76 protein-coding genes, 1 other RNA gene and 1 pseudogene (1 of these 78 cut by a window edge) are annotated in these 93,471 nt (G+C 33.4%); 45 read left to right on the top strand and 33 right to left on the bottom strand.

Annotated features, from left to right (window positions below; genetic code table 11):
• Positions 1-127 precede the first annotated feature (127 nt).
• From BKH42_RS03425 to BKH42_RS03405, 4 genes are all read left to right on the top strand, one after another.
• Positions 128-676 (top strand): hypothetical protein, encoded by a 549-nt coding sequence (locus BKH42_RS03425; protein WP_095294915.1) that lies wholly within the window; start codon positions 128-130, stop codon positions 674-676.
• 571 nt (positions 677-1,247) lie between these two features.
• The gene (locus BKH42_RS03415; RefSeq protein WP_095294911.1) at positions 1,248-1,769 is read left to right on the top strand and encodes a hypothetical protein; all 522 of its coding nucleotides are present in this window, start codon (positions 1,248-1,250) and stop codon (positions 1,767-1,769) included.
• 260 nt (positions 1,770-2,029) lie between these two features.
• Entirely contained in the window at positions 2,030-3,682 is a 1,653-nt protein-coding gene (locus BKH42_RS03410) for a ShlB/FhaC/HecB family hemolysin secretion/activation protein (protein WP_180673947.1), read from the top strand.
• Between the two features lie 92 nt (positions 3,683-3,774).
• Positions 3,775-5,064: a hypothetical protein gene (locus BKH42_RS03405; protein WP_095294906.1), complete on the top strand. Its 1,290-nt coding sequence runs from the start codon at positions 3,775-3,777 to the stop codon at positions 5,062-5,064.
• A gap of 81 nt (positions 5,065-5,145) precedes the next feature.
• Here the strand turns inward: BKH42_RS03405 and BKH42_RS09425 are convergent, their stop codons facing one another.
• The 11 genes from BKH42_RS09425 to metE form a co-directional block, all read right to left on the bottom strand.
• Positions 5,146-5,289, bottom strand: coding sequence for a hypothetical protein (locus BKH42_RS09425; protein WP_180673945.1), 144 nt, complete (start codon positions 5,287-5,289; stop codon positions 5,146-5,148).
• A 73-nt stretch (positions 5,290-5,362) separates the two neighbouring features.
• The gene (gene hemE / locus BKH42_RS03400) at positions 5,363-6,385 is read right to left on the bottom strand and encodes a uroporphyrinogen decarboxylase (protein ID WP_095294904.1); all 1,023 of its coding nucleotides are present in this window, start codon (positions 6,383-6,385) and stop codon (positions 5,363-5,365) included.
• 122 nt (positions 6,386-6,507) lie between these two features.
• Positions 6,508-7,836: a cation:dicarboxylase symporter family transporter gene (locus BKH42_RS03395; RefSeq protein ID WP_095294902.1), complete on the bottom strand. Its 1,329-nt coding sequence runs from the start codon at positions 7,834-7,836 to the stop codon at positions 6,508-6,510.
• A 97-nt stretch (positions 7,837-7,933) separates the two neighbouring features.
• The gene (locus BKH42_RS03390) at positions 7,934-8,293 is read right to left on the bottom strand and encodes a cytochrome c3 family protein (protein ID WP_095294900.1); all 360 of its coding nucleotides are present in this window, start codon (positions 8,291-8,293) and stop codon (positions 7,934-7,936) included.
• Positions 8,294-8,296: 3 nt separating this feature from the next.
• Complete coding sequence (locus BKH42_RS03385) at positions 8,297-8,929, bottom strand: hypothetical protein (protein WP_095294898.1); 633 nt, start codon at positions 8,927-8,929, stop codon at positions 8,297-8,299.
• Positions 8,930-8,951: 22 nt separating this feature from the next.
• Positions 8,952-10,250: a M20/M25/M40 family metallo-hydrolase gene (locus BKH42_RS03380; RefSeq protein WP_095294896.1), complete on the bottom strand. Its 1,299-nt coding sequence runs from the start codon at positions 10,248-10,250 to the stop codon at positions 8,952-8,954.
• On the bottom strand, positions 10,251-10,904 hold the full coding sequence (locus BKH42_RS03375; RefSeq protein WP_095294894.1) for a 3-methyladenine DNA glycosylase: 654 nt from the start codon (positions 10,902-10,904) through the stop codon (positions 10,251-10,253).
• Positions 10,904-12,517, bottom strand: a complete 1,614-nt coding sequence (locus BKH42_RS03370; RefSeq protein ID WP_095294892.1) for a tetratricopeptide repeat protein — start codon at positions 12,515-12,517, stop codon at positions 10,904-10,906. Before BKH42_RS03370 ends, BKH42_RS03375 begins: the two co-directional genes overlap by 1 nt.
• A gap of 38 nt (positions 12,518-12,555) precedes the next feature.
• Positions 12,556-14,112 carry a flagellin A gene (locus BKH42_RS03365; protein WP_095294890.1) on the bottom strand — a complete coding sequence of 519 codons (1,557 nt, stop codon included), beginning with the start codon at positions 14,110-14,112 and terminating at the stop codon, positions 12,556-12,558.
• Positions 14,113-14,271: 159 nt separating this feature from the next.
• A complete protein-coding gene (locus BKH42_RS03360) occupies positions 14,272-15,168 on the bottom strand; it encodes a methylenetetrahydrofolate reductase (RefSeq protein WP_257874250.1) in 897 nt (298 codons plus the stop codon).
• A gap of 9 nt (positions 15,169-15,177) precedes the next feature.
• Positions 15,178-17,424 (bottom strand): 5-methyltetrahydropteroyltriglutamate--homocysteine S-methyltransferase, encoded by a 2,247-nt coding sequence (gene metE / locus BKH42_RS03355; protein ID WP_095294886.1) that lies wholly within the window; start codon positions 17,422-17,424, stop codon positions 15,178-15,180.
• A 274-nt stretch (positions 17,425-17,698) separates the two neighbouring features.
• On the opposite strand from metE, the gene BKH42_RS03350 reads away from it, so the two are divergent.
• Positions 17,699-18,706, top strand: a complete 1,008-nt coding sequence (locus BKH42_RS03350) for an A/G-specific adenine glycosylase (RefSeq protein ID WP_095294884.1) — start codon at positions 17,699-17,701, stop codon at positions 18,704-18,706.
• 17 nt (positions 18,707-18,723) lie between these two features.
• Here BKH42_RS03350 and BKH42_RS03345 read toward each other — a convergent pair whose 3' ends face one another.
• Positions 18,724-19,689, bottom strand: a complete 966-nt coding sequence (locus BKH42_RS03345; RefSeq protein WP_095294882.1) for a hypothetical protein — start codon at positions 19,687-19,689, stop codon at positions 18,724-18,726.
• A gap of 510 nt (positions 19,690-20,199) precedes the next feature.
• Here BKH42_RS03345 and BKH42_RS03340 point away from each other — a divergent pair.
• Positions 20,200-21,036 carry a hypothetical protein gene (locus BKH42_RS03340; RefSeq protein ID WP_095294880.1) on the top strand — a complete coding sequence of 279 codons (837 nt, stop codon included), beginning with the start codon at positions 20,200-20,202 and terminating at the stop codon, positions 21,034-21,036.
• Positions 21,033-21,716: a C39 family peptidase gene (locus BKH42_RS03335; RefSeq protein ID WP_095294878.1), complete on the top strand. Its 684-nt coding sequence runs from the start codon at positions 21,033-21,035 to the stop codon at positions 21,714-21,716. The genes BKH42_RS03340 and BKH42_RS03335 overlap by 4 nt, the downstream gene beginning before the upstream one ends.
• A gap of 66 nt (positions 21,717-21,782) precedes the next feature.
• Here the strand turns inward: BKH42_RS03335 and BKH42_RS03330 are convergent, their stop codons facing one another.
• A complete protein-coding gene (locus tag BKH42_RS03330) occupies positions 21,783-22,379 on the bottom strand; it encodes an FAD-dependent oxidoreductase (protein ID WP_095294876.1) in 597 nt (198 codons plus the stop codon).
• Positions 22,380-22,406: 27 nt separating this feature from the next.
• Positions 22,407-23,210, bottom strand: coding sequence for a sulfite exporter TauE/SafE family protein (locus BKH42_RS03325; RefSeq protein WP_095294874.1), 804 nt, complete (start codon positions 23,208-23,210; stop codon positions 22,407-22,409).
• A 141-nt stretch (positions 23,211-23,351) separates the two neighbouring features.
• Here BKH42_RS03325 and BKH42_RS03320 point away from each other — a divergent pair, with 141 nt between their 5' ends.
• The 5 genes from BKH42_RS03320 (at position 23,352) to BKH42_RS03300 (ending at position 28,329) form a co-directional block, all read left to right on the top strand.
• Positions 23,352-24,134 (top strand): DnaJ domain-containing protein, encoded by a 783-nt coding sequence (locus BKH42_RS03320; RefSeq protein WP_095294872.1) that lies wholly within the window; start codon positions 23,352-23,354, stop codon positions 24,132-24,134.
• A gap of 151 nt (positions 24,135-24,285) precedes the next feature.
• Positions 24,286-25,137 carry an NAD(+)/NADH kinase gene (locus BKH42_RS03315; RefSeq protein ID WP_095294871.1) on the top strand — a complete coding sequence of 284 codons (852 nt, stop codon included), beginning with the start codon at positions 24,286-24,288 and terminating at the stop codon, positions 25,135-25,137.
• Positions 25,134-26,684 (top strand): AAA family ATPase, encoded by a 1,551-nt coding sequence (locus BKH42_RS03310; protein ID WP_095294869.1) that lies wholly within the window; start codon positions 25,134-25,136, stop codon positions 26,682-26,684. Before BKH42_RS03315 ends, BKH42_RS03310 begins: the two co-directional genes overlap by 4 nt.
• 1 nt (position 26,685) lies before the next feature.
• A complete protein-coding gene (locus tag BKH42_RS03305; RefSeq protein WP_095294867.1) occupies positions 26,686-28,011 on the top strand; it encodes an NFACT family protein in 1,326 nt (441 codons plus the stop codon).
• Positions 28,012-28,026: 15 nt separating this feature from the next.
• Positions 28,027-28,329, top strand: coding sequence for a hypothetical protein (locus BKH42_RS03300; protein WP_095294865.1), 303 nt, complete (start codon positions 28,027-28,029; stop codon positions 28,327-28,329).
• A 267-nt stretch (positions 28,330-28,596) separates the two neighbouring features.
• On the opposite strand, the gene carA is transcribed toward BKH42_RS03300, so the two are convergent.
• The 3 genes from carA to BKH42_RS03285 form a co-directional block, all read right to left on the bottom strand.
• Positions 28,597-29,715 carry a glutamine-hydrolyzing carbamoyl-phosphate synthase small subunit gene (carA, locus tag BKH42_RS03295; RefSeq protein WP_180673941.1) on the bottom strand — a complete coding sequence of 373 codons (1,119 nt, stop codon included), beginning with the start codon at positions 29,713-29,715 and terminating at the stop codon, positions 28,597-28,599.
• A complete protein-coding gene (locus tag BKH42_RS03290) occupies positions 29,715-30,266 on the bottom strand; it encodes a DUF507 family protein (protein ID WP_095294860.1) in 552 nt (183 codons plus the stop codon). Before BKH42_RS03290 ends, carA begins: the two co-directional genes overlap by 1 nt.
• Before the next feature lie 245 nt (positions 30,267-30,511).
• Positions 30,512-31,672: a tyrosine-type recombinase/integrase gene (locus tag BKH42_RS03285; RefSeq protein WP_095294858.1), complete on the bottom strand. Its 1,161-nt coding sequence runs from the start codon at positions 31,670-31,672 to the stop codon at positions 30,512-30,514.
• Between the two features lie 130 nt (positions 31,673-31,802).
• Here BKH42_RS03285 and BKH42_RS03280 point away from each other — a divergent pair, with 130 nt between their 5' ends.
• Complete coding sequence (locus BKH42_RS03280; RefSeq protein WP_095294856.1) at positions 31,803-32,486, top strand: hypothetical protein; 684 nt, start codon at positions 31,803-31,805, stop codon at positions 32,484-32,486.
• Between the two features lie 38 nt (positions 32,487-32,524).
• Complete coding sequence (locus tag BKH42_RS03275) at positions 32,525-33,151, top strand: hypothetical protein (protein ID WP_095294854.1); 627 nt, start codon at positions 32,525-32,527, stop codon at positions 33,149-33,151.
• Positions 33,152-33,608: 457 nt separating this feature from the next.
• Here the strand turns inward: BKH42_RS03275 and BKH42_RS03270 are convergent.
• The 3 genes and pseudogenes from BKH42_RS03270 to BKH42_RS03260 form a co-directional block, all read right to left on the bottom strand.
• Positions 33,609-35,504: pseudogene (locus tag BKH42_RS03270) on the bottom strand (PBP1A family penicillin-binding protein); the annotation flags it as partial.
• On the bottom strand, positions 35,498-36,601 hold the full coding sequence (locus BKH42_RS03265) for a pyridoxal phosphate-dependent aminotransferase family protein (protein ID WP_095294850.1): 1,104 nt from the start codon (positions 36,599-36,601) through the stop codon (positions 35,498-35,500). The gene BKH42_RS03265 and the pseudogene BKH42_RS03270, both read right to left, overlap by 7 nt.
• A 9-nt stretch (positions 36,602-36,610) precedes the next feature.
• On the bottom strand, positions 36,611-37,930 hold the full coding sequence (locus tag BKH42_RS03260; RefSeq protein WP_095294848.1) for a methyl-accepting chemotaxis protein: 1,320 nt from the start codon (positions 37,928-37,930) through the stop codon (positions 36,611-36,613).
• Positions 37,931-38,116: 186 nt separating this feature from the next.
• On the opposite strand from BKH42_RS03260, the gene BKH42_RS03255 reads away from it, so the two are divergent.
• Positions 38,117-38,563 (top strand): Fur family transcriptional regulator, encoded by a 447-nt coding sequence (locus BKH42_RS03255; RefSeq protein WP_095294846.1) that lies wholly within the window; start codon positions 38,117-38,119, stop codon positions 38,561-38,563.
• 3 nt (positions 38,564-38,566) lie between these two features.
• On the opposite strand, the gene pseI is transcribed toward BKH42_RS03255, so the two are convergent.
• From pseI to flgH, 5 genes are read right to left on the bottom strand one after another with little or no spacing between them, the layout of a single operon-like run.
• Positions 38,567-39,580 carry a pseudaminic acid synthase gene (pseI, locus tag BKH42_RS03250; RefSeq protein WP_095294844.1) on the bottom strand — a complete coding sequence of 338 codons (1,014 nt, stop codon included), beginning with the start codon at positions 39,578-39,580 and terminating at the stop codon, positions 38,567-38,569.
• On the bottom strand, positions 39,573-40,040 hold the full coding sequence (pseH, locus tag BKH42_RS03245; protein WP_095294928.1) for a UDP-4-amino-4,6-dideoxy-N-acetyl-beta-L-altrosamine N-acetyltransferase: 468 nt from the start codon (positions 40,038-40,040) through the stop codon (positions 39,573-39,575). Before pseH ends, pseI begins: the two co-directional genes overlap by 8 nt.
• Positions 40,041-40,081: 41 nt before the next feature.
• Positions 40,082-40,999 carry a hypothetical protein gene (locus BKH42_RS03240; protein WP_095294842.1) on the bottom strand — a complete coding sequence of 306 codons (918 nt, stop codon included), beginning with the start codon at positions 40,997-40,999 and terminating at the stop codon, positions 40,082-40,084.
• Positions 40,996-41,682: a pseudaminic acid cytidylyltransferase gene (gene pseF, locus BKH42_RS03235; protein WP_095294839.1), complete on the bottom strand. Its 687-nt coding sequence runs from the start codon at positions 41,680-41,682 to the stop codon at positions 40,996-40,998. The genes BKH42_RS03240 and pseF overlap by 4 nt, the downstream gene beginning before the upstream one ends.
• On the bottom strand, positions 41,683-42,378 hold the full coding sequence (gene flgH / locus BKH42_RS03230; RefSeq protein WP_095294926.1) for a flagellar basal body L-ring protein FlgH: 696 nt from the start codon (positions 42,376-42,378) through the stop codon (positions 41,683-41,685).
• Positions 42,379-42,470: 92 nt separating this feature from the next.
• On the opposite strand from flgH, the gene BKH42_RS03225 reads away from it, so the two are divergent.
• Positions 42,471-42,917 (top strand): GatB/YqeY domain-containing protein, encoded by a 447-nt coding sequence (locus BKH42_RS03225; protein WP_095294837.1) that lies wholly within the window; start codon positions 42,471-42,473, stop codon positions 42,915-42,917.
• Here BKH42_RS03225 and BKH42_RS03220 read toward each other — a convergent pair.
• Complete coding sequence (locus BKH42_RS03220; RefSeq protein WP_095294835.1) at positions 42,911-43,444, bottom strand: phospholipase D-like domain-containing protein; 534 nt, start codon at positions 43,442-43,444, stop codon at positions 42,911-42,913. The genes BKH42_RS03225 and BKH42_RS03220 overlap by 7 nt on opposite strands.
• 87 nt (positions 43,445-43,531) lie before the next feature.
• On the opposite strand from BKH42_RS03220, the gene BKH42_RS03215 reads away from it, so the two are divergent.
• The 4 genes from BKH42_RS03215 to argS all read left to right on the top strand — a co-directional run bounded on the left by BKH42_RS03215 (position 43,532) and on the right by argS (position 47,609).
• Positions 43,532-44,995 (top strand): hypothetical protein, encoded by a 1,464-nt coding sequence (locus BKH42_RS03215; RefSeq protein ID WP_095294832.1) that lies wholly within the window; start codon positions 43,532-43,534, stop codon positions 44,993-44,995.
• Complete coding sequence (gene gmk / locus BKH42_RS03210) at positions 44,995-45,612, top strand: guanylate kinase (RefSeq protein ID WP_095294831.1); 618 nt, start codon at positions 44,995-44,997, stop codon at positions 45,610-45,612. Before BKH42_RS03215 ends, gmk begins: the two co-directional genes overlap by 1 nt.
• Positions 45,613-45,683: 71 nt before the next feature.
• Positions 45,684-46,004 (top strand): twin-arginine translocase TatA/TatE family subunit, encoded by a 321-nt coding sequence (locus BKH42_RS03205; protein WP_095294829.1) that lies wholly within the window; start codon positions 45,684-45,686, stop codon positions 46,002-46,004.
• 12 nt (positions 46,005-46,016) lie between these two features.
• Positions 46,017-47,609, top strand: a complete 1,593-nt coding sequence (gene argS, locus BKH42_RS03200) for an arginine--tRNA ligase (RefSeq protein ID WP_095294828.1) — start codon at positions 46,017-46,019, stop codon at positions 47,607-47,609.
• Positions 47,610-47,846: 237 nt separating this feature from the next.
• Here the strand turns inward: argS and torA are convergent, their stop codons facing one another.
• From torA to rnpB, 6 genes are all read right to left on the bottom strand, one after another.
• The gene (gene torA, locus BKH42_RS03195; protein WP_095294826.1) at positions 47,847-50,357 is read right to left on the bottom strand and encodes a trimethylamine-N-oxide reductase TorA; all 2,511 of its coding nucleotides are present in this window, start codon (positions 50,355-50,357) and stop codon (positions 47,847-47,849) included.
• Between the two features lie 10 nt (positions 50,358-50,367).
• A complete protein-coding gene (locus BKH42_RS03190; RefSeq protein WP_095294824.1) occupies positions 50,368-50,952 on the bottom strand; it encodes a hypothetical protein in 585 nt (194 codons plus the stop codon).
• Positions 50,953-51,107: 155 nt separating this feature from the next.
• The gene (locus BKH42_RS03185; RefSeq protein ID WP_095294822.1) at positions 51,108-51,398 is read right to left on the bottom strand and encodes a hypothetical protein; all 291 of its coding nucleotides are present in this window, start codon (positions 51,396-51,398) and stop codon (positions 51,108-51,110) included.
• Positions 51,399-51,402: 4 nt separating this feature from the next.
• A complete protein-coding gene (gene rsmH, locus BKH42_RS03180; protein WP_095294820.1) occupies positions 51,403-52,329 on the bottom strand; it encodes a 16S rRNA (cytosine(1402)-N(4))-methyltransferase RsmH in 927 nt (308 codons plus the stop codon).
• Positions 52,326-53,546, bottom strand: a complete 1,221-nt coding sequence (locus BKH42_RS03175; protein ID WP_095294818.1) for a malic enzyme-like NAD(P)-binding protein — start codon at positions 53,544-53,546, stop codon at positions 52,326-52,328. Before BKH42_RS03175 ends, rsmH begins: the two co-directional genes overlap by 4 nt.
• 74 nt (positions 53,547-53,620) lie before the next feature.
• Positions 53,621-53,937, bottom strand: an RNA gene (gene rnpB, locus BKH42_RS03170) — RNase P RNA component class A.
• A 167-nt stretch (positions 53,938-54,104) separates the two neighbouring features.
• On the opposite strand from rnpB, the gene BKH42_RS03165 reads away from it, so the two are divergent.
• Genes BKH42_RS03165 through BKH42_RS03150 form a run of 4 tightly spaced genes read left to right on the top strand, consistent with a single transcriptional unit; the run spans position 54,105 to position 59,951 of the window.
• On the top strand, positions 54,105-54,536 hold the full coding sequence (locus BKH42_RS03165) for a MarR family winged helix-turn-helix transcriptional regulator (protein WP_095294816.1): 432 nt from the start codon (positions 54,105-54,107) through the stop codon (positions 54,534-54,536).
• Positions 54,537-54,538: 2 nt separating this feature from the next.
• The gene (locus tag BKH42_RS03160; protein ID WP_180673928.1) at positions 54,539-55,570 is read left to right on the top strand and encodes an efflux RND transporter periplasmic adaptor subunit; all 1,032 of its coding nucleotides are present in this window, start codon (positions 54,539-54,541) and stop codon (positions 55,568-55,570) included.
• Positions 55,567-58,692, top strand: coding sequence for an efflux RND transporter permease subunit (locus BKH42_RS03155; protein WP_095294812.1), 3,126 nt, complete (start codon positions 55,567-55,569; stop codon positions 58,690-58,692). The genes BKH42_RS03160 and BKH42_RS03155 overlap by 4 nt, the downstream gene beginning before the upstream one ends.
• Positions 58,689-59,951, top strand: a complete 1,263-nt coding sequence (locus BKH42_RS03150) for a TolC family protein (protein ID WP_095294810.1) — start codon at positions 58,689-58,691, stop codon at positions 59,949-59,951. The genes BKH42_RS03155 and BKH42_RS03150 overlap by 4 nt, the downstream gene beginning before the upstream one ends.
• 37 nt (positions 59,952-59,988) lie before the next feature.
• On the opposite strand, the gene BKH42_RS03145 is transcribed toward BKH42_RS03150, so the two are convergent.
• Positions 59,989-60,792 (bottom strand): hypothetical protein, encoded by an 804-nt coding sequence (locus tag BKH42_RS03145; RefSeq protein WP_095294808.1) that lies wholly within the window; start codon positions 60,790-60,792, stop codon positions 59,989-59,991.
• A 124-nt stretch (positions 60,793-60,916) separates the two neighbouring features.
• On the opposite strand from BKH42_RS03145, the gene BKH42_RS03140 reads away from it, so the two are divergent.
• The 21 genes from BKH42_RS03140 to BKH42_RS03040 all read left to right on the top strand — a co-directional run.
• On the top strand, positions 60,917-63,664 hold the full coding sequence (locus BKH42_RS03140) for a RecB-like helicase (protein ID WP_143428553.1): 2,748 nt from the start codon (positions 60,917-60,919) through the stop codon (positions 63,662-63,664).
• Between the two features lie 13 nt (positions 63,665-63,677).
• Positions 63,678-65,198 carry a Na+/H+ antiporter NhaA gene (gene nhaA, locus BKH42_RS03135; RefSeq protein WP_095294803.1) on the top strand — a complete coding sequence of 507 codons (1,521 nt, stop codon included), beginning with the start codon at positions 63,678-63,680 and terminating at the stop codon, positions 65,196-65,198.
• Positions 65,185-66,546 (top strand): sodium/proton antiporter NhaA, encoded by a 1,362-nt coding sequence (nhaA, locus tag BKH42_RS03130; RefSeq protein WP_095294800.1) that lies wholly within the window; start codon positions 65,185-65,187, stop codon positions 66,544-66,546. Before nhaA (BKH42_RS03135) ends, nhaA (BKH42_RS03130) begins: the two co-directional genes overlap by 14 nt.
• Positions 66,547-66,597: 51 nt before the next feature.
• Positions 66,598-66,879, top strand: a complete 282-nt coding sequence (gene yajC / locus BKH42_RS03125; protein WP_095294798.1) for a preprotein translocase subunit YajC — start codon at positions 66,598-66,600, stop codon at positions 66,877-66,879.
• Positions 66,880-66,887: 8 nt separating this feature from the next.
• Complete coding sequence (gene secD, locus BKH42_RS03120) at positions 66,888-68,462, top strand: protein translocase subunit SecD (protein WP_095294796.1); 1,575 nt, start codon at positions 66,888-66,890, stop codon at positions 68,460-68,462.
• Between the two features lie 2 nt (positions 68,463-68,464).
• Positions 68,465-69,436, top strand: coding sequence for a protein translocase subunit SecF (gene secF / locus BKH42_RS03115; protein WP_095294794.1), 972 nt, complete (start codon positions 68,465-68,467; stop codon positions 69,434-69,436).
• A gap of 11 nt (positions 69,437-69,447) precedes the next feature.
• Positions 69,448-69,789: a DUF6394 family protein gene (locus BKH42_RS03110; protein ID WP_095294792.1), complete on the top strand. Its 342-nt coding sequence runs from the start codon at positions 69,448-69,450 to the stop codon at positions 69,787-69,789.
• A gap of 9 nt (positions 69,790-69,798) precedes the next feature.
• The gene (gene leuS, locus BKH42_RS03105) at positions 69,799-72,258 is read left to right on the top strand and encodes a leucine--tRNA ligase (protein ID WP_095294790.1); all 2,460 of its coding nucleotides are present in this window, start codon (positions 69,799-69,801) and stop codon (positions 72,256-72,258) included.
• Entirely contained in the window at positions 72,255-72,755 is a 501-nt protein-coding gene (lptE, locus tag BKH42_RS03100; protein WP_095294788.1) for an LPS assembly lipoprotein LptE, read from the top strand. The genes leuS and lptE overlap by 4 nt, the downstream gene beginning before the upstream one ends.
• 41 nt (positions 72,756-72,796) lie before the next feature.
• A complete protein-coding gene (locus tag BKH42_RS03095; protein ID WP_095294786.1) occupies positions 72,797-74,221 on the top strand; it encodes a GGDEF domain-containing protein in 1,425 nt (474 codons plus the stop codon).
• Positions 74,212-75,384, top strand: a complete 1,173-nt coding sequence (locus BKH42_RS03090) for a Mur ligase family protein (RefSeq protein ID WP_095294784.1) — start codon at positions 74,212-74,214, stop codon at positions 75,382-75,384. Before BKH42_RS03095 ends, BKH42_RS03090 begins: the two co-directional genes overlap by 10 nt.
• Positions 75,374-76,315, top strand: a complete 942-nt coding sequence (locus tag BKH42_RS03085) for a M23 family metallopeptidase (RefSeq protein ID WP_095294782.1) — start codon at positions 75,374-75,376, stop codon at positions 76,313-76,315. Before BKH42_RS03090 ends, BKH42_RS03085 begins: the two co-directional genes overlap by 11 nt.
• On the top strand, positions 76,312-77,244 hold the full coding sequence (locus BKH42_RS03080; protein ID WP_095294780.1) for a M23 family metallopeptidase: 933 nt from the start codon (positions 76,312-76,314) through the stop codon (positions 77,242-77,244). The genes BKH42_RS03085 and BKH42_RS03080 overlap by 4 nt, the downstream gene beginning before the upstream one ends.
• Complete coding sequence (locus BKH42_RS03075) at positions 77,172-77,597, top strand: polymer-forming cytoskeletal protein (RefSeq protein ID WP_095294778.1); 426 nt, start codon at positions 77,172-77,174, stop codon at positions 77,595-77,597. The genes BKH42_RS03080 and BKH42_RS03075 overlap by 73 nt, the downstream gene beginning before the upstream one ends.
• Positions 77,584-80,589: a transcription-repair coupling factor gene (gene mfd, locus BKH42_RS03070; protein WP_095294776.1), complete on the top strand. Its 3,006-nt coding sequence runs from the start codon at positions 77,584-77,586 to the stop codon at positions 80,587-80,589. The genes BKH42_RS03075 and mfd overlap by 14 nt, the downstream gene beginning before the upstream one ends.
• Positions 80,590-80,655: 66 nt before the next feature.
• Positions 80,656-81,054, top strand: a complete 399-nt coding sequence (locus tag BKH42_RS03065) for a DUF1090 family protein (protein ID WP_095294774.1) — start codon at positions 80,656-80,658, stop codon at positions 81,052-81,054.
• 48 nt (positions 81,055-81,102) lie between these two features.
• Entirely contained in the window at positions 81,103-81,504 is a 402-nt protein-coding gene (locus BKH42_RS03060) for a DUF1090 domain-containing protein (RefSeq protein ID WP_095294772.1), read from the top strand.
• Positions 81,505-81,606: 102 nt separating this feature from the next.
• On the top strand, positions 81,607-83,094 hold the full coding sequence (locus BKH42_RS03055; RefSeq protein WP_095294924.1) for a Na+/H+ antiporter NhaC family protein: 1,488 nt from the start codon (positions 81,607-81,609) through the stop codon (positions 83,092-83,094).
• Positions 83,095-83,226: 132 nt separating this feature from the next.
• A complete protein-coding gene (gene glnA, locus BKH42_RS03050; RefSeq protein WP_095294770.1) occupies positions 83,227-84,672 on the top strand; it encodes a type I glutamate--ammonia ligase in 1,446 nt (481 codons plus the stop codon).
• A gap of 147 nt (positions 84,673-84,819) precedes the next feature.
• The gene (flgE, locus tag BKH42_RS03045; protein WP_095294769.1) at positions 84,820-86,970 is read left to right on the top strand and encodes a flagellar hook protein FlgE; all 2,151 of its coding nucleotides are present in this window, start codon (positions 84,820-84,822) and stop codon (positions 86,968-86,970) included.
• A gap of 411 nt (positions 86,971-87,381) precedes the next feature.
• Positions 87,382-93,471, top strand: the 5' portion of a protein-coding gene (locus tag BKH42_RS03040) for an autotransporter outer membrane beta-barrel domain-containing protein (protein WP_095294768.1). It continues 324 nt past the right edge of the window; the window shows 6,090 of its 6,414 coding nt (coding positions 1-6,090); it begins with the start codon at positions 87,382-87,384; its stop codon lies off the right edge, out of view.

Raw genomic sequence — 93,471 nt, 5'->3', positions numbered from 1 at the left:
TCATTCGATTCAGAGCCTTCATCAAAAAACGCAGAAACAAAATCAAAGAAGAAAACCCACATGATGAACCCAAAAATCCTGAAACAGTGAAGATTCTAGAAGATGTTATGAAACAAAGGAGAGGAGAGTGATATTTATTATATCAGTATTATTCTTATTTCCTATCATTAACTTAATTTTTTTCTGTATTGATAATAAAATTTCAAGATTAGATAAAATTATATCTATTATTCTTATTATTTTATTTATTATTTTTGGTATTTATAGTTTAGTATATGATTATATATGTTTCTTATTTGTATTTACATTATTATCATTATTTTTATTATTATTCATTTATATAAAAATAAAAAATAAATTTAAAAATATAAATATAAACGAAATAAACATGATTATTTATTTCATCACCCCGCTACCTTTTTTATTTGACGGAGTTTGTGGATCATATTGTATGACACTTGTTCATCATTTTACAATATATATTTGGGTGATTATTTTTTCTATCCTCATGGCTCTTTATGCTTTAGTGTTTCTTATCAACATTATTGTTCGGCTTGTATCTTTCATCAAAAAACGCAGAAACAAAATCAAAGAAGGAAACCCACATGATGAACCCAAAAACCCCGAAACAGTCAAAATTCTAGAAAATGTTATAAAACAAAGGAGGGGAGAGTGATGCTTGAATATATTGGATCATTATTATTGTTATTGTTGTTATTGCCTTCTGTAATCAGTTTAATTCTATTCTATATGGATAATCAATTCTCAAAAGTAGATATATTTATATTTGTATTTATATTCATATTTATATTCATATTTTGCTTATCTATTTTTATTTCTGATATAATAAAACATTATTATTATTACATTAATATTATATTATTCTATGTTATAATTTTTCACATTGTCATATTATATTATATTTATCTAAAAATAAAATATGGATTCAAAAATATAAATCTCAATGAGATAAGCTTGATGATTTATATGAGTGCTTTTTTATTTTTTTTATGTTTCATTTGGATTCCAGACCTAGATCATGATTCTCGGGACATATTTAAGAATTGCTCTGGAATAGCCCTCATAATTTATTATTTACTATTTCCCATCAATCTCATCATTCGAGCTAGAGCCTTCATCAACAAACGCAGAAACAAAATCAAAGAAGAAAACCCACATGATGAAGTAAAAAATCCTCAAACGGTCAAGATTTTAGAAGATGTTATGAAGAAAAGGAAAGGAGAGTGATGTTTGATTATATTATTGAATGTGCTATCAATTTAATCCCTATATTATTGCTATTATTTCCTATGATTAACTTGATTATGTTCTATATGGACAATCAATTCTCAAAAGTGGATAAAATTGTATTTATAATTATTTTTATAGCTCATTTATTTACTTTTAATTTTATTATTTTTATATTACAAGATAATTATCTTATTTTATTTATTTATCTATTTATTTATATGATTATCTATTTATTATTTTTTATTCATATAAAAATAAAAAATAATAAAATAAATATAAATGATATAAGTCTGATTATTTATATTAGTTTATTTATACCTGTTTTATTTGCTATTGTATTTTATCAGATAGGCTCATATTTCACTACATTCAAAGATGTTGATCTGCTGGGTGAACTTCTCATTGCTTGGTTTATTTTTTTCATTCTTGCAGATCTTTATATTCTAGTATTTTCCATCAACATAATCATTCGAATCAGAGCCTTCATCAAAAAACGCAGAAACAACACCATTAGATAAAAGAAAAGGTTGAAAATAAAGTTTGCTCCCTTCGGCTTACTTTGCTTCTCTAGATAGAATGGAAATTTATACGATAAGTATGTTTTTTTATATATTAATAAAATTTTAAAATACTATACAATAAAATTATAATCAATATAAGTAATTGTATTTGATAATATTATTATCATAAATATATTTATTTTAATAAATAAAAAATAGAGAGTGATTTAAAAGTTATGAATATCTTGCGAGGTTGCATCATAAAGTGTTTATTCGTAATGTTTTTAATCATATCGCCTCTTTATTGTGAATCTTTGGATTTTATGGATTTTTCACCTATTTATTCACTAGAATTTTTATTGCATCATAGGCCTGAAGTAATTCCACCTCCTAAGGGTGTGCCTTTTGATTTAGATTTTTCTTCTATAGATTTGGATTCTCCTAAAAAAGTCAGAAGGCCTATTTGTTTTATTATCAAAAATATCGAATTTGTTCCATTGGGCATCAAGGATACGGATCCTCGAAAAATACTCAAAAAATTCTCTTTCAGTTACAAGGTTGCCAAGCCCTATATTGAGACTTGTATGGGGGCAAGAGAAATCAATATATTTCTCAACAAACTCAATGCGAAATCCATACAAAAAGGCTATGTCACTACAAAATTTGGACTTTTGCCTCAAGATCTTGCAAGTCATACGTTAAAAATAGGTATTCAGATTGGTTTTGTTGGGGATATAGAATACCTTAATGAAGGACAGATGTTTTTCTTTGGCAAAGATTTTGGGGTAAAAAGAGGCGATGTGCTTAATTTGCAAACCATAGAGCTAGGTGTCAGTAATTTGAAACGGTTGCGTTATTTATCTACTACTAGCAAGATCATTCCTATGGAAAAAGATTCTAAAGTTTCTATCGTTTTAGATGTCAAGTCCTTGCCTATATTTATGCAAGCTTCTTTTGATAATGGTGGGAGTGTTGAAGAAGGATATGAGGGAACTTTTCTTTTGGGTATTGAGAATCCCTTTCATTTAGCAGATAGTTTGCAGATTTATTTATTGGGATCTATTCCCTTTTCAAAAATCAATCATAGTTATTACGCTTCTTTGAGTTATTCTATTCCTATTCGGAGATTTTTATTTCAAATAGACTCTTCTTATGCACACAATGCCAATCAACTTGTCTTTTATGGAATCTCACCTATTTATAGCGGTCAATCTGTGAATGTCGACTTGAAGACGACTTATCTAGCTTATGCAGATACGAAAAATCAGTTCTCCTTTGGACTTGGATTTTCTGGAAGATTTTCAGATAATTATCTAGAAAATATCAAATTAGATGTGCAGACAAAAAGACTTGCTGAAATTTCAGCATTTCTGAGTTATAAAAGATATATTAAAAATTCTCAATTGAATTTTATTTTAAGCCTGATACAAGGAGTCCCCGCATTCAATGCAAATGAAATTGTTGATAAGAGATCTTATTCATATACGATTCCTAGTTTAAATCTATATCTCTACGATCCCTTTAATCTATGGAAAAGTCTTTTTGTGTATAGCTCTACTATCAAAACTCAGATTTCAAGGGATCATTTGTATGCAAGTGAAAAAATGAGTATTGGAGGGCGTTATAGTGTCAGAGGCTTTAACCATTTCAGTCTAAGTGGTCAGATGGGAGTACTTTATCGTAATGATTTGACAATTTATTTGCCTTCTTTTTGGGGATTCACGTTAGCACCTAGTTTGGGTATGGATATAGGATATGTCAGGGATGTTATAGGAGATAATGAAGGAACAGGGCTTTTATCAGGAGGTGGGGCAGGGATCCAGCTCCTATATAAGTATTTTAATGCTCAAGTATGGGGATATTTACCATTTTATAATCCATACAATGCACCCACTCAGAATTTATTCTTTTCTGTTGGGGTTAATTGGTAGGAAATTCCAAAGTATATTCGCAACTCCAAGAAGAAGCTATTTATTTAAACTATTAAAGTAAAAATAAGTATGTATTTATTATAATCCTAGTTATGAAAAATCATCACACCATTCTTTTTGTGGTTTTTTTAGTTTTATTTATAGGGTGTTCAAAATCCCCAACATACGTAAGTGATTCTAAGAAGTACGTTTCCTTTGACATTGATTATCACGATATTGAGAATGTCGTGAATAAAAACACGACTTTTTTGCTTAAATCTAAATTTGTGAAAAATCAAAAAGATAAGAAAATCATCGCCATATCTGATATTGTCAATGATACAGATGATGACATTGATGTGGAATTGCTCTCTCGTAAATTGGCTTCTAAGATCCGCCAAAGTGATTATTTCATCATCACTAATGCTATTTCTGGAAGTGGTCTCACCACTGATTATTTAATCAAAAATTCTAGAAAACTCAGGAGCGATGATGAATTCAATCAAAAACAAATAATCCAAAAAGGCAATCTTCTAGCCCCTGATTATTCACTTTCAGGGAAGATTAGCAAAAAGATTAGGAATATAGGGAAAAAAGAGAGAGTTGATTATGTTTTTTTGCTTACTTTGACAGATATTAAGACAGGATTAATCCTTTGGGATAACGAAATGCTCATTTCAAAGATCATCGACAAAGATAGATTGAATGAATATACAAATACTCTTCAAAAAACTGATGCTATCAATCAGCCAAATCAAGAGAAAAAAGAAATATCAAATCACTTCATAGTAGGTATTGAGACTCGCTTACTGAGTTTTGGAAGTATGCAAACCCCTAGAGTTTCTCTAGCTCCATATGGTTATGGAAATAATATCAATTATGATCATACTCCAGTAGGAAGTTTTGATCTTAAAATAGGCTATATGTTAAGTTTGCATAAAACATTGTCTTTTCAGTTCAATGCCCTTTATAGCTACTCTAGTTCTGAAGAAAAAGATCCCTATATCTCGTATTATTATTCTGACTACAAAGATCCATTAAAGGATATTGGTTATTGCTCTAGTTTTAATAAGGAATGCATTTTTTCTGCCACAAGCCACAAGCTAGGTGGCGAGATTGTCGCTATATATACTCCCTTTGGGAAGAGAGTATCTGATGGAGGATTTTATTTTAGTGCGGGATTATTAAAAGACATCAGTTCTAAAGTGAAATATAAAATCAAAGATATTTATATTGAAAGAAAATTTGATGCTTATTACCCTGCTTTAGGTATTGGCATCATAGGTTTTTATGGTAATGTAGGTTGGAGCGTGGGAACAAAAATCGAATGGAGCACAGAAGAAGAGAACTATTTTTCTCAAGGCTGGTCAATCTTTGCGTTGGGGCTATTCTTAAAAATATAGACTAAATAACCCCTCTGCATCTTGCTTATAGCTTTCCATAAATATTCATCTGCTTTTATCTAGCTATTCTAGCCATAAAATTCATTGTCTAGGTAGCCAGATAGTTGAACCTGAAAGATGTTGAGGCTGTTCTTTTATGCTAAATGCCTGATCATTTCCTGTTACATTTGCACATCCGCTAAACAAAGCTATAAGTAGAGCTGAAATAATAATGAGACTTTTCATTTATAATCCTTTTGATATTTTTTATATCCAGGATTATAAATATCTATTATTAATAATTATTAAATAATAATTATTATCTTTTAGTTTTTTCTCTTACCATCTGAACAAAAGATATTGCGTTTTCTCTAGGCAAATCTGGCAACATTCCATGACCTAAGTTGAAAATGTGTCCTTCTTTTTTGCCCATTACTGCAATGATTTCATCTATCCCTTTTTCCATACTTTCTTTGTCATATAACCTTGAGGGTTCGAGATTGCCTTGCAATACATATTTCTCTCCCAAGTGATGCTTCGCCATTTGCATGGGCGTACTCCAATCCACGCCAAAGACATCAAAATCTCCATCAATGGAGTCCAAATACCCTGCTATTGATTTGGGAAATAAAATCACAGGTATTTGTGGGAACTTCTTTTTTAAATGTGAGGCGATGTCTTTCATATATTTCCAACTAAATTCCAAATAAGCATTTTTTTCTAAAGCTCCTGCCCAAGAATCAAACACCATTACCGCATCCGCTCCAGCTTTTATCTGCATTTCTAGATAGCCTTTTAGCTCATCAGTTATTTTTTGCAAAAGCATATGTAATAGCTTTGGATCCTTGTAGAGCATTTTTTTGCTATGTGTGTAGGTTTTACTTCCTTGCCCTTCTATCATATATGTTGCTAATGTCCAAGCAGAACCACAAAATCCTATCAATGCCTTTTCTTTAGGTAGGCTAGATTTCACACTACAGAGGGTATCATAAACATAGGTTAGATTTGAATAGATATTGGTTTTAAGATTTTTTATGTCTTCTTCACTTGAGATTTTGGAAGAAAACTTTGGTCCTTCTCCTGCTACAAATTCTAGTGGCATTCCCATTTCAAGAGGAACGACTAAAATATCACTAAAGATAATCGCCGCATCAACATCCAAAATATCCACAGGCTGGAGTGTCACTTTGGCCGCTAATGTAGAGTTGTGGCAAAGATCCAAGAAACTTCCTGCTTGTTTTCTGACTTCCTTGTATTCTTGTAGATATCGCCCAGCTTGTCTCATCATCCAAATAGGGGTATAGGGGGTTTGTTTTCTTTTACAAGCATCAATAAAAATCATTTGCATCCTTTTGTGTTTTGGCAATATTTAGAAAAAATGTAGAGTTGTGTCTGCAATTTTGCTCTGAATTATACAATCACAAACAAAATTTTAAATACAAAGCTCAAAAAATGACCTCAACATTAAATAACTTTAAATTCATCGGGATGATCTAATGCATAACGAAATTTTTCCATATCGACTTTTTTATCCCAAATAGATACAACCATACATGCCACAGAGTTCCCACATAGATTTCCTACAGCACGCATATCACTCATAAATTTATCCACACCAAGCAGGGCTGCTACAGTTACCGCAGGAATAGTCCCCACACCTGTTCCCATTGCTTGAAGGGTACCAGCTAGGACAATAAATCCAGATCCTGAAACCCCGACCGCACCTTTTGAAGTTACCATTAAGATAATGAGCATACTAATGGTTTGTTCTAGACTCAATGGTATTCCAAAGGCTTGAGAGAGAAAAATCACCGAGAGTGCTAGGTATATATTTGTACAGTCAAGATTAAAAGAATATCCCGCAGGAATGACAAGACCTACCGCACCTTTGTTGATTCCAGCTTTTTCTAGTTTTTTCATTAAGGGGGCAAGTGCGGTTTCTGAAGAACTTGTGGCAAATACAACCAAAACCTCTCGTGCGATGAAACGCATGTATTTAAAAATATTTATTTTTGCACTTGCACAGATGATGCCTAAAATAATAAATATAAATACCAAACAACAAAACAGCATCACAAATAGCAAATACGCCATATTATAGAGTGTTTCAGCCCCAAATTTACCTATTAAAAATGCCATTGCACCAAATGTTGCCACAGGACTATAATAAATCAATATCGTTAAAAGCTTGAAAAAGAAGCTTTGTACTTTTTCCAAAGGCTTTATGATTTTTTCTTTTGTTTTTTGACTGAGGAATAAAATCACGATAGAAATCACAATTGCCATGAATAATACTTGGAGCGTGTTGCCTGTTAAAAATGGGGTGATGGGATCAGAAGGAATTGCACCCATTAAAATCGACTTCAAAGAACCTATATGCTCAGTTTTACCACTAGAAGTATATTGTGCTACTGAAGATGGATCTAGTTCGCTCACATCAAGCCCCATTCCATGCCCAGGTCTAAAGAGTTCCCCAAATCCAATTCCAATTATCAAAGCCAAAGTACTCACTATTTCAAAATAAATGACTGCTTTAATTCCTAGACTTCCTAGCGATTTCAGACTTTCTAAACCTACAATTCCACAAATGAGCGTGAGAAAAATGATTGGACCTATAAGCCATTTGAGAGCTTTTAAAAATGGATCAATACTCCAGCTTTTTGTAGAAATACCCCACTGTGGGGCGATTATCCCCACGATTATCCCTGCAATAAGTCCAACCAAAACCCAAAATACAAGACTCGTGGCAAGTTTTATTACTAGTGGTTTTTTACTATTTTCTTCCTTTAGCATATCTTCTCCTGTTTGTGTGTTGGAAATATCCTATAGCATATTGTATGAATCTAGGCCATAAAAATAATATTTTTTGATGAAGTATTACAATCAGTAACTATTTTGTATGAAAGAAGTTATTCTCAAGTTCTTGTAAGAAAATACTTTTATCTAAGATTTTGGAATTTTTTTGAATATCTTGATGGCAAGAAATGCATTCTTTTATCATTTGGTGCGAGGAAGTTAATTTGGGATTATTGAGTTTTGTGGCATCATGACAGGCAAAGCAATCTTGGCCACAAGTATCCCCCATATTTAGCTGAGCCATCTTTTCATCAGTGTGGCAATTTTTACAAGTAAGCATAGGAGAATGTCTTTTGTCATTGTAATTGAGATTATAATGACAACTAGCACAATCCCCACTACATGCAAAACTAAGTTGTATAAAGAAGAATAAAAAAAATATGATTTTTTTCAAAAACTATATCTCAAAATCAAAAAATGAAAAACTCACCATTATTTGGTACATATTAAATTTTGGATTTGCATAAAGTGAAGCTTGATCTTTTCTTACTATGCCAAAAGGTATTCCACTTCTTGCTTCTATATTGATACCAAATCCTTGTATCACATTTACAAAAACACCGATGGTTCCTACTCCTGAATGAATATTATACTGATCTGAATCACCAGGTAAGCCCAAATGTTCAAGTTGATAGCCTAATGAAATCTTTGGTATCACCCAGCCATCAAGCAAACGTAAGGCAAAGCTCCCCCCTGCAGATAGATAGTAAGTATCTCCTGCTCCTGCATCTAGGTACCCACCTATCATCAGCATTTTTTTTGAACCACCTACCCAGCCTCTTTCTAGTCCAAAATAGACGTTATTTGAGGAAAGATTATAAGAGTTTTCTCCATTTTTAAGAGTTATATTTGAGGAACTGAGATTTTGATAAACGTATCCTATCTTGAAAACTCCATAACTGTGATTGGGTTCATTGGGTTTGAGTTGCAACTTCGGAGGCTCTTGTTTTGTATCTGTTTTCTTCGTTGCATCTTGGGTGAATGCCCATAGGTTCCCCAAAACAAAAATCATTAAAATCAATCTTTTCATTAGTATTTCCTTGAATCAAAAGCTATATTCTATAATTTTCTATGAAATTCTCCAAGACTTCAGAAAATTTTTCAAAACAAGCTATATCCAACCTTTCATTTATAGAATGTGGAGAAATGATGGTAGGACCTATAGAGAGCATTTTAACACCTTTTTTCCCCATTGCTTGAAATCTTTCTTGTAATATCCCGCATTCTAATCCAGCGTGAATTTGACATATTTTTGTAAGATTTTTTCCAAAAGCATTTTTGATTTTATGCAAAAATTCATCTTCTTCAAGCATATTTTTTTCCCAAGGAGGATAAAAATCATCTATTTTTATTTCTGCGTTCATATCAATGCTTTTAGCTAGATTTTTGGCTTCAAGCAAATTGCTATCTAGTAACGCTTTGGTGTTTGATCGTCCCATTAATGCGACTTTGATTTTTGAATTTTCTTGAGATAGGAGTGAAATATTAACAGAATCAACGACATCTTCCTCGTTTTTAGCCCTAAGTCCATTTTTTATCCCTAATATGAAATCCATAATATTTTTTTTATCATAACAAGTGGTATTTGATTTTATTTCTTGCACTAAAAATTCATTACAAGAATTTATGATTTGATTTGTTTTTATGATTGCTTTAGAATTCACAGGGATGGAATTGATTTTTTCTCCTCCAGAAATACTGCAAATCCCTCCATCAATCTTATCTATAAATTCACACAAACTAACTAAGGCATTTTTAATATTTTTGTGTATATCAATCCCGCTATGTCCTCCCTGAAATCCTCTAGCTGCTATTTGGTAGGTGTTTTTATAAGATGAAACATCAGGCTTGAGATTAAAAATCACACTCATATCATAGCCTCCAGCACAACCTAATACAATCTCCCCAAATTTTTCAGAATCCAAATTGATAAGCCTATTAGATGCTATATTTATTTCCAAACCTTTTGCCCCTAAAAGTCCCACTTCTTCGTTGTTGGTGAATAAAAATTCTAGATCTTTATATTTTTGCATTAAATATAATTCCAAAGCCACTCCGATTCCATTGTCCGCACCTAAAGAAGAATTTTTTGCTTTCAAAAAACCATCTTGTATATACAACTCTAATGGAAGCTGTTTATTTGCTTCTCCAACACCTACCATATCATAGTGAGATTGTAGGCATAATTTAGGATTTTTAGCAGATGCATAAATATTCCCTGCTTTGTCGGTTTGAACATCATAACCACAATTTTTGCTAAATTCTATGATCCATTCAAATAATTCTTGAGTATGAAAACTAATATGAGGAATAGAGGAAATTTCTTTAAAAATCTCTAGAGGATTTTTCATTTATAACTCCAATTTGATTTTCTTTTTTGAAAATTCTACTATTTTCCCATGAAACCTAGCATAAATTTGGGCTAGACTCTTTTTGTCTTCATAAAGCTTGAATACATTCTTTAGATTTCCATTGATTCCATTTTCAAACCAAGATTGTAATTCATCATAATCTTGTATTTCTATTCCTAAAGAACACAGAAATTTATAAGTATATTTATCAACTACCATCACTTCTTTTCCACAAGCATAATTCAAGATGCTATCAGCACTTTCCTTTCCAATCCCTCTTTGAGATAATAACCATTCTCTATCAACATCGTTTCTAAACCCTTTAAAACTTCCAAAATCTTTCAAGATATTTTGGCATAACAAAATAAGTCTGCTAGATTTTTGGTTGAAAAAGCCACTAGAAACAATATGTGAAGCTAAAACATCAGGATGCATCTGCGAAATATTTTTTAAGCTAGTTTCATCTTCGTCTAATATAGAACAATCCTTGAGGGATTTTAGAGATTTTTCTACATTTTCCCATTTTGTATTTTGGGTTAAAATAGATCCAATTACAACTTCAAAGCTCAGTGCATTTGGCCACCACCAAACATCTTTTCCTGTAAGTAGATCAAGTTTTTTTAGAGCTTTAAGAACATCATAACTATCAAACATTACATTACCCCACTTAGGTAGTTTCTTAAAGTTCTTAATACCTCATCCCAATCCTCATTTTTCTCCTGTGCTATACCAAGAACACAATCATACCAATGTGATTGAATACCTATGAATTGGCCATTTTTAAAACTATTTTGTCCCAACATTCCCCATCTCCAATCATATCTTTTGGGCAATAAAACAATTGTTGGGATTCCATAACTTCCTGCTAGATGTGCTATTGAGGAATCTATGGTGATAAGCAAATCTAGTTCTTCGAGATATTTTAGGGTTGATTTAAAATCGGTTATATGAGTAGATAAATCAATGACGCCAAATTTTTTACATATGTTTTTTGCAGTGCTTTCAGGCTGAAGGGAATACACTTCAAAGCCTTCTAGGCATTCAAACAGTCTTTCTGGAGCTATGGATCTATCTGAAGAGCTTTGAGAGTGTGAAAAAGAAGTGAAAAATACGCCTATCTTTTTAACTTTACTAATATGAAGTGGGGATTTTCCCTTTAGGAGGTTTATTTCTAGTCTTTCTGAACCAAGTATATAGGGCAATGAAGTCAAAGGGATTGCCACATCATAGGGGGTGATTTGAAGATGATTTTTTCTTACTCTATTACCCCATCTATCAGCAAAAAGACTCACAAGCTTTGGTTGAGGGAGAATCTGAATGTTTTTTGCTGGTAGGTTAAGTTTATCAATGAATCGAGAAAACATCAGTGTATCTCCAAAACCTTGCTCGTGATATAAGAGGATATTTTTTTCTTTAATATCTCTATCAAATGTAGGTATGACAAGTTTTTTATCCACGCCATAAGGGAGCTGATTTTCAAGAAATAAACGTGCTTGATAATTCATAAAGCCTTCATCGTATTCACCTATACTCAAAAGCAAATGAGCATAATTAATCATAAAGCATGGATTAGGAGCCATAGAAATGGCCTTCTTGTACATTTTTTTTGATTCTTTAAACAAAAGAGCGTATTTGAGGGCATTGGCATAGTTAAAATAATAATAAGCATCTTTGGATTTTGACATTTTTAGACTCTTATAAATTTCCAATGCTTTTTCTTCTTCAAACATCTCGCAATATATTGAAGCTAAATTTATTTTTGCGTTTTTGTACCCTAATTCTGAAGCTTTTTGGAATATTTTTATTGCATTTTCTGTGTCTTTAATTATTAAAAATTGATTTCCTAGATTATACATTGCCTCAACATCTTTAGGAGATATATTTAGCACTTCTTGATAGTATCTGATGGCTTCAGAAAAGTTATTTACATCTGTGTATGCTCTAGCTAAGTTAAAATATAAATCTGCATTGGTAGATGGGATAAGGTTTGATAAAATCTCTATGGACTTTTGAGGTTGATTAACCTTGCGGTACATTTCTGCTAAAGTGACCCAAGTTGAAATATCATCCTCAAAAATGCACAAAGAGTGTTCAAGATATTCAATTGCCTTAAGATTTTTCCCCATTTCCCATAAAGACAAAGCACACAACTTCCAAGCTCTAAAGTCTTTTTCATTTTGAGATAACGTCTGTAGAGAATGAGTGATACAGGCTTTATAATCTTGATTTTTGAAAGCTTTTTTCGCAGAACTAAGATGAGTGTTCATATGAGATATTCTTCCCTCTTTAAAAGAGGGAATTGAAACTAGCTAAGAAGTCTTAAGATGTTTTGTTGAACAGCATTTGCTTGACTCATAGCATAACTTCCTGATTGGGCAAGAATGTTATATTTATTGAAGTCAGCAGATTCTTGAGCAAAATCCACTTCACGGATTTGAGATTCAGCAGCTTTAACATTCACCTGTGTGATAGTGATATTATTAACAGTGCTTATCATTTGATTTTGAACAGAACCAAGATCCGCACGAACCTTATCAAGCATTTTTTGAGCAGATTCGGCGATATCCATTACTACCATTGCACCTTTTAGGGTTGTAACACCAGAACCTAAACTTGCATTTCCACTAGCCAAAACGGCATTGTAGTTTGCACCTGATGCTGATTTTACAGCGGAATTAAATGTACCTGTTACATCTCTTAGATTCACAGTTGTTTGAGCCACTTGAGTTGCACCAAATCCAACCGCAGAAAAACCACCAGTTGTTGAGTTTGCCGCAGATAAAACGATGATAGCTCTAGCATCTAGGCGACTCAAAGACAATCGACCATAGTTTTCAGAACCAGTAGCAGCAGTTGTATCTTGACCACCATTAACTGTACTGATTGCAGCAGGAGGGGTTTGTCCATTCGCACCAGCAACAGGAGCAGTGGTTTTTAGAGAGATACCTCTACCATCTACGCTTCTTAGATTCAATCTACCATTTTGGTCTGTGTAAGCCTCTACGCCAGTCTCTGATGTAACCGCGTTAAAAGCAGCAACCAATCTTCCATCGCTATCATTTGCTTTGATGCCTACGATATCACCTAAATTGATTCCATTGATAACAACACCACCTAATGTGCCTGAAACAATAGAAGTATCAGAAGTAGTGATAACATTTGCTTGAGCTCTGATACCTGATTTATCACTATTTTTGTTGATAACTTCAGCTAAAACTCCAATACCAGTACCCGCAGAAGTAGAAATTTTTACAGATTCCAACTTGATATCATTCACGCCATCAACTTGCTTGAAAACCAAACTAGTATTCCCAGAAGCAGTTATCAACGCCCCTGTTTGGATTCTAACTTGACCAATTTTATCAGATGTTGTAGAGCCTATAGAAGCCTTGATACTTTGGTTTGAGTAAGCACCCACTTGGAATTCTTTGTTGGTAAATTGACCAGAAAGGAGTGCTTGACCATTATAAGAAGTAGTATTCCCAATGTTATCAAGCCCTTGGATCAAACGAATAATATCTGATTGAATCGCTTTTCTTGATGCTGTAGTCTGACCATCTTGTGCAGCTTGAGTAGCTTTTACTTTGATAGTATCAAGGATTTTTAATTGCTCATCCATTGCTTTATCTGCAATTTGAATAATTCCCATACCATCATTTGTATTTTGGATCGCTTGACCCAAAGCACTTGCCTGAGATCTCAAACTATCTGCAATGATCATACCTGAAGCATCATCAGCTGCTTTGTTGATTCTAAGACCTGAACTCAATTTTTCAAGAGAATTCTTGAGGTTTGTTTGTGTGAGCACCGATTGAGCGTGTGCATTCATCGCATTGATATTTGTATTGACTTGAAAAGCCATGTGTAACTCCTTGTTAAATAATCCAAAGCTTCCTTGCTTGGTTAGAAGTTATATCGGCTATTTTAAAATCGCTTTAATATATTTTTTAGCCCACCATCTTGTTTATAAAAAATTTTCTTTTTTGGATTTAGAGTTTGGAAACTTCTCATCAAAAACATCCTAACACAGGATTTTTTTGGCCAGTTCTATTTTGTTGGAATTCATAAAATGGATTTTGTGATGAATATTGCAGAGTTTTTCAAAGAGATTTTTACTCAACTCAAATCCCACTTTGTGTTCCTCCTCTTCATCTCTTTGATGAGCTTTTTCTAGTTTTTCTAGCCATATTTTAGGGACAAATACACCTGGTAGTTTAGAGTATAAAAATTGGGCACTTTTATATTTGAGAATAGGGAAATATCCAAATACAAGTTTTGCGTTGGTCTGAAGTTCTTGATTGATTTCTTCACAAGAATCTAAGAGATACTTAGCATTTTCTATATCATATATAGGTTGGGTGAATAGTGCTAGGGCTCCTGATTTTATTTTTCGTCGCATTTTATTTTTTAAACTTAAAAGATTGTTAGAATGTGCATTGATAACCCCAAAAGGATAAATGGGTCTTATATGCCCTTTAATGAGTGAGTGATTGAGATCTTTGTTTTGGTTGAAATTATTGATAAGCTCTATTAATAAAGAACTATTACCTTCAAAGACAGCTTTTGCATCAGGCTGATCTCCAAGTTTGATGGGATCTCCTGTGAGTGTTAGGAACATTCTTATATCAAGCTCATTTGCTCCTAAAATCTCACCTTGTAGTGCTATTGAGTTCCTATCCCTCATATTTAAGGTAGCGATAATGGGTTTTTTTAAAAAATTTTGGAGTTTAAGTGCCGTGAGTATGGGAGAGGGTCTGAATTTTGCCAAAGGTGCATCTGTGCAAATAAGTGCATCAAAGCCATTCCAATTTTTTAGTTCTTCAAGGAGTTCCTCTCCTATACTCACTGCTTTTGGAGGATTGATTTCATAGCTTAGAAACTTGGTGTTTAGAAGTTTATGAATACATTCCTCTATCATCATTATTCCTTAAACGCTTTCCCTGATATGCTTAACAGCTTGGACTAGGTTTTTTAAAGCAGGTTTGACTTCTTCCCATTTCCTGGTTTTCAATCCACAATCAGGATTGATCCAAAGCTGTTCTTTAGGGAGCACAAGAAGCAAGAGTTTGATTTGTTTGATAATTTCTTCTTCACTAGGAATTCTTGGGCTATGAATATCATATACCCCTGGTCCTACTTCATGTGAATATCCAACTTGTGCGAATATCTTAAGAAGTTCATTTCCACTCCTGGCGGTTTCAATGCTGATGACATCTGCATCAAGTTCCTCAATAGTTTTGATAATATCGTTGAATTCGCTATAGCACATATGGGTATGGATTTGTGTTTGTGCTTTTGCGATACTTGTAGATATTTTAAAACACTCTAATGCCCATTTTTCATATGGTTTGATATTTTCTTTTCGTAATGGATATCCTTCTTTAAAAGCCGCTTCATCAACTTGAATGATTTTGATACCAGCATTTTGTAAGTCGTTAATTTCATCAGAGATTCCTAGTGCTATTTGTTTGCACACTTCACTTCTGTGAATATCATCACGCACAAATGACCAATTCAGAATTGTCACAGGTCCTGTGAGCATTCCTTTTACTATTTTTTTTGTCAAACTTTGGGCATAAGTAGCCCATTTTATTGTCATTGGAGTAGGCCTACTCACATCACCATATATAATAGGAGGCTTTACACATCGGCTACCATAGCTCTGCACCCATCCATTTTGACTGAATACAAACCCATTGAGTTGTTCGCCAAAATATTCAACCATATCATTTCTTTCAGGCTCTCCATGCACTAGAATATCTAAGCCAACTTCTTCTTGAAATGAGATGCATTCTTTAATGTAGTTTTTGATTTCTTTTTCATAATCCTCAGGACTGATTTTAGATTTTTTAAAATCCTGCCTTAATGTCCTTAATTCTTGAGTTTGTGGAAATGATCCTATTGTTGTGGTGGGTAATATAGGATAGCTTAGTTCTTTGTGTTGCAGCTTGATTCTATCTTCAAATGGGGCTTCTCTAGTTGTTTTGATGGATTTTTTAAGTCTTTCTTGAGCTGATATATCGCCTATTTTGGAGTATTTTTTTCTTTGTTCATTGATGGTTTTATTTTGTTGATATTTGATTTCATTTGATGGGTTGATACCCTCTTTGAAAACTGATTCCAAAAGCTCAAGTTCTTCAATCTTTTCTTTTGTAAAACTTAACCAAGAGAGCGTTTCTTTTTTCATTTTATCCTCGGAATCTTTGCTAAAGGGGGTATGCAAAAGTGAACAACTTGAACTCAAAACAATTCTATCTTTGGGAATTTTTTCTGATATTTGATTCAAAAGTTTTAGTTTGGTATCAATATCTGCTATCCATATATTTCTACCATCAATTACTCCTGCATAAAGGGTTTTATTAGATTTGGCAATACTTTGTATGGAGTTTAGATTTTTTTCTCCATATAGAAAATCTAGTCCAATTCCGTTAATCTCGCTTTGACATAATATTTCTGTTGCCTCTATGGAGTGTTCAAAGTAAGTTATCACAATAGTTTTGAATCCTTTTTTGGCGATTTGATTATAAACATCTTTGATTTTATGAAAAAATCTTTTATCCTCCCCTTTGACAAAAATAGGTTCTTCAAACTGTATCAATATAGAAGAATCAATATTTTTCAGATTATCAAGTAGTTTTAAATAAGCATTTTTCACATTTTCAAACACATCTTCAAAGCTAGAATCATCTACAATCTTAGAAAGTGCTACAAAAGTAAAAGGACCTATGAGATTAATTTTTGGTTTATAGTTTAATGATTTGGCTTCTTTATATTCATTTTCAATCTTGAGGGTGTTGATTTCATAGGTATCTTTTGCACTCAGTTCTGGCACAACATAGTGATAGTTCGTATTGAACCATTTAGTCATCTCACAAGCAACGCTCTCTTTGAAACCTCTAGCCATTCCAAAATAAAGCTCCAAGCCATCAAATTTCTTAAACCTCTGCGGGATTGCACCGAGCATATAGGCTAGATCTAGCATATTGTCATAAAGACTGAAGTCATTCACGCTCACATATTGAAGATTTTTTTGATACCCCCAGTGCTTGTATCTTAAGTCTTTGGCAGTTTGTTGTAGTTCTTTTTCGCTACTTTTACCCGCCCAAAAACTCTCCAAAGCTTTTTTTAACTCTCTGTGTTCACCAATTCTTGGAAACCCAACAACAATACCCATCATTTATCCTTGAAATTAAATTTTATGTATGGATATTATCATACACATATTGTGTTTTAATAAATTTGATATTTTTATAAGAAAAATTTGAGCTTATTGGTGATAAAAGATAAATATTTTTTATGATTAAAGTAGCCTAAAATAAGTTCATTAGAGATATATTTTTACTAAAAGTAACATGAGTAAAAAGTTAAATTTTAATTTCGATAAAAGCAATCTTAGAAATCAAAATAGATATAATTTTCATATTAATAAATATCCAAATGGAATGCATATGGAATCAAAAAAATTACAAAAAATACACAATGAAATACTTCAATGGTATGAACTAAATGGTCGAAAATATCTACCTTGGCGAAACTTGAGTGGAGAGAACGCTCCTTATGGGGTGTATGTGAGTGAGATCATGTTACAACAAACTCAAGTAAGCACGGTATTGGGTAAATATTATGAGCCTTTTTTGTCTGAATTTCCTACTTTAGAAGCTTTGAGCAACTCTGATGAAGAGAGAGTTTTACGTTTATGGCGAGGGCTAGGATATTATTCACGAGCTAGTAATATGCTCAAAACTGCAAAAATCTGTGGCAAATATCTACCTTCTGAGCCAAAGGAACTTCTAAAGTTACCTGGTATTGGAGAGTATAGTGCTGGGGCAATTGCTTGTTTTGGGTTTAGAAAGTCCGTGAGTTTTGTAGATGCCAATATTAGGCGGGTTTTGAGCCGATTTTTTGCACTTAAATCTCCTAGTATGAAGGAATTACAAAAGTTAGCCCAAAAAATACTCAATCATCAAAATAGTTTTGATCACAATCAAGCACTCTTGGATATTGGTGCGATGGTATGCTTACCTATAGATCCTAAATGCAAAATGTGTCCTTTACAAAATTGGTGCGAAGGGCAGGGAGATGCACTAGTTTATACCCAGAAAAAAAAGATTACTTATGAATCTTTGAGTTTAAATCTTGGAGTATGTGTATTTGAAGATAAGATAGGGTTGGTAAAAAGTCAGACTTCTTTATATAGGGGGTTATACAATTTTCCAAAGATAGTAAAAACAACAGAAGGGGGGATTTTGAATTTTCCTTTTTTAGGAGAGTTCAAGCACTCTTATACACGTTATAAACTGAATATAAAGGCTTATTTGATTATGGATGCGGATTTTTTAGAGAAAGAAATAGAATTTTTTGGTTTGAACGAGTTTGAAAGATTGCCTATGAGCAAGATGGCTTTGAAGGTATTAGATCTCATCAAAGAAAAAGAATTTTTCAGATCCATTGTGTAGATCTGAAAAATAATGAATTATTTAAAATAAAGCCCGAATGTTAATCCTGCGGTATTACTATTGTAATCAAGTGAATAGTTCATATAATTAAAAGCTATTTTATAACCCAAATGAGCATTGATATCTCTTTTTGTACCTACTGAGAATCCAACTCCCATACCGTTATAATCCTGACCACTAAAAAGCACCATAGGGAGCTTTTCACCATCACGTCTATCAGAGGCTCTAAAAGCTACATTTGCACCGATAAACATCAGGGAATTCTCTTTTGCCACTTGCCATAAAAACCTAACCCCTGCTTCATCTCCAGCTTTGAATTTATGATTCATTTCTCCATCATCTGAGGAAAATTTGTATTTTTGATTCAGATTTAGTCTATAGTAGAATTGACTGGTAAATGAAGCAAATTTCTCTCCATCTGCCTTGTATTGTTCGACAAAATTAATGAAAAATGTATGACCTCCAAAATATTTCATTTGAGATTTAAAATCTGCAAACATTGTGTTAGTGATGATGTCAGAATTATCCCCTATGACCACATGGAAACTCTCGCCTTTATATAGTGTCGCCATCAAGCCGATATTCGCACCACCAAAATTCACGATATTAGCTTTAGGATTGAAATCTTTATATATTGGGCTACCTGTATCTATATCTGAATATTGATAATACCCATTTGCATTTGCGAATATTTCAAAATAATCAAACAGACCATATCTTGCGTTTAGATTCAAAGTCGCATCAAATTGACTTGAATTGTTATTTTTATTTTTTGAAAATGTAGAATAGGTGATATATTGACCATCTATTTTTCCTTGCAAGTAGGGCGTTGAATACCCACCTTTTCTAGCTATAGTATCTGCTGAGACATCTATGCCAAAGACAAAATCATTCCCATCCAACACATCACCCTCTATAGGAGGTCTCGCAGAGACCACAGTGAGGGTGAAGGCTAGGAGTGAAAATAAAGCTACTTTTTTCATAATTCCTTTCCTTTGAAATAAAATATGGCCAAGAACAATGATATTGATTCTTGATTTGATAATGGTAACAAATTTTAACACCCATGTCAATAAAAAATAAATAAAAATAATATAAAGTGCATTTTTATTTAATAAAGATACCATAAATAGGGAGGTATGGTGTGGAAAATATATTTATAATATTTAATGATATGGATATAAATCAGTATTTATAGATATAAAATAGATAAAATAATAGAGATATGATATATAAGATGAATATAATTTAGAAATTATTTTTTATGAACATAAGTGAGTATATTTTTTATCCTGAAGTAAGCTTTGATAATAACGTAATTCACGCTATTTTGAGTTATTAATATATGATATAAATATCATTTAGGATATTTATATAGCTATAATCTATGAAGAATCTATGGTATTATATTGCTAAAATTATGAATTTATGGTATTAATGAAAAAATATTATTATTTTTATTGGTAGCTTCTAATATCTATGGCGATGCGGTGATGATAAATAAAATGCTCACTCAAAAACATAGCCTCAGATTAGATGTTTTGATATTTTATGCCAATATTCAAAAACAAACCAATGTGTTCGCTCCTGTTATCACCACATCTTCACCAACAGATACTTCAAGTATATACAGCATACCTTCAATACTTGGGGTTCAGCAGTCTAATCAGGATTTTTTAAACTTTGGTCTCAATCTCAGATATGGCATCACCAAAGATATTGAGATCTTTGCTTCTCCTAGTTTTTTCTATCAATATAGCAATCTAAGTGATAGTGCCTTTTCTGTAGAAGATACATATGATTTTAATAACTTCAATATGGGGTTTGTCTATCAGGTCAAATCCGAAGGTAAATACCCATCATTACTGGTTGGAGCGACTCCTATTATTATCTCAAAATCTATACCTGCATCGCTAAAAGATTCAAAAAATAAGTTTGATTATTTTAAAAACTATTCGTTTTTTGCCACGAGTTATTACACTGTTGATCCGATTGTTTTTGTTCTTCAGGGCGGCTTTAGCTTGAATCTTCAAAGATATCTCGATGATCATATGCTGCAGATAGGTAATACATTGAATCTAAGCCCTATGGTTTATCTAGCCTTGAATCCTTATACTTCGGTAAATTTTGGGATTAATTATCAGTATAAATTTAAAGATAGACTTGATGGATCTATCATAGCCCATCAAGGATCTTCTATTGCCTATCTTTTTGGAGCGAGTTATGAGGTAAATCCTAGCTTGATTGTGAGTGTGAATATCAATAATTTGAGTACAAATTTATACACTAGCAATAGCGTGAGTGTATTGTTTTCATATAAAATAAAATGAAAAAATTTATATTTTTTGTTCTATTAGGTTTATTAGATGCAAAAGTATATATCAATCAAAGTAGTGTTCTCATAGAGCGACCTGTAAAGTCCTGGATAGAGTTCAGGAATGCTGATTTGGTGAGACAAAAGTATGACTATAGCTGTGGGAGTGCTTCTTTGGCTAGTATTTTGAAATATTATTATGAAGATGAATCTATCAGTGAGTGTGGGATTATCGATGAGATATTAAAATCTAAAGGCTATGGAGTGAATGAAAATGAAGTACTCAAACAAGGGGATAACATTATATCGTTTTCAGATCTTTCAACATATGCCACACAAAAGGGATTTAAGGTGCTTGGACTTGCGGTGGATTTTCCTACTTTGTCAAAATTAAAGATACCTGTGATTGTTTTTGTGAGTATTAGAAACATTGATCATTTTACTGTATATAAAGGTATGGATAGAGAATATGTGTATCTAGCTGATCCAAGTTTTGGAAATATTAGAATCAAAATAGATCAATTCAAAGAGATATTTTTTCAGCGAAGTGATCCAAAGTATCCAGGTAAAATATTAGCTATCTTGCCTCAAAAAGGGGATACAAAAATAAATAAAAATTTTATGAATATCAAAAAAGATTCAAATCTCATCTATAAAATCATCAATCAAGACCTTATTCATCATCGATTCAGGTGATTTTACCTGTATTCAAAACTTTTTGATTCAAGCTTTCTAGGGGGTTTCCCCTAGAAATTAAAATTATTATTCTCTAGAGCCTTTGAAATCATGCATCACACTCACGCTTCCTTTAATATCGCTTAATATCGCACAGGCTGTTTCTGCTGAACTTCCCAATGCACAAGAAACCATTGAGGTTACTCCAGATGCGATTCCTGCAACATATATACCTTCTTTGATAAGGTTTCTACCTGTGGTTTTGAGTTTGATTTTTCCAGGTTTTGGCATCAAGGTGTGGGGTTCTATAAACTCTTCCAATCCTTTAACACCACATTCGCTTGCTCCTGTGGCAATGACTGCATACTCTGCACTAAAATCTCCTTGCGTACTTTTAACCAATAAAGCCCCCTTTTTTCCTGATATTTCAGCTACTTTTGCATCAATATAAGTTACTTTTGCAAGATCGGCTATTTGTTTTTTGATATGAGAAATGATTTCTTCACCCTGTATGCCTTTGGGAAAAAATGGTACATTATATACTTCAGCTTTTAAAATATCTGCATTTCCTTCATCAATGATGGTAATATCAAAATCCAAATCTTTATTGATAGCTGAAGCCAATATGAGTGCGGTGTTTAGCCCTGCGATACTCCCACCGATAATAACAATTTTCTTTTTCATTTCTAATCCTTGTAATATAAATTTTGGTTAGCCCATAACTAGCTTGTAAGCTGTGATGAGCATAGAAAGCATATAAATGCTAAGTAAGGCTATGCGGTGTATTTTTCCGCTAGAGATTTCAATAAGCTTGATACCTAACCATACCCCCACCATTGATGCTATACCTATATAAAATCCTGCGTGTAGAACTTCAGTATCAATCACATTTTGATTATGAAGGGACATGGTACCTGATATGGAAGCAAAAATCACAAAAAACAAACTCGCTGGAACGGCTTGTTTTGATTCATAACCTAGATAATACCCAAGAATTGGAACCATCAATAACCCTCCACCGATGCCTAAAGAAATTGCAAAGACTCCTGTCAAAGTCCCTGCTAAAATCAAAATGATATTTTTATTAAGTTCTGATAAAGCTGGTGGATTTTTATTTGCGGAACTTTTGAGCTTAAAGGCGTATTTAATAAAAGAATAAAATGTGATACACAAAAATAAAATCTTGAGCGTTTCAGAACTGATATTTTGTAGTACCATTCCGCTAAAACTAGCCCCAATAAGTCCGCCTATACCGACATAAATACCATCTCTTAGATTTAAAAAACCTTTTTTGTAGTTGATTAAAGATCCAAAAATAGAGGAAAAAATCATTTGCATTACAGAAATCCCGATAGCGTGTTGCATAGGGTATTTTAAAATCAACATAAAAGGCACAATGATAGTTCCTCCTCCAATGCCAAAAAAACCTGCCGCCATTCCCGAAATAAGCCCCACAGCGACGTAAATTAAAATATCTAAGTGCGATCCATTTTGAGCTAAAGTATCTAGTATCATTTGAAAATCCCTTCAACTTTTTGTTCTTATTATGCGATTTTAAATATATAAATTCATTTAAAAACTTAATTTTTTATTTTTATGGATTGATTTTTGCTTCATATATACCATAATATATGTGTAATTATATGGGGAATCTTAATGAGTGTGAGTTATTGCAATTCTTATGTTCAAATTGAGCTCTTTGAAGAGAGCGAATTATTTGAGAAAATAATAAGGTATTCTAATAAGCATTTTTTTGAGCAATACCATTTGTCTTCTTCTGTGCTTATTTTAGATGATGGAGAAAGATTCAAGAAAGATTATTTGATAAATTGGGCCTATCACGCTAGTCTGCAAGAGGAAAAGAGCGATCTTGATATGCTTTTATCGCACACTCATTTGCCTATTCGTATCAAAATACTCAAAAAAAATGACATTCTTCAGAGGGTGAAGATTTCATTGAGAGTGGTTGGATTAAATCAAGTCATTCTCACTCTTGAGAAAAAAAATGCTTTAGCTAAACGTTATTTGAAAAGTTTATTTGGTTTTTATTGTGATTTTGAATGTGAAAATGAAGTTCATCTTAGGGCAAAAGGGGAGGATTTTTGGAAACACATCATAAATCTCATTAGCTCCAAAGTAATCCACAATGTGCTGATTGAGTTTGATTATAAGGGCTTTAAAGGAGAAACGTTTGGCTCTTCTTTTCTCACTGAAGATGAACGCAATCTTAGAGAATGTTATATTCAATTGCAATCTAGATTTGATGATGATTTCAAGAGTGTAAAAAAGCGTTATTTAAACTTGGTTCGCATCTATCATCCAGATAATGTCTATGGAGAAAATGAAACGATTGTTCAAGACTATCATGATCGTTTCACAAAAATCAATGAGGCCTATGAAGTGATAAAAAAATCTCAAAAAGCATTTCTTCAGGCTTAGGTATGAACAGCATTTTATTTTATATTTTGATTTTTTTGGTAGTTATTGTGTGCTATCTTTTGGGTTTTGATATTGTGTATGGTGTTATGAAATTTTATTCTTATCTCTAGTTTGATACAATGATATGAAAAAATAAATTTAAAGATCTAATATGAATCAACCTGTGTCAAAAATAGGGGTCCTGCTAAGACCTTGTACTCCTAGATTAAAAGATACTTTTTTTGAAATACAAAAAGCATTCAATAAAAATAACATAGAAGTAATTTTAGAAAATTCTAGTGCCTCAATGATAGGTCTTGATGGCGTGGATTTTGAAAATATGTGTCAAAAAGTTGATGTGTTGGTTTCTTTGGGTGGAGATGGTACGCTACTTTCGGCGCTTCGTCGTAGCTATGGTTATAAAATTCCTGCTTTTGGTATCAATATAGGACACTTAGGCTTTTTAACCGCCATCAATCCTGCAGAAGCTGATGAGTTTGCATCTCTTCTTGCCAAGGGGGATTATAAAATTGATGAGCATATGATGCTTGATGGATCTTTGATTGGCTTTGAAAATAAAAAAAATCTTCACGCACTTAATGAAATCTTGATTTCAAAAAAAAATATTTCAGGATTGCTTAAAATTTATGCTAAGGTCAATGGAGAGCCTTTTAATGTGTATTATGCAGATGGTTTGATTATAGGGACACCTACTGGATCAACAGCCTACAATATAAGTGCGGGGGGTTCGGTAATCTATCCATTTTGTAGGAATATATTATTGACACCTATTTCTCCGCATTCTCTGACTCAAAGACCGATGGTTTTAAGTGATGAATTCATCTTAGAATTTCAGGTAGGAGATGATTGTATGCTAGTAGTTGATGGGCAAGAAGTTATGGAGATGAAAACAGAAGATACCTTGAAAATCAGCTCCGCACAACTTGGTGCCAAGCTAATCCAAAAAAAAGATAGGAGTTATTTTAAGATATTAAAACAAAAATTCAAATGGGGCGAAGAATGATAAATAGACTCATCATTAAAAACTCTATAGCATTTGAAGATGTGGATTTAGAGTTTAAAAATGGATTTAATGTTTTTAGTGGAGCAAGTGGAAGCGGAAAATCTGTTTTGATAGAATCTTTATTAGGGGTTTTTGGTCTTAAAGACGCCAATGCTGAGGTGATTGAAGCGAGTTTGGATATTTATTTGGATGAGTTTGGAGTGGATTTGGATGAATTTGGATTCACTCAAGAAGATGGTATGCTTGTGCTGAGTATTCTCAAAAAAGATAAGACAAGGTATTTTCTCAATCGTTACAATATCTCCAAAAAACGATTAGGCGAACTTGTTTCTAGATTTGCCAAACATATTTCTTCAAAAGGTGTTGATGAATTAAGAACAGAGAATATTTTGAGAATTTTAGATGATTTTATTGTTAAAAAAAATATTTCACATAAGGAACTTTTAGATGGTTTCATCGCTCATCATAAAGAGCTCTTAAAAACACAAGAGCAATTACAAATATTACAAGAAAAAGAAAAAAATATTCAAAATCTCAAAGAGTTTGCCGAATTTGAGATACAAAAAATCTCTAGTTTGAATTTGGTTGAGGGCGAATATGATAGATTGCTTGAACTCAAAAAAATTCTCTCGAAAAAAGAAAAAATTCAAGAAAGTATTTCTGAAGCATTACACGCACTAGAGGGTGTGTCTAAAATCTCCCATACGTTGAACTTGATGGGAAGAGAAAGTATGATTTTTGAAGAAGCTCTTTTGGAGGTTAATTCTATCATTGATGAAGAAAAAGAAAAACTTGAACAATTAGATACTCTTAATGCTGAAGAGATTCTTGATCGGATCGCTATTCTTTCAGATATCAATAGAAGATATGGTGGGATTAGCCAGGCACTAGCACATCTAGAAAATCAAAAACAAAATCTTCAGGATTATCAGAATTTGAGTTTTGATAAAGAGGTTTTATGCAAACAGATGGAGTCATTGAAAGGTATTTGCATCGAAATGGCAAAAAAGATTAGTGCGAATCGTAGTGGTTATGTCAGTGATTTTGAAAAAGAGATTTTACAACTTTGCAATCAATTGCTATTAAAAAAACCTAATTTGAGTTTAAAGCCCTGTGAATTGTGTTTTTCTGGTTTGGAGAGAGTTGAACTCACTTTGGAAGGCACAAGTATTGATGTGTTAAGTTCAGGAGAATACAATCGATTGAGATTAGTGATGATGTGTATGGATTCGCTCATCAATGGATCTAAAGGAATTTTACTCCTAGATGAAATTGATGCGAATTTAAGTGGAGAAGAAAGCGAAGGAGTAGCAAAAATGCTCAAAACTCTTTCAAAAACTTATCAAATTTTTGCGATTTCTCATCAGCCACATATGCCTGTTTTGGCCGATTCTCATTATTTGGTTTCTAAAAAAGATGGCAAAAGTAAGGTGCAGCTACTTCATAAAGAGGGCAGGATTGAGGAAATGGCCAGGATGATAAGTGGAGCGAATATAACTAAAGAAGCTCTTGAGTTTGCAAAAAAACGACTAGAAGAAAGTCAATAGAATGAAATTATGGTTACTCAAGAATATAGCAAGATTTCTCAGTAGCCAAGAGATGATACATAATATAAAACGCATTGATGACAATCTGCTTAAAGTTGAACTTAAAGAAAAAATATTTTATTTTGATATGACTAAGGGAAATAGTGGTATTTTTCTTGCATCAAATCCCCTCATAGGGGCAAAAAAATATAGTGCTCCTTTTGATGTGTTTTTGTCCAAATTTTGCACCAGAGCTAAAATAATTAGTGCGAATATAGATGGAAATAATCGAATTTTAAAGTTAGAATGCGATCAAAATGGCACTTACAAGAATACTAGATTCATCATAGAATTTGAATTTACAGGCAAACATACCAATGTTATTTTGCTAGATGAGAAGAATATTATTTTAGAGGCACTCAGACATATCAATAGTGATAGGAGTTCTAGAGAAGTTCGTGTAGGAGAATTTTTAAAGCCTTTAGATCAGAGAGATTTCATGCTTACTGAGGATATAAAAGATTTGAGTGATGAAGAGCTTTTTGCTGAGCTTAGAGATTTTTATTCTCAAAATCTAAATAAAAAATTAAAAATAAAAAAAGAAATCATCACCACCCAAATTTTAAAAAAAATAAAAAAATTAGAATTGTTGTTGCACGAGCTTCCTAAAGAGGATGAACTCTATCAAAAAGCACAAACATTATCACATAATGCGACTATCTTACTTGCAAATTTAAGGGAAATAAAAAATTTTGCTTCTAAAGTAAGGGTAAAAGATTTTTCTGGTTCTTATGTTGATATTGCTTTGCCTAAAGAAATCAGGACACCTCAAGAAGGCGTTAATATAATGTTTAAAGAGGCAAAAAAGCTTACCAAAAAAGCCAAAAATACACACATACAGGTTCAGAATTTGAGTGATAAAATTGATTTTTTAAGACAAGAAGATGTCTATATTCAAAATATCCAAAATCTTCAGGATCTGGTTATCTTAGAGCCTAAAAAACAAAATAGAAAATCTTCTCCTAAGTATGAAATCATATTTATTGAAGGAGTGAAAGTTTCCATAGGTAGAAACAAGGCAGAAAATCAATCTCTTTTAAAGGAAGCTAAGGCTGATGATATTTGGCTACATATCCGAGATGTCCCATCATCTCACATGATTATTCATTGCGGAAAAGGAAAAGTTTATGATGAAGTTATCCATAAAGCAGGGGAGATACTTGTAGGGATAAATTCAATTCAAACAGGAAATTTTAGTGTCGATTATACTAGGAGAAGGTTTGTGAAAATCATTGAAGGATCAAATGTGATTTATGCCAAGCACCAGACCTTCCATTATAAAAAATAATTTCAAGGATGAAAAATGGCAATCTCACCTATTGGTAATATCACCTATATTAATCAAAATTCCCAACTCAATTCTGCTCAACAGGCAAATGCAATTGCCAGAGGAGATATGGCAGATGTGATTGCAAAAGAATTTGAGGATAAGCTCAAAAATATTCAAGAAGTTCGTCCTACAGAAGATTCTCAATCTATCAATCCTGATTCAAAAGGAAATGGAAGCTTTGAGAAGGAGAATAAAAAAGCTAAAAAAGATGATCAAGTTCTTGAAGATAAGCAAGAGGTGGTTCATAGCACACACATTTTAGATATAAAAGTTTAGATTCAAATTAGTGAGTATTAAACGACTAGTATCAATTGCTTGAGAATGTTTCAAATGCATACCTTGCTATTATTATGATTAGCAAGTTTGGGTTCTTGGGGGTATTGAAATATGGCGATGAATCCATGAGTTTTATCCCATAGATTGGGAGGAAAGAAAGGCGAATCACTTTTTTAAGCGATTTGATTGTTAAAAATTTTCTAAAATTTGAGATAAACACATCATTGTTCGCACCCTCTTGAATGGCGATTTTAGATTATGATAAATTCAGATCATATCTGCAAATTGTCTAAAAAGGTTCCTTGATTCTTTTGGGCCTGGACTTGCCTCAGGGTGGTGCTGAACTGAAAATATGGGAGCATTTTTATATCTCAATCCTTCTATTGTCCCATCAAATAGATTTTGATGAGTGATTTGTGCTATTTCTTTAATTTCTTCTGGCACCGAGTAGTTGTGATTTTGAGATGTGATTTCCACACTTTGAGTGATGAGGTTTTTTACTGGGTGATTCCCGCCGTGATGACCAAATTTTAGTTTGTAAGTCTCATAGCCATTTGCAATTGAGAGGAGTTGATGGCCTAGACAGATTGCGAACATTGGAACTTTTGCTTCAACCAAAAGTTTGATTTCAGAAATTTCATTTTTTAACATCAGAGGATCACCTGGTCCATTAGACAAAAATACTCCAGAAATCTCGCCATTCTTGAATCTATCTATAATGAAACTAGCTTTGAAATTATGTGGTATTACTTCTACTTCAAGTCCTGTAGCTGTAAGTTCATTGAGGATGTTTCTTTTGATTCCAAAATCAATAGCAATGATTTTTTTGTTAGTTTTAGGGTCAGCATATTTAAGGGTATTAAAATCAAAAGTTGAGCTTTTGTGTATGTATGGGCTTGGCGTTGAAACTTCAGGAATGAGGTTGATTTCTTGGATTTTCTTGGATTTGTGGAGAATATTTTTAAGTTCGTGGGCTGAAGATATTTGAGTTGAGGCTACCATCATCATTGCACCATTATTACGAATGGTTTTGGCCAATGATCTTGTATCTACTTCTGTGATTCCAAGAATATCTTGAGATTTTAGAAAATTATCTAAACTTTCTTTTGCTCTAAAATTTGAATAAAACTCATTGTAGTTTCTGACTATAATTCCTTTGCAAAAAGCTCCTCTTGATTCCATATCTTCAGGATTTACCCCCACAATACCAATCTCAGGCATTGTAAAAACAATGAACTGACCTGCATAGCTTGGATCTGTTATGATCTCTTCATAACCAGTCATTGAAGTGTTGAAAACAACTTCCCCCACTGTAGTTTTATTTGCCCCGAAGGCTTTTGCCTGTAAAAAAAGCCCATTTTCAAAATAAAGATAAGCATCTTGCATTATAAAAATCCTTTTCTTTTTAGTTCTTCTTCATATAGTTTTTCAAAAACTAGTTCATATTCATCTGTACCTACAAGGATTTTTCTTTTGTAATTTTTGATTTTTTCTATCACTTCATCTTCAATTTCTTCATACATTTTGGAATAAGAATCAATGGATTTGAAAATAATATTTTTGATTAGATTTTCAGATATGCTGAATTTGATAAATCCTTCAAGGCTTAGTTCATCAAGTATTTTATGTGAGATATCGCTATATCTATCTTCCCAAGAAAGTAGAAAATTTTCTTGCTCGGCTATTTGACGCTTTATCATCCAAAAAAGTTGCCTTTCATCTGCACGCATAAATTCAATTTCATCAAGATTGTCCTCGAGCAGATTTTTAGCTTTTTGATCAATATCGGCTTCTTTTTTAATATCTTCTTCTAGAATCATTTTGGCGGTATCGGCGATCTTTTCTAGAGGTGCTTTAAGTTCTAAAAGATTGGAGTTTGCAATGTCCAATGCTATTTTATTTGCTACGTGCGATATATGGGTTAGTTTTAATTTCATTGGCTCACCTTTTAAATAATGAATTCCCTGATTTTAGCGAGTTTTAAGTAAATTTCTATTTAAAGATGTGCTATTTTTTGGGGAAACTCGATGAAATAATGAATAAAATTTTAATTTATATTAAATTTTAAATATATGTGAATAGTTATAATTTCAAATAGCATTGAATAAAACCCCTAACAATAGGTATTTAGAGATATAAACAATAGCCATTTTGTGTCATTTGTGTCAGACTTTAGAAATCTTTAAGCAATAAAATCACTTAAAAAAGTCGCTCGTTTTTCTTTGCTCTCAATGTATTTGGTATAAACCGATAAGGTCATCGCTATATTTTCGTGTCCCATCATCTTGCACCCTACCCATACAGGATCTTCTCCCTTGCTAATCATAATACTAGCAAAGGTATGCCTTGTCTGATAGAGTGTCCGTTTAGAAATATTTAATTTCCTAAGCAAACTATACCAATGCACACGTAATAAGCACTGAGAACTTTTAAAACCTTTATTTCTTTTAGAAACAAAAACATTGCCCATATTGTTGGTTAGTTGATATTGTTCCAACAATGCGTTTTTAACGATAGGAAGCATATCAATCACCCTGATAGAAGCTTTAGTTTTGGGTTTGCTAATAACTCCATCTCTAATGGCTTTATTAATTCTGATAGTATTATTTTCAAAATCTATATCCTCCCATTTCAGAGCCAACATCTCTCCAATCCTAGCACCACAAAAAAACGCTAAAGTGAGATAGTTTTTAAACCACCCATCAGCTCCTGCAATGATGTTTTTTACCTCTTCTAGACTAAAAGGATTTATCTTTGTTTTATCTGCCTTAGGTCTTTTGATAAGACTTAGCGGATTTTTGTCGATAATTTCCTCTGCTAAGGCATCATTAAAAATCATATTCAAAACCCCTCTTACGTTATTTAAACTTTGTGGTTTTATCTTTTTTAATAACTCATTTTGCCAAGATTTGACCTTAAAAGATGTGATTTCTGCAATATCCATATCTCCAAAATAAGGCAAAATGTCTCTTTGCAAAATCTGAATATATATTTTATGCGTTATTGCTCTCCTACCATTTTCTCCAGCTTTTAAACTCTCAAATGCAAAATCCCTAAAAAGATTTTTGGGACTATCTTTTAAATCTTCACCCTTTTTTATGTGAGACTCTTTTGGTATTATTGTATCGTTCATCTTCAAGAACTTATGCCAATTTGCCTCCACATACTCTAAATTTGGGGGCGTTGCATCTAATTTTTTTAAAAGCTCCTTAAAAAATATTTTCTCGCCAGAAAAATTATTTTGATATGGTAGGTCAAAAAACTTTCGATTTTTGGCACGAACAGGCGATGATATGGAGTGGTATTTTTGTAAAAAATACAGTTCAAACCACCTAAAATTCACTACATTTGATTTTTTTTATATTACCTTGAATGCAAAACCAATAAAATTTTGTATTCATATTGAAAATCAAGCAAAATTAATATATTATTACTTAGAATTTTGATAAAAAAATGACTTCTAGGGTTTAGTAATGAAAAAATTTTTATTTGTGATGATATTCTTTATGCTTGTAATAGTAACTCCCTTGATGGCTGTTCATATGAAGACATTTGGAGGGTTGGGTATTGGTTGGAATTCTGATAGTTTAACTCTAAGATTAACACATATGGGAGATGAAATTTTTAAAGCCAAAGGAGCAGATGATTATCCATATTATGAACTCTCTATCGGCGAGGAGTTTAGTTTTGATAAATACAATGGTCTTCAGATTTATACCTCTGGAGGGGTATTTCAAGAAATAAACAATAATTTGAATTTAAATAAAGGAATTTTTACTATTGGTACGAATTATGTGCTTGAAAGTGGTAAGTTCTTTAATGGGCTTGAATTGGCATTATTGACAGGTTTTGATATGGGAGCTAGATTTTCTAGTATATTTGGTAAAAGTGATGGGCTAGGTATTATTTTTCAAACAAAAGATTCTAATGATCCTGATCGTTCAATCACAAAAATATCTTTTATTATGGACTGCAACTTAGGACTTCGGCTAAAATATGAATGGTATGCGATTTCTTGGAATATCAAATTTCCTTTGTTTTCTTCAAATACTCCTATTGAAGTCAATGCTTATGCCCCTAATAAAGTTCCTCTGATGACAGGAGAAGTAATATCTTATCCTATAACTACTACACTTAGTTTTATATTTTTCTTATGAAGAACTATTTTATAGGTATTCGCTTACTTTGGTTGTTCTTGCTTTTACAATTTCAACTCTTTGGCTGTGGTTTTTTCACAAACTGTTTTGAATGGGAATACAAACCTCCAAAGATAGTGGATTTTTATTTTGATCGCACATTGCCTTTGTTTTCTGATATTAGTGGTTATCAAACTACGTCAGAATTTAATGCTGGAGGGATATTACATTTTGGTAGAAAAAACTTTGCAAAGAGCACTGCAAATAGCATTCTAATCTATTTGAGTGCTGGTTATGATGTGCTCCCGATTGTGTTTCGCCCAAACAATCCATTTGGATATAAGACTGGAGAGTTAGTAAAAACTGGAGCTTATGGCTATGGTATCGATGCGCAATATCCACTTATATCACTCAACCTAGAAAGTAGATTACTTTTATCTGATAGCCATAAAATAAAAATACTTGGATTCATAAAGGCATTGTTTGGTTATTCTTATGGCAATTATACTAGGACAGAACACATCATATTAGGAAGAGGGTATTATATGTGGTGGTATGATCGAACATATCACCCTGAAGTGCAAGTTGGATTCATTTTTGAAAACATAAGTGATAATGATGTCAGATTGGGCATTAAATTTAATTCGGTTGATATTTTATCTTTAGATTTTATCCATCGCTACTAATTAAAAGCTTGATTTATTGCACGAGTTCAAAAATTCAAAAAAATTCATATTTTAAGGGTTAGGGTGAAAATGACCCCCATTGGGGGAGGGTACCCCCTGAGACTCGCGATAAATAGAGATTTCGAGTATTCTTGTGTTTGATGTTTTTGACAGATTTATTTTGTAGAAGGTGAGGTTTAAAAAAAGGTTTTTATTTTAGGGGGGGGGGTGACACAAAATGCTTTTTTATTTTGGCACATTGAAAAAATAATCTACAAAACATCGTATTAAAAGTTTTTATACAAATTATCTCTTTGGATATTTCAACGATTGAAGAATGTGGCGGAGGATCAATCCGCTCCATGATTGCTGAACTTTTTGATTAGACTCTTTAAAATAAGAGTTTTTCATCAATCGTGTCTTGAGATTTATTTTCAGGTAGTTTTGAGGTTGTGGTGTAATAGTAATCACTTCCTTTTATTGTCTTTTTATTGACACCTTCAGGGGTATAAAATTTTCGTTTCAAGCCTGGATCAATTTTTAATATATTGCTAATAAAATGAGAGAAAACTGGAGCTGAGATAACGCCCCCTGAATCATTTTTTCCTATCGAAGTATTATCATCCCTGCCAAACCATATGATGGCTTGTACAGAGGGAGTAAAGCCACAAAACCAGCCATCAATATTGTTGTTAGATGTCCCAGTTTTTCCTGCTATCTCAATACCATTTACTTTTGCTCTTCTTCCAGTACCTCCTGCTACTGTCTCTCTTAGTATAGAGATGGTAAGGAAGGATTGCTCAGGGGTGGTTATCTGCGTAAATGGTCTGTCTTCAAAGGTTTGTATATTGCCATCTCTATCAGTGATAGTTTCAAATAATGAGGGTTCTACCATAGTTCCATAGTTAGAAAAAATAGAATATTCTTTTGCGGCTTCAAGGGGTGAAATACCCACACTTCCTAAGATAATAGACATATCTTTAGGAGGATTTTTAAATCCATAATTTATCAATCCTGAATAGATTTTGTCAAATCCAACTACTTCAACCAGATTGATTGTAGCTAGGTTGAGTGAATGGCTTAAAGCTTCTTTTAGGGTTACAAGTCCTTTGAAACTTTTAGAGAAATTATTGGGTCTCCAATATTCATCTTTATCTTCATTTTCCTCATCGGTATTGTAGGTTTTGTTAAAACTCCTAGCCACATCAGGAACTGTTGTGGCGGTAGAATAGCCTTTATCAAAGGCGATTTGATAAATAAAAGGCTTGATGGCACTACCAAATTGACGTTTGATTTGAGTAGCACGATTAAAAGCACTTTTACTATGATCAATTCCTCCTACTAGGGCTAGAATATTTCCTGTTTTTGTGTCTGTGACAATCATCGCACCATTAAGTGTATCATAATCGTCATTTTCTGCTTCTAAGGTGGGTTTTGGATCATATTTTGCGATGCGTTTTTTGATATTTTTATAGCCATAAAGCAAAGATTCTTGAGCTATTTTTTGGTAGTCTAAATCAATATTTAGCTTGATTTGATAACCTCCTGTTTTAATATCTTTGATGTAGCTGAGTTGTTTGATAACCTCATCTACTACATATGGAGCGGTATTTTGCGTGAGTGTTTGATTATAGATTTCAGGGATTTCACTAATGGATTTTTCATATTCTTCTGTGCTTATCCAACCAATCTCATACATACGTTTGATAATATTGTTTGCACGACTTAATGAAAAATCTAAATTTCTTGTAGGATCATAAAAACTAGGAGCTCTAGGCAAGGATACGATCATAGCAATTTCTTTGAGACTTAAAGCATTTAGAGGTTTTTTAAAATATCCCAATGAAGCAGTCTTTACCCCATAATAACCGTGTCCAAAAAAAGTTTGATTAAAATATCTCTCTAGAATATCTTCTTTTGATAATATATGCTCAACTTGTATTGAAAGCAACGCTTCTTTTATTTTCCTAGAAATTGTTTTATCCCGAGTGAGAACCATATTTTTGATAAGTTGTTGAGTGAGAGTGCTTCCACCTTCTAGATACTTTCCATTTTTGAGATTTTTGATAGTAGCACGAATAATGGCATCATAGTTAATTCCTCCATGTTCAAAAAAAAGTGTATCTTCTACTGCAAGAAGTGCTTCTATCATTTTTGGAGGTATTTCATCAAACCTTGAATAAAATCGAAATTCTGTGTCAAATACATTTGCAATTAAACGATTTTTTCTGTCAAATATTTGGGTTGTTAGTTGTGGTCTGTAATTTTTAATTTTTTGCACATCATCTCTTAAATCTATCCATAGAAATCCGACATAAATAATAATGCAGGCAACAAAAAAACTTAAAATAGAAATAGCAATCTTTTTTAACATATTTGACCTTCAGATTTTTTGATTATTTTACACAATTTTTTGGTTTGTTTGAGTGAGTTTTTTGTTCTTAAAGTAATCCGCAATATTGGTTCTTGAACGGTAGGTTTTCTGATAGCACCAACCAGGAAGCCATTTTTCTGAAGTTCTTTATGGGTTCTTTGCATGTCTTTGGTATTTTTGTATCTTACTACTAAGATTTGGGATTGTAATGGTGTTTGAAGTATTTTTTTGACCATAGCTTGAAGAGAGTGGATTTTATCTTTGAGGGTTTTTTTATTTCTTTGAATGTATTTTAGATTGATTAGTGCTAGGGTAGTGTCAAAGATAGATAGGGCAGTGGTATAAATAACAGATTTTCCACGATTGCACAAAAACTCTATAGTCTCAGTATCTCCAAGTATGTATGCCCCATAACTTCCATAGGCTTTTGAAAGTGTGCCCATTTTGATAAAGTTTTGGCAAATTGGTATGTTATGATAGTCAAAATAACCCAATAAATTTGTTCCAATACTCCCACTACTATGAGCTTCATCTACAATCAAAATCGCATTTTTATTTATTGCAATTTCTGAAAATCTTTTATCTGCAATATCTCCATCCATTGAATACACTCCTTCAATGGCAATGATTATTCTTCCTTTAGGGGGAGATGATTCTAAAAGATTGTTTAGATCTTCAGGATCATTATGTTTGAAAAATATAGCCCTATCCCCTAGCATTTTTGCGGCATACAGACCACTAGCGTGATATTTTTCGTCAATATAGATTTTATCATTTTTACGCACAAATGCATCAAAAAGTGCTATATTGGCTAAAAAACCACTCCCTAAAACAATACCATCTTTAAAGCCATTTAAAGAACAAAGATAATTTTCTAGTTCTTTATGCAATGAACAATACCCATTGACAATCATAGAGGCTTTTGGCGAGTGATGAGTTTGACATAAGAGGAGCTTATAAGCCTTTTTTAAAAGTTTTTTGTTCTGCGATAATCCTAAATAATCATTGGAGGCAAAATCCTTCAATTTATCTGAAAATATCTTACGCTCTCGATATAATCCTGCACGCTTTATGGCATCGAGTTCTTTTTCAAACATAGATTTATTTTAATGCTCAGACTTTTGATTCAATATACTTTCTATATTTTTGTTAATCTCTATTCTTTTTTCTTCTAACATTTCATCAATGCATTTCATTACCCCATTACTTCCACTTTCCATATTGGATATTCTCTGATCGATGAAGGCTTTTGAAGGTTCTTCTTCCTTTTCTTTGATGGCTTGAGCAAGGTTATTGGCTTCAGTATGAACGGTAGAATGGAAGGCATCTAGATTTTTATACCCCTGCGTAGATGAGAAATATTTTTTGCCTTCGCCTTCAAAATACCATTTACCCAATCGACAATTTTGGTGTTGAACTTGATTGAAAGAATCAGATAGCTTGAACACCAAAGCATAGAGGTTGTTTTTATATACAGCGTGATCGAGTTTTGCTAATGCACAAAAGATCTGATTATTGGAATTATAGATAGCGTATTTTGCAACTCTTGCACCCTCTTTGAGATGGGTGACCATTTGATAGATTCTATCCACGCTACTTTTAACTTCTTCAGTGATTTTATTGGTTTCATCAGTGCTATTTTGAATATCACTAGCTTCTTGTTGCATTGATTTTACAACAATCGCAATTTCTTTGGTAGCTTTTTGGGTTTTTTCAGCAAGTTTTCGCACTTCATCAGCAACTACAGCAAATCCTCTTCCATGTTCACCAGCTCTAGCCGCTTCAATAGCGGCATTGAGTGCTAGTAGATTGGTTTGTTCTGCTATATCATCAATCAATGAAATAACATTGGTGATTTCATTGCTTCTTTGCGTTAGAGAATCTACGAGCATAATCGCATTTTGCATTTTTTCATACAAATTATTTATATTTTCAGAAGCCGTGGTGCTGATCTCAAGACCGCTAAGACTATCTTTTTCTGATTCTGTGGCTTTTTCCAAAATTATTTTACTTTCATTCAAGATATTTTGAAAAGAATTTTGAGCTTCAAGCAAACCATTTTTTAAGCTTTGATGGTAGGTTTTGAAAAGATCTAGACCATTGTTTTTATCAAAAATTTCATCTGAAGGAATCAGACAAAAGTAGGGGATGCCATCAATCATTTTGCTTTTAACCCCATAGACTTGATTTTTGAGTTTCACATTTGTCGTGTTATCTTTCAAGATATGAGCGAGTTCTTCAATATTTGGAATTTTTAGAGCATTTTCATTTGCAAATACAATTTTTTCATTCTTAATACCAATAACAATCTCTGTGAATGAGAATTCTGCAAGTGTCTTGTAGATTTCAACTTGTTTTTGTAGTCGTTCTATTTCTGCTTTTTTTTGAGTTAGTTGCAATTGGGAATTTTTGCTATTACCAAACATGTCATCCTGCCTTTTTGTTTTGTCTGTTTTTGGTTTATTTTATGATACGAGAAGATTGTAAATGATTTTTGCCCAATAATTTATTAAGTTTGTATAAAATTAGATTTGTATAAAATTTTTATAATTTCCTTGACTTAATTTATTCTCACAAATAGATAAGCCAAGTTCCAATATGGGGGATCTGAAATGCAAAATAGACTAGAAACACTGGATTCAATACTTGATAGGCTTCGGATGTCAATTCGTAAAAATGGCTTAAAAAATTCCAAACAAAGGGAAGAAATCATCGCTGTACTTTATAGAAGTGGTACTCATCTGAGTCCTGAAGAGATTGCCTCTGAGATAAGAACCAAAGATAAAACAACAAGTATTTCTTCTGTATATAGGATACTTAGTTTTTTAGAAAAGGAAAACTTTATCACTGCCTTGGATGCGGATAAGAGTGGCCGTAGGTATGAGATAGCAGCAAAAGATCATCACGATCATATTATTTGTTTGCATTGTGGAAATATCATTGAATTTGTTGATCCAGAGATTGAAGAGCGTCAGATCAAGGTTGCTTCAGAACACAATGCAAAGCTTATTAGCCATAATATGAAACTCTTTGTTATCTGTGAAAAGTGTCAAAATTAAACCTCATGAGAAATCATCCATTTCTAAGGGTTTTCCAAATTTTAAGTCTTTTTTAGCTCTTTTTCCGAGTATCTCGTTGAAATACTTGGGTGCTAATCCATTATTTGGTCTAATTGATTGGATATTTCTTTCGGTTATGATCTGCCCTTTTTTGATGTCTTTAGATACAAATAAGCTTCGTGCGAATCTTCTTTGATTTGCCATTTTTTCTGGAGTGCTCTTGGGCTCTTTTTCTCCTAATGCCAAAATCGTGGAATTGATGGCTTGTACCATTTCTTCAAATTCATCTTTATCCAGACTAAAACTAGCATCAACACCACCTAGTTTTTTATCTAAAATAAAATGTTTTTCTATCATGCTTGCTCCTAATGAGGTGGCTATAATAGCCGATAAATGACCTTGTGTATGATCAGATAAACCATATTTCACCCCATATTTGTTTCCAAGTTCAGGCATTGATAGTAGGTTTGCTTCTTGTATGGGGGCAGGGTAAGAACTGGTACATTTTAAAAGTGTGATATTAGAATTTCCTGCTATTTTACACCTATCTAAAGCATCTTCAATTTCGTTTTGGGTTGCAATTCCTGTGGAGATAATGATGGGTTTTTGCGTTTTTGCTACTTCGTATATTAGATTTGTATCTGTGATTTCAAAGCTTGCGATTTTATACATTGGACAATCTAATTTCTCTAAAAATTCCAAAGCTTTCAAGCTAAATGGAGAACTGAAAATCATTATATCTAGGGTTTTTGCAAGTGTAAAAAGTTCATTGTGCCATTCCCAAGGCATATAAGCCTCTTTATAAAGCTCATAGAGAGTTTTTCCATCCCATAAAGTGCCAGAGTTGATTTGAAAACATTCATCTTGAGAATTTAGGGTTAAGCATTCAGGGGTATAGGTTTGAAGTTTGATAGCATCAGCACCCGTTTTTTTGATGGCAATCAAAGACTTTTTTGCTATTTCTAGGTTTTGATTGTGATTGGCACTGAGTTCGGCAACTATGAAAGGTTTATTCATTGTCATTCCTTTTTCCATAAATAAGAACATTTTCATATTGATTATTTTTTAAAACAAAATCTAACAATTTTCCCTCATAAATATAATGATGGTTTTCATAAAATATAATAGCTCTTTGGTTACTTTCTAAGACTTCTAAATGAAGAGTGTGTAAGCAAAACTCTTTGAAACCGATATGCTCAAGACATTTTAAAATTTCTTTCCCTGCATGTTTAAGCAAAGGATTTTTATAGATTCCCAAATATGCGTGTTTGTGTGTTGAGTTAATACGAGTAATTGAACCCACTCCTAAGAGCACCTCTGCTTTTTTCATTAGCCAATAATAACTCGTAGAATTGTTCTTTAACATAGAGATAAAATTTAGATGTGATTCTTTGGAGATATTTTTTGAATACATCCATTTTGAAGTTTCGGGGTGGTTTCTAAAATTTAGCACACTTTCAGAGTCCTGTTCATTCATTTGGGTAAAATCAATAGCATAAATATCTTGGGTATAAAAATTCACTCTATTGCCTCTGAAATTATCTGTATAAGCTCTTTTTCTAAAAGATTTCCAAAATTAATATTTTGTAATATTTCTATCATTTCTGTTCTTTTTTGCATAGGGATGATTGTATCGAAATCTTTATTCAAATTTTTAAGAGAAGTTAATTTCATTCCCCCACTTAGATCCCATTGCTTAGCTTGAAAGATTTGATTTTGTGCAATAGGAATGATCAATGTTGGTACTTTAGACATTGCCAATTCGTTCAAAGTACCGCCACCAGCTGATATAGCAACATCGCATTTTCTCATTATTGTTGCCATTTGTGATGAAGAAATATTTTGGTAATAATTCCCTGAAAAAATTATTTTTGAATCAAACTTTTGGGGTAGGATGATATGTTTTTCATAGTGCATCTGATCTAAGATTTTGAGAGTTTTTTGAGTCATATTTGAAGGATCAGAACCACCGAAGGTTATTAGAATATGCTGGATATTTTTTTTAACTATTTTTGATTTCAAAAATTTCTTATCTATGAGTGCGTATTGAATTCCTGTGAGATAGTTTTTTGTTTTTGGATAAAGTTGCTGTGCACCTAAAGCACCGTTGATAATAACACAATCAGGTGGGTATGAAGATTGATTTGTATCATCTAAAATGATGAGTTTTTTACAAGTCTTATGAGCTTTTTGATAAAACTCTTTACTTGCATGATAGCTATCTATGATGATGATATCTGTATTTGAAATCACCCAATCAAAAGTAGTATTATCTAGCCAATTTAAATATTGACTACCTTTAAGAGATTTGTTTCCATAGTGATAAATCAAAACATCTTTATAGTGCTTTTTTAAGATTTTTTTTAAACGAACGCAACGGATAAAATGCCCTAATCCATAAGGATATCCAGCTTCGGTGAGTATTTTGATTTTCATTTTATGAATCTGAGTTTATACTTTATCTCTGCAATCTCCCAGTCATCAATGGTATCAATATCTTGAACAAGCATACGAGGTAAGATAAAGGGTATGGAATGAGGATGAAAGATTGGTTTATTTTCAGAAAATGCCCTTGCCCTTCCCCAGTAAAAAGCCCCTGCATCGTGATAAACTTCTTTTAGATCCTGTGATCTACTCAAGCTATATTCTTCAAAAAGCATAGAAATTTCACTATTATTTATTAGAAAACCTCTCCAAGGTGAAAAATCAAATGCTACGCAGGAAAAAACATAATTTTTTTGAGGATTTTCCTGTAATTTTTCAAGGCTTGAAATAAGGTGATCAGGTTTTAATAGCGGTGCTGTTGGATAGATACAACAAACTAAATCATCGCTGCAAAGATCAAGTTTTTTGATAGCATCTGCAATCACAGGGACGGTGGGGGTATTATCAAGAGCGAGGTTCTTGGAGCGTAAAAAAGGGACCTCCGCATTGTAGCTTTTAGAAATTTCTGCAATTTCTTCATCATCTGTACTGACTATTATTTGATCAAAAATACCACTCTCAAAAGCATTTTTTATCGAATAACTAATGATGGGGTGATCGCAAAATAATTTGATATTTTTTTTTGGAATTCTTTTGCTTCCACCCCTAGCAGGAATGATGGCTATCTTTTTCATTTAGTAGGGCCATTCGCTTTCAAGTGCATCTGTGGCAATTTTTTTCTTATTGGAATTGCTCAAAGAACCAATATTTGCATATTGTATTTTTGCATCGGAAATATATTTTGACTGTATTGTATTGTTTCTGTTAATGTCATAAGGTCTTATGACGCCGCTGATTTTGATGATTTGCTTTTCTCCATCAACTAAAACCTCTTTATTCCCATAAATAAAATAATTTCCATTTTCTAAGACCTTTATGATCCTAGCTGTGATAGTGAGTGAGAGGCTTTCACTTTTGCTTTGATTGCCTCCGCCTTTAAAATTTGAATTATTTGCAGGTGCCAACATAGTGTAGTTGGTTTGATCATCTAAAAACTCCGTAGATTTCTTCTTGGATTCATCATTTCCATTGTATGTAAGTCTAGGAGGGTTTGAATTACCGCCTGAGGCAGTGTTGTATGTCTTTGAGGCCGTGTAATTTGCATTTGAAGTCTCGCTAATAACTACTGTGATGAGATCATCAGGTTTCATCGCTCTTCTATCGGCGAATAACGGCCTATCTCCTTGTCCAAACAAGCTTCCAGTTTTTCCAAATTCAGGAATAAAGTCTTTTGAGGGCATTTCCTCCACATAATCAGGTGGGTTCATATCAATTTCAGGTTCATAAGCACTAGCAGAACCAAGTGCAAACACGCACAGCAAAAGCAACATTTTATTCAAAGAAAAACTCTTCATTTTTCACAATCCTTTTGAAACTAAACTGCTATAATAAAAGCAAAATTTATTCCCAAAGGATTATCTAAATGAGTCAAATCAAAGAAAGAATGGCACAAGATTTGAAAACTGCCATGAAAAATGGTGATAACTTTACAAGAGATACTATCAGACTTTTAAATAGCTCTTTAAAACAAGTTGAAGTTGATAAGCGGATTTCTTTGAGTGATGAAGATGTTATTGGTATCTTAAAAAGTGCATATAAACAGCGAGTAGATGCTTCTATGGCTTATAAAGAAGCTGGGAGAGAGGATTTATTGCAGAAGGAAAACAAAGAAATGGAGGTTATTTTACAATATCTTCCTAAGCAATTAAATGACGAAGAACTTTATACAGAAATTTCTAAAACCATAGCGGGAATGGGGGAAGTGGGTCCAAAAGATATGGGCAAGGTAATGGGTGCTTTGAAGCATTTGAGTAAAGTTGCTGATGGACGCAGAATCTCTGCAATGGTTAAAAGTATATTGAATCAGTAAGGTTTGCATTGAGCGAACATTTTTCTAAAATAGCTTTTAGCTTTTATGATCATTTCCTTATCAGTGCTTTTTAATATCAATTCATAGTTATTTTCAAAAGCATTTTTACTCCAGTTTGCTGATCCTATGATGATTGTCTTTGTGTCTATGATGGCTAGTTTTTGGTGCATAATGCCATCATATTTTTTATTTTTATCTTGTTTCCCTTTTAAAAGACATGCATTGATATTATTATACTTACTCAAGTATCCAATAGTAGAATAAGGATTATTAATATTGCTTTCATAGTCATAAATAATCCTGATTTTCACCCCTCTTTTTGCTGCATCTTTGAGATTTTTAGCGATTTCTCTATTGGTAAAACTAAAAATGGAAATATCAATATTTTTTTCTGAGGATTGAATGGAGTTTATCAAAGCTATGAGGGCAGTTTTTTGTTCATATGGCATAAAATAAAGTTTATTGTCGGCATTTAAAATACCTAAAAAAAGGAGAGTGAAAGTGAGTTTAAAAAATAAATTTTTCATTTGTTTCCTTAATAAAAAATCAGGCAATTAACTGCTATAATCCTAACACCTTTTTAAAAATATAAAAAATAATTCGGAGTGGCTAATTTGAAAATACTTTTGATAAACAACGATTCAATGGTAAAAAAACTTTTTGAAGCCGTTGCTAAAAAATTGGGATTAGATTTGATCATTCAAGATAATCTCAAGCTACCTGATTTAGAAGATGATTTTTTCTTATTTATAGATGAGGGAGTCAGCGGGAACTATTCTGAACTTTTGAGTTCTCCTAAAGTGCTTAGTAGTGTTTATTTGCATAAACGCACTTCTAATCCTATAGAAGGGTTTGGATTTTATGTTAAAAAGCCTTTTTTGCCCACAGAAATTTTGGATATATTAAAGAGGAGATTGGCAGATTTTGGTATCACAGAAGACACTACTAGTAATCTTACAAAAGATGATCTTGCCGATATTCCTGAGCAGTCCTTAGCCATCGATGATTTTGATCTTGATGAGCTTGATGAATTGGACTTGAAAGATGATGATGACAAAAAAAATACAGAGCCACCAAAACCTATTCCGCATATTTCTGATAATTTTGATTTATCTGATCTTAAAGAGATACAGAATGTTCTAGATGATTTAGAGAAGGAAACGAAAAAACGAGATTCTTCTGAAGAAAAATTAAATGATAAAGATTCAGAGTTTGATTTTATTAAAGTGCAAGATGATGAAGATAAACCTGATGCTAGAGTAGAGCAAACTACTGAAGATATGCAAGAAGAACCCGATATTGAAGAAATCCTTAAGGATGTTAGGCTAGATATTCAAGAACAAAATACACAAGATGAAAAAAATGAAAAACAAACCGATGAAACAATCCAAAATGCAATGTCTGAATTTGCAGATGAACTTGATATTAGCACCATAGAATCTTCCTTACATTCGCCTAATGATGATTTTAATCTTGATGAAGATTTTCAAGGCGAAGAACAGAGCGTGATCAGCAAAGATGATGAAGCAAACGATATGCATTTTCAAAAAGATGATCAAATTCAAGAAGATGAGCAAAATGTTGTGAATATGAAAAAAACTCAAGATAATGAGGTTGTTTTACCATCTTCTGGCATACTTGATAAGAAACAAATTGATGAGGTTAAAAAAATCTTAGAAGAAACTCAAGATAACCAAGATGAAGATAAGGGGAATTTAATGGCACCAGCAAGTAAAGCAAAACAGATTGAAGAGATACAAGAAGAAGATATCGCTCATGTCTTTGATGATATTGATAACGGAGAGGATATGAAAGAAAAACATACAGAAAAAAACACAAAAGAAGATAAAGAAGATTTTGATGTGACATTTGATGATGCAGAAGATTTTTCCTCACAAGGCAATGGATCTAAAAAAGATACCATAACAAGTGATTCTAACAAACAAGAAACCACTGAAGCATCACAGGCAAATGGTATTTCTAATCTACTTAATAATACTTCCATAGATGGGCTCAAGTCTATTTTAGATGGAATGCAGCTCACTATTAATATTAGCTTTCCTGATAAGAAAAAATAATGCAAAATTCTCTTTTGGTGCTTTCAGGACCAAGTGGATCTGGCAAAAGCACTTTATGCAAGTTTTTGTTAGAAAAAATTCCTGAGATCTATTTCTCTATCAGTACTACCACTAGGGATCCAAGAGAAGGCGAAAAAGATACTGAACATTATTATTTTGTTTCTAAAGAGGAATTTCTTAGAGACATTCAAGAAAATAAATTCTTAGAGTGGGCAGAAGTTCACGGAAATTATTATGGCACTTCAATTTCTCCGATAAAATCAGCCCTAGAATCTGGAAGATTAGTGATTTTTGATGTCGATGTTCAAGGTCATCGGGGGATTAAGAAATACTATGGCGATCTTGTTCGTTCAATTTTTGTCACTACTAAAAACAAGCAAACCTTAAAGCAGAGACTCCAGAAGAGAGGAACAGATTCAGAAGAAACCATAAAATTACGTCTTATGCACGCTTATAGTGAAATGAAATATATGAACGAATTTGATTATTTGATTATTAATGATGATATAGAACGCTCAAAAGAAGCTATTTTATCTATTGCTAAATCTCTTCCTTATATCAGCAATCCGAAAGATTCTGAAGATTTATGTCTGCAATGGATGGAAAATTTATCCTAAAAAATTTAGAAAAAATATTTACTTTAGGGTATAATCATGGCAATTCAATATATTTAGAATAAAGGATTTAAATGGGTGGTTTTGGTAGTGTATGGCACTGGGTGATTGTTTTGTTAGTAGTTGTTTTGCTTTTTGGAGCTAAAAAAATTCCAGAACTTGCAAAAGGCTTGGGTAGTGGTATAAAGAATTTTAAAAAGGCTGTTAAGGAAGATGATGAGGATGAATTCTCTGATGCTTCTGAGAGTGAGCCCACAAAGATAGAAAAACCGACTAAAACACCAAGAGTGAAAGCTTCTACAACTAAAACAACAAAGGCTTCTTCAAAGGTTAGCGAGAGTTCCTCTGAACCCAAAAAACGAGGCAGAAAGCCAAAGTCTCAAACAGAACTTTGATGTGAGTGATTGATGTATCATCATGTTAAGAATCTTTTAGAAGATAGACTCCAAGAGTCTATCGTTCTTGAGCGACCAAAGAACAAAGAACATGGCCATTATGCAACTCCTATTGCCTTTTCTCTTGCAAAAAAACAGAAAAAATCTCCAATGCTGATAGCTGATCAGATTGCTAAAGATCTCTGTGATTTATGGGAGTTTGAAAGAGTTGATGCTTTAAATGGTTATCTTAATATCACTTTGTCAAATGCTTTTTTTGAATATATGATTCAAAAAGCTTTTAAAGAGGGAAATGATTTTGGTGCAAAAAAATTAAAAAGCCAAGAAAAAATTCTCTTAGAATATGTCAGTGCAAATCCAACAGGACCGCTTCATATAGGACACGCTAGGGGAGCTGTTTTTGGTGATAGTTTGTGTAAAATAGGTAGATTTTTGGGTTATGACATTGACACAGAATATTATGTAAATGATGCTGGTTCTCAAATTCAAATGTTAGGGTTTTCTATTTATTTTGCTGGAAAAGAATATTATCTTGGTGAAACAGTGCATTATCCTGATGAGTACTATAAGGGTGAGTATATCCTAGATGTGGCTACTTTGGCAAAACAAGAATATGGCATAGATATTTTCAAAGATGAAACCTCTATTTCCCTTTTGAGTGAATTTGGTAAAGCTGTGATGCTTGAAGAAATAAAAGATAATCTCTTAGATGTAGGGATTGTGCTTGATAAATTTGTGAGTGAAAAATCTCTCTACAATCGTTGGGAAGCCACAATAGGAAAATTGGAGAAAAATGGTGGCATATATGAAAAAGATCACAAAATTTGGATATCTTCTAGTAACTTAGGAGACGAAAAAGATCGTGTTATTGTGCGTGAAAATACTGAACCAACTTATCTAGCTGGAGATATTATCTATCACGATGATAAGTATATGCGTGAATATGATCGATACATTAATATTTGGGGAGCTGATCACCATGGATATATTGCTAGAGTAAAAGCAGCGATTCATTATCTAGGGTATGATGAAAATAAGCTTGAAATTTTGCTCTCTCAAATGGTGAGTCTTCTTAAGGGTGGGCAACCCTATAAAATGAGCAAACGTGCTGGAAATTTTATTTTAATGAAAGATGTTGTGAATGATATTGGTGCTGATGCATTAAGATTTATATTTTTATCTAAAAAATCTGATACACATTTGGAGTTTGATATAGATGAACTCAAGAAACAAGATGCTTCCAATCCAATTTTTTACATCAACTATGCTAACGCTCGTATTCATACACTGCTTGAAAAATCATCCTTAGAAGGAGAGGAAATATTAAAAGCCTCTTTGGAAGCTATCCCAAAAGATGCACAAAATTTATTGTTTAATGCTTTAAGTTTTCCTAGGGCTATAGAAGTAGCCTTTGAGGAGAGAGGGTTGCAGAAACTTTGTGAATATTTAAAGGTTTTATCGGCTGATTTTCATAGCTTTTATAATGCACAAAAGATTATCCAAACGCCAACAGAAGCTTCAATGCTTAAAGTTTGCAGAGTTGTGAGTTTATCAATAACTATTGGGCTAAAACTACTTGGAATTGAAGCGAAAACAAAGATGTAAAGAACACCCCTGCACGTGTTTGTTTTATTATATAACCTCTCTTGGGTTATATTTTCCTATGGTTAATATATTTCTCTTTGTGTAGTGTAGCCCCCCCCCCCTTTTTTTTTCTTGCCCTAGAAAATCTTCTAAGCTTAGAATCTTAGAAATACATTCCTTTTATCACGCTAAACCTAAATTGTTTAGATCTAATAAAATTTTGAAATTTTCTTAGGCTTACATAAAGCCTAAGATTTCTCAAGCACCCTTTGGATTATCAAATGCTGTGAGTTTTGGGATTTTGCCCTTAAATTTCTCAATATTAACTAATGCGGTGTGAGCAATATTTCCATCAGCTAGTTTAGAAGTAGGTATATCAATAGTGAGGACATTTGCACATCCATTTTTACACAAAGATCCTATTTTTGAAGGATCTATTGGATCATACCACGCTCCTTCAGAGAGTCTCACCACGCCTTTTGCTATATCATCTGTCACATACGCTCCAGCTAATACCTGTCCTCTTTGATTATACACTCTTACAATATCGCCCGTTTTAATTCCTTTTTTCTTAGCATCTTGAGTATTTATCCAAATCGGTTCTCTATCAGCTATAGCATAAGTTTTTCTAAGACTTGTGTTGGAGAGTTGAGAATGTAACCTATCTCCTGGATGTGGGCTTATCATCGCAAATTCTGCAGGTTTGTTTTTCATTCCTAACCACTCAATCGGTTCTAACCAGGTTGGATGAGGAGGGCAGTCTTGATATTTCATTTTTTCTATTTCTTTAGAATAGATTTCAATTTTTCCAGAGGGAGTCCCTAGTGGGTTCAATATCGGATCTTCTCTATAATCTGCATATCTAACCCATTCTTCGTTTTCTTGAGGGATTTCAAAAGTAATGGGGGTATTTTTTTGCCAAAATTTTTCAAAATTTGGCATTTGAATTTTTTGACCTTTTGCTTGTGCGAGGGCACTTTCGTAGAATCTTTGTATCCATTCCATTGGAGTTTTGTTTTCACTATATTTTTGATAGATGCCAAATTCTTTTGCTAAATCGCAGAAGATTTCATAGTCACTTTTTGCTTCAAATTGTGGTTTTACAGCAGCTTTCATTGGGATAATGCTGAGATTAGAATAATCCCCACTCATTGTAATATCATCTCTTTCATAACTCGTAGTAATAGGCATAACAATATCAGCATATTTTGCTGTAGGTGTCCAAAACATATCATGAACAACGATAGTTCTAGGTTTTCGCCAAGCTTTGAGTAGTTCATTGGTATTTTGATGATGTACGATAGGATTTCCTCCTACCCAATAGATAAAATCAATATCTGTATAAGTAATTTTTTTGCCATTAAAATCAATTGTTTTACCAGGATTTAATAGTGCATCAGCAATCCTTGCCACAGGGAAATTTAAGTTTGTCCCCTTAAGCAACCAACTCGCCCCACTTTCAGCTTTGGATCCTTTATCGCCTAGATTCATTCCGCCTATGATAGCAGATTTTGCACTAGGAGACCCACCGTTGCTATAATGATATGATAATCCCATTCCTCCTCCAGGCAACCCAATTTGCCCAATCATACAAGCCAAAGTCGCCAACATCCAGTGTGTTTGTTCGCCGTGATGAGCTCTTTGCATACCCCACCCTGAGATAAGCATAGTGCGATGTTTATAAAAAAGTTCGGCAAGTTCTTTAATGGTTTTTTCTGGCACACCTGTTATTGTGCTAGCCCATTTTGCATCTTTTGGCTGATGATCTTTTTTACCTAAGAGGTATTCTTCAAATTCAAGAAACCCCTCTGTGTAATCTTGGATAAACTCTTTTGAATACATTCCTTGAACGAACATGCTATGGGCGATACCTAGCATCAGTGCGACATCAGTGTTGGGAATGGGGGCTATCCATCTTGCATTTAAGAATTTTGCAGTTTCATTTCTGATTGGATCAATACAAATGATTTGTTTTTTAGAATCCTTAAGAGCTTTGAGATATTCAAGTCCCTTGCCATCGCTTGAAGTCCAAGCTATCCGAAGAGTAAGTAATGGATTAGCTCCCCATATGACAACCACTTCAGAGTTTTCTATGACCACAGGCCAAGAGGTCTGCTGCTCATATACCTCAATAGTTCCTAATACGTGAGGCATTATGACTTGTGAGGCTCCAGTAGAGTAATCCCCAGTTGTGCCTACAAAGCCTCCACTCATTCCCATAAATCTTTGAAGCAAGATACGACTGTTGTGCATATTTCCAGAACTTTTCCAACCATATGAACCAGCAAATACACCTTCAGAACCCTTCTTTTCTCTTGTTTTTTTGAGTTCTTTTGAGATAAGTTTGATAGCATCTTTATAGCTTACTCTAACCCATTCGTCAGATCCCCTTAGGTGGGTTTTAGGATTATCTGGATTTTCCAAATATGATTTTCTCACCATTGGGTATTTGATACGATCTTTTGCATATACAAGGTCAGCAATGACATTTTGAAGTGGATTGGCCATAGTTTGTTTGAAGACATTTTGAGATTTGATAATCTTGCCATCTTTAAGAGTTACCTTTATAGCCCCCCAGTGGGCTGCTGTGATAATATCACCGTTTAATACTAGTGATTGAGAGAACTTTTTCACATCTTGTGCAAAAAGAAGATTTCTACCTAAAATGCTATCTGCAAATGGTAAGCTTGCACATATGATTGAATATTTAAGTAATTTTCGCCTTGAGAGAGCGAACTGTTTTGAATTTTCTTCAGAGATTTTTTTCATTGGGTATCCTTTATTTGATGTCGTTAGCGTGTTTTTGCATATATTCAATGATGAGGTAGCCCTCATCTTTAGATAAACCTGTCCTACCTATCATTGATTTAATGACACTTGGCCATTGATTTGCTTTGTATTCCTTGGGATTATGAGCTGAATGGCAACTAGAGCAGTTTGTTGAATAGAGTTCATTTGCTCTCTTGTATATAGATTCTAAATCACTAATAAGATTTTCCTCATCACTCCAAAGCTCGGTTGTGATTTTTTGATAAACGGTATCTGTTGTCTTGTCTTTCATGCTTGAGATAATTTTGAATTTAGCTCCAGAGTTTTTTACAAGACCAGCTGTTAATATTCTCTTGCCAGCTAGAAAGTATATGGCATTATCTGTGTTTTTGATGATGTAACCAGAAATGCTTAACAGCACTCTATTTCCTGATTTTTTGATGATACTTACTTCTGATGTTGGTAATAATCTACCCACAACTTTGGTGCTTTCAGGTGATAGATACAGAGATTTCACGCTTTGTGCATAGACTCTCTGGTCAGCATCTAGATTTCCCAATATCAAGAACATTAAAAATAAGAGTATTCTTTTCATTGGCATCTCTCCTTTTTATGAATTTGTTCTCATTATATTCCAAATAATAGAAAGATATTTTTAAATCAATAAAATATTTAGTTATATAAAAAAATATACATAGAAATTAGTAACAACTAAAAAAATTTTAGAACGGGAAAGTTAAATAGAAAGTTTTAATTTAGATTCATCATCAGATATTTGAATCTCACGTCTTCTAAATCTCTTTCTAAGCGATTATTTTCTTCTTTTAGGAGATTTTCTTGAGTTTGAAGTTTGCTAATATCACGGCTAATATAATAGATATTACTTGATAGGTAGATTTTAGGAAGTACGATAAATAGTGAAAAAATCAATATCACATATGCACAAAATAGTGCATTGATATCAAGTCCCTTTTTTTCATCATCAAAAAGCAGTTCTTCTTTTTCATTTTCATTGATGCTTACAAATTCTTTTTGTTTCACTTTTTTACCCCTTAAACGCAAATGCCCGAAGCTTTGCACTCCTAGCACGAGGATTTTGCTTATTTTCATCATTTGAAGCTACTAGAGGTTTTTTTGTTATTATTGAGCCTTTTGAGTGGTTATTGCCACATTCGCATTTATAGGTGTTTGGGTCACAAATACAAGATTTTGACCATTCTTTGAAAGCATTTTTGACCATTCTGTCTTCCAAAGAGTGAAAAGAAATAATTGCAAAAATAGTACTTTTTAGCGTAGAAGCGTGTTCTAAAAGCTCACCTAACTCCCCTAGCTCATTATTGACTTCTATGCGGATGGCTTGAAAAGCAAGAGTTGCAGGGTGAATACGATGGTTTTTGAAATGTTTTTGCAAAAAGGTACTCAAATCTTCTCCAGATATAAAAGGTTCTTTTAGGCGTCTAGAAACAATCAAAGAAGCCATTTTTTTATATTCTTTTATTTCACCATATTCCTTAAATATTCGTTCAAGTTCATAGGTAGAGTAAGTATTGATAATGGTGCTTGCATCTAAAGAATTGTTTTTATCCATACGCATATCAAGGTTATTAGAATGAAACCCAAATCCCCTAGTTCTATCATCAAGCTGCACTGAACTCACGCCGATATCTGCGAGAACACCTTTTATTTTCTCACCTTTATCTTGCAGGATTTGACCAAATTTTTGCCCAAAACTCCCTGCAACGCAAGTGAATCGATCTTTAAAAACTTCAAGTCTTTCTTTAGAGAATTCTCTAGCTTGTTCATCTTTGTCTATGCCGATGATGTTTATATTAGGATTTTGTTTTAAAAGTTCATAACTATGCCCACCAAATCCAACTGTGCAATCTACTATAATCCCCTCTGCAATATCCTTAAAAAGATTTAAAACCTGTTGAGGTAAAACAGGTATGTGAGGAGAACTACTATGACTCAAATTCTAGCCACCCCACTTTTTATAGCTGCATCAGCAACGGCTTTAGATATTTTTTCTTTCAATCGAGTATCAAAAGGAGATGGAACCAAATATTCTCTACCAAAAACAAGCTTTCTGTTATGAATAGCTTCTAAAGTCGGTTCAATAGGATCTCTTGCGAGTTCTGCAAGTGCGTAAGCTGCAGCAATTTTCATCTCTTCATTGATTTTCTTAGCACGAACACTCATAGCACCTCTGAAGATATAAGGAAAGCCTAAAACATTATTGATTTGATTAGGATAATCACTTCTTCCTGTGGCCATAATAGCGTCTTTTCTAGCTTCATATACAACTTCAGGTAAGATTTCTGGAGTAGGGTTACTCATTGCAAAAATAAGAGGATTTTCATTCATCCCCATTATGTCTTCAGCTTGGAGTAAATCTGCCTTTGATAGACCTAAAAATACATCTGATCCATTTAACGCTTCTTTGTAAGATGTATAGTTTTTGGAAGTAGCAAATTCTGCTTTCATAATTCCGAGATCATTTCTTCCTGTATGGATAACTCCTCTACTATCAAACATAATGATTTCTTTCACCCCTAGTGTTTTATACATTTTTGCACACGCGATAGCTGCTGCACCCGCACCACTGATAACTACTCGCATTGATTCTATAGGTTTTTTAATAATCTTAGAGGCATTGATAATTGCCGCAGTTGAGATGATAGCTGTTCCGTGTTGATCATCGTGCATTATAGGAATGTCCAATTCTTCTATTAGTCTTTTTTCTATTTCAAAACATTCGGGTGCTTTTATGTCTTCTAGGTTTATTCCCCCAAATGTTGGGGCTATTGCCTTAACTATTTCAACAAATTTATCAATATTTTTTTCATTCACTTCAATATCAAAAGCATCTAATCCTCCAAACATTTTGAACAAAATAGCCTTGCCTTCCATCACGGGTTTGCTAGCCTGTGCTCCGATATCTCCTAGTCCAAGTACGGCTGTACCATTGCTGATAACTGCTACTAAATTGCACTTTGAAGTATAATCATAAGCTTTTAAAGCATCTTTTTGTATTTCTTTGCAAGGAATTGCTACGCCTGGGGAATATGCAAGAGATAAGTCCTCTTGATTTTTTAAAGAAGTTTTAGCTTCAATTCTAAGCTTTCCGCCTTTGTGATAATCAAGTGCTCTTTGGTATTGTGCTTGAAGTTTTTGATCTATTTTGTCCATTTTTTTACCTTTTTTAAACTGATAAAATAATATAAACAAAAAAAGCTAAAAATAACATTAGAGCAAATTTTTTTGATTCAGGTGCAACGATAAGCCGAGTTCTGTCTAGGGTGGTTATTTATCTGGGATATATTTCGCAATATACCTCTAGCAAAGAGTTAAATTGAGACCTTAACCATACTCTTTTTGCTACGGATTGGGTTTACATTGTCGAAATTGATTGCTCAATTTCCGGTGGGCTCTTACCCCGCCATTTCACCCTTACCCAAATGGGCGGTTTATTTTCTGTTGCACTTTCCCTTAACTTACGTTAGCCATTCGTTAAATGGAATCCTGTCTCTGTAGCTCGGACTTTCCTCCCCATTTCTGGAGCAACCACATGTTGCACCTGAGAGATGATTATACTGAAAATAGGCTTAAGATTAAGGCTTAGAATTTCAGAAAGTTTATGATATGATTGAGACAAAATAAGCAAGGATAATTGTAAGTAGATGCAAGGAAGAGATTATTCAGAAAGTGTTGCAATTATAACCCTCATCCCCCTAGAGGTGTAAGTATATGCAAGAAAAAGATTGTCCAAGAAGAGAAGCCATTCCTTCTATCATTTTGGCTTCTAGACAAATAAAAAACTTTTTTGGATCAAAACTTCGTCCTCACGGTATAGGTACTGAGGAGATTGGTATTCTTTTTATCCTTAAAGAATCTTCAGAATTAAATATAACCGATTTATCAAATATCACTCTTAAAGACAAAGGTACTGTTTCTAGAACCATAAAATCTTTGTGTAGAAAAAATCTTGTCAAAAAGTCTCAGGAAAAAGAAGATAATCGTATCAGCAAAGTTAGCATTACTCCTGAAGGACTTGCAAAAATAAAAATGATTAAAGATAATAAAAAGAATTTTTTGGATATTTTTGATAACGCTATCACAGAGTTAGAAAAAGAGCAACTCCTAAATATTCTAGATAAAATAGTTGCGGTTATGAAGTGATGTTGAGGAAGCTTTTTTTTTGTGTAGTTTTTTTCTCTATATTTCTTTATGGAAAACCTGTTTATGTTGATACTAAACCCATAAAAAGTGGGACACTTCAAAAACAAGAGACATTTGTTGGGAGTGTGAGTTTTAAAGAAATATCTAATATTGCTTCACAATCTCAAGGAGTGGTGGAAAAAATCTATTTTTATATTGGCCAGAAAGTCAAAAAAGGACAAAAGCTTCTTAGTATTGATGATGATCTGTTGCAAAAAGATATTCAGATCAAACAAGCTAAACTCAAACAAGCCCAATATTCTCTTCAAAGACAACAAAAAGATCTTGAGCGTTATAAAAATCTCCTAGATACGCAATCCATTCCATTGCAAGAATATGAAAATCTTGAATATCAACTTAAATCCCAAGAAGCAAATATACTAGCTCTTCAAGCTGAATTGGAAATATCTCAAGCTGAGCGGGAGAAAAAAACTATATATGCACCTTTTGATGGGATTATAGTGGAGCAAAAAGTTCATATTGCCGAATGGGTTAATACAGGTGAAGCTATTTGTCAGATCCTAAATAGTTCTGATGTTGAGGTTATTGTAGATGTCCCTAGCTCAATAGCTAGAAATATCAGGGTTGGACAAAGCGTGAATCTTTTGATCAATTCAAAACACTATCAAGGAAAAATCTCTGCATTGATTCCAAAAGCAGATATTAGATCAAGAACATTTCCTGTTTATATTCATGTCAAAAATGACGGAAGTTTTTTAGATGGAATGGCGGCTGAAGCAATGCTCAATATTGATGGAAAAAGTTCAGGTTTTATAGTCCCTAGAGATGCCTTAGTGAATTATATGGGTTCCCCTACTATATTTTTGTCCAAGGATAATCAGGCAATTGCTACAAAAGTAGAGGTTTTATCTGTCCAAAATTCTGAGGCTTTAATCAGGGGTAAAATCAAAGAAAATGATAGGGTTATCTATCGAGGTCAGGATAGACTTCAAAACGGCACTGATATTCAAGAAAAAAGACAAAGAAAAAAATGAGATTGATTGCATATTGTCTGAAGAATCCCGTTGTTGTATTTGTGGGCGTGATTTTTTTACTTCTTTTTGGTGGTATTGCACTTTTTAAAATGCCATATCAGCTTCTTCCTCAAGTAACTCGTCCTGTTATTAGTGTTTATACCTCTTATCCTGGCGCAACTCCTTATGAAGTTGAGAAAGAAATCACTGATAGACAAGAAAAATATCTCAAAAATATTTCTAATCTCACTTCAATGACTTCTACTTCTAGAGATGGGATGAGTATTATCAATCTCGAATTTGACATCAATGCAGATATGAAACTTGCATTTTTAAATGTGAGTGCCAAATTAGATGAGGTTAGGGGATATCCTCCTGATATGGACAAGCCTATTATCAAAACTACTGGCGATAATATTCCTATTGCTGTGTATTTGTTCGTTAAAACCAAGCAAGGGAATAACCAATCTATCAATCATTATAAAAATTTTATTTACGATGAGATTATTAAATACTATGAGCGTTTAAATGATGTGGGAGAAGTCTATGTAAGCGGTGGAACAAGCAAACAAATACAGATTATTTTAGATGCTAAAAAGCTTGCCTACAATAATATTACGATTGATGAAGTCATCTCAGCTATCAAGATTCAAAATACCAATATCTCTGCAGGAAGTATTGATTTTGATCAACGAAATTATAGGATATCTACTATAGGTCAATATCAAGATATAAAAACTATTTATGACACTATTATTAAATCTCAGGGGAATAAAGTTATTTTGCTTAAAAACGTAGCAAGTATCTTAAAAGGCTATGAAAATACCACAGGCTATAATATCCATAACAATGATAATGTCATCTCTCTTCAGATTCGTCCTACGGCAAATGCAAATATCTTATCACTCACTAAGGACGTTGAAAGACTTACACAACATCTCAATCAAACAATAATGAAGGATGAAAATCTTTATATTGATTGGGGAAGAGATCAAAGGCATTATATAGAATCTTCAATTTCTCAGGTCAAAGAAAATATTCTTGTTGGGATTGTTTTGGCAACGTTGATTTTATATCTTTTCTTGAGAAATTTTTCCTCTTTGGTTGTGGTTGGGCTTATCATTCCTACTAGTGTTGTTGGTTCTTTTATTTTGTTAGAGGCATTTGGCAGGACGCTTAATGTTGTTTCTCTAGCAGGGATTTCTTTTGCCATCAGCATGATCATTGATAGTGCGATTGTAGTGATGGCAAATATCATTTCACATAAAAATAAGGCAACAAATCTTTTTGAAGCGACTTTTATTGGGACAAAGGAAGTAGTTGGAGCATTATTTGCGAGTACAATCACCACTATCGCAATTTTTATTCCTATTGCATTGCTCAATGATGAAGCAGGACAGCTTTTTGTTGATATTGCACTTGCTTCAAGTAGTTCAATTTTCATTTCATTTTTTGTGTGTATTTTTGTTATACCCCCCTTTGCACTTTTTATGCTTACCAAACTTTCTTTGATGCCAAAAATCAGGATAAGTTTTTTTATAAAACTAAATACTCTGATTGAAAAAATAGGACATCATATTTCTTGTTTTTTGTTAAGAATCCTTTCTTGTTGTACTCAAGGCATTCTTTCAAGAAGTTTGACTATTGTCATATTTGTAGGAATTTGTTGCATTTTTAGTTTTTTGGCATTCCCAAAAACGGACTATCTGCCTAAGGGCTCTCAGAATTTCATTATCGCTTATCTAAACCCCCCTTCAGGTCTATCATTGAGTGAAAAAGATCGTATCATTAAGGAGATTTATGAAGATTTCAAACCTTTTTTAGAAGCAAATGATTGTCATCAAAAATCCTCATCAGATTTGCCTGTTATTAAAGATTTTTTTATTAGCTCTGGCACAAATATGTACTTTTATCTCAGAGCAAAAGATCCATCTAAGGCTCCAAAGCTCATTTCATATGCTCAGAGTGTTATAGATTCTATACCAAATATTACAGGCGTTGTATTGCAGCAGGGGATTTTTAGCAGTTCAAGTAGTTCAAGTATTGATATTAATGTCAGTGGAAATGATTTGTATTCCTTACTTAAAACAGCTCAAGAGGTTATAGTTGCAATCAAGAAAAATCTTTCTAATGTGAGTGTTCGGACTGTTCCTTCACTTGAAATCAATAATCGTGAGATAAATCTTTACCCTGATTCTCGTGCATTAGCTCTCAATGGTTTAGATGTAAAAAGCTTTGGAACAATTGTAGAAGTCATGCTTGAAGGCAAAAAAGTTTCCCAATATAAGGCTCAAAATAGCAAAAATGTTGATATTATTTTGAAAACATCTCAAAATAAATCAAAAATATCTCCTGAGGATGTTTTGTATTCACAAATTTATACTCCAAATGGAGGAATACTCTCATTGAATTCTCTAGCAACCATTAAAAATGAATTAGGTGTCTCACGGATAAGACATTTTGAACAAAACCGTAATATTTTAATCATTTTAAATTCTTATGGAGGAGAACCTTTAGAGGAAATTATGGATAAAATTTCTAACATTATTTTACCCGATATTAAGAAAAATACATCAGATAATATATCTTTAAGTGGAAGTGCAGGAAAGCTTAGCAAACTCAAAGGAGAACTTTTAGGCGGATTTTTATTGGCCATAGTTATTACTTATTTGATATTGTGTGCTTTATATGGGAACTTTATTTATCCTCTTATTATCATACTAAGTGTTCCATTTGCCACTACTGGAGGACTTATCGGACTTTATTTACTCAATCGTTTTTTAGCAGCACAAAATCTTGATGTGATCACGATGTTAGGTTTTATTATATTAGTGGGGAGTGTGGTTAATAATGCCATTCTTATTGTCTATCAAGCACTTATTAATTTCAAAGAATATAAGATACCTGCTTATGATGCAGTTATAAAGGCAACCCAAAGCAGACTTTCTCCAATTTATATGAGTATGCTCACAAGTGTTTTCGCACTTTTGCCTTTAGTATTATTTGCTGGATCTGGTAGTGAGATATATAGAGGACTTGGAGCAGTTATTGTTGGAGGATTGGTATTTTCTACTATCATCACAGTGTTTGTTATACCTTCACTGCTTTTATTTGTAATAAAAGACAAGAAGGTGAATGTATGAAAAAAATCCTTTTGATACTATGCCTATCTTCATTTCTCTTTGGTCTTGATATTAATGAAGCTATTGATATGGCTGTTAAAAATAGTGATAAAGTCAGGGAAGAAGGCTATTTGTTCAGACAGACTCAAAGCATTACTAAATCCAAGCTCTCAAATCTGATGCCCAAACTTGATTTGGGATATATTTTTAGTTATAACATACCAGGTAATGCTTCGACTTATTTTCTAAATAGTTTCAATATTACAGGTAAATACAATCTGTACAACGGATTTAAAGATTACTATGGTATTAAAGATTCCAAAGAATCTGAGATAACGCAAAATTATATTCTCCAAAGTAGCATTGCTGATGTTATCTTGCAAACAAAGATTGCTTATATCTCAGTTCTTCAGGCACTTGATTCCTTGAAAATAGCACAGGAATCTAAAAAACTTCTAGAAGCTCAAAAACAAAAAGCTCAGCAATTTTTTAATCAGGGGTTTCGTGCAAAAAATGAGGTTTTAAGTGTGGAAGTATTGCTTGCTAATGCCAATATTGCCTTGAAGTCTGCAGAATTAAACTTAGACTATTCCAAAGATATGCTTTCAACCCTTGTTTCTAGCAGTATAAATCCCACTAATCTTAAGAATATTAATGCTGTTACCGATATTGTGTTTGATAAAAATGAAATCCTAGAAAAAATTCTCCAAGCAAATCCAGATTATTTAAAACTTCAATCACTTCTAAAATCCGCAGAATTCCAAGTTGATATTGCTAGAGGATCGTTTATGCCCACTGTTGATGTTGTTGCTACAAAATTTTGGTACATCAATGGGGGAAATATCGCACGAACTACTTATGGATTGCAAAGTCAAGCTAGAATAGTTTTTGGATGGAATGTTTTTGATGGACTGCACACGCATTATACCTATCAAGCCAAAAAGCTGTATTATCTTTCAATATTGAGTAGAATAAACCAATATAAAAAAGACATTAAAAATGATATCAATAAAGTTTTTAATGAATTTGAACTTGCAAAGCAACAGTATTCTTTGGCTAGTGTGTCTTTAAAACAGGCTCAAGAAAATTATCGAATCACAAATAATCGTTATGTCCAAAACATAGCTACTTATACAGAACTTTTAAATGCTCAATTTTTGTTAAACACTGCCAAAACTAATATAATACAATCCAAATACGAGACTGCCATTGCTGTATCTAAAATTGATAGATTGCTCAATACCAATTCAATTCATTCAGAGGTTTTAGGAGAAGAATAAAATATATCATCCCCCCAGAAAGAGGGAAAAGAGATGATTAAAAGATGAAAGAAAGGAAGAGATAGATTCTTTGATAATCAACATTGTAGATATCTCTATCTCGAGTCAAAAATTTACTTTGCTTATCAATTCCTTCAGCTACTGCTCTATCGTCAAATTTAGTTTGATTCATGCGATTGGTCAGACCATTAGAGGTTATGTAACGCACACCGATATTTACAACATTACTGATCTTATAACCCATGCCTCCACCAAATATAAGTCCATCATAGAGAGTATTTACGGTTGGATTTGCTCCAGAAGTGGCATAATAAGTATCTTTCATAAATAGCCAAGTGTAACCTACTAATCCAACAATATAAAATCCTTTATACTCTAGTCCTGCCATAAAAGGTAGTTGAAGTCCATAACCTGCAATCCCTTCAACTTCTTTGGTTTCTAATGGGCGTTCATCATTCAAGATATTTGATTTTCCTCGTGTCATCAAATAAATGGGCACACTGATTTCAGTTCCTGCCATCAAGCTCATACCACCAAATAGAGATTCAATACTTCTAATGTAAGTGCTATAGCCAATATCCACAGATACATATTGAGAATTTCCTAGCATCGTATAAGAACTTCCTATAACACCCTCATTAAATTCATACCATCTCCTAGTAGATCCAGTGGCTTTAGTTCCATCTACAATCGAACCTTTTGTGAAATTTTTTAATATCATATCTCTCTTTTGATTGATGTTGCTAATAGGACTTCTTTTAGGAGTAGTTTTAGTGGCTGCATAAAGACTAGTGCCAACAAGCAATGACATTGTTATAAAGGCAAAAAACAATTTTTTCATCGGATTTTCCTTGTTTTTGATAAATTTGTGTGAAATATTACACTATTTCAAGCCTAACTACAAAATCGGCAAAAATTTTGATATATTTAGAATTATTTTTTTAAAGATATTATCGGAGAGCTTCATGGATTCTAAGCAATTTCTCGCTTTAAAGGCATCTGCAGGTAGTGGAAAAACCTTTGCACTTGCACTAAGATATATTAGTTTGCTTTTTAATGGTGCTAACCCCAATGAGATTTTGACCTTAACTTTTACCAAAAAAGCCGCTTTGGAGATGAATAAACGTATTTTAGATAATCTTTCATCGCTAAAATCAAACAAGAATGATCAAAGTCTCATTACAGAGCTTGAAAACTATGGAATCACGCTTGATGTGATTAATAAAAATATTGAGAATATCTACCAAAAATTCTTACAAGCCAATACAAAAATCACTACGATTGATTCTTTCTTGAATTCTATTTTGAAAAAATTCTGTTGGTATGCTGGAGTGAGTCATCATTATGAGATAGAGTTTGAAGATAAAGATAAGATTTATGAAGATTTTCTCAGATCTCTTCCAGAAAAAGATTTTAAAGAATTTTTGGATTTATGTATTTACCAAAGTGTGGATCCAAAAGGAATGATTGATTTGCTTTCTTTTTTGCAAACAAAAGGCTTTGATCTCAAAGACTATATTCCAGATTCTTGTGATAATGTAGATACGGATGATATTTTGACTCTTGCACAAGAGATTAAAAATTTTATTATCCAAAATGAAAAAGCTACCGATAGTGCAAAAAGAGCAATCAAAACAGATAATTTCAAAGAATTTATCAAGAATCCAAAATGGCTTGCAGATGGTTTGAACTACCATTATTTTAAAAAGCTTGATCTAAAACCCATAGAACACAAATTTGAAACTTTAAGGAATATGATTAAAATTTATTATGATTACCGTGAATACATGATGTTGCAAAAAATGGAAAAATTTCTTATTTATTATCAAAAAAATAAGAAAAAGCATTCTATTAATACACTAGATTTTAATTCCATTACTTTGAAAGTTTATGAATTGCTCAAGAAGAACTTTGATAGTGCATTTTTCTACTTCAGATTAGATGACAAAATAACTCACATACTCATTGATGAGTTTCAAGATACAAGTACCATTCAGTATAAGATTCTCAAACCTATTATTGATGAAATCAGATCAGGAGAGGGGCGTTTTGGAGATAGGAGTATATTTTTTGTGGGTGATATTAAGCAGAGCATTTATAGATTTCGAGGAAGCAATAGTGAGCTTTTTGATATTGCCTCTGATGGTATCACACAAGAAGATCTCCAATACAATTACCGTAGTTGCGAAAATGTTATTTCTTATGTGAATGAATGTTTTGAAGGTAAAATTCCTGGTTATACCTTACAAAAATATCCCCTTAATAAAAAAAGTGAAAAAAAAGGATATGTAAAAATATGTGAGGCTTGTGATGATATTCAAGAAGGTGTTTGGGAAAACCTAAGTCATTTACTTGAAAATAATGTTGCTTTAGAGGATATTGCGGTTTTATGTTTTACCAATGATGACGTACTAGATATAAAAGATTATATCAAAAGTAAAAATCCAGAACTTGAAATCACCACTGAAACAAATATAAAGCTTTTAAATCAGAAAGAATCAAAGATTATTTTTCACGCCATTGATTTTTTCAGAACAAATTTAGAGTTTCATAAAAAATGTGCTTACAAACTTTCAGGTCTTAGCTATGATTGTAATATTTTGATGCCTATAAAAAAACCAAATCAGTCGCTTCAGGCATTTATTTTAGAGATTATGGAAACCTTTAAAATATATGGCAGTGCAGCTCAAAAGATTCTTGAAATTTCTTGTGATTATGAGAGTATAGATGAGTTTTTAGATGGTATTGCTAGAAAAGATATTGATTTTAGTGTGCAAGCCAAAAGAGGATTGCAGATGATGACAATTCATAAATCCAAAGGTCTTGAATTTAAATACGTTATCTTATGCGAACGGTTGAAAAAACCAAATTCCGATAGATCAAAATTACTTTTTGATTATGAAGGGATAGATTTAAGAAGGATATTTTACAAACAGCGTCAAAGGGAAATGTTTGATCAGGCCTATAAGGATGCTTTACAGAATGAAAAAAATCTTCAAAAAAAAGAAGGACTAAACACAGTTTATGTAGCTTTTACAAGAGCAAAAGAAGGGCTTATTGTTCTTCCAAAACAAAGAAAAACAGATGATGATGAAAAGATTTATTTTGGGGAATTAGAGATAGCTCCTCAGACAATTGGGTTTGTTCAAACTTGCGAACTTCCAAAAATAAAAGAATCCAAAATTTCTCCTATTTTTATTGAGCAAAAAAGTTTTGGAAAGCAAACAGATTTTATCAAAGAATCAAGTAATTATGCAGATACAGATTATATAGCCTTGAAATTTGGGGAAGCTTTGCATAAAGCATTAGAGTATGAATTGGGTCATCACATCAAAGAAGAAAAAATCTCACATATTTTAAATAATCACTATGGTTTTTTCCTCTCATCAAAAAGTCTTGAAGATATATTCAGACGAATCCAAAATCTGAAAAAAAATGATATGTTTAATTCAATCATCAGCGAATCTTTGATAAAATCGGAGGTGCCCTATCTGAATCATAATATTTTAAATCGTATTGATGTTTTAATTCTGAAAAAAAATAATGATATTGTTGTACTGGACTACAAAACAGGCATACATAATCAAGAAGAGCACAAAAAACAAGTAAAAAGATATTTAGACTTTACGCAAACGCAGTTTGAAAATAAAACTAGAATTCAGGCATATATTTTATACATACGCAATAAGATAGATTTCATACCAATATTATAATTTTAGGAGTTTTATGGAAGAGATATTAAGAGTGGGTAAGCAGGATAAAAAATCTCAAAATTCAGCATACTATGTAAAAAATAAACTTCAAAAAGGTCTCCACACCTTCATAGGACACGAATCATTTGGGGGTTTGTTGTTATTTTTCTGTGTCTTACTTGCTTTGGTAATCGCAAACTCTGATTTTAGTGAGGAGTATTTTAGCCTTTGGCAACTACAATTTGGGGGATTTATTGATGGTTTTGGTCTAGGACATCAAAATAGTGGGATGTCACTTTTAGCATTTATCAATGATGTGTTGATGTCGTTTTTTTTCCTGATGGTTGGATTAGAAATGAAACGTGAGGTTCTTTATGGAGAACTTGCAGGGTTTAAAAAAGTAGGTTTTTCTGTTTTTGGAGCACTCGGAGGAATGGTTGTACCCATTGCTATTTACATACATTTTAACCATAGCACTCCTTTTGCAAATGGTTTTGGTGTGGCCATGAGTACTGATACTGCTTTTGCACTTGGGGTCATATTATTGCTAGGCAAAAGAGTGCCTCCAGTGATCAAGATATTTTTGGTAACACTTGCAGTAGCCGATGATTTGGGGGCTATCAGTGTCATTGCATTATTTTATACTCACACCTTAAATATGGGATGGCTGTATGTTTCTCTTGGGCTTATTTGCGTATTGATCTACCTTAATTATACTGATACCAAATATCTCTCTAGTTATCTTGCTGTTGGGGTTTTATTATGGATTGCAATCCATAATAGTGGGATTCACGCTACAGTTGCTGCTGTGATTTTAGCACTCACAATACCAGGAAGATCTAATATCACTAAAACCTATTTTATGAATATGATGGAAGAGTGGCATAAGATAAATTTTATGACTAACAATGGAAGAGATTTGCAGGTTCATAGCGAAGATAAGAATCTTGGTTTTTTTGCTTCTTCGTGGAAAAACATCAAGCATTTTATAACTTCAGGAGAAAATATCGAAAAAAAAATTGATATGGAAAAAACTAGCAAACAAGTCCATATGCTTGATACGATTGCAAAATATTCTAAATACGCTCAAAATCCTTTGATTAGAATTGAAATCGCACTCCAGCCCTTATGTGCTTATTTTATCGTTCCTTTGTTTGCTTTTGCCAACGCTGGGGTGGTCATTAACGCTGATATGTTAAAAAGTATTTTTGACACTGAGTTTGAAATGAAAGGTGTGTTATTGGGGACGATATTAGGGCTTGTAGTGGGCAAACCCATTGGAATTGTTGTGTTTGCCTATCTTAGTGAAAAACTTAATTTTTCTATAAGACCTAAGGGTTTGAGTTATGGACATATTTTTGCTGTGGGATGTTTAGCTGGAATTGGTTTTACAATGTCAATGTTTGTTGCCAATCTTGCTTATGAAAGTGTAGATGCTATCAATCTTTCAAAGATATCTATATTGTGCGGTTCTTTGATTGCAGCAATTTTTGGAATTATCAGTATGATTATCAGTACTAGAAAAAATAGAAAGGTTTATTATGGAGAACACTGAAAAAATAACTCAAGTTGGCCTTAAAAATGTATTTGTGAATTTCATTAGAAGCGAATCTTTTGGAGGTATTTTTCTTTTTATAAGTGCCGTATTGGCAATGATTGTAGCAAATTCTCCTTTGGGTGAGTACTATTTTAATTTTTGGCGTACTGATTTTGGTTTTTATTTTGGCGAATATTTCATTGGATTTTCAATACATCATTGGATTAATGATGTATTGATGGCATTGTTTTTCTTAATGGTGGGTCTTGAGATTAAACGTGAAGTGTTATTTGGAGAATTATCAGGGTTTAAAAAAGCTGCATTTCCTGCTATTGCTGCACTTGGTGGTATGGTCGTGCCAGGTTTGATTTATTATGCACTCAATGCTGGTACAAGCTCTTATCATGGATTTGGAATTCCTATGGCGACTGATATTGCATTTGCACTTGGAGTGATTATGTTGCTTGGCAAAAAAGTCCCTATGCCTCTTAAGGTATTTTTGGTTACTTTGGCGGTTGCTGATGATTTGGGTGCTATTGTTGTTATTGCAGTTTTTTATACGACTAGCTTGAATTTGCTTTGGCTTATTGGTGGGGGTGTTATTGTTGCCTTACTTATCTTCTTGAATAAAATAGGAGTAAAAAATCTTTTGCCATACTTGATATTAGGGGTTTTGCTTTGGTTCGCAATCCATAATAGTGGGATTCACGCTACGATAGCCGCAGTAATTTTAGCTTTTACCATCCCCATTAGGCCTAAAACTCCTCGCAAGAACTTCACACAGTTTCTCAAAAACCTTGCTGAACAATTTCAAGTGAAAGTCCCTAAAAATGCCCATATGGATTCTCCCTTAAACACTTATGAAATCGCTCCATTAAGCGAAGAACAAATAGAAGTCTTGGAGTCCATTCAAGATAGAGTGAAGTCTATTCGTAGTCCTTTGGGGCGTTTAGAGCATTTTCTTCAGCCTTACAGTGCTTATTTTATTATGCCTTTGTTTGCTTTTGCTAATGCTGGAGTGAATATTGGAAGTGAGATCCATTTCAATATTGACCATATTGTTTTGGGGGTTATTTTGGGATTAGTGTTGGGCAAACCTGTAGGGATATTTGCTATAACCTTTTTATGCGAAAAACTAGGGATCGCTTCAAGACCAGAGGGGGTGACTTGGGGACATATTATGGGAGCAGGCATGTTGGCAGGGATTGGTTTTACGATGTCAATGTTTGTTTCAAATCTTGCTTTTTCTCATCCTGAATCAATGGAGGTCTCAAAAATTTCTATTTTAATAGGATCCTTAATTTCTGGGGTTATTGGGGTGCTTTATCTGAATGTGATATACAAATTCAAACCTAAACAAAATTAAATGAAACAAATGATAAAATACACTCAAATCTAAACACGTAAAAGGATATCTATGCAGAATTTTCAAGAAATTGCTACTTCCATATTGCCACTTATAGTATTGTTTGCTATTTTTTATTTTTTCATTATTAGACCACAAAGACTTCAACAAAAAAAACACAAAGAAATGCTTGGAAATCTTCAAAAGGGTGATAAGATAGTCACGCAGGGTGGTTTTATATGTGAAGTTATCAAGTCAGAGGAAACATTTTTTAGTGTCAAGCTCAATGATGAAACGGTTGTGAAACTTGCAAAAGAATTCGTGAGCTATAAGCTTGATGATAATACAAAGTAATTTAAAAGATGAAACAAACACTCAATGCTAGGCTTTTGCTTTTTATTCTTGCCATAATTTTTGGGGTGGCATTTTCTATTCCTTCTTTGTTTCATACTAAAGGTCCCCAAATAAATTTAGGTTTAGATCTTCAAGGTGGTCTGAATTTGCTTTTGGGTGTGAAGACTGATGAGGCGATTAAAAGTAAATATTCTTCTTTGGCATCTTCTATTTCCCATGAAGCACGAAGGACAGATATTCTTCTTGATGATTTGCAGAGTGATTTAAGTGGTTTGAGTTTTGATCTTATAGATACAGATGATGCTGATAAGCTATCATCAATACTTAAGAGATTCAATGGAATCAATATTGATTCTTCTGATTCTCATTATACTATTGTCCTTACTCCCGTTGAAGAAGCTACTATTAAAACAAATGCAATATCTCAAGCTATTGAAACCATTAGAAATCGTCTTGATCAATTTGGTCTGACTGAACCAAGTGTTACCAAGCAAGGAAAAGAGTATATCTTGGTTGAACTTCCTGGAATTAAAACTGCTCAGGAAGAAGAGAGGGCAAGAGAATTGATTTCAAAATCCGCCCATCTTCAAATGATGGCAGTTGATGAGGATAGAAATTCACAGGTATATTCCATGAATGACTTACAAGCCCAGAAATATGGTGATGTGATTCTCCCATTTGCAAACTCACAAGATGGAAAAATTTTGCTTAAAGCAATTCCTATTCTAGATGGAAATATGCTTACAGATGCTAGAGTCAGCTATGATCAAAATCATCAACCAGTTGTCAGCTTCACTCTTGATTCTCAAGGAGCCAAAATCTTTGGAGATTTTTCAGGAGCGAATGTCAATAAAAGAATGGCTATTGTTTTAGATGGTAAAGTCTACTCTGCTCCTGTTATCCGCGAACGCATTGGTGGGGGAAGTGGTCAGATTAGTGGAGGCTTTAGTGTTGAGCAAGCTAGTGATTTGGCGATTGCTTTAAGAAGTGGAGCTTTACCTGCACCTATTGAGGTTTTGGAAAAAAGAAGCGTTGGACCTAGTTTGGGACAAGATAGTATCAAAGCTTCTATGGTGGCTCTTGTGAGTGGATTTATTTTGGTTGTTGGGTTTATGATTGTGTATTATTCTATGGCTGGTGTGATCGCTTCTGTTGCTCTTGTGATTAATTTATTTTTGATTATTGCTGTGATGGCTATCTTTGGGGCTACTCTGACATTGCCTGGAATGGCAGGTATTGTTTTGACTGTAGGGATAGCTGTAGATGCTAACATCATTATAAATGAACGCATCAGAGAGGCTCTGCGTGCTGGAGAAAACATATCAAGATCTATTCATATGGGTTATTTGAATGCTTCTAGGGCTATTTTTGATTCTAATATTACTTCTTTAATTGCTTCTGTTCTTTTGTATGCCTATGGAACAGGTGCTATAAAAGGTTTTGCAATCACTACAGGTATTGGTATTGTAGCTTCAATTATTACAGCTATTATCGGAACACAAGGATTTTATCTCGCTATTTTGCCAAAAATCTCTAAAACCAAGCATCTTTATTTTTGGTTTGGCATTGCAAAAAAGGATTAAAAATGGAAATTTTTAAAAAAGTCAGGATTTTTGATTTTGTTAAATATTCCAAATACGGGCTTATTTTATCAGTTTTTTTGACCATAGGAGCTTTTGCTTTATTGTTTTTTAAGGGCTTTACGCCTGGTATTGATTTTGCTGGTGGGAGTGTTGCACAATTAAAGTATGACAAAACTGCACCAATAGAAGAGATTCGTAAGCTTCTTGAAGTAGATCTACGTTTTAAAGGTGTGCAGGTTAGTGAGTTTGGTTCTACGGAGGAAGTATCGATAAAAATTCCCGCTGTTGAAGCTTTTGAAAATGAAGATCTAGGTCCTGTTATCAATAAAATTTTAGAACCTACTGGGAAGTTTGAGATCCGAAAATTAGATACTGTAGGGCCAAAAGTTGGAAATGAATTACGCCAAAAAGGCATATTATCTTTAGTTATGGCAACTTTAGCAATGATGCTTTATGTTAGTTTTCGCTATGAGTGGCGTTTTGCTTTAGCTGGAATTGTTGCTTTGGTGCACGATGTTATCATTACTGCTGCTTCGGTTATTGTGTTTGACATTGATCTAAATTTGGAGGTCATAGCTGCATTGCTCACTCTGCTTGGATATTCTATCAATGACACCATTATTGTTTTTGATAGGATTAGAGAAAAAATGCTTACAAACAAGACAAGCAATATTGAAGAAGTTATAAATGAAGCTATTTCTAGCACTCTTTCTAGAACATTATTGACTTCTTTGACCGTATTTTTTGTGGTTTTAACACTTTATCTTTTTGGTGGAGAAATTATCATTGGATTTTCTTTGCCAATGCTTATTGGAGTAGTTTTTGGAACTTATAGCTCTATGTTTGTAGCACCAAAGTTAGCCATCATTTTTGGCTTTAACATAGAAAAATATCACGCCAAAGAAGTTAAAAAAGCAAAAAAAGCTCAAGAAAAAAAACAATTACGACAAATGTATGAAAATGGTCGTGTTTAAGGAGAAAATATATGGACTGGGGTAAGGTAATTTTCATTTTTTTTAGTTTAGGTTCTCTAACTTCCACTGCTGGTTTTTTGTGGGATCCTAATGTTGTGATTCTTTTCATTGCATTAGCACTCAATCTCATTTCTACAACACTCAAAATTGGAGTTAAAAAGCAGCTTGCTTCAGAATTATTAGCTAGTTCTCTAGTCGCTGATTTTCACTTGATCCCTGCTTTTATTTTTTTGCAAGTCTTCAATAATTTGAGTGTATCCTATGTTCTTATTATTGGAGCTTTGCTTGCAAATATTTTTTCTTTGGCACTGATGCTAGTTGAGAGTGCTAAATCTGTTGATTCTGATTATTAGGATACTCATATGGATGCTTCCTACACTCCTTCTAAGATAGAAAAAAAATGGCAAGAGTATTGGAAAAATAACGATATTCACGAACCTTCTGAGGATTTTTCTAAACCTAAAAAATACATATTAAGTATGTTTCCCTACCCAAGTGGAGCTATTCATATGGGTCATGTGAGGAATTATTGTATCAGTGATGCCATTGCTAGGTTCTATCGAAAAAATAATTATAACGTGTTGCATCCTATGGGGTTTGATGCTTTTGGAATGCCCGCTGAAAATGCTGCTATTAAACATAAAACACATCCAAAAAAATGGACTTATAGTAACATTGAGAATATGAAAAAAGAATTACAGAGTTTAGGACTCTCTTTTTCTAATAAAAGAGAATTTGCCACTTGTGATAACAATTATACAAGATGGGAACAGAGATTTTTTATTGATATGTGGAAAAAGGGTTTGATTTATAGAAAAGTAGCTTATTTGAATTGGTGTCCAAACGATAAAACTGTTTTAGCTAACGAGCAAGTCGTTGATGGAAAATGCTGGAGATGTGATACAGAAGTGATTCAAAAAGAAATGGATCAGTATTATATCAAGATTACAGATTATGCACAGGAACTTTTAGATAGCTTGGATACTTTGGAAGGTAAATGGCCATCTCAAGTACTTGTAATGCAAAAAAACTGGATAGGGAAATCAAGAGGCTTGAGCTTTTCTTTTAAACTTGATGAACAAAGCAAAAGCTTGGTCAGGGGTATTTCAGAAATAGAAGTTTTTACCACAAGAGCGGATACAATTTATGGGGTTACTTATTGTGCAATAGCACCTGAACATCCTATTGTTAAAAGCTTGTTGCGAGATGATTTATTGCAAAAAGATATGGCTGATAAAATTATAAAAATGCAAAATACAGCAACCAAAGAACGATCTATGAGTGAAAAAGAGGGTGTGCCTTTAGGAATTTTTGTGATCCATCCTCTTACTCAAGAACTCTTACCCGTGTGGGTAGCAAATTTTGTATTGATGGATTATGGAAGTGGAGGTGTGATGAGTGTTCCTGCACACGATGAGAGAGATTTTCTTTTTGCTCAAAAATATAATCTGCCTATAAAAGAAGTAATTATTGGAGAAAAAACTCCTTCAGAACTTCCTTATATACAAGAGGGCAAACTTAAAGCAAGTGGTCAATTTGATGGACTTTTTTCACAAGAAGCACGTGATGAAATCATTGCATATTTTCAGAAATCTGATTTAGGTAAGGCGATCACAAACTATAAACTTAAAGATTGGGGGATCTCTCGTCAGCGATATTGGGGAGCACCCATACCTCTTATTCGTTGTGAAAAATGTGGTTTGGTTGCAGAAAAAGATGAAAATTTACCAGTTAGCCTTCCTGAAGATGTGATTATTGATGGAGAAGGCAATCCATTAGATAAACATCCTACTTGGAAGTATTGCAAATGCCCCGAGTGCGGGGGTGATGCAAACAGAGAGACAGATACGATGGACACTTTCGTGCAATCTAGTTGGTATTTTTTGCGTTACACTTCTCCTGCACAGACTTGGGATAAGGTTCCTTTTGATGAAGCTTCATCAAGATACTGGATGGATGTAGATGAATATGTTGGTGGTATTGAGCACGCAATATTACATTTATTGTACGCTAGATTTTTTACAAAAGCACTCAGAGATTTGGGTTATATAGATTCAAATGAACCCTTTTTAAATTTACTCACGCAGGGTATGGTTTTAAAAGATGGTGCTAAAATGAGCAAATCCAAAGGCAATGTGGTTGATCCAAATGCTATCATTGAAAAATATGGAGCTGATACAGCTAGGTTATTTGTTCTTTTTGCAGCACCTCCTGTTAAAGAATTGGAATGGAATGATAATGCACTAGAGGGTGCTTATCGTTTTATAAAACGTCTATGGGATAGATCAAAGAACATTTCTCCCACAACTGTTATTCCCAAAATTGATCATTCTAGTTTGAATGAGAATGAGAAGGCTGCACGAAAAAAAATTTATGAAGCTTTGAGTAAATCCAATGATATTTTTGATAAAAAGCAAACTGGGTATGCATTTAATACCTTGATCGCTTCGTGCATGGAGGCTTTGAATGCTTTAGGCGAACAAGATAATGGCATTATCTGGACTGAAGGATACTTTATATTGATGAATATCCTTGAGCCAATTATCCCTCATATTTGTTGGGAGATCAGTAAAGAGTATTTTGATCTAAATAATATGTCTGAAATTTTTATAGACAAAGCCGCTTTAGAGGCTCAAAGTATTGTAATTCCTATCAGCATTAATGGAAAAAAACGTGGTGAGATAAAAATTTCGCCCAATACGGATGAAAGGGAACTTTTAGAGGCTTGTAAAATCATTGTATCAAAATGGCTTGAAGGCTCTGAGATTCTCAAAGAGATTGTTGTTCCTAATAAAATTGTGAATTTTGTTGCAAAGTCATGAGATTTTTTCTTGCTTTAGGTATTTTTTTATTTTTTTATGGTTGTGGCTATCTTCCTTCAGCTTATTATGCTCAAAAAGTATTGGGTGATAGTGTTTATGTAAAACTCATTGTCAATCTGCCTAACCCTGAAAACTCCGTACAATTAAAAGATATACTCAATCGAGCAATCATTTCAAGATTCCAGAACACTCTCACATCCCAAAAAGATGCTGATTCAATCATTACTATTGAAATAACAGATGTGAGTGACACTTCAATTGCGACCAATGAACAGGGATTCACTACATTTTATCGTGCTACTGCATATGTAACTTTTACATACAAAAATAAAAGAGGACAATCAAAAACCTTTAAAAATAACGGATATTATGATTATTCTGTTTCTTTAGAAAATCCTCTTACTACTTACAATAACCGATTTTATGCAATTGAACAGGCTACAAGTCAGACAGTTGATAAATTTATAACACAAGTTTCCTATCAAGGTAAAATGTAATATAATAACAAGAAGAAATTATAAATAAATTAGGATTTTAAATGGCAGATGTCAAAAGCACAATTCAGAAAATTCTTAGAAAGTTAGACAAACTTGCTAATTCTTCAGAAGAAGAACGTGTTGATTTTTTAGCTAAAGAATTACAAAGACAGAAGTTTTCTTTTGAAGGTGGTCCGTGGTTTCAGGAATATTTTGATCAAATCAACCAAAAAATGAAAAATATGCTTGCTTACAACATTGAAACAAAAGAGGAGTTTATTCAGCGTCTCATTAAAATTTTAAATGTTTCAAACACTTCAGAGAATGAAAACCATATTCAATACAATGTGCTTTTGATTGATATTTTATTAGATATGCTTTTTAAACTTTCAAGTGAGCAGATAAAAAAAGACTATCCTGAGCTATTTATTAGAGAAAAATTAGAAGATATCGAAGCTATCAAAGCTCTGCTAAAAAATTGGGAAGATTTTGCTAAAAAGAAAGAATATCTAAAGATTCAAGAGCAAATTCTTTCTATTATTATCACATTAATGAATCCATGGAAGGATTATAAGATTAATTTTAAAGAAGCTATAGCTAGGCTTGAAGAATCTCCACAAAGTATCAATGATATGGATTTTTTAGTTCATTTAAAGGAAATTGCTGATTTTAAAGATGAAAATTGTGTTATTTTGAATCCAGAACTTTTAGATCAAAATGGCAATAAGATCAAAAGAAATACGTTTGATGTCTTATCTGAACTTGATGGTATTATCCATAGCAATACTCAACATATGGAAAAGATAAAGACCTTTAAAGAATCCCTAAATGAAAAAAATGATGTAAAAGAAGAAAAACAAAAGCTCATGGATTTTTCTGACATTATTTATCAGAAAATGATAGAAGTTAATGATACCTTGAGAAACAAAGAAGAAAACATCAAGCGACTTTATGATGAACTCAATGCACTGTCTTTGTATGTAAAAAATATTCAAGAGCAATCCAAGCTTGATAATCTCATTGATGTGTATAATCGAAAATATATTGACAAAGTTGCAGAGGTTTATGAACAGCAATTCAGAGAGCATTCAATCAATTACTCAATACTGTTTTTTGACATAGACAACTTTAAAAATGTGAATGATATTTACGGTCATACTGCAGGGGATAAATTGTTAGGGATTTTTGGAAATATTTTAAAACAAAATTGTAGAGGAACGGATATGGTAGGCAGATATGGAGGCGATGAATTCCTTGTTTTGATGCCAAATACAGATTTGGAAAGAGCCAAAGAATTTGCAAAGAGAATTTGTAAAACCATAGAACAGACTAATTTTACTTACAAAGAACAAAAAATTAAAGTCACCACAAGTATAGGCATAGCAGAAAGAGCTTCTTATAATAATAAATTTGAATTGATTGATTCAGTTGATAAATTTCTATATAAAGCAAAAAATAGTGGCAGGAATAGAGTTGAATGGGAATAATCCAAACAACTCAAGATGTTGCAACTAAAAATCCTCTGAAAGAATTATTGCAATCAAAGGGAGCTGAATATGTTCGTTTTGATCCAAATCGTGCAAAAAATATCTATAGCAAATTATCCCCTCATCTAAAAAATCCATCTAAGACTATCCATATCGTAGGAACAAACGGAAAGGGAAGCACGGGGAGATTTATTACTCTAGGGCTACTTCAAGCCAGATATCAGGTTTTACATTTCACTTCTCCTCACTTGTTTGATTTTAACGAACGTTATTATAAAAATGGGAAGATTATTGATGAAAAAAGTCTTGAAAAAGCTCATCAATTTTTGCAACAATTTGATTTTATTTTTGAATCTAGTTATTTTGAGTATGCAACTTTTTTAGCCTGTGTTTTAGCTCAAGATGTAGATTTTCTAGTGCTTGAAGCAGGTTTGGGAGGAGAGTATGACTCTACCACTTGTCTTTCTCGTGATATTTCTGTATTCACGACTATTGGGCTAGATCATCAAGAAATATTAGGAGAGAGTATTCAAGATATTGCTACTACAAAACTCAATTCTATGACTAGCGTTGCCTTTCTTGCTGAACAGTCATTTTCTATTGTAAGAGAACTTGCAATAAAGATTGCAGATGAGAAAAATTCTGAGCTCTATTTTGTTCATTCTACGCAGGAGGGAATTGCTTATTCTAAAAAATACTCTCTCCCTGAATTTTTAGCACATAATTTTCATACTGCCATAAATGTGTTAAATTATCTAGATATTTACCCTAATGTGGAACAATTTCCCGCTTTAAATTTGATAGGCAGATGTCAAAGCATTTCCCACAATATCGTCCTTGATGTTGGGCATAATGAACAAGCTGCTAGAGAAATTCTAAAAGTTTTTGAGAATAAGAAAGTAATCCTAGTGTATAATACTTATAAGCAAAAAGACGTGAAATCTATACTCAAAACGCTCAAACCTATTGTCAAGAAGATCCTAATCATAAGAGTCCAGAATGAAAGGATTATTGAGGAGAGCGAGTTAAAGCAGATTATTAAAAATTTGCACATTGAATTTGATTTTTTTGAGCCTTCAAAGATCAAAGAAGAGGAACAATATTTAGTGTTCGGTTCTTTCAGTGTGGTGAAACAATTTTTGGAGGAATCAGGTGCAAGATAAACTTGTGGTTACGATCGTGGATGAATCTGGTTCAAGACAGTTTCGGTTGCCAAAAAATGCGACCAAAATACTTCTTTTTATTTGCTTTTTATTTGCAGCACTTCTTTTGAGTTGCTTTTTTTTGATGAAGTTTTTGATGGAAAAAATTGATGATATTGCTTTCAAAAAAAATGTTGCCATTTCTGAATACAAATATATTTATCAAAAAAATAATTTTTTAAAAGATCAAATCAAGCAAAAAGGTGAAGAACTTGCAGTTGTAGGTCAAAAAATTGATGATCTAGAAAATATTGTTAGTGTTAAAAAAACCACTGGTGAGAGTTCAAAATACGAAAAAATAGATTTACAAGATCTTTCATTATCCCAAAAAACTCTTATTTTGAGTTTGATTCCAAATGGAGAACCCATCAGTTCATATATATCTAAGGATCTTGCTTATCAAAAATCCCGCTCTATGAAAAAAATCAATAACACAAGCACGACAGGCTATGATTTTGCAACACCTCAGGGGACTGCCGTATATGCAACAGCTGATGGTGTGATTGATATTGCCAAAAGCAATTCTAGCAATGGTTATGGTAATTTTATTAAAATCAGTCATTCGTTTGGATTTAGCTCTATGTATGCACATCTTGAGAAATCTCTTGTGAAAAAAGGGGATTTTGTTCAAAAAGGTCAGCTCATCGGCTATAGTGGCCACACGGGGAATTCAAATGGCGATAAACTTTATTATGAGGTGAGATTTTTAGGCAAGGTGCTTGATCCTGCGATATACACAGCTTGGAATGCGAATAATTTTGAAGAAGTTTTTGATCACGACGCTTCCATTGATTGGAAAAGTTTGGTTTGGACTATCCAAGATATGGCACAACTTCAGACTTATAAGCTCAGTTATCAGAGTGATGATTTTGATGTAGGCAAGAAAAAATGATCCTTGATAAAAGGCTTGTTTTAATGATTACAGATAAAAATGGTAGTCGCCATATTAATGTCAGTATGATTTTTCGCCAACTTAGTTTGTATTTCTTGCTTTTTATTTTGGGAATTGTACTTTTTTTGGTTGTTTCTATCAGTGTTTTTAGTTCTGAAATCAAAGATATCAATACAAAAAGTGTTCTTATAAATCAACAGTATCAAAAAATGCTCAAAAGAAATTCTTATTTAAATGAAGAAATTAATCAACGTTTAGAAGAGATTGCGCTTGCAGGAGATAGGGTAGATGATCTTGAGGGGATTATTGGAGTTTCAAAAGATGAATATGATGGTGAAAAAAATGAAAGTCTTCTTTCTCGAATTGATGTTGCCTCTATCACTGGAGCACAGAAAGCTTTTATTATGAAATTTATCCCCAATGGCAGACCTTTAGAATCATATAGGAGAATTTCAGCACCATTTGGCAATAGAATGCATCCTATTTTACACATACTCCACAAGCATACAGGTTTGGATTTTGGAACCCCTGTGAATACGCCTATATATTCTACTGCTGATGGAGTGGTGGATTTTGCAGGAGATGGATGGAATGGCGGATATGGAAAACTTGTAAAAATAACTCATTCTTTTGGGTTTAGAACTTATTATGCACATCTTAATAAAATCGCTGTTAAGAATGGACAGTTTGTTAAAAAAGGCCAACTTCTTGCTTATAGTGGGACCTCTGGGATTAGCACAGGTCCCCATTTGCATTATGAAGTGCGATTTTTAAACCAACCCATTGACCCGATGAATTTCGTGAAGTGGGATATGAAAAATTTTGACTCTATATTTGAAAAAGAAAGGACAATCAGATGGCAATCTTTACTAACGACAATAAACAATCTAATGGGGGGACAGGAAAAATGGGACCAGCAACCATTATAGCTCAAGGGACAAAACTAAAAGGAGAAATCAATACAGATTGTCATTTGCACATTGATGGTGAATTTGAAGGAAATATCAATTCCAAAAATACTGTAATGATTGGAAAAAGTGGTTTTGTCACTGGAGAGATCTACGCACAAAAACTGATTGTGAGTGGAAAATTTAACGGCACTACAGAATCTGAGGTGGTTGAGATCTTACCACTTGGATATATTGATGGTAAAATTATCACTTCAGAGTTAGTGATTGAGAGAAAAGGTATTTTTATGGGCGAAAGCAAGACAAAACAAAGTTCAACTGATAAAATTCACAAAACAACACCTATCAACAAACCTACAAATGATACAATCTAGCCTTTATTATGCTTTTAAAAATGGATTTAAAACATCCATTTTAATCACAAAAGATTTCAAGGAAGCACAACAAGCTTATCAGGTTGCAAAGTTTTGCAAGGAAAAAACTTTTCTTAGTCCAATTGTTTTACCAGATCTAAGAGCTAGAATGGGCGATGATATGCGTTCTTTTGTGAGTGAATTTAGCGAATTGCTCGCGAAGTTAAGGGAATTTTACAGCACCCCTAATCCTCTGCTAATTTCTCCTATCTCTACCTTGCTTTATCCTTTACCTATTTCTAGAATGCTTGAAAGTTTCACTCTTAAAAAAAATACCTCTATTGATATTACTGAACTCAAAAATAGACTTTTGTATTATGGTTATGAGAATGTTGATATTGTGGGAGTTGAAGGTGAAGTTAGTTTTCGTGGGGATATTATTGATATATTTCCCCCATTCTCTCTTCCTTATAGAATCAGTTTTTTTGATACTGAATGTGAAAGTATTCGTTCATTTGATCCTGATACTCAAATCAGCGATAAAATAGAATATGATTGTATTGATATTCCCCCTGCATTGTTTAGTTTAGATGAGAGCAAATACAACCTCTTAACAGAAAAAATCTCTCAATGCGATTTTGATGCCTTTAGTAAGGATATTTCTTCGCTTGGTTTTTGGTTTTTACAAGAAGATGGCACTTATTTTATTAAAACTTATGAATGCGTTTTGAGTATGGAAGCATTAAAAGAGGCTGAAGAGATTTTTTCCTTTGAAAATAGCTCATCTTTAACCTTAGGGGATTTTACTTCTTTAAAAGTACTTGATAAACCCAGAGATGGAAGTATTGATATTGATGTGGATATAAGAGTTTTAGATTCCATCATTGAACTCAATGCAAAAAAGTCCATCACGCTTCTTGGAAAAAATCAAGCACTTTTTAAAAACCTAACGTTAAATGAATCCCTTAAGTGCGAGATTTCTGATTGCATTATTAATATTTCTACTCCTTCAGAGCTTATTATTTCTTTAAATACACACACAAGGACGCAGAAACAAAAAAAATCTAAGATTGGTATTGATGAACTTAATAGCGGAGAATATGTGGTTCATGATGATTATGGAATTGGTATGTTTAAAGGCATCACTCAAAATACCATACTCGGGAGTGTAAGAGATTTTATTGAGATTATTTATCAAGGACAAGACAAGCTCCTTCTTCCTGTAGAAAATCTGCATATGATACAACGCTACATAGCACCTTTTGGGAATGTTCCGATTATGGATAAGCTTGGTAAAGGAAGCTTTGCAAAACTAAAAGAAAAGGTAAAAATCAAACTTTTTGAAATCGCAGATGCTATCATTCAGCTTGCTGCAGAACGTGATTTGATTGAAGGAAAACGAATTGATACTTCTTTGGTAGAGCTTGAGAGTTTTAAAAATTCTTGTCATTTTACTCTAACAAGTGATCAGGAACGTTCTATCAAAGAAATTTTTGCTGATATGAGTAGTGGAAAAGCTATGGATAGGCTTTTGAGTGGAGATGTTGGTTTTGGTAAAACAGAGGTAGCACTCAATGCGATTTTTGCTGTGTATAAAAGTGGTTATCAATCTGCATTGATTGTGCCTACAACCTTGCTGTGCAATCAGCATTTTAATACGCTTAAAAATAGATTAGAGCCATTTGGAATAAGGATTGCCAAGCTTGATAGGTTTGTGAAATCTCACAAAACTCAGATCATCAAAAAACTTCTTGATGGTGAGATTGATGTGGTTGTAGGAACACACTCCTTACTGAATGCAAGATTTAAAAATCTTGGTCTTATTGTTGTGGATGAAGAGCATAAATTTGGTGTTAAGCAAAAAGAAATTATTAAAGATCTCAGCAAAGATTCCCACCTTTTAAGTATGTCCGCTACCCCAATTCCTAGAACTTTAAATATGGCACTTTCGCAGATAAAAGGTATGAGTTCTCTGCTCATCCCTCCTATTCAAAGACAACCAAACAAAACATTTGTCAAAGAAAATACTTCTGTTTTGCTTAAAGAAATTATTCATAGGGAATTGCGTAGGAATGGTCAGATATTTTATATACACAATAATATTGCCACTATCAACAAAGTTAAAGAGCAAATTCAAGCACTCGTTCCTAATCTAAAAATTGCTATTTTGCACTCACAGATCCATTCTGAAGAAAGCGAAGATATTATGATTGATTTTGCAGAGGAAAAATATCATATGCTTTTGTGCACCTCTATCATAGAATCGGGCATACATTTGCCAAATGCTAATACGATCATCATTAATGAGGCCGATAAATTTGGACTTGCTGATTTGCATCAACTCAGAGGAAGAGTAGGGCGTGGAAATAAAGAAGGGTATTGCTATTTTCTTGTGAATGAGAAAAAAACTCTCTCGCAAGAAGCTCAAAAGCGTCTTCTTGCCTTAGAAAAAAATTCTTATTTGGGCAGTGGGGCATCTATCGCTTATCACGATCTTGAAATACGAGGAGGAGGAAACCTTATAGGACAAGCTCAAAGTGGGCATATCAAAAACATAGGCTATGGACTTTATCTGCGAATGCTTGAAGATGCTATCACGCATCTAAGTGGCTCAAATCTCCAAAATCCTACAAGTGTAGAGCTTAAGATTAGTGTAAGTGGGTATCTCAATCCCGAACTCATTGCAAGTGATAGGCTTAGATTAGAATTATACAGACGACTTTCATTATGCAAAGAAGTTTCTGAAGTTTATGAAATAGAAGGTGAGATTGAAGATAGATTTGGAAAGCTCGATGTGATGAGTTTGCAATTTCTTCAAATCATTATGATCAAGATTTTGGCAAATTCTCTCCAAGTAAAAGCTATTTCTAATTACACTCAAAATATAACCATCATCTATGATGAAGATATCAAAGAATCCATACTTGCCCCAAGCAAAGATGATGATGATATCTTAAATACCATCTTAGAGACTTTGCGTAAAAAAATATCCAAGCAATCATTGTCATATTAAAAAGATAATCGGATTGATTGGTTTGAGTTCTGTATAATCATTTAAAATCTGCCTTAGGAGAAGAAATTGAGTAAGGTTTTATTTATCGGTGTGTTTTTGGCACTGAACCTCTATGCAGGTCCTATTTGTGAATTTAAATTAAATGATATTAAGGCTCAAATTGATTACGCAAAAAAGAAAAATCTTGACAACAGAGCAAAGGATTTAGAGATAAAACTTCAGGATTTTGCAAAAACTTGCAAAGATTCTGATATTTTAGAAGAAATAGACCAAAATATTCAAAGCACTCAAAATAATCTACAAAATGCAAAATCTGCTCTTCATCAGGCACAATTACAAGGCGATGCACATAGGTTAAGACAAGCTCAAATTGATTATAAAGTTGCTAATATGCAATATATTGCAGCCAAACAAGAGATGCTTAGAATGAAAGATTTACTTAAAGATTCAAAAAATAAAAAATAAGATATAATTTCACTGCCTTTAATTCATTTTATATATGGAGATAGAACAATGAAAAAGATAATGGTTTTAAGTTTTGTTGCTTGCGGTGTATTGTTGGCAGGTCCTGTGTGTGATTTTAAAGAAAAAGATGTTCAAACTCAGATTGATTATGCCAGTAAGCACGGCCATAAAGATAAAATTTCAGGACTTCAAAAAGCACTGAAAGAATTACAAAAGCATTGTAAAGATGAGATCGTGATAGCTGAAATTCAAACAGATATCAGTAAGTTAGAAAAAAAGGTAGCAGAGGTCAAACAAAAGATTCTAGAAGTTCAGGCTAAGGGTAAAACCGATAGAGTCAAAAAACAAGAGATGAAGCTAAAACTAGTTCAAACTGAACTTGAATCCAAAAAACAAGAACTTAAAAAAATGCAGGATCTAATGAACCCTCCAGCTCCTAGTAAAAAATAGGGGCATTTTGGTATGATTTCATAAAATTTCGTATTCTTAAGGAATTTTATGAATTACGCTGATTCTGTTTTAAGTTTATTGGTTCCTGTTTGTGTTATCGTGATGGTTTTTGCTACCAAGAGGGTTGTCCTTTCTCTTTTTATGGGGATAGCACTAGGTGGGGTGATGATGAATCATGAGCATTTAATGGGAACTTTTACCTATATCTACGAAAAAATTTCTTCAGTCCTTTATACTTTTGAGTCTATGCAAGATGGTAGTTCTGCTTTGGTGTTAAAGTATTCTAGTATCTATGTGTTTGGTTTTTTGATTGTTTTAGGAATTCTTACTCAGACTATTTCACACTCAGGGGGCGTGAATGCTTTTGTAAAATGGGCAAGGCATCGCATCAAAACACCTCAAGGTTCTGAATTCATAGCTTTTACTGCAGGTATTGTGATTTTTATTGATGATTATTTCAATGCTTTAACTGTAGGGCAGATTTCTAAATCCCTTAATGATGCCAATCATTCTACAAGAGAGCGTTTAGCTTATGTGATTGATTCTACTTCCGCACCTGTTTGTATTTTGATGCCTATTTCAAGTTGGGGAGCTTATATATTAGGCATCATGCATTCAAGTGTTCCCGCATCTGTGGGAGATGGATTATTTGTATTGGTGCATAGTATTTGGAGCAATTACTATGCTTGGTTTGCTCTTTTGGCAGTATTTTTAACAATCTATTGGCAGATAAATCTTCCTGTAATGGTTAGAAATAAAAACGTTGGCGTGAAAGATTTTCTATCTGCTAAAGAATTGCACAAGTCTTCAAGCTCTGTTTGGCTACTGATTATTCCTGTGTTTGTTTTGATACTATCAATTGGATTTATGATTTTATGGACAGGATTTAAAACTGGACAACAAAACACTTTTTTGTCAATGCTTAAAAATACTGATACAGCGTTTTCGCTTTTTTATGGAGGTTTGTTTGCTTTAATCATCAGTATTTTGATTTCTATAAAATATTTAAGTCGGTCATCTTTTATCAAAATGGCGATTGATGGAATCAAGAGTATGCTTCCAGCTATTTTAATATTGATTTTGGCCTGGGCAATAGGTCCTGTAATTAGCGATGATATGCAGACAGGGGTGTATCTTGCTAATCTTAGCAAAGATTTTTTATCTGAAAATTCAGGGTTGGCAATGCCAATGATACTCTTTGGAATTTCAGGTTTCATAGCTTTTGCTACAGGTACAAGCTGGGGAACCTTTGCTATTATGTTGCCTATTGGAGTTAGTTTATCAATCGCATCAGGTGGAGATATTATTTTGTGTATTTCTTCAGTTTTAGCAGGTGCAGTGTATGGAGATCATGCTTCACCTATATCTGATACAACTATTTTATCTGCTACAGGAGCAGGGTGTTCTGTGCAGAGTCATTTTATTACTCAGTTTCCTTATGCAACTACTGCAGCTGTGATAGCGATGATTAGCTTTGGCATAGCTAGTTTTAGTTCTTCTATTCTGATAGGATATATAGCAGGTATTATTTTGCTTGTAGGAGTGTTTTATTTTTACAAGGTATTTTTCAGTAAGAATATTTTTTCATAGATATGGATAATAGCTTTGAGATGAAATGATAGAGGATTTTAAAAACCTGCTCAAGATGTTGATATTTTAGTTATGTTTTTGGAATACAATGATAGAATCATATGCGTATAAATTTGTTAGAAAGGATGGTTGATGAGTATTCCTAAATACAGCAATCCAGATCTTATTAAAGAATTTTTTTCTTTTTGTAAGGAGAATGATGTAGAGTTTGTGGATTTTAGATTCACTGATATTAAGGGTGTGTGGCATCATATGGCCTATTCTATGAGTGCAGTAAATGAAGAGGTTTTTCATAATGGCATTCCCTTTGATGCAAGTTCTATCAAGGGATGGCAACCCATCCAGCATTCTGATATGATACTTAGACCTGAGCCAGTTAGATATTTTATTGATCCATTTACTGCAGACACAACTATTATTGTTTTTTGCGATGTGTGGGATATATATAAAGATCAACCTTATGAGAGATGTCCTAGAAGTTTGGCAAAAAAGGCTGTTAGTCATTTGAAAGAAACAGGGATTGGGGATATTGCTTATATTGGACCAGAGAATGAATTTTTTATTTTTGATTCCATTAAAATCAGAGACGCGGTTAATTGTCAGTATTATGAGATAGATAGCGAAGAAGGCGAATGGAATCGAGATAGGAGTTTTGAAGGAGGTATAAACTCTGGACATAGACCTGGAACAAAGGGTGGATATTTTCCAGTTCCACCTGTTGATTCAATGATGGATATAAGAGCAGAGATTGTCAAAGTTCTCAATCAAGTTGGTTTGGAGACTTTTGTCGTTCATCACGAAGTCGCACAAGGACAAGGAGAAGTGGGCATTAAATTTGGCGATTTGGTAGAAGCGGCCGATAATGTTCAAAAGCTTAAATATGTTGTGAAAATGGTCGCTCACCTTAATGGTAAGACGGCTACTTTTATGCCAAAGCCACTTTTTGGAGACAATGGTAGTGGAATGCATACACACGTTAGCATTTGGAAAGCGGGAGAAAATCTTTTTGCAGGAAAGAAATATCAAAATTTAAGCGATGATGCTCTTTATTTTTTGGGCGGGGTGTTAAAACATGCTAGGAGTGTGGCAGCTTTTACAAATGCTTCTACTAATTCTTACAAAAGACTTATTCCTGGATTTGAAGCCCCATCTATTTTGACCTATTCAGCTCAAAATCGAAGTGCAAGTGTGAGGATTCCTTATGGGGTATCTGGCAAGAGTACTCGATTAGAATTTAGGTTTCCTGATAGTTCGGCAAATCCATACCTGGCATTTTCTTGTATCTTAATGGCGGGATTAGATGGTATTACCAATAAGATAGAGCCTGGCGAACCGATGGATATTGATCTGTTTGAACTTACTTTAGACGAAATTCGTGAGAAGGGTATCAAACAAATGCCTCATACTCTTAGAACCGCGATGGAAGAAATGCTTTTAGATAGAAAGTATCTCAAAGAAGGTGATGTATTCACTGAGAGTTTTATTCAAATTTATAAGAACTTTAAGTTTGAAACTGAAATCTGGCCTTGGGAGGGTCGTCCTCATCCATTTGAATTTATTTCTACTTATTCTTGCTAGTTTCCTTCTTTTATCCCTCTTGAAGGGGGATATATTTAAAAAATTATAAATTTTAATATTAATTTATAGTTTCTTTCTATCATATTCTCATTATTTTGGCACAGTAATTGCTTTTAGAATACAAATATAAAATTCCAAAGGATTTGTATGCTTAGGTCTATGTGGTCTGGTGTGAGCGGTATGCAGGCTCACCAAATAGCACTTGATGTAGAGAGTAATAATATTGCCAATGTCAATACAGTTGGTTTCAAATATTCTAGGGCTTCATTTGTGGATATGCTTTCGCAAATCAAATTGATTGCAACCTCTCCATATAAAAATGGACTAGGTGGTCAGAATGATTTCTCGGTTGGTCTTGGTGTGGGTGTTGATGCTACAACAAAGGTATTTTCACAGGGTAATACGCAAAATAGTGATGTCAAGACAGATTTAGCAATTGAAGGGGAGGGTTTCTTTGTTATCAGTCCCGATAGAGGCACGACGCGCAATTATACAAGAGATGGTCAATTTATTTTTGATGCAAATGGAAATCTTGTTACTACTGGAGGTTATGTTGTTCAGGGATGGGTTCGAGAGGATGCAAAGAACTCTTCAAAAATGAGTGAAACAGATTTTTTCAAAGTCGATAACACAGGACCTTTAAAAAATATTCAAATTGATCCAGGTATGGTGATGCCCGCACGAGCAACCACAGAAGTTTCACTCAGAGCGAATTTAAATGCTGGTAGGCACGTGGATCAAATGTCGAGTATTTTCGCTTTAGATTCTAGCGTGAAGACTCCTTCTGATGGTATCAATCCAATTTATGATTCAAAAACCAATCTCACTCAGATGGCAGAAGATGTGGGTGCGTTGTTTAATCAAGATGGAGATGCCTTTGCTTTGAATGAAAATCAAGGCATATGGGTCAGTTATAAAACCTCTCAAATGATCAATGAAGTCATTCCATCAGATGCCACAAACACCATTGGACTCAATGATACTCAAATCTCATTCACTAATGATTCGGCTGTGAGTGGGGTTTCTAGTCTCATAGCAGCTCAAAATGCCATTAATGCTGTAAAAGATAAAACAGGTATTGAGGCTTATGTGAATGGTGGGCTTTTGAGTTTAGAAAATAAAAATGAGCTTGATGGAGATGAAAAGGTTAAGAATATTCGTGTAACTGCCTCTGGAACAGGTGCTTTTTCGAACTTCATACAAGGAGATGCAGATATCACATCATTTAGATATAGATATACAAAATCAGTCAGTCCAGATTCTGCCACTGGTCAGTTTAGGACAACAGAAGATCTACGCTCACTGATGCAATATGATGCAAATATGATAAAAGATCCTACAAAGGCCTATAGTGAAAGTACTGCTTCAGTGTCAGTTACTGTCAATAAATATGGTATGTTTGAAATTGCAAATAAAGATAATGGAGACAATGAGAAACAAAATCTCAATCTTTTTGTGAGTGGGTATGCGTCTGAAAATGTTACGAATAATGTCTTGTTTAAAGACACGATGAAATCTTTAAATACAGCCTCTCTCATAGAAGGAGGTACCCCTAGTAGCACTTCAAAAATTGGTCATGCGGTTCATACAACTAGTATTGATGTGATTGATAGTTTGGGAACCAAGCATACTGTTAGGTTTGAATTTTATAAAACGGGTGGGGCAGAGTGGAATTTTAGAGCAATAGTCCCTGAACCTTCGGAGATTTACGGCTCTTCTTCTAGTAGGCCCAATATTTTTGAAGGAGGCAAGTTGCGATTTAATAGTGATGGAAGTTTGGGGGGTATGAATCCTCCTGTCTTGCAAATTGATCCTAAAAATGGATCAGATGCTCCTCAAAGGTTGAATTTAAAGTTTGGTCTTTCAGGTAGTTTTGGCGGACTCACAAGTGTGGATAAAATCTCAGAGACCTATGCTATCAATCAAGATGGTTATCAAGCTGGGGATTTGATGGACGTGAGGTTTGATTCAAATGGTTCTTTGCTTGGTGCATTTAGTAATGGAAAAAGCCTTGCACTCGCTCAAGTTGCTCTAGCTAATTTCTCAAATAACACGGGTTTACAATCAGAAGGAGGGAATGTTTTTTCTGCTTCAGCAAACTCTGGAGAAGCTATGATTGGAGCAGCAAACACTGGAAGAAGAGGCGGGGTTTCTGGCTCCAAACTTGAAATGAGCAATGTGGATTTAAGTCGAAGTCTCACTCAACTTATAGTGGTTCAAAGAGGTTTTCAAGCCAACTCTAAGGCCGTAACAACTTCTGATCAAATCCTAAATACTTTGCTCAACCTCAAACAATAGTTCTTATTTCCATAGGGATTCTTCATCCCTATTTTTGTCTTTAAATTCAATAAAATTTTCAAATTAAAAATTCCCTAAAAAGTATTTTAGTTCTTATTGTCATATTTTATTGATAGACAAATCTCCTCTTTTTCTCCAATTCTTCTTCAAATTCATCAAAACAATAATAAATTTGAATATTTATTGGTAATTTTTATAATCTAATAATAAATATCTATTGCTAAAAATATTAAAATTATCATTCCTATTTTTTATATTTAACTTTTAAAAAAGTATATATAAATTTTTACTAATTAAAAAAAATATATTCTTTAAAAATTTATTTAATATTTAGTTTAATATTATTTTAATATTTGTTTGGTTAATATCCCGCCCTTTAAAACATCAAAACTACAACGTTTAGGAGACACTATGAAAAATCGCATAAATTTAAAATTCAAAAATATCAAAAATACAAAAGGAATTTTAAAAGTAAGTTCGGCTGTATTGTTAGCATTGATGTTGCCTAGCAATAAGGGATTAAAAGCTGCAGACTGCAAGTTAGGATCTGATTCACCTTGTGTGAACGCAAGTGCTACAGGAGGGACGACTTCATCTCTTCAGTCTGTATCAGGCGAAAAACCCGATGAGAAGAAATTGGTAGTTGGAGGTTTGCCATTAGCACATCCAGCTAGGACTTTGAAAGTGGATGCGAACAAGAGTGTTCTGAATGTTGGGAATTTGAGTGTACAAAATGGTTCTACCCTTAATTTAAATTTTAAAGATTCTGTATGGAATGGAAAAGGTGGTACACTTTTGTTCAATGATGGAGGATTTAATAATACTTCTAATCTTAATTTCAATGGCTCTTATCAGGGAAATAGTGAACCTAGCCTCAAAGGTTATGCATTTGTGGGTGATTTAAGTGCGGCAATAGGGATAGTTAATGTTAATTTTTCAAATGATGCCAATATGAAGGGAACCTTGAATACAACGGGCAATTCTGTTCCTCTTCGTGAGAGTAAACTTAATGTTAATTTTAAAAATTCATCCCTAGATGGAAGGATTACAACAGTTTATAATTACTTTCCACAATCGTATATTCCTGTTAATGTAACATTTAGTGGAAATAGTTCAAAGGGTTATGCTTTTAATGGTGATGTGTATTTAAATACAAATACCATTAATCTTACTTTTAATAATGGAGCCATTTGGAAAAATGGTAAAGTGTTTACCCAATCTGGAGACTTGACTATCAATGCCAACAGTGGTTCAAAGCTGTATATTGAGAGTATTCAAGGACCATCGAATGCTAATAAACCTAAGAGGGTTTTTAATTTAAATAATAGCACCCTTCAAGGAAAGACTGATGGCTCAAAGTCAAATATTATAAATGGACAAGGTTATTTTGACTTTAATGCTACCAATAATTCAACAGTGTACGCAGATTTTACTGTTAAAGGTTCTGGAGCTACGACATTGAAATTCACTAATTCTTCTTTGACAGGAAATATCACTAATCAGGATGCTACTAATACGAGGGTTACTTTTAGCGGGAATCACAATACTGGTGGTTTTGCCTTCAGTGGAAATATCAATAATCAAAAAGGTCCGATGAATGTAACTTTTTCAAATGGAGCGATTTGGAAAAATGGAGACTTTAATAGTGCTAGTACGAGTTCTTTGAGTTTTAATGGATCAAAAATGAATGGAAACATCAATGCAAGTGGCGGTACAACAACTTTAAATGTCTCTAATTCTACTATTGGAAATGTAACAGGAAAGCAATCAGCAAAATTAATTGTGAATATTGGAAATTCTAATACCGGCAATATTAATGATGTTAATGGAGCTTCAACACTCGCTTTTAATTTTACTCCAATTTCTGATGCTTCTGCTCAAAAAAATGTGGGTACAGATGATTTCAAGCCTATGTATAGTTTAGGAAATATTAATTTTAATGGAAAAATCTCTGGAACAATTGATTCTGCAAACATAGCCTCAATGAGACTGGGCAATTCAAATGGTGCGAACAGGACAAGTAACTTTAATCTCAATAATTCTGCTTTGGGGTCTCTTGTAATGGGTTGGGGTGCCCAAGCCACCTTGAATGCAACTAATTCTGTGATTGGAACAGGCAAGGGATCGGCTATTAATAATAACTGGGGAAGATTAAATGGAACTTTATCAGGTTCTATAGTTAATGGAGATATTACTTGGAGTGATGCAACTTTTGGAGACAAAAATGGGAGTCTTGATAATGGTTTTACTTTTAGTGATAACTCCAAACTTTTAGGAAATATTCTCGCCCCTACAACAGGAAATTATTCAAGCTGGAATAATTTTAGTTTCAAAGCTTCTTCTATGGAAGGAAATATTGTTGTTAATGATAAGGCTAAAGCAGGAATTACTAACACGGTTGGAGTGAAATTCTCTGATAAGTCTTCTTTTAAAGGAATGATAAAAGCTCAAGCAGGTGGGGTTATAAATGCATCTTTTACAGATTCCTCTCTTGAAATTTTTAGTATTAGTGCTTCTAGTAATGGCTCTTCTTTGTTATTTTCCAATATTAAAAATGCAAAAATCGGTGATATTGATTTTACAGGAACCATTGATGGAGATTTGGGGAGTTCAACTATTGGGGATATTAATGCTAATGATGGAAAATTGAATTTAAATTTGGATAATTCTTCTGTTGGAAATATTTCTAATACCAATATAGAATCTCATATCGCCTTTTCATATACAGCTCCTGTTTCTGAAGGTTCAGATTCTACGCCTCCTGAACCCATAAGAACATCTATTAAAAATATTGACTTTGCAGGAATACTAAGTGGTGAGATCGCTTATGCTGATATTGGAAATATCACAAACAATAATACAAATTCTGACCTTACACTGAAAAATACCGTTTCAAGTTCTTTTGAGCCAAGCACCCAAAAAGCTTTTGATTATTTTATTGGCAATATTAATTATGGTGGAAAACTCACTACTGATTTACAAAGCACATATCTAGGAGATATATCTTTAAGCGGAAGTCAAAGCAATATAAAGCTTTCCAAAAATTCTCAAACAGGATTCATTTCTATTAGTGGAGAAGATAATAAAGTTGATATTTCTAATACTCACTTAGTAGGAGGAATAGCAGTTAATGCAAATGGCCAACTTAGTGGAACACTTGAACATTCTATGATCTCAAAGAATAACGATGCTAGCAAGGATGGATCTATTGTTGTTGATGGTGGGATTATCTCACTTGCTTTGAATCGCTCATTGATATCAGGAATTATCTCTAGTTCGAACAATGCACATACAGGGATCAATCTAAAAGATGGCTCTACTATTTTAGGTGGAAATATTGTTTCAAAACAGCAATCCGTATCTAGTGTTTCTTTTGCTTCAGATGCTTCAAAAGTTGATTTCACTGAGGCGAAGGCCAATTTAAAAAATACAATAGCAAATTTGATAAAAGATGGAACTATCAAGCTTCCTTATGCGATACCCACACCAGGGGATGAAGGCGAAAAAAATGATGCCTCAGAAGCAAATCCAAATCCAGAAGACTCAAAACCTGCAGAAAATATAGGGGATTCAGAACCTCAAGCTAGTGGAGAAGCAAATCCAAATCCAGAAGACTCAAAACCTGTAGAAAATATGGAGGATCCACAACCCCAAGCTAGTGGAGCGATTGTAGCCAGTGTTTCGGGAGTGCCAACAGGAGATCCTGCTTCATTGCCTCCTTTATCTAAGCCAACTTCAGAGCAAATCAAACAAGCAAATATGCAGGCTATAAATACTTATTTGCAATCCAATCCTTCTTTGATAGTGAAATATCTCTATGATTCTGGAATAACTTCATATTATGGGAATATTGAAACTAGTTCTAATGCAACTCAAAATGTAGATTTTAATGATGCTTTGTATTTAGGTGGTATGTTTTCTAATAATGGTGGAAATGCAAATATAACAATGATATTCAGCCAAGATTTTATCAACCAGCTTGAAAGCAATGATCTTACTAAAACTTTTTTGTATGATGGCGAGGGACCTAGTTTTAATATCAGGACACAAGCTACAGAGGAAAATCCTAATCCTATCACCAATGTTGCTTTAGCTGGAGATGTCAAGGGAAAAGCTGATGTTTATTATAAAGATGGGTATACCAATATTATTTTCTCTGATCAGGCCAAGGGCACTTATTCTCCTCAAGCAGGAACTAGTAATACCAATACCGATTTTAGTTCGTATGTTTCAGGGCTAGGAGCTAATTTGAATGGATACTCTTTTGAAGATGGAATTTTAATTCGTTTAGATTCTCTAAAAGCAAACTCACTTTTGAAACCTTATCGGGATTTGTTTCCTAGCAATTATGTCAGAATATTTGTGGATAAAATCTCTGATAATAGTGTTTATAAAGCGACTGTAAGTGGTGTTTTAGTAGGGGAAGTGGATTCTCTAGCTTCCTTGGATCCTTCAGATGTTCCTGCTAATATTCCTTCGGATGTTCCTGCTGATGATTCTGCTAGTACTAATGCTCCTTCAGGTGATTCTGGTCCTGCTGATGATTCTGCTAGTACTAATGCTCCTTCGGGTGATTCTGCTCCTGCTGATGATTCTGCTAGTACTAATGCTCCTTCGGGTGATTCTGCTCCTGCTGATGATTCTGCTAGTGTTAGCATTAGTGCTAGTGCTCCTGCTGATGATTCTGCTAGTACTAATGCTCCTTCAGGTGATTCTGCTCCTGCTTCTGCTGGTGATCCTTCTATCGCCATGCCATCAAATGCGACCCCTGCAAATCCAAAAAGTTATGAAGCTACATTTAATCCAGATGCTGTATTTATTGGAAAACTTGATATTAAAGACGTGAATACTAACATAAAGCTTTCTCAGGGATCTAAACTCATCTTAGAGGATGGATCACAGATTGAAAAACTGAGTTCTTCAGATGGAAAAGGTTTTTATTTGGATATGAAAAATATTATTGGAGATTCGCTCACTCAAACAAATACCATTATTGACTTGGCAACAAATGGAATTCCTTCTATAAAATTGAATCAAAAAGTTTCTTTCTCAAAACTCAATATTCGACAGATTGAAGATCTCAACAATGCTGTTTTTAGGATAGCCTATAATCCTGATGCATCTATTGATGATGCTGGAGATAAAAAATCTGATCATATTATCATCTCTAGTGCTAATGGTTCTAAAGATTTGCCTTTATTTAACTATATTCAAGCCTATCAAAATACTTCATCAATTATTCTTGCAAATTTATCTCAGAAGAATATCTTGGTGGCTTCTGTAAAAAATACAAAAGCAGAAGATGGTAGTATGTACGCAGGTCTTGAGTTTAATACACAATCCTCTGTTTTACAAGGTTATGATATTATCAGCACAAATTTTGAGAAAAGGATTGAAAGTTCATCTGATGGTAGCAATGCTAAACCATCTGATGATGCTCCTGAAGAAGGAAATTTAGATGCTTCACAGCCATCAGATCAGTCTTGGACTAACTATTATATAAAGTCAGCTTCAGCTTCCATTCAAGAAAAATCAAAAGCCCTAACACAAGCGGCTATGAGTACGCCTTATACTATTTTCTTGACCAATATTAACGATCTAAACAAAAGACTAGGAGAACTCAGAAGCAACGAAAAATCTCAAGGCGTGTGGGCAAGGATTTTCAATGCATTATCTACTAATAATGAAGAAGATGAGGAGGTTAAAACTTATTCTACAAATGTTCAAGCAGGATATGATTATGCTATGCCTACCGAATCTAGTCTTTTAGGTTCAGGTAGATCGGTTGTGGGATTTGCTCTATCTTATGGATACAATGCACTCAGATCTTCTAACTTCACAGGTAAGGCATCTTTAATAGAGGCAGGGGTTTATTACTCTTATGTTGGAGATAGTGGATTTTATAGTGATTCTATTGCTAAGTATGCTTTTATCAAAAACGAACTCGAAATAAAAAATAATGAAAAGAAAGATACCTCTTTGAATGTTTCTAGTTTGTCTTATGGACAAGAGTTTGGTTACAGATGGATTTTTGCACTCAAAGAAAAAGAGAGTTCTAAACATTCTATTTATCTAGAACCCCAAGTGGAAGGAATTGTTGGTTATTTGACCAATGGAGGTTTTGATCAGATCAATGGAAATTCGTATCTGAAATCCACTATTACTTCTATCTTGACACTTAGAGCTAGAGTTGGAGGGGTGGTAGGATATTCTTTTAAAAATAATCAATCCCAGACAGATTTTAGGGCTGGTCTCTCTTATGTAAATGATTTTTTACAAGGTGGAGTTATCAATCTTGTATCTAATATGGCAGATGCTCAAACCAATCTTAAATCTAATAATATGCTTGTAGCTTCTTTGGGTATCAATTCTAGTATTACTGATTCTTGGAAGCTTTATTTGGATTTGGAGAGTGGATTTTTAGGTAAAACTTTTAATCAAGACTATTTGGTTTCATTTGGAGGAAGATATAGTTTTGGACAAAGAACATTAACCAACCAA

This window comes from Helicobacter sp. 13S00482-2, from assembly GCF_002272795.1.
In the GTDB taxonomy this organism is placed as follows: domain Bacteria; phylum Campylobacterota; class Campylobacteria; order Campylobacterales; family Helicobacteraceae; genus Helicobacter_J.
Note: the sequence above shows the minus strand (reverse complement) of the source record. Positions and strands in the feature narration are given on the sequence as shown.

Coding starts and splice junctions, on each gene's coding strand:
- BKH42_RS03345 (WP_095294882.1), bottom strand. CDS start 19,689: ATGAAAAAAGTAGCTTTATTTTCACTCCTAGCCTTCACCCTCACTGTG.
- flgE (WP_095294769.1), top strand. CDS start 84,820: ATGCTTAGGTCTATGTGGTCTGGTGTGAGCGGTATGCAGGCTCACCAA.
- BKH42_RS03175 (WP_095294818.1), bottom strand. CDS start 53,546: ATGGACAAAATAGATCAAAAACTTCAAGCACAATACCAAAGAGCACTT.
- BKH42_RS03280 (WP_095294856.1), top strand. CDS start 31,803: ATGAAAAAATTTTTATTTGTGATGATATTCTTTATGCTTGTAATAGTA.
- BKH42_RS03190 (WP_095294824.1), bottom strand. CDS start 50,952: ATGAAAAGAATACTCTTATTTTTAATGTTCTTGATATTGGGAAATCTA.
- BKH42_RS03300 (WP_095294865.1), top strand. CDS start 28,027: ATGGCAATCTCACCTATTGGTAATATCACCTATATTAATCAAAATTCC.
- BKH42_RS09425 (WP_180673945.1), bottom strand. CDS start 5,289: ATGAAAAGTCTCATTATTATTTCAGCTCTACTTATAGCTTTGTTTAGC.
- BKH42_RS03365 (WP_095294890.1), bottom strand. CDS start 14,112: ATGGCTTTTCAAGTCAATACAAATATCAATGCGATGAATGCACACGCT.
- BKH42_RS03325 (WP_095294874.1), bottom strand. CDS start 23,210: ATGATACTAGATACTTTAGCTCAAAATGGATCGCACTTAGATATTTTA.
- BKH42_RS03265 (WP_095294850.1), bottom strand. CDS start 36,601: ATGTTTGAAAAAGAACTCGATGCCATAAAGCGTGCAGGATTATATCGA.
- pseI (WP_095294844.1), bottom strand. CDS start 39,580: ATGAATAAACCTTTCATAGTTGCCGAACTCAGTGCCAATCACAATCAA.
- BKH42_RS03060 (WP_095294772.1), top strand. CDS start 81,103: ATGAAAAAGATAATGGTTTTAAGTTTTGTTGCTTGCGGTGTATTGTTG.
- BKH42_RS03310 (WP_095294869.1), top strand. CDS start 25,134: ATGATAAATAGACTCATCATTAAAAACTCTATAGCATTTGAAGATGTG.
- BKH42_RS03255 (WP_095294846.1), top strand. CDS start 38,117: ATGCAAAATAGACTAGAAACACTGGATTCAATACTTGATAGGCTTCGG.
- metE (WP_095294886.1), bottom strand. CDS start 17,424: ATGGGTATTGTTGTTGGGTTTCCAAGAATTGGTGAACACAGAGAGTTA.
- BKH42_RS03360 (WP_257874250.1), bottom strand. CDS start 15,168: ATGATAGAGGAATGTATTCATAAACTTCTAAACACCAAGTTTCTAAGC.
- BKH42_RS03205 (WP_095294829.1), top strand. CDS start 45,684: ATGGGTGGTTTTGGTAGTGTATGGCACTGGGTGATTGTTTTGTTAGTA.
- BKH42_RS03075 (WP_095294778.1), top strand. CDS start 77,172: ATGGCAATCTTTACTAACGACAATAAACAATCTAATGGGGGGACAGGA.
- nhaA (WP_095294800.1), top strand. CDS start 65,185: ATGGAGAACACTGAAAAAATAACTCAAGTTGGCCTTAAAAATGTATTT.
- pseF (WP_095294839.1), bottom strand. CDS start 41,682: ATGAAAAAGATAGCCATCATTCCTGCTAGGGGTGGAAGCAAAAGAATT.
- BKH42_RS03375 (WP_095294894.1), bottom strand. CDS start 10,904: ATGTTTGATAGTTATGATGTTCTTAAAGCTCTAAAAAAACTTGATCTA.
- BKH42_RS03340 (WP_095294880.1), top strand. CDS start 20,200: ATGATAAATAAAATGCTCACTCAAAAACATAGCCTCAGATTAGATGTT.
- BKH42_RS03405 (WP_095294906.1), top strand. CDS start 3,775: ATGAAAAATCATCACACCATTCTTTTTGTGGTTTTTTTAGTTTTATTT.
- yajC (WP_095294798.1), top strand. CDS start 66,598: ATGCAGAATTTTCAAGAAATTGCTACTTCCATATTGCCACTTATAGTA.
- flgH (WP_095294926.1), bottom strand. CDS start 42,378: ATGTTGCTTTTGCTGTGCGTGTTTGCACTTGGTTCTGCTAGTGCTTAT.
- secD (WP_095294796.1), top strand. CDS start 66,888: ATGAAACAAACACTCAATGCTAGGCTTTTGCTTTTTATTCTTGCCATA.
- BKH42_RS03305 (WP_095294867.1), top strand. CDS start 26,686: ATGAAATTATGGTTACTCAAGAATATAGCAAGATTTCTCAGTAGCCAA.
- nhaA (WP_095294803.1), top strand. CDS start 63,678: ATGGAAGAGATATTAAGAGTGGGTAAGCAGGATAAAAAATCTCAAAAT.
- BKH42_RS03370 (WP_095294892.1), bottom strand. CDS start 12,517: ATGAACACTCATCTTAGTTCTGCGAAAAAAGCTTTCAAAAATCAAGAT.
- BKH42_RS03145 (WP_095294808.1), bottom strand. CDS start 60,792: ATGAAAAAATTGTTTTTTGCCTTTATAACAATGTCATTGCTTGTTGGC.
- BKH42_RS03140 (WP_143428553.1), top strand. CDS start 60,917: ATGGATTCTAAGCAATTTCTCGCTTTAAAGGCATCTGCAGGTAGTGGA.
- BKH42_RS03415 (WP_095294911.1), top strand. CDS start 1,248: ATGTTTGATTATATTATTGAATGTGCTATCAATTTAATCCCTATATTA.
- hemE (WP_095294904.1), bottom strand. CDS start 6,385: ATGATTTTTATTGATGCTTGTAAAAGAAAACAAACCCCCTATACCCCT.
- BKH42_RS03080 (WP_095294780.1), top strand. CDS start 76,312: ATGATCCTTGATAAAAGGCTTGTTTTAATGATTACAGATAAAAATGGT.
- glnA (WP_095294770.1), top strand. CDS start 83,227: ATGAGTATTCCTAAATACAGCAATCCAGATCTTATTAAAGAATTTTTT.
- pseH (WP_095294928.1), bottom strand. CDS start 40,040: ATGAATGAACAGGACTCTGAAAGTGTGCTAAATTTTAGAAACCACCCC.
- torA (WP_095294826.1), bottom strand. CDS start 50,357: ATGAAAAAAATCTCTGAAGAAAATTCAAAACAGTTCGCTCTCTCAAGG.
- BKH42_RS03225 (WP_095294837.1), top strand. CDS start 42,471: ATGAGTCAAATCAAAGAAAGAATGGCACAAGATTTGAAAACTGCCATG.
- BKH42_RS03385 (WP_095294898.1), bottom strand. CDS start 8,929: ATGAAAAGATTGATTTTAATGATTTTTGTTTTGGGGAACCTATGGGCA.
- BKH42_RS03350 (WP_095294884.1), top strand. CDS start 17,699: ATGGAATCAAAAAAATTACAAAAAATACACAATGAAATACTTCAATGG.
- BKH42_RS03150 (WP_095294810.1), top strand. CDS start 58,689: ATGAAAAAAATCCTTTTGATACTATGCCTATCTTCATTTCTCTTTGGT.
- BKH42_RS03165 (WP_095294816.1), top strand. CDS start 54,105: ATGCAAGAAAAAGATTGTCCAAGAAGAGAAGCCATTCCTTCTATCATT.
- lptE (WP_095294788.1), top strand. CDS start 72,255: ATGAGATTTTTTCTTGCTTTAGGTATTTTTTTATTTTTTTATGGTTGT.
- BKH42_RS03315 (WP_095294871.1), top strand. CDS start 24,286: ATGAATCAACCTGTGTCAAAAATAGGGGTCCTGCTAAGACCTTGTACT.
- argS (WP_095294828.1), top strand. CDS start 46,017: ATGTATCATCATGTTAAGAATCTTTTAGAAGATAGACTCCAAGAGTCT.
- BKH42_RS03055 (WP_095294924.1), top strand. CDS start 81,607: ATGGTTTTTGCTACCAAGAGGGTTGTCCTTTCTCTTTTTATGGGGATA.
- gmk (WP_095294831.1), top strand. CDS start 44,995: ATGCAAAATTCTCTTTTGGTGCTTTCAGGACCAAGTGGATCTGGCAAA.
- BKH42_RS03330 (WP_095294876.1), bottom strand. CDS start 22,379: ATGAAAAAGAAAATTGTTATTATCGGTGGGAGTATCGCAGGGCTAAAC.
- BKH42_RS03260 (WP_095294848.1), bottom strand. CDS start 37,930: ATGTTTGGTAATAGCAAAAATTCCCAATTGCAACTAACTCAAAAAAAA.
- secF (WP_095294794.1), top strand. CDS start 68,465: ATGGAAATTTTTAAAAAAGTCAGGATTTTTGATTTTGTTAAATATTCC.
- BKH42_RS03240 (WP_095294842.1), bottom strand. CDS start 40,999: ATGAAAATCAAAATACTCACCGAAGCTGGATATCCTTATGGATTAGGG.
- leuS (WP_095294790.1), top strand. CDS start 69,799: ATGGATGCTTCCTACACTCCTTCTAAGATAGAAAAAAAATGGCAAGAG.
- BKH42_RS03320 (WP_095294872.1), top strand. CDS start 23,352: ATGAGTGTGAGTTATTGCAATTCTTATGTTCAAATTGAGCTCTTTGAA.
- BKH42_RS03380 (WP_095294896.1), bottom strand. CDS start 10,250: ATGAAAAATCCTCTAGAGATTTTTAAAGAAATTTCCTCTATTCCTCAT.
- mfd (WP_095294776.1), top strand. CDS start 77,584: ATGATACAATCTAGCCTTTATTATGCTTTTAAAAATGGATTTAAAACA.
- BKH42_RS03410 (WP_180673947.1), top strand. CDS start 2,030: ATGTTTTTAATCATATCGCCTCTTTATTGTGAATCTTTGGATTTTATG.
- BKH42_RS03290 (WP_095294860.1), bottom strand. CDS start 30,266: ATGAAATTAAAACTAACCCATATATCGCACGTAGCAAATAAAATAGCA.
- BKH42_RS03110 (WP_095294792.1), top strand. CDS start 69,448: ATGGACTGGGGTAAGGTAATTTTCATTTTTTTTAGTTTAGGTTCTCTA.
- BKH42_RS03220 (WP_095294835.1), bottom strand. CDS start 43,444: ATGAAAAATTTATTTTTTAAACTCACTTTCACTCTCCTTTTTTTAGGT.
- BKH42_RS03095 (WP_095294786.1), top strand. CDS start 72,797: ATGGCAGATGTCAAAAGCACAATTCAGAAAATTCTTAGAAAGTTAGAC.
- BKH42_RS03090 (WP_095294784.1), top strand. CDS start 74,212: ATGGGAATAATCCAAACAACTCAAGATGTTGCAACTAAAAATCCTCTG.
- BKH42_RS03335 (WP_095294878.1), top strand. CDS start 21,033: ATGAAAAAATTTATATTTTTTGTTCTATTAGGTTTATTAGATGCAAAA.
- BKH42_RS03155 (WP_095294812.1), top strand. CDS start 55,567: ATGAGATTGATTGCATATTGTCTGAAGAATCCCGTTGTTGTATTTGTG.
- carA (WP_180673941.1), bottom strand. CDS start 29,715: ATGCAAGATGCTTATCTTTATTTTGAAAATGGGCTTTTTTTACAGGCA.
- BKH42_RS03395 (WP_095294902.1), bottom strand. CDS start 7,836: ATGCTAAAGGAAGAAAATAGTAAAAAACCACTAGTAATAAAACTTGCC.